Source organism: Streptomyces sp. NPDC047042 (assembly GCF_040644035.1).
Classification (GTDB): domain Bacteria; phylum Actinomycetota; class Actinomycetes; order Streptomycetales; family Streptomycetaceae; genus Streptomyces.
Genome location: NZ_JBEYVP010000023.1, coordinates 1 through 115,343, shown reverse-complemented (window position 1 = coordinate 115,343; position 115,343 = coordinate 1). Strand labels below are relative to the sequence as shown.

General features: G+C 70.4%; 89 protein-coding genes and 3 pseudogenes (1 of these 92 running past the window's edge). 57 read left to right on the top strand and 35 right to left on the bottom strand.

What is annotated here, in order from left to right:
- On the top strand, positions 1-1,955 hold the 3' portion of the coding sequence (locus ABZ855_RS26680; RefSeq protein ID WP_360810941.1) for a carbohydrate binding domain-containing protein. It extends 526 nt beyond the left edge of the window; the window shows 1,955 of its 2,481 coding nt (coding positions 527-2,481); the start codon falls outside the window, past its left edge; the stop codon is at positions 1,953-1,955.
- Positions 1,956-2,063: 108 nt separating this feature from the next.
- Here the strand turns inward: ABZ855_RS26680 and ABZ855_RS26675 are convergent, their stop codons facing one another.
- Positions 2,064-5,201, bottom strand: a complete 3,138-nt coding sequence (locus ABZ855_RS26675; RefSeq protein WP_360810939.1) for a PA14 domain-containing protein — start codon at positions 5,199-5,201, stop codon at positions 2,064-2,066.
- A 153-nt stretch (positions 5,202-5,354) separates the two neighbouring features.
- Positions 5,355-6,680: a phosphatase PAP2 family protein gene (locus ABZ855_RS26670; RefSeq protein ID WP_360810937.1), complete on the bottom strand. Its 1,326-nt coding sequence runs from the start codon at positions 6,678-6,680 to the stop codon at positions 5,355-5,357.
- A 295-nt stretch (positions 6,681-6,975) separates the two neighbouring features.
- Between ABZ855_RS26670 and ABZ855_RS26665 the strand changes: the two are divergent.
- The 7 genes and pseudogenes from ABZ855_RS26665 (at position 6,976) to ABZ855_RS26635 (ending at position 12,743) form a co-directional block, all read left to right on the top strand.
- Positions 6,976-7,585: pseudogene (locus tag ABZ855_RS26665) on the top strand (NAD(P)H-dependent oxidoreductase).
- A 76-nt stretch (positions 7,586-7,661) separates the two neighbouring features.
- Positions 7,662-8,360, top strand: coding sequence for a HemK2/MTQ2 family protein methyltransferase (locus tag ABZ855_RS26660; protein WP_360810935.1), 699 nt, complete (start codon positions 7,662-7,664; stop codon positions 8,358-8,360).
- The gene (locus ABZ855_RS26655) at positions 8,338-8,592 is read left to right on the top strand and encodes a CDGSH iron-sulfur domain-containing protein (RefSeq protein WP_360810934.1); all 255 of its coding nucleotides are present in this window, start codon (positions 8,338-8,340) and stop codon (positions 8,590-8,592) included. The genes ABZ855_RS26660 and ABZ855_RS26655 overlap by 23 nt, the downstream gene beginning before the upstream one ends.
- A complete protein-coding gene (locus ABZ855_RS26650) occupies positions 8,589-9,680 on the top strand; it encodes an iron-containing redox enzyme family protein (RefSeq protein WP_360810932.1) in 1,092 nt (363 codons plus the stop codon). The genes ABZ855_RS26655 and ABZ855_RS26650 overlap by 4 nt, the downstream gene beginning before the upstream one ends.
- A gap of 242 nt (positions 9,681-9,922) precedes the next feature.
- Positions 9,923-11,398 carry an ornithine decarboxylase gene (locus ABZ855_RS26645; RefSeq protein ID WP_360810930.1) on the top strand — a complete coding sequence of 492 codons (1,476 nt, stop codon included), beginning with the start codon at positions 9,923-9,925 and terminating at the stop codon, positions 11,396-11,398.
- A 95-nt stretch (positions 11,399-11,493) separates the two neighbouring features.
- Positions 11,494-11,910, top strand: coding sequence for a hypothetical protein (locus ABZ855_RS26640; protein WP_360810928.1), 417 nt, complete (start codon positions 11,494-11,496; stop codon positions 11,908-11,910).
- 113 nt (positions 11,911-12,023) lie between these two features.
- Complete coding sequence (locus tag ABZ855_RS26635; RefSeq protein WP_360810926.1) at positions 12,024-12,743, top strand: DUF6766 family protein; 720 nt, start codon at positions 12,024-12,026, stop codon at positions 12,741-12,743.
- A gap of 237 nt (positions 12,744-12,980) precedes the next feature.
- On the opposite strand, the pseudogene ABZ855_RS26630 reads toward ABZ855_RS26635, so the two are convergent.
- Positions 12,981-13,439: pseudogene (locus ABZ855_RS26630) on the bottom strand (SRPBCC family protein); the annotation flags it as partial.
- 181 nt (positions 13,440-13,620) lie between these two features.
- Between ABZ855_RS26630 and ABZ855_RS26625 the strand changes: the two are divergent.
- Positions 13,621-15,225: an FAD-dependent oxidoreductase gene (locus tag ABZ855_RS26625; RefSeq protein WP_360810924.1), complete on the top strand. Its 1,605-nt coding sequence runs from the start codon at positions 13,621-13,623 to the stop codon at positions 15,223-15,225.
- A 64-nt stretch (positions 15,226-15,289) separates the two neighbouring features.
- Complete coding sequence (locus ABZ855_RS26620) at positions 15,290-15,637, top strand: hypothetical protein (RefSeq protein ID WP_360810922.1); 348 nt, start codon at positions 15,290-15,292, stop codon at positions 15,635-15,637.
- A 57-nt stretch (positions 15,638-15,694) separates the two neighbouring features.
- On the opposite strand, the gene ABZ855_RS26615 is transcribed toward ABZ855_RS26620, so the two are convergent.
- A complete protein-coding gene (locus ABZ855_RS26615) occupies positions 15,695-16,498 on the bottom strand; it encodes an SGNH/GDSL hydrolase family protein (RefSeq protein WP_360810920.1) in 804 nt (267 codons plus the stop codon).
- Positions 16,499-16,895: 397 nt separating this feature from the next.
- Between ABZ855_RS26615 and ABZ855_RS26610 the strand changes: the two genes are divergently transcribed.
- Positions 16,896-17,774 (top strand): DUF4394 domain-containing protein, encoded by an 879-nt coding sequence (locus tag ABZ855_RS26610; protein ID WP_360810918.1) that lies wholly within the window; start codon positions 16,896-16,898, stop codon positions 17,772-17,774.
- 443 nt (positions 17,775-18,217) lie between these two features.
- On the opposite strand, the gene ABZ855_RS26605 is transcribed toward ABZ855_RS26610, so the two are convergent.
- The 5 genes from ABZ855_RS26605 to ABZ855_RS26585 all read right to left on the bottom strand — a co-directional run bounded on the left by ABZ855_RS26605 (position 18,218) and on the right by ABZ855_RS26585 (position 27,619).
- Positions 18,218-18,628, bottom strand: coding sequence for a DUF5955 family protein (locus ABZ855_RS26605; protein WP_360810916.1), 411 nt, complete (start codon positions 18,626-18,628; stop codon positions 18,218-18,220).
- A gap of 22 nt (positions 18,629-18,650) precedes the next feature.
- On the bottom strand, positions 18,651-20,975 hold the full coding sequence (locus ABZ855_RS26600) for a hypothetical protein (RefSeq protein WP_360810914.1): 2,325 nt from the start codon (positions 20,973-20,975) through the stop codon (positions 18,651-18,653).
- Positions 20,976-21,280: 305 nt separating this feature from the next.
- Positions 21,281-24,724 (bottom strand): S8 family serine peptidase, encoded by a 3,444-nt coding sequence (locus ABZ855_RS26595; RefSeq protein ID WP_360810912.1) that lies wholly within the window; start codon positions 24,722-24,724, stop codon positions 21,281-21,283.
- Between the two features lie 449 nt (positions 24,725-25,173).
- Positions 25,174-26,133: a ricin-type beta-trefoil lectin domain protein gene (locus ABZ855_RS26590; RefSeq protein WP_360810910.1), complete on the bottom strand. Its 960-nt coding sequence runs from the start codon at positions 26,131-26,133 to the stop codon at positions 25,174-25,176.
- A 160-nt stretch (positions 26,134-26,293) separates the two neighbouring features.
- Complete coding sequence (locus ABZ855_RS26585; protein ID WP_360810908.1) at positions 26,294-27,619, bottom strand: MFS transporter; 1,326 nt, start codon at positions 27,617-27,619, stop codon at positions 26,294-26,296.
- A gap of 409 nt (positions 27,620-28,028) precedes the next feature.
- On the opposite strand from ABZ855_RS26585, the gene ABZ855_RS26580 reads away from it, so the two are divergent.
- The 12 genes from ABZ855_RS26580 to fabG all read left to right on the top strand — a co-directional run bounded on the left by ABZ855_RS26580 (position 28,029) and on the right by fabG (position 39,817).
- Positions 28,029-28,877 (top strand): 2-amino-3,7-dideoxy-D-threo-hept-6-ulosonate synthase, encoded by an 849-nt coding sequence (locus ABZ855_RS26580; protein ID WP_360810906.1) that lies wholly within the window; start codon positions 28,029-28,031, stop codon positions 28,875-28,877.
- Positions 28,874-30,112, top strand: a complete 1,239-nt coding sequence (locus ABZ855_RS26575) for a 3-dehydroquinate synthase II family protein (protein WP_360810904.1) — start codon at positions 28,874-28,876, stop codon at positions 30,110-30,112. The genes ABZ855_RS26580 and ABZ855_RS26575 overlap by 4 nt, the downstream gene beginning before the upstream one ends.
- A gap of 6 nt (positions 30,113-30,118) precedes the next feature.
- Positions 30,119-31,516 carry a fatty acid--CoA ligase family protein gene (locus tag ABZ855_RS26570; protein WP_360810902.1) on the top strand — a complete coding sequence of 466 codons (1,398 nt, stop codon included), beginning with the start codon at positions 30,119-30,121 and terminating at the stop codon, positions 31,514-31,516.
- 77 nt (positions 31,517-31,593) lie between these two features.
- On the top strand, positions 31,594-31,878 hold the full coding sequence (locus ABZ855_RS26565; protein WP_360810900.1) for a phosphopantetheine-binding protein: 285 nt from the start codon (positions 31,594-31,596) through the stop codon (positions 31,876-31,878).
- Positions 31,875-32,159: an acyl carrier protein gene (locus ABZ855_RS26560; RefSeq protein ID WP_360810898.1), complete on the top strand. Its 285-nt coding sequence runs from the start codon at positions 31,875-31,877 to the stop codon at positions 32,157-32,159. Before ABZ855_RS26565 ends, ABZ855_RS26560 begins: the two co-directional genes overlap by 4 nt.
- The gene (locus ABZ855_RS26555; protein WP_360810896.1) at positions 32,149-33,414 is read left to right on the top strand and encodes a beta-ketoacyl-[acyl-carrier-protein] synthase family protein; all 1,266 of its coding nucleotides are present in this window, start codon (positions 32,149-32,151) and stop codon (positions 33,412-33,414) included. The genes ABZ855_RS26560 and ABZ855_RS26555 overlap by 11 nt, the downstream gene beginning before the upstream one ends.
- The gene (locus ABZ855_RS26550; RefSeq protein ID WP_360810894.1) at positions 33,411-34,172 is read left to right on the top strand and encodes a hypothetical protein; all 762 of its coding nucleotides are present in this window, start codon (positions 33,411-33,413) and stop codon (positions 34,170-34,172) included. The genes ABZ855_RS26555 and ABZ855_RS26550 overlap by 4 nt, the downstream gene beginning before the upstream one ends.
- Positions 34,159-35,832, top strand: coding sequence for a class I adenylate-forming enzyme family protein (locus ABZ855_RS26545; RefSeq protein ID WP_360810892.1), 1,674 nt, complete (start codon positions 34,159-34,161; stop codon positions 35,830-35,832). The genes ABZ855_RS26550 and ABZ855_RS26545 overlap by 14 nt, the downstream gene beginning before the upstream one ends.
- A complete protein-coding gene (locus ABZ855_RS26540; RefSeq protein ID WP_360810890.1) occupies positions 35,829-36,482 on the top strand; it encodes a hypothetical protein in 654 nt (217 codons plus the stop codon). The genes ABZ855_RS26545 and ABZ855_RS26540 overlap by 4 nt, the downstream gene beginning before the upstream one ends.
- A 5-nt stretch (positions 36,483-36,487) precedes the next feature.
- Positions 36,488-37,417, top strand: coding sequence for an NAD(P)-dependent oxidoreductase (locus ABZ855_RS26535; RefSeq protein ID WP_360810888.1), 930 nt, complete (start codon positions 36,488-36,490; stop codon positions 37,415-37,417).
- Positions 37,418-37,502: 85 nt separating this feature from the next.
- Complete coding sequence (locus tag ABZ855_RS26530) at positions 37,503-39,074, top strand: MFS transporter (RefSeq protein WP_360810886.1); 1,572 nt, start codon at positions 37,503-37,505, stop codon at positions 39,072-39,074.
- A 2-nt stretch (positions 39,075-39,076) separates the two neighbouring features.
- Positions 39,077-39,817: a 3-oxoacyl-ACP reductase FabG gene (gene fabG, locus ABZ855_RS26525; protein ID WP_360810884.1), complete on the top strand. Its 741-nt coding sequence runs from the start codon at positions 39,077-39,079 to the stop codon at positions 39,815-39,817.
- A 42-nt stretch (positions 39,818-39,859) separates the two neighbouring features.
- On the opposite strand, the gene ABZ855_RS26520 is transcribed toward fabG, so the two are convergent.
- Positions 39,860-40,228 (bottom strand): helix-turn-helix transcriptional regulator, encoded by a 369-nt coding sequence (locus ABZ855_RS26520; protein WP_360810882.1) that lies wholly within the window; start codon positions 40,226-40,228, stop codon positions 39,860-39,862.
- Complete coding sequence (locus ABZ855_RS26515; protein ID WP_360810880.1) at positions 40,225-40,596, bottom strand: type II toxin-antitoxin system RelE/ParE family toxin; 372 nt, start codon at positions 40,594-40,596, stop codon at positions 40,225-40,227. Before ABZ855_RS26515 ends, ABZ855_RS26520 begins: the two co-directional genes overlap by 4 nt.
- A 108-nt stretch (positions 40,597-40,704) precedes the next feature.
- Here ABZ855_RS26515 and ABZ855_RS26510 point away from each other — a divergent pair, with 108 nt between their 5' ends.
- Entirely contained in the window at positions 40,705-41,766 is a 1,062-nt protein-coding gene (locus tag ABZ855_RS26510; protein WP_360810878.1) for a Rieske 2Fe-2S domain-containing protein, read from the top strand.
- A gap of 143 nt (positions 41,767-41,909) precedes the next feature.
- Positions 41,910-43,016, top strand: coding sequence for a hypothetical protein (locus ABZ855_RS26505; RefSeq protein ID WP_360810876.1), 1,107 nt, complete (start codon positions 41,910-41,912; stop codon positions 43,014-43,016).
- Between the two features lie 18 nt (positions 43,017-43,034).
- Here the strand turns inward: ABZ855_RS26505 and ABZ855_RS26500 are convergent, their stop codons facing one another.
- The 3 genes from ABZ855_RS26500 to ABZ855_RS26490 all read right to left on the bottom strand — a co-directional run bounded on the left by ABZ855_RS26500 (position 43,035) and on the right by ABZ855_RS26490 (position 46,366).
- Positions 43,035-43,412, bottom strand: coding sequence for a hypothetical protein (locus ABZ855_RS26500; protein ID WP_360810874.1), 378 nt, complete (start codon positions 43,410-43,412; stop codon positions 43,035-43,037).
- 40 nt (positions 43,413-43,452) lie between these two features.
- A complete protein-coding gene (locus ABZ855_RS26495; RefSeq protein ID WP_360810872.1) occupies positions 43,453-46,047 on the bottom strand; it encodes a hypothetical protein in 2,595 nt (864 codons plus the stop codon).
- A 79-nt stretch (positions 46,048-46,126) separates the two neighbouring features.
- Positions 46,127-46,366 (bottom strand): hypothetical protein, encoded by a 240-nt coding sequence (locus tag ABZ855_RS26490; RefSeq protein WP_360810870.1) that lies wholly within the window; start codon positions 46,364-46,366, stop codon positions 46,127-46,129.
- A gap of 416 nt (positions 46,367-46,782) precedes the next feature.
- On the opposite strand from ABZ855_RS26490, the gene ABZ855_RS26485 reads away from it, so the two are divergent.
- Positions 46,783-49,929 (top strand): S8 family peptidase, encoded by a 3,147-nt coding sequence (locus ABZ855_RS26485; RefSeq protein WP_360810868.1) that lies wholly within the window; start codon positions 46,783-46,785, stop codon positions 49,927-49,929.
- 69 nt (positions 49,930-49,998) lie between these two features.
- Here ABZ855_RS26485 and ABZ855_RS26480 read toward each other — a convergent pair whose 3' ends face one another.
- The 4 genes from ABZ855_RS26480 to ABZ855_RS26465 form a co-directional block, all read right to left on the bottom strand.
- Complete coding sequence (locus tag ABZ855_RS26480) at positions 49,999-53,349, bottom strand: S8 family peptidase (RefSeq protein WP_360810866.1); 3,351 nt, start codon at positions 53,347-53,349, stop codon at positions 49,999-50,001.
- 105 nt (positions 53,350-53,454) lie between these two features.
- Positions 53,455-54,570 (bottom strand): ABC transporter, encoded by a 1,116-nt coding sequence (locus ABZ855_RS26475; protein WP_360810864.1) that lies wholly within the window; start codon positions 54,568-54,570, stop codon positions 53,455-53,457.
- On the bottom strand, positions 54,567-55,499 hold the full coding sequence (locus ABZ855_RS26470) for an ABC transporter ATP-binding protein (protein WP_360811054.1): 933 nt from the start codon (positions 55,497-55,499) through the stop codon (positions 54,567-54,569). Before ABZ855_RS26470 ends, ABZ855_RS26475 begins: the two co-directional genes overlap by 4 nt.
- 4 nt (positions 55,500-55,503) lie before the next feature.
- The gene (locus ABZ855_RS26465) at positions 55,504-55,956 is read right to left on the bottom strand and encodes a GntR family transcriptional regulator (protein ID WP_360810862.1); all 453 of its coding nucleotides are present in this window, start codon (positions 55,954-55,956) and stop codon (positions 55,504-55,506) included.
- A 197-nt stretch (positions 55,957-56,153) separates the two neighbouring features.
- On the opposite strand from ABZ855_RS26465, the gene ABZ855_RS26460 reads away from it, so the two are divergent.
- Complete coding sequence (locus ABZ855_RS26460; protein WP_360810860.1) at positions 56,154-56,882, top strand: response regulator transcription factor; 729 nt, start codon at positions 56,154-56,156, stop codon at positions 56,880-56,882.
- 90 nt (positions 56,883-56,972) lie between these two features.
- Here ABZ855_RS26460 and ABZ855_RS26455 read toward each other — a convergent pair whose 3' ends face one another.
- Together ABZ855_RS26455 and ABZ855_RS26450 are read right to left on the bottom strand one after the other, a co-directional pair.
- A complete protein-coding gene (locus tag ABZ855_RS26455; protein ID WP_360810858.1) occupies positions 56,973-57,344 on the bottom strand; it encodes a hypothetical protein in 372 nt (123 codons plus the stop codon).
- A gap of 100 nt (positions 57,345-57,444) precedes the next feature.
- Positions 57,445-58,095 carry a hypothetical protein gene (locus tag ABZ855_RS26450; protein WP_360810856.1) on the bottom strand — a complete coding sequence of 217 codons (651 nt, stop codon included), beginning with the start codon at positions 58,093-58,095 and terminating at the stop codon, positions 57,445-57,447.
- A gap of 353 nt (positions 58,096-58,448) precedes the next feature.
- On the opposite strand from ABZ855_RS26450, the gene ABZ855_RS26445 reads away from it, so the two are divergent.
- The 16 genes from ABZ855_RS26445 (at position 58,449) to ABZ855_RS26370 (ending at position 85,990) form a co-directional block, all read left to right on the top strand.
- Complete coding sequence (locus ABZ855_RS26445) at positions 58,449-61,676, top strand: FG-GAP-like repeat-containing protein (RefSeq protein ID WP_360810854.1); 3,228 nt, start codon at positions 58,449-58,451, stop codon at positions 61,674-61,676.
- Between the two features lie 478 nt (positions 61,677-62,154).
- Positions 62,155-62,880 carry a Crp/Fnr family transcriptional regulator gene (locus ABZ855_RS26440; RefSeq protein ID WP_360810852.1) on the top strand — a complete coding sequence of 242 codons (726 nt, stop codon included), beginning with the start codon at positions 62,155-62,157 and terminating at the stop codon, positions 62,878-62,880.
- Positions 62,881-63,040: 160 nt separating this feature from the next.
- The gene (locus tag ABZ855_RS26435; protein WP_360810850.1) at positions 63,041-63,814 is read left to right on the top strand and encodes a hypothetical protein; all 774 of its coding nucleotides are present in this window, start codon (positions 63,041-63,043) and stop codon (positions 63,812-63,814) included.
- Positions 63,811-66,324: a hypothetical protein gene (locus ABZ855_RS26430; protein ID WP_360810848.1), complete on the top strand. Its 2,514-nt coding sequence runs from the start codon at positions 63,811-63,813 to the stop codon at positions 66,322-66,324. The genes ABZ855_RS26435 and ABZ855_RS26430 overlap by 4 nt, the downstream gene beginning before the upstream one ends.
- A complete protein-coding gene (locus ABZ855_RS26425; protein ID WP_360810846.1) occupies positions 66,317-67,396 on the top strand; it encodes a hypothetical protein in 1,080 nt (359 codons plus the stop codon). The genes ABZ855_RS26430 and ABZ855_RS26425 overlap by 8 nt, the downstream gene beginning before the upstream one ends.
- 566 nt (positions 67,397-67,962) lie before the next feature.
- The gene (locus ABZ855_RS26420; protein ID WP_360810844.1) at positions 67,963-68,439 is read left to right on the top strand and encodes a Pycsar system effector family protein; all 477 of its coding nucleotides are present in this window, start codon (positions 67,963-67,965) and stop codon (positions 68,437-68,439) included.
- Between the two features lie 145 nt (positions 68,440-68,584).
- Complete coding sequence (locus ABZ855_RS26415) at positions 68,585-70,942, top strand: VWA domain-containing protein (RefSeq protein WP_360810842.1); 2,358 nt, start codon at positions 68,585-68,587, stop codon at positions 70,940-70,942.
- Between the two features lie 166 nt (positions 70,943-71,108).
- Positions 71,109-75,206 carry a tubulin-like doman-containing protein gene (locus ABZ855_RS26410; protein ID WP_360810840.1) on the top strand — a complete coding sequence of 1,366 codons (4,098 nt, stop codon included), beginning with the start codon at positions 71,109-71,111 and terminating at the stop codon, positions 75,204-75,206.
- Complete coding sequence (locus ABZ855_RS26405; protein WP_360810838.1) at positions 75,203-78,040, top strand: hypothetical protein; 2,838 nt, start codon at positions 75,203-75,205, stop codon at positions 78,038-78,040. The genes ABZ855_RS26410 and ABZ855_RS26405 overlap by 4 nt, the downstream gene beginning before the upstream one ends.
- Positions 78,037-80,283, top strand: a complete 2,247-nt coding sequence (locus tag ABZ855_RS26400; RefSeq protein WP_360810837.1) for a hypothetical protein — start codon at positions 78,037-78,039, stop codon at positions 80,281-80,283. Before ABZ855_RS26405 ends, ABZ855_RS26400 begins: the two co-directional genes overlap by 4 nt.
- Positions 80,280-82,196, top strand: coding sequence for a hypothetical protein (locus tag ABZ855_RS26395; RefSeq protein WP_360810835.1), 1,917 nt, complete (start codon positions 80,280-80,282; stop codon positions 82,194-82,196). The genes ABZ855_RS26400 and ABZ855_RS26395 overlap by 4 nt, the downstream gene beginning before the upstream one ends.
- A 66-nt stretch (positions 82,197-82,262) precedes the next feature.
- Positions 82,263-82,781, top strand: a complete 519-nt coding sequence (locus ABZ855_RS26390) for a hypothetical protein (protein WP_360810833.1) — start codon at positions 82,263-82,265, stop codon at positions 82,779-82,781.
- A gap of 195 nt (positions 82,782-82,976) precedes the next feature.
- Entirely contained in the window at positions 82,977-84,320 is a 1,344-nt protein-coding gene (locus ABZ855_RS26385) for a lipase family protein (protein WP_360810831.1), read from the top strand.
- 97 nt (positions 84,321-84,417) lie between these two features.
- On the top strand, positions 84,418-84,633 hold the full coding sequence (locus ABZ855_RS26380; protein ID WP_360810829.1) for a hypothetical protein: 216 nt from the start codon (positions 84,418-84,420) through the stop codon (positions 84,631-84,633).
- 241 nt (positions 84,634-84,874) lie between these two features.
- Complete coding sequence (locus ABZ855_RS26375) at positions 84,875-85,480, top strand: response regulator transcription factor (RefSeq protein ID WP_360810827.1); 606 nt, start codon at positions 84,875-84,877, stop codon at positions 85,478-85,480.
- Between the two features lie 123 nt (positions 85,481-85,603).
- Positions 85,604-85,990 (top strand): hypothetical protein, encoded by a 387-nt coding sequence (locus ABZ855_RS26370; RefSeq protein ID WP_360810825.1) that lies wholly within the window; start codon positions 85,604-85,606, stop codon positions 85,988-85,990.
- Between the two features lie 249 nt (positions 85,991-86,239).
- Here ABZ855_RS26370 and ABZ855_RS26365 read toward each other — a convergent pair whose 3' ends face one another.
- Positions 86,240-86,668, bottom strand: coding sequence for an ATP-binding protein (locus ABZ855_RS26365; RefSeq protein ID WP_360811052.1), 429 nt, complete (start codon positions 86,666-86,668; stop codon positions 86,240-86,242).
- A gap of 427 nt (positions 86,669-87,095) precedes the next feature.
- On the opposite strand from ABZ855_RS26365, the gene ABZ855_RS26360 reads away from it, so the two are divergent.
- The gene (locus ABZ855_RS26360) at positions 87,096-87,935 is read left to right on the top strand and encodes a hypothetical protein (protein ID WP_360810823.1); all 840 of its coding nucleotides are present in this window, start codon (positions 87,096-87,098) and stop codon (positions 87,933-87,935) included.
- Positions 87,936-88,070: 135 nt separating this feature from the next.
- On the top strand, positions 88,071-88,613 hold the full coding sequence (locus ABZ855_RS26355; protein ID WP_360810821.1) for a GNAT family N-acetyltransferase: 543 nt from the start codon (positions 88,071-88,073) through the stop codon (positions 88,611-88,613).
- A 210-nt stretch (positions 88,614-88,823) separates the two neighbouring features.
- On the opposite strand, the gene ABZ855_RS26350 is transcribed toward ABZ855_RS26355, so the two are convergent.
- From ABZ855_RS26350 to ABZ855_RS26325, 6 genes and pseudogenes are all read right to left on the bottom strand, one after another.
- A complete protein-coding gene (locus ABZ855_RS26350) occupies positions 88,824-89,177 on the bottom strand; it encodes a hypothetical protein (protein WP_360810819.1) in 354 nt (117 codons plus the stop codon).
- Positions 89,178-89,414: 237 nt separating this feature from the next.
- Complete coding sequence (locus tag ABZ855_RS26345; protein WP_360810817.1) at positions 89,415-89,573, bottom strand: hypothetical protein; 159 nt, start codon at positions 89,571-89,573, stop codon at positions 89,415-89,417.
- Positions 89,570-89,695, bottom strand: a complete 126-nt coding sequence (locus ABZ855_RS26340; protein WP_360810816.1) for a hypothetical protein — start codon at positions 89,693-89,695, stop codon at positions 89,570-89,572. The genes ABZ855_RS26345 and ABZ855_RS26340 overlap by 4 nt, the downstream gene beginning before the upstream one ends.
- Before the next feature lie 109 nt (positions 89,696-89,804).
- Positions 89,805-90,350 carry a hypothetical protein gene (locus tag ABZ855_RS26335; protein WP_360810814.1) on the bottom strand — a complete coding sequence of 182 codons (546 nt, stop codon included), beginning with the start codon at positions 90,348-90,350 and terminating at the stop codon, positions 89,805-89,807.
- Positions 90,351-90,505: 155 nt separating this feature from the next.
- Positions 90,506-90,673, bottom strand: a pseudogene (locus ABZ855_RS26330) (CopG family transcriptional regulator); the annotation flags it as partial.
- A gap of 234 nt (positions 90,674-90,907) precedes the next feature.
- The gene (locus tag ABZ855_RS26325) at positions 90,908-92,470 is read right to left on the bottom strand and encodes a carbohydrate-binding protein (protein ID WP_360810812.1); all 1,563 of its coding nucleotides are present in this window, start codon (positions 92,468-92,470) and stop codon (positions 90,908-90,910) included.
- Positions 92,471-92,836: 366 nt separating this feature from the next.
- Between ABZ855_RS26325 and ABZ855_RS26320 the strand changes: the two genes are divergently transcribed.
- A complete protein-coding gene (locus ABZ855_RS26320) occupies positions 92,837-93,715 on the top strand; it encodes a calcium-binding protein (RefSeq protein WP_360810810.1) in 879 nt (292 codons plus the stop codon).
- A gap of 90 nt (positions 93,716-93,805) precedes the next feature.
- Here the strand turns inward: ABZ855_RS26320 and ABZ855_RS26315 are convergent, their stop codons facing one another.
- On the bottom strand, positions 93,806-95,581 hold the full coding sequence (locus tag ABZ855_RS26315) for a lysyl oxidase family protein (RefSeq protein WP_360810808.1): 1,776 nt from the start codon (positions 95,579-95,581) through the stop codon (positions 93,806-93,808).
- A 301-nt stretch (positions 95,582-95,882) separates the two neighbouring features.
- Positions 95,883-97,961 carry a sigma factor gene (locus ABZ855_RS26310; protein WP_360810806.1) on the bottom strand — a complete coding sequence of 693 codons (2,079 nt, stop codon included), beginning with the start codon at positions 97,959-97,961 and terminating at the stop codon, positions 95,883-95,885.
- 204 nt (positions 97,962-98,165) lie between these two features.
- Between ABZ855_RS26310 and ABZ855_RS26305 the strand changes: the two genes are divergently transcribed.
- A complete protein-coding gene (locus ABZ855_RS26305; RefSeq protein ID WP_360810804.1) occupies positions 98,166-98,591 on the top strand; it encodes an SsgA family sporulation/cell division regulator in 426 nt (141 codons plus the stop codon).
- 187 nt (positions 98,592-98,778) lie between these two features.
- On the opposite strand, the gene ABZ855_RS26300 is transcribed toward ABZ855_RS26305, so the two are convergent.
- A complete protein-coding gene (locus tag ABZ855_RS26300; protein ID WP_360810802.1) occupies positions 98,779-99,738 on the bottom strand; it encodes an ABC transporter substrate-binding protein in 960 nt (319 codons plus the stop codon).
- A 401-nt stretch (positions 99,739-100,139) separates the two neighbouring features.
- Between ABZ855_RS26300 and ABZ855_RS26295 the strand changes: the two genes are divergently transcribed.
- The 4 genes from ABZ855_RS26295 (at position 100,140) to ABZ855_RS26280 (ending at position 105,154) form a co-directional block, all read left to right on the top strand.
- Positions 100,140-103,562, top strand: coding sequence for an ATP-binding protein (locus ABZ855_RS26295; RefSeq protein ID WP_360810800.1), 3,423 nt, complete (start codon positions 100,140-100,142; stop codon positions 103,560-103,562).
- Entirely contained in the window at positions 103,559-104,035 is a 477-nt protein-coding gene (locus ABZ855_RS26290) for a roadblock/LC7 domain-containing protein (protein WP_360810798.1), read from the top strand. The genes ABZ855_RS26295 and ABZ855_RS26290 overlap by 4 nt, the downstream gene beginning before the upstream one ends.
- An 89-nt stretch (positions 104,036-104,124) precedes the next feature.
- Positions 104,125-104,568 (top strand): DUF742 domain-containing protein, encoded by a 444-nt coding sequence (locus ABZ855_RS26285; RefSeq protein ID WP_319205919.1) that lies wholly within the window; start codon positions 104,125-104,127, stop codon positions 104,566-104,568.
- Positions 104,555-105,154 carry an ATP/GTP-binding protein gene (locus tag ABZ855_RS26280; RefSeq protein WP_360810796.1) on the top strand — a complete coding sequence of 200 codons (600 nt, stop codon included), beginning with the start codon at positions 104,555-104,557 and terminating at the stop codon, positions 105,152-105,154. Before ABZ855_RS26285 ends, ABZ855_RS26280 begins: the two co-directional genes overlap by 14 nt.
- 52 nt (positions 105,155-105,206) lie before the next feature.
- Here ABZ855_RS26280 and ABZ855_RS26275 read toward each other — a convergent pair whose 3' ends face one another.
- Genes ABZ855_RS26275 through ABZ855_RS26265 form a run of 3 tightly spaced genes read right to left on the bottom strand, consistent with a single transcriptional unit; the run spans position 105,207 to position 107,787 of the window.
- The gene (locus tag ABZ855_RS26275; protein WP_360810794.1) at positions 105,207-105,875 is read right to left on the bottom strand and encodes an ABC transporter permease; all 669 of its coding nucleotides are present in this window, start codon (positions 105,873-105,875) and stop codon (positions 105,207-105,209) included.
- On the bottom strand, positions 105,872-106,588 hold the full coding sequence (locus ABZ855_RS26270; RefSeq protein ID WP_319205922.1) for an ABC transporter permease subunit: 717 nt from the start codon (positions 106,586-106,588) through the stop codon (positions 105,872-105,874). Before ABZ855_RS26270 ends, ABZ855_RS26275 begins: the two co-directional genes overlap by 4 nt.
- A complete protein-coding gene (locus ABZ855_RS26265; RefSeq protein WP_360810791.1) occupies positions 106,585-107,787 on the bottom strand; it encodes an ABC transporter ATP-binding protein in 1,203 nt (400 codons plus the stop codon). The genes ABZ855_RS26270 and ABZ855_RS26265 overlap by 4 nt, the downstream gene beginning before the upstream one ends.
- Positions 107,788-108,008: 221 nt before the next feature.
- Here ABZ855_RS26265 and ABZ855_RS26260 point away from each other — a divergent pair, with 221 nt between their 5' ends.
- The 4 genes from ABZ855_RS26260 to ABZ855_RS26245 all read left to right on the top strand — a co-directional run bounded on the left by ABZ855_RS26260 (position 108,009) and on the right by ABZ855_RS26245 (position 109,954).
- Entirely contained in the window at positions 108,009-108,431 is a 423-nt protein-coding gene (locus tag ABZ855_RS26260) for a hypothetical protein (RefSeq protein ID WP_360810789.1), read from the top strand.
- Between the two features lie 25 nt (positions 108,432-108,456).
- Positions 108,457-108,645 carry a hypothetical protein gene (locus ABZ855_RS26255; protein WP_319205925.1) on the top strand — a complete coding sequence of 63 codons (189 nt, stop codon included), beginning with the start codon at positions 108,457-108,459 and terminating at the stop codon, positions 108,643-108,645.
- 148 nt (positions 108,646-108,793) lie between these two features.
- Entirely contained in the window at positions 108,794-108,976 is a 183-nt protein-coding gene (locus ABZ855_RS26250) for a hypothetical protein (protein ID WP_360810787.1), read from the top strand.
- Positions 108,977-109,144: 168 nt separating this feature from the next.
- Entirely contained in the window at positions 109,145-109,954 is an 810-nt protein-coding gene (locus tag ABZ855_RS26245; protein ID WP_360810785.1) for a hypothetical protein, read from the top strand.
- 79 nt (positions 109,955-110,033) lie between these two features.
- Here the strand turns inward: ABZ855_RS26245 and ABZ855_RS26240 are convergent, their stop codons facing one another.
- On the bottom strand, positions 110,034-110,516 hold the full coding sequence (locus tag ABZ855_RS26240; protein WP_360810783.1) for a potassium channel family protein: 483 nt from the start codon (positions 110,514-110,516) through the stop codon (positions 110,034-110,036).
- A 110-nt stretch (positions 110,517-110,626) separates the two neighbouring features.
- Between ABZ855_RS26240 and ABZ855_RS26235 the strand changes: the two genes are divergently transcribed.
- A complete protein-coding gene (locus ABZ855_RS26235; protein ID WP_360810781.1) occupies positions 110,627-110,836 on the top strand; it encodes a hypothetical protein in 210 nt (69 codons plus the stop codon).
- Positions 110,837-110,884: 48 nt separating this feature from the next.
- Here ABZ855_RS26235 and ABZ855_RS26230 read toward each other — a convergent pair whose 3' ends face one another.
- A complete protein-coding gene (locus ABZ855_RS26230) occupies positions 110,885-111,808 on the bottom strand; it encodes an NAD(P)-dependent oxidoreductase (protein ID WP_360810779.1) in 924 nt (307 codons plus the stop codon).
- A gap of 95 nt (positions 111,809-111,903) precedes the next feature.
- On the opposite strand from ABZ855_RS26230, the gene ABZ855_RS26225 reads away from it, so the two are divergent.
- Complete coding sequence (locus ABZ855_RS26225) at positions 111,904-115,044, top strand: beta-N-acetylglucosaminidase domain-containing protein (protein ID WP_360810777.1); 3,141 nt, start codon at positions 111,904-111,906, stop codon at positions 115,042-115,044.
- Positions 115,045-115,343 lie beyond the last annotated feature (299 nt).

Below are 115,343 nucleotides of genomic sequence, written 5' to 3'. Positions count from 1 at the left end.
GCTGGTCGGGCGGCTGGTACGCCACGAACGCGGGCGTCGGCGTCCAGACCGACCACACCACCCCCGTCTCCACCTGGGACGACGTGGTCGTCGAGAACAACACCTTCGACCACGTCGACCGGATCGCCGTCGCTGTCACCCCGGACGGGGACGGCCAGGGCACCGGCCAGACCACGGGCACGGTCATCCGCGGCAACACCATGACCTACGACGGCGCGGACGACATCCTCGTCGTCAAGAACGACGGCGCCCTCATCGACGGCAACAAGGCCGGCTACGGCGGCGCGAAGGCCACCTGCCCGCCCTCCGGCCAGTACTGCAACGGCGCCTCGGCCGGTATCTGGATGTCCGGCAGCAACGACACCGTCGTCCAGAACAACGAGGTCTACTGCCACGTCAACGGCGCCGACGGCACCGGCTACGACGTCGACTGGGGCAACCACAACACCACGTTCCAGTACAACTACAGCCACCAGAACCTCGGCGGCTTCATGCTGATCATGCCGCCCTTCTCCATCGCCAACGAGCCCACCTCGACCGTCCCCAGCGACGGCACGGTGATCCGCTACAACATCAGTGAGAACGACGGCACCAACGCGGGCTGCCCCGCCGCCGGCACCCCGACCCACGGCACGGGCGTCTTCCACCTCGTCGGCAACATCCCCAACAAGAGCGGCAGTTCGGTCGCCGTTCCGCTGATCTACAACAACAGCATCTACGCCAACCAGAGCGGTCTGAACACCCCGATCCTGTACTCGCGCAAGGGCGGCAGCGTCACCGGCACCCTGTCGTTCCGCAACAACGCGGTGTTCAACTACGGCACCGGCGGCTACTTCACCACCAGCTCCGGATCCGTCTACTCCAACAACCTCTTCTACGGCACCCACCCGTCCTCCGAGCCCGCCGACTCGGCCAAGGTCGTCACCGACCCCGAGTTCCGCAACCCGGGCAACATCAACACCTCCTCCTCGTACACCGGTACCGCCGCCTACCAGGTCCACCCCTCCTCCCCGGTGATCCGGGCCGGTGCGGTCATCAGCGGCAACGGCGGCAAGGACGCCTTCGGCAACACCGTCTCCGCGACGGCCGCGCCCAACATCGGCGCCGACAACGGCACCGGCGGCAACCTCGTCTCCAACGCCGGTTTCGAGAGCGGCGCGATGAGCCCCTGGACCAACAGCGGCGCCGCCCCGTCCGTCACCTCCTCGGGCGCCCGCACCGGCGGCTACGCGCTGACCACCCAGGCCAGCGGCAGCGGCGCCAACCAGAACCTGACCGGCCTCAGCCCCAACACCACCTACCTGCTGACCGGTTGGGCCAAGGTGGCGAACGCCGGGGAGACCCTCGCGATCGGCGTCAAGAACTACGGCGGCACGGAGACCTTCACCAACGTCGCCACGACGTCGTACTCCCAGGCCGCGGTGCTGTTCACCACGGGCGGCTCCAACACCTCGGCCCTGGTCTACTGCTGGAAGAACACCGGCGGCACCGGCACCGGCAACTGCGACGACCTCGCGGTGGAAAAGATCTCCACCCCGTCCAACGTCCTGACCAACGCGGGCTTCGAGACCGGCTCCCTCAGCCCGTGGACCCGCAGCGGCAGCGGCGCCCAGTCCAACGCGGTCGCCTCCAACGCCCGCACCGGCACCTACTCGCTGCAGACCGGCGCCGCCACGAGCGGTGTCGAGCAGTCCGCCTCGGGTCTCACCTCCGGCGCCACCTACCTGCTGACCGGCTGGGCCAAGGTCGCGACCGGTGGTGAGCAGGTCGCCGTCGGCGTGAAGGGCTTCGGCGGCACCGAGACCTATCTGCGCACCTCGAGCACCGCCTACGCCCAGCAGCCCGTCTTCTTCACCACCGGGAGCGGCAACACCTCGGCGGCGGTCTACTGCTACAAGGACGCGGGTTCCGCGGCCGGTTACTGCGACGACTACTCCCTGATCAAGCTCTCCTGACGGCGTCCGACCCTTGAGGAGAAAGGTTTCTCCATAGCTTTTCCTCATAGCGCCGCCCCGCCGCCCTTCAGGGCGGCGGGGCGGCTGAGCGAACCGGCCGATACGGCGTCAGCGCGAGGCCGACACCCCCGGCCGCGTTCCCGGGACGGTGGCGTGGCCGAGCTGTTCGTTGTACTCGCCGTGCCAGGCGTAGACGTGCACCCGGTAGTACGAGGTCGTGCCGGCCGGCGCGGTCGTGTCCAGGTAGGACACCGCGTCGCCGGGCACGGTGGAGGTCAGTTCGTCCCACACCTGGGTGGTGGTGTTCCAGCGCTGGACCGCCACCGAGGTCGGTTCCGCGCACGGTGACCACTGGCAGGTCCACTCCCAGCTCAGCTGCACACCGTCCGCCGAGCCGTTCGCGGCCAGGGTCATGGAGGCGCCGTAGCCGTTGCCGATCCACGGGAGCACCGCCGCCTCGGAACGCACACCGTCGGCGTTCACGGCGATCACCGCGTAGTAGGCGCCGGTGGAGGGGTAGAGGCCGTCGGTGTCGATGACGGTGGTGGCGGTCACGGGCTGGTCCTGGACCCGGGGGCCCGGGTGGGCGGGGTCGGTCCAGTACCGGTGGACGATGTACCCGGTGGCGCCGGGGACCGGCTGCCAGGACAGGATCACGGCGGCGCCGTCCGCCCGTCCGGTCAGCCCGGCGGGCCGGGCGGGACGCGTGACGTCGGCGGCGTACGGGCGCAGCGCGCATTCGGTGTCGGAGAAGCCCGAGCGGTTGCCCACCGCGTCCACGGCGACGGTCCGGTAGCAGGTGGGCGTGCCGGCCGGGGCGGTCGGGTCGGTCCACTGCAGGGTCGTACCGGGGACGTCGCCGCTCTTGATGAACACGGCGTCGGTCTCGGTGCGGCGCCACACCTCGTAGCTCGCCGCGGTGGGGTCGTTGGAGTTCCAGGTCAGCCGGATGCCGTCGGTGGCAGCCGCCGAGGCCGGTCGCTCCGGTTGCTGCGGGGCGGGGCCGGGGTATTCGGGGACGTCGATCCAGAGCGGGTCGCTGTAGTTGCCCACGAAGCCACGCACCGAGAGGCAGTAACGGGCTCTGCGGTACGGCTCGGTGTCCAGGTAGTACGAGTTGGCCGTCTCGAAGGTGTAGGTGTTCCGCTCGCACGCACCGCCGTACGTCGTGCGGTACAGGTAGTAGAGATAGACCTCGGACGGCGGGGAGTCGTTCCAGTCGAGCAGGAGGCCGTTGTCGTCGCGGGTGGCCGTCAGGCCGGTGGGCGTGGGCGGCTTGGGCAGCGGCGGGGCCGGGCGCTTGAGCCGCACCACGGTGCCGGAGGAGCGGTTGCCCGACTGGTCGACCGCGACGACCCGGTAGTACGGGGTGGCGTCGGCGGCGATCGGCCCGTCGGTGAGCGTGCAGCGCACCCGGTCCTCGTAGTCGGGCACGCCGGCGCACTGGGGTGTGCGGGCGCTGCCGGAATCGGTGAACGGGCCGTCGGCGTTCGCGCTGCGGGTGATCTGGTAGCCGGCGAAGTCCTGCTCGTAGCCCGGCCAGCCGTTGGTGGTCCAGGTCAGGGTGGCGGTGGTGCCGTCCGTGGGGGCGGTGACCTCGGGTGCGCCGGGCGCGGCGGGCGGGGTGGTGTCCGGCGGCAGCGGGCGGCTGACGGAGACCGGCGCGGTCCAGGCCGAGTACGTGCGCGGTGTGTCGGCGTCGACGGTCTTGCCGACGGCGCGCACCCGGTAGTGACGCGTGCCGCCCGCGGGCAGGCCGGTGTCGACGAACCACGGCAAGGTGCGGGGGGTGTCGGCGTCGACGAGCAGGTCCCAGGGGCCGGAGGCCGAGGAGGCGGACTGCACCTGGTAGCCGGCGGTCAGGCCGTGCACGGGGCTGCCGAGCGGGTTGGCGGTCCAGTCCAGCACGGCCTTGTCCTCGCTCGACGAGCCCATGAGCCCGGTAGGGCGCTGCGGCGGGTACAGCCCCGTGTCGGGGCGCAGCGCGGAGGCGATGTTCCGGGCGTACTCACCGGGTTCGGTGGTGGCCGGTGCGGACTCGTTGCCCGCCGTGTCGACGGCCGTCACCTTGTAGTACGCGGTGACGCCGATCGGGGCGCCCTTGTCGGAGTAGCCGTTGTCCTGGACCACGCCGGCGTCGGCGCTGCGGATCCTGGTCCAGGGGCCGCCGGGCGCCGTGGCGCGGTAGACGTGGTAGCCGGCGAAGGCGTCCCGGTTGCTGAAGTCGTCGTCCCAACTCGGGCCCCAGCTGAGGAAGTTCTCGCCGAGGTCGTCGCCGGAGTCGGGTACGCCGTTGCCGTTGAGGTCGATGTCGCCGTAGCCGTCGGCGCCCAGGATGTCGGGGGCGCGCGGCGGGGTCCTGTCGGCCGGAACCGCCGAGACATTGGCCGAGGCGCGGGACTGGTTGCCGGTGCGGTCCACGGCGGTGACGGCGAACCAGTACTTGGTGCCGTTGCGCAGTCCGGTCGAGGTGAACGAGGTGCCGGTCAGCAGGGCGGAGCCGCTGATCCGGTGCGCGGTGTCGATCGCCACGGGGGTGCTGGTGGAGCGGTAGACGCGGTAACCGGCCAGGTCCGCCTCGGCGTTGCGGGCCCAGCTGACTGTGGCCCGGGTGTCACCGGACACCGCCTTCGCGGAGCCGGGGGCCAGCGGGGCGGTCCGGTCCGGAGTGGTCGGGGCGAGGGTGACGGCGACGTTGGCGGCGCCCGTGACGGCCGCGTAGTCGACCCGCACGGTGTGCTTCCCGGCGGGCACGGTCACCTTGACGCTCGCGCGCTGGGTGGTGGTGTAGTCACGCCACAGGTCGACATGACGCTTGCCGTCGATCCAGACCCGGACACCGTCCTGGGCCGCGGTCTTCAGCAGGAACGGTCCGCCCCCGCCGAAGTTCCGGCTCATCGTCCAGCGGACGCCGAAGCGGTCGTTGGGCAGGGATATGCCGGCGGGGTGGCCGCTGCCCCAGTTCTCGCCGATCGCCTTGTCGCACAGGGTCTTGCGGGGTGTGCCGGTGAGCGTGGTGTTGGGGTAGTAGTTGGCCTTCCACACCCCGTCGGCGCAGCTCACGGCCGCGACGGGAGCGGCGGTGTCCGGCCGGGGCTGGGCCTGGACCTGGGGCGGGCTCTGCACCGTACCGGCGAGGAGCGCGGCCGCCGCGGTGGCGGTGACCGGCCACAGCAGCCGGTGCGGTGTCCGGGCTTCGGACTGCGATGCCCGGGCTTCGGACTGCGGGGGAACGGGTCTGCCCATGCGGGGCGTCATCCTTCCTCAGGCCCGGGCAGCACCTACCTACGGCATGACGGATCGGATGGTTCCCCCGGGTGATCACTGTGTCTGCCACGCGATGATGTCACGCGAACAAGTATTCGTAATCGAAATCGTGCGGAACCCGTACACCCACTTTCAGACCAGCTCGAGTCGCCCCTCCGGCCGCCGTTCCGGGGTGGATTCCGGGTCCCATTTCCTGGTGGTCCGTATGTAGCCGTCTATCACCGAGAGCATCGCCAGGATGACCAGGGGCCCGAACACCCAGGGATGCTCGGCCATCTCCATCGGCAGGAAGCGGTACGCCAGCAGCAGCGCCGCGAAGACCGTCACCCCGTGCGCGACGAGCTGTATCGCCGAGCGGTCCCAGCCGCGTGCGAACGAGCGCACGGCCACCTCGACCGTCAGCGCGAACACCACGCCGGCGACGAGGTCCGCGCCGTAGTGGTAGCCGAAGCCGAGCGTCGCGCTGAGCGTGGCCACCAGCCAGAACGTGCCCGCGAACCGCATGAACCTCGGGCCCTTCCGGGAGTGCAGGAAGATCGCGGTCGCCCACGCCGTGTGCAGGCTGGGCATGCAGTTGCGGGGTGTGATGTCGTCGTACGTCATCGGCTGCGGGGCGGTGATCGGCAGGTGCGTGTCCGGCCACAGGTAGGCCACCGCCCAGTGTCCGCCGCCGGTGCCGAAGGCGCCGTTGCCGTAGGCGAAGACCGGTCCGACCACCGGGAAGACCATGTAGACGGCCGGCCCGAGGAGGCCGATCGCCAGGAAGGTGCGCACCACGTGGTGGCTCGGGAACCGGCGCTCGGCCGCGACGTTGCGCAGCTGGTACAGCGCGACGAGGACTGCGGCCACGGCGAGCTGGATGTAGACCCAGTCGAGAATGTGGGAGCCGACCGGGCCGACGGCCCTGAGGACCCGGCCCATCAGCCAGGACGGATCGCCCAGCGCGTGATCGGCGACCGCCACGTACTGGTCGAGCACCACCGGGCGGGTCTTCGCCGTGATCAGCAGCCAGGTGTCGCCCGCCTTGCGGCCGGCCACCAGCAGCAGGCCGAGCCCGACGCCCTTCAGCAGCAGGAGCCGTTCATCGCCCGCCCGGCGCGTCACGGCGACGACCGCCCAGCCCAGCATCACCCACAGTGCGCCGTTGCCGAAGAAGTGGCTGCCGCCCACCAGGGCCCCGGCCGCCCAGCGCACCAGCAGGAAGAGGATGTCGATGCCGATGGCGACGCCGAGGGAGATGAACCGTTGCCGCCAGGTGAGCACGACCATCATCAACGCCATGCTGGCGTACAGCAGCGGCCCCGACTTGGGGGCGAACACGACTTCCTGCAGCTGGTTGGTGATCGGTCCCGGCAGCCCGTAGTGACGAGCGGAGAACTCCAGCGCGATCAGGAAGCCGACGAGCACCACACCGGCGAGGAGCCAGGGGTTTGTTCGCGAGAATATTCGTGGCGGCATTTGTCGCTTCCGGATCGATTTGCCGGTTTTCTACTGGTCAGTCGTTCTCCCGGCATTAGGAAGATGGTTGGACAACCGTACGGGTTCCCCCGGGCGATCCCCGGGGGGAATTGTTCCAGAGAGTGGACACCTGTTGGTGGGGAGGTCCGGCGGCGGCCCTCGGCGACTTCCCGGGGAAACGCACGGACACGTTCGTCGACCGTTACGTCCGCTGTCGACGGGTACTCGTGGTGCGCTGCCGGCTCCGTCCGCGCAGTGGACCGTCTGACCGTCCGTCCCCTACGTCGGAGCGATCGTGCGAGCACTCGTCGTCAACTGCACCCTCAAGAAATCCCCTGAGCCCTCCAACACCGAGGCGCTGGCCGCCGTGGTCGCGGAGCGGCTCTCCGGGCTCGACGTGGAGGTGGACTTCGTACGCGCCGTCGACCTCCATCTCGCCCCCCGGCGTCGTCACCGACGCGGGCGGCGGGGACCAGTGGCTCCAGGTCCACGCGAAGCTCCTGGAGTCGGAGATCCTGATCGTCGCCTCGCCCACCTGGCTGGGCAGGCCGTCCTCGGTTGCGCAACGCGTGCTGGAGCGGATGGACGCGATGCTGTCCGAGACGGACGACGAGGAGCGCCCCGTCGCCTACAACCGCGTGGCCGGGGTGGTGGTCACCGGCAACGAGGACGGCGCGCACCACGTCATCAGCGAGATCTCCGGGGCCCTCGCGGACATCGGCTACACGATTCCCGGCCAGGCGTGGACGTACTGGCACCTGGGCCCGGGGCCGGGGCCCGACTACCTGGAGGAGCGGCGGGGCCGCGATTGGGCGCACAGCACCGGTCGCGCCATGGCCGACAACCTGCACGGCGTCGCCCGGGCGCTGGACGCGCGCCCGCTGCGGGCACCGGGCTCGGACTGAGAGTGCTGAGAGTGCTGAGAGTGCTGAGAGACCGAGAGGCTGAGAGACCGAGAGGCTGAGAGGTTGTGAGGTTCCCATGACAGTCGAAGCCGAATCCCTCACCGCCGCCCCCGGCCGGCTCCGCTGCTGGGTCCCCCGGGGCGTGTACGCGCCGCAGACCGACACCCGGCTGCTGCGGCGGGCGATCCGCCGCGAGGGCATCACCGCCCGGACGGACGTACTGGACCTGGGCACCGGAAGCGGGCTCCTCGCCGTCGAGGCGGCCCGGCTCGGCGGCCGGGTCACCGCCGTCGACATCTCCTGGCGGGCGCTCGCCACCACCCGGCTGAACGCCCTGCTCAACGGCCAGTCCCTGCGGGTACGCCACGGCGACCTGGCGTCCGCCGTACCGGGGCGCCGCTTCGACCTGGTGATCACCAACCCGCCGTACGTGCCCGCCCCGGACCCCGAGCCGCCACGGGGACTCGCCCGGGCCTGGGACGCCGGGAAGGACGGCCGGCAGCTGATCGACCGCATCTGCGACACCGCGCCGACGGTCCTCCGCCCCGACGGGGCCCTGCTGATCGTCCACTCGCACCTGTGCGGCGTCGATGCGACGCTGGCCAGGCTGGAGAAGGCCGGCCTGCGCGCGGAGGTCGTGGACCGGGCCCGGCTGCCGTACGGCCGTGTGCTGCGTTCACGGCTCGCCTGGCTGCGGGAGCAGGTGCTGACGGCCGACGACGACGGTACGACAGAGGAGCTGGTGGTGATCCGTGCCGAACACGCCCACACCTGAACGTCCCCGCCGTGTCCGCGTCCAGCGCGACGGCCCCCTGCTGATCGAGGGGCCGGTGGAGGTGGTCGGCGAGGACGGCGAGGTGACCGTCTCCGACCGCTTCACCGTGGCGGTCTGCACCTGCCGGCGCAGCCGTGAGTTCCCCTGGTGCGACACCAGCCACCGCGCCCGCCGCCGTACACCGCCCGCGTCGTCGGACACCGGGCGGGCCGCGAAGGGAGATGCCGTATGACCGCCTCCCCCACCCTGACCTCCCGGCCGCAGTCCCGGCTGCGGCCCCCGCCGCTGCCCGAGGCACGCGGCCCCATCTCCGCCGCCGTGACGGACCTCCTGCGGGGGTCGGCCGCCGGAAGCGCGCTGGCGGCCGTGCCGCCCCTCGACGCCTGTTCCCCGTACGGCGACGACCTGCAGCTCGCCCTCTACGTCCTCTACGAGCTGCACTACCAGGGCTTCCAGGACGTGCCGGACAGCCTGGAATGGGACAGCGGCCTGCTGGCCCATCGCGCCACGCTGGAGAACCGCTTCCTGGGCGCACTGCGCAGGGACGTACCGATCGACGCCACCGAGACAGCCGAACAGGCGCTCGACGAACTTCAACTCGAACCGATCGGCGATGACGGCGGCACCAGCGTCTCGCACTTTCTTCGAGACGAAGGCAGCATCGAACATCTGCGCGCCTACGCGGCGCTGCGCTCGCTCTACCACCTCAAGGAAGCGGACCCGCACGCCTGGGTCCTCCCCCGGCTGCACGGCCGCGCCAAGGCGGCCATGGTCGCGGTGGAGTTCGACGAGTTCGGCGGTGGCCGCGCCGAGGAGATCCACGCGCAGCTGTTCGCCGACCTGATGGCGGACCTGGGGCTGGACACCACGTACGGCCACTATGTCGACGCCGCCCCGGCCGAGGCCCTGGCCACCGTGAACCTGATGTCCCTGTTCGGCCTGCACCGGGCGCTGCGCGGGGCGCTCGTCGGCCACTTCGCGGCCGTCGAGGTGACATCGTCCCCTGGCTCACGCCGCCTGGCCGAGGCGATGCGCCGAGTGGACGCGGGCCCGGCGGCGGTCCGCTTCTACACGGAACACGTGACGGCGGACGCGGTCCACGAGCAGGTCGTACGCCACGAGGTCGTGGGCGGCCTCCTGGAGTCCGAACCCGACCTGGACGCCGACGTGGTGTTCGGCGTCCACGCGACGACGTATCTCGAGGAACGCCTGGCAGCCGGCCTGCTGGCCGCCTGGCGCAGGGGCGGGACGGGCCTGCGCGACGCCGGCACGGATGCGCTCGACGGGCAGGTGCCCGGCGCCGACCGCCCCTCGCCCTGACACCCCGCCCAACACCCTGCGGCAAAGGGTCCCCCGGCGGGAGCGGCGGTCGGCCTCGCACGCCGAGCGACCGCACCCTCGAGCCCCCGTCAGCCGGGGGCAGCGCGGCTGCGTACCGTCCGCCGCGCGGAGGCACCTCGGCGGCCGTCGGCTCAGGCTGAAGTGCGGTCGGGGTTCCGGATGTCGGGGTGTTCGGGGTGTTCGGGCCGCATGGCCGTCGGTCTCCGGGGAACCCGGGCGCCATGGGTGTGAACCACAGTGAGGCTCCGGTCCTCGACGCGCTTGCCCGGTACCGTGCCGCCGACGAACTGGGGTTCACTCCGCCGGGGCACAAACAGGCGCGCGGGGCCGATCCGCGGGCCCGTGCCGTGCTCGGGGACGCCGTGTTCTTCGGTGACGTCCTGGCCAACGGCGGCCTGGACGACCATCTCGCCCGGGGCGGGGTCCTGGCGCGGGCCGAGGAGCTCATGGCCGACGCCGTGCACGCGGACCGTACGTTCTTCTCGACGTGCGGCAGCTCCCTCTCCGCCAAGGCCGCCATGCTGGCGGTGACCCGGCCGCACCACCGGCTCCTCGTCGGGCGCGACGCGCACAAGTCGGTGGTCGCCGGGCTCATCCTGTCCGGCGTCGAACCGGTGTGGGTGGAGCCCCAGTGGGACGCCACCCGGCACCTCGCCCATCCCCCGTCGGCCGACGCCTACGAACAGGCGTTCATCGAACATCCCGACGCCGACGGAGCCCTGGTCACCAGCCCGACCCCGTACGGAGCCGCCGCCGACCTCGAGGGCATCGCCGACGCCTGTCACCGTCGCGGCAAGCCCCTCATCGTCGACGAGGCCTGGGGAGCGCACCTCCCCTTCCACGACGACCTGCCCTCCTGGGCCATGGACGCGGGCGCGGACATCTGCGTCACCAGCATCCACAAGATGGGCAGCGGCCTGGAACAGGGCTCGGTCTTCCACCTCCAGGGCGACCTCATCGACCCCGCCGAACTGGCCTCACGCGCCGACCTCCTCGGCACGACCAGCCCCAACGTCCTCCTCTACGCCGGCATCGACGCCTGGCGCCGCCAGATGGTCCAGCAGGGCCATCAACTCATCGGCGATGCACTGGAGTTGGCCGCTCGTACCCGTCAGGCGATCGAGGCGATCGACGGCTTCCACGTCAACGACGCGGCGGACTTCTGCGGCCCCGGCCTCGCCGCCGACTTCGACCCGCTCCCCGTCGTCATGGACATCGCCGAACTCGGCACCAGCGGCTACCGGGCCGCCGACTGGCTGCGCGAGCACCACCACATCGACGCCCACCTGTTCGACCACCGGCGGATCAGCGCGCAGCTCACCCACGCCGACGACGACCACACCACCGAGCGCCTCCTCACCGCCCTGCGCGACCTCGCCGACCACGCCCCCGCCCTGCGGGACGTCCCCCAGGTGGCCCTCCCGTCCCCGGCCGAGCTGCGGATGGAGCAGGCCTGCCTGCCCCGCGACGCCTATTTCGCCCCGCACGCCAAGGTCTCCGCCGCCGATGCGGCCGGCCGGATCGCCGCCGAGATGATCACCCCGTACCCGCCCGGCATCCCCGTCGTCCTGCCCGGCGAACGCCTGACCGAACCGGTACTGAAGTACCTGACCACAGGGGTGGAGGCCGGCATGTATCTGCCGGACGCCGCCGACGGGCAACTGAGCACCGTACGGGTCGTCGCGGAGGACGCGTGAGATGGCCGCCCGGATCGGCCGGGCGGGGGAAGGCCGGGGCGCGGTAGCCGTTCGTACGGGGTTCGCCGCGGTCTACTGCCGTGGGAGGTGGGTGGATGACCCGGAGTGCGTACGCGGCGACGGTGACCGTTTCCGTCCTGCTCGCCGTCGGCACCCTCGGCGGGTGCGGCACGGTGGCGGAGCGGCGGGACGACGTACGCGACACGGCCGCCGTGTTCGAAAAGGCGCTCTCTGATAAGGCGTACGACCGTGTGTGCGCCGTTCTCGCGCCCCCGACCGTGGACGAGCTCGAGCAGTCGTCCGGCAGCCCGTGCCCGAAGGCGGTGAGTGAGGAGTCGCTGAAGCCGGGCGGGGGCGTGCGCCGGACCGACGTCTACGGCAACCAGGCGCGGGCGGTGCTCTCCACGGACACCCTGTTCCTGTCCCATTTCACCTCCGGCTGGAAGGTCGTCGCCGCGGGCTGCGAACCGCGGCCGGAGGAGCCGTACCAGTGCCGGATCAAGGGTGGGTGAGCTGTGAACCGCCCGCTGAGAGGGGTGAGTGGTGTGCGGGTCATGTTCATCGTCGTCGTCGGCGTCATCGCGGTCGGTCTCGCCTATTCGGCGACCCTGGGGCTGATGCACCGATGAGCGCCGCCGAGCGCTCGCGGGGTCCGCAGGGCTCGCGGGGTCTGCGCGGCTTTGTGCGGGACAACGCGCTGGGGCTGTTCTTCCTGATCGCGTTCCTGCTGTCGCTCGCGGGTCAGGCGATCGCCGGGCACGCCGATTTCAACAACCAGCTCGCCGCCGACCAGCTCCAGCAGATCTCCCTGGGCGAGTACGTGACGACGTCCGACTTCGCGGTCGACGTGTCGGAGAACTGGCAGTCGGAGTACCTGCAGTTCTTCCTCTATGTCGGGGTGACCGTCTGGCTGCTGCAGCGCGGTTCCCCGGAGTCCAAGGAGATGCACAAGGCCGGCACCGAGTCCGACCAGGACCAGCTGGTCGGCGCGCACGCCAAGGAGGACTCGCCGAAGTGGGCCAGGGCGGGCGGCTGGCGGCGCGCCGTCTACTCGCACTCCCTGCTGCTGGTCATGGGGACGGTCTTCCTGCTGTCCTGGCTGGTCCAGTCGATCACGGGCACCGCCGCCTACAACGAACAGCGGCTACGACAGCTCCAGGCCCCGCTGAGCTGGGCCGACTATCTGGGCGCCGCGGACTTCTGGAACCGCACGCTGCAGAACTGGCAGTCCGAACTGCTGGCCGTCGCCTCGATGGCGGTTCTCTCGATCTATCTGCGCCAACGAGGTTCCCCCGAGTCCAAGCCGGTGGGCGCCGCGCACGGCGCCACCGGCGTGGAGGGGTGAGGACCCGACGGCCGGCCGGTCAATCGGTCAGCCGGCCAATCGGCCAATCGGTCAGCCGGTCAGCCGGTCAGCCGGTCAGAGGAGCGGGCCGGAGGTGCCGGGCGCTCCGGGCCCCGGGTGACCGGGGGTGCCGGGCATCGAGCCGGGGCTGCCGGGCATGCCACCACCGGGGCTACCGCTGGTGCCGCCCGTGCCACCCATACCGCCCATGCCGCCGCCCGTGCCGGTCGCACCCTGCTCGCCGGGCTGGATGCGGCCACGCCAGGCGCCCGTCTCGCCGCCGTGCTCCTCGATGAAGTCCTTGAAGCGGTGCAGGTCTCCCTTGACCCGGCGGTCGATCATGCCGAGCGCGTCCGCGCCCTTCTCGGCCATGCCGCTGGGCTCGACCTCCATCGTCAGCTCCACGCGCGTGTGCGTGTCGTCGAGACGCTCGAACCGCACGGAACCGCGCTGCTCGGTGTCCCCGCCGACGGACCGCCAGGTGATCCGGTCGTCCGCCAGCTGGTCGATGATCTCGGTGTCGAACTCGCGCTTCACCCCACCGATCTTGGTGGTCCAGTGGTTGTGCCGCTCGTCCAGCTGCCGCACCTCCTCGACGCCCTCCATGAACTTCGGGAACTCCTCGAACTGAGTCCACTGGTTGTAGGCGGTGTGGAGAGGAACCTGCACCTCCACCGCTTCCTTCACCGTGCTCATGCTTTCCTCCTCGTTTGAGGCATTGGACATCGTGCGCGGTATTCGCGGTATTCGCGCTCTTCCGCACGACCTCGGGTACCCAGACCGACGCGTTGAAGACCTCCACGAAGACCCCGATGTGCCCGGCGATGCGATCCCGATGTCGGCGCGTATCGCACGGCCCCCTGGGCACTCGGCCGACATGAACCCCGAAACCGGAATCCAGGGCTCCTACTGGCTGGAGAGCGCGCCGGGGGCCGCCCCCGCTCCCCCGCCCGCCGGTGACCTCACCGTCGACGTCGCCGTGATCGGCGGGGGCATCGCCGGGCTCAGTACCGCCTGGGAGCTGGTCCGGCAGGGCCGCGAGGTGGCGGTGCTCGAGGCCGACCGGGTCGCCGCGGGCGTCACCGGCCGTACGACAGCCAAGCTGACCGCCCAGCACACCCTGATCTACGACCACCTGCGCCGCACGCGCGGCCCCGAGGGCGCCCACCTGTACGCCCGCTCGCAGTCCGAGGCGATCCGGCACGCCGCCGGGATCGTCGACGAACTCGGCATCGACTGCGACTGGGAGGAGGCGGCGGCCTACACCTACGCCGAGGACCCGGAACGGGTCGGCGAACTGCGCGCGGAGGCGGAAGCGGCACGTGAGGCGGGCCTGCCCGCAGAGTTCGTGACCGAGGCGGAGGCCAAAGCGGGGGCCAGTGCGGGGGCCAGTGCGGGGGCCGACCTGCCCTTCGCGTTCGCCGGCGCGGTCCGGGTGGCCGGCCAGGCCCAGTTCCACCCCCGCAAGTACCTGCTGGCGCTCACCGACGATCTGCGCCGACGCGGCGGCACGGTCTACGAGGGGACACGCGTCGTCGGCCTCACCGAGGGCGAACCCTGTGTGCTGCGCACCGACGCCGGGGTCTCGGTCCGCGCGAACGAGGTCGTCATCGCCACGCACTACCCCATCTTCGACCGGGCCCTCCTCTTCACCCGCCTCAGCCCGCGCCGCGAACTCGTCGTCGCCGCGACGATCGACGAGGACCGCGCCCCGCGCGACATGTACATCACGCCGGAACAGAACACACGCTCGATGCGCAGCGCCCCGTACGGCGACGGAAAGCGCCTGCTGATCGTCACCGGGGAACACTTCACCCCGGGCACCGCCGACGTCGAGGAGCGGTTCGCCCGGCTGTCCGCCTGGGCCGAGGAGCGCTTCCCCGGCCTCACCTTCACCCATCGCTGGGCCACCCAGGACAACGACTCCACCGACTCCGTACCGCTGGTCGGCCCGCTCCACCACGGCAGCCGGCACACCTACGTGGCCACCGGGTTCGGCGGCTGGGGCCTGAGCGGCGGCATCATGGCCGGCCGGCTGCTCAGCGACCAGGTCAACGGCCTGTCGACCGACTGGAGCGGCCTGTACGACCCGCGCCGGCTGGCGCCCGTCGTACGCGAGGGCATGTCGTTCCTGAAGAACCAGGCCAAGGTGGCCCGGCACTTCGTCGGCGACCGGCTGCCGACCATGACCGCCCCGGCGGTGGGCGACATCCCGCCGGGTCACGGCGCGGTGCTGCGCCTGGGCGGACACCAGTGTGCCGTGCACCGCGACGAGAGCGGCTCCCTCCAGGCCGTCTCGGCCCGCTGCACCCACCTCGGCTGCATCGTCGCCTTCAACAACGCGGAGCAGGCCTGGGAGTGCCCCTGCCACGGCTCCCGCTTCGCCCCGGACGGCCGGATCCTCCAGGGGCCGGCGGTACGCCCCCTGGAGAAGCGCGACATTCCGCGGACGCCCGACGCGGGCGCCGACCCGCACGGCTGACAGACCCGCACGGCCGACCGCCCCGACCTGCGGCGGAAGCCCCGCTGCCTCCTATACTCCCGGCGTGTTCGACGAATTGAACGAATCGAAGTTCTTCCACGTCTCGTCCGTGCTCAACCGGCGGTCGATCGCACGGCATGGCCTGGACTGGACCCGGATGGGCGCCGCCCGGGGAATCGCCGGGAGCCGCGCCCCCGAGGTGGAAGGGATCTTCGTCTGCACCGACGAGTCAGCGGGTTTCTTCCTGCAGATCAACAACACGGGCGGGCCGGCCGACCTCTGGGCCGTGGACGGCGTCGACGAGGAACTGCTCCTCGACAACGGCCACGGCTACTTCTACCTGCCCGCCCGTATACCGGCCGCACAGGTCCGCCTGGTGCGACCGGACATTCCTCCGCAGCGCGGTTTCTGACTCAGTGGTCGGGACTCAGTAGTCGGGACTCAGCAGTCGGGACTCAGTAATCCGGGCTCACGAGTCCAGGACGTTGTTGAGCGCGGCCGCGTAGTTGAAGTAGCCCGCCAGGTTGGGGTGGAAGACCGAGGTCAGGTCGGTCAGGTCGACGCCGTTGATCCACGGGTCGGAGCCGCACGCCTCGTGGCCCTTGAAGGTCGCCCGCATGTCGACGAAGGTGACGGGCTCCTTGACCGACGCGGCCCTGGTGCCCTCGGCCAGCGCGTCGGCCAGCTTGTTCATGGAGGTGCGCTTGGCGGAGCTGAGGTCGATGGCGCCGCAGGAGCCGGTCGCGGCGACGGTCTGCGGGTAGCCGAGGACCACGATCTCGGCCTGGGGCGCCCGGGTCTTGATGTCCTTGTAGAGACCCGCGAGCTCGGTCACCAGCTGGTTCTGGGCGTAGTACGACATCCACTGCGTGGCCGTGCCGCAGTAGCTGTCGCTCTGGGTGAGGCACGCCTCGACGACCGACGCGAACTGGGCGTCGTTGCCGCCCACGGTGAGGGTGACCAGGTCGGTGCCGCTACTCAGGGCGGACAGCTGGTTGGCGCGGACGTCCGCGATGGTCGCGCCGCTGCAGGAGACGTCCTTCAGCGTGTAGTCCGCGTGCGCGGCCGCCGACAGGGCCGGGTAGTTGAGCTGGCTGCGCTTGCAGTCGCCGCTCGCGGTGTCGTAGTAGCCGGCGCCGACCCCGGAGGAGTACGAGTCGCCCAGGGCGACGTATTCCTTTTCTCCCGCCGCCTGGGCGGTGGCGCCCAGTCCCGCTTCCATACCGACGAATGCCATCAGGGCTGCCACAGCAGCCGACGTGAATCTGCGCATGGTGTGTTTCCGGGTTCCTTCTGGATCGTCGAGCCCGAATCGGCTCGTGGTGCGTAATGCGTGGGGAGGAGGATCGTACGGCGGGTCACCAGTCGGGCAATTCGGGTCCGGTCGACTCCAAGTGGGCGATATGGAGCCGGAGTTGACGGACAGGTGCTCCAGGTCTGCCCTCGTTCCTGCACCGCCGGTCAGAGGCCCGCGGGCGAGCGGCATGTCACTTCGGGTGAATCGGCGAAGGGGTGTGGGCTGCGCGTTTGTCATGGTGCGCAAAATTCCCGCCGCGGAACGTTCTTCTCACCCGGTTCTCTTGTGAGGGCGCAGCTGCCCGGACTTAATAAAAGGGACCGCTTCGGACAGGAATTGACCAATTAAACGGGAGGCAACAATGCTGAAGGCGATGAAATCCGGGACCCGGAAGAGAATCGCGGCCGCGGTCGCCGTCGTGTCCGCTGCGACCGCGCTCATCGTGACCTCGCCCGGCTCCGGCACGGCCGCCGTCACCGCGACCCCCACGCTGCAGGCGTTCGGGATCACCGCCGACGGCACGACCATGGCCAGCTTCACCACCGACAAGCCGAACACCCTCAACTGGGTCAAGGACGTCACCGGACTCAGCGGCGACACCAAGCTGGTCGGGATCGACCACCGCGTGCAGAACGGCCTCATGTACGGGCTCGGCGAGAAGGGCGGCGTCTACACGATCACCACCCCGCCGACCACCCCCGACGTGGTCGTCACCAAGGTCTCCCAGCTCAAGGTCGCGCTCTACGGCACGTCCTTCGACATCGACTTCAACCCGGCGGCCGACCGGCTGCGGGTGATCAGCAACAACGGCCAGAACCTGCGGCACAACCTGAACGACGGCACCACGGTCGCCGACAGCAACCTGAACATCCCGCCGGCGACCACGGCCGCCGTCGGCGTGACCGGCGCCGCGTACACCAACAACGACCTGGTCGGCTCCACCGGCACCACGCTCACCAACGTGGATACCTACAACGACCAGATCACCATCCAGTCGCCCCCGAACGCCGGCAACCTCGTCGCGACCGGTCTGCTCGGCTTCGACGCGAACCTCGAGGCCGGCTACGACATCTTCAGCGCCACCACCAACGGCAAGACGACCTCCAACCTCGCCTTCGCCACCCTCACGCCGTACAACGGCAAGGCGTCCTTCTACAGCATCGACATCCTCACCGGCTCGCCGACACTCATCGGCACATTCCCGAACTTGGTCCCCATCACGGACTTCACCATCACCATCAGCGGCAGCTGACACCCCGCACCAACTCCTCGCCGCGGCCCGGCTGTTCTCGGCCCGCGGCGAGCACGGCGTTCGGGCCGGGCTGCGCCAGGCGGACACCTGGCGGGCGCGCTGGTCGACAGCGAGTACGGCGGTCAGGCGCCCCCGGGCCGCCCACCCCTCACGCCATGCCCCCATCGGGCTGCCCAGGGCAGACGCCTCACCCCCACCACCCGTCCCCGCCCGCCACGGGCCCACGCCAGCCGTGGCGGGCGCGCTGGTCGACAGCGAGCACGGCGTCCAGGCGGCCCCCGGGCCGCCCGCCCACCTCACCGCCATGCCGCCATCGTGCTGCGCAGGACAGACACCTCACCCCCACCACCCGTCCCCGCCCGCCACGGGCCCACGGCGGCCGTGGCGGGCGCGCTGGTCGACGGCGAGTACGGCGTTCAGGCGGCCCCCGGGCCGCCCACCCCTCACGCCCCCAGTGCCCCCCGTACCGTCTGTGCCAGTTCGCCCACCGCGACCGCCAGTGGGGTCACCGGCTGGACGAACTCCGTCAGGCGGGTCAGGGCTCGGCGCAGGACCGTCGGTTGGGGTTCCTCCTCGTCGAGTTCCTCTCGCAGGCGCCGGAGTTCACGGGTCGTCGCCTCCGGGTCGGACAGCGACTCGCGGTGTTCGGAGAGCAACCGCTCGACCAGGGCGAGGAGTTCGGCCGTACGGGCCGCTGTCTGTTCGGGGTCCTGGGGCTGGAAGGCGACCGTGCCGGAGAACGCCTGGGCCCTCTCGCCGATCGCCTGGTTGCCCACGTACTGGGTGCCGCCGTTGATCACCAGGCCGTTGTTGACCGGCGGATGGGGACGGTCGGCCTCGCTGCTGCCGCTCATCGCGGAACGCCTCCTTCTGACGCTACTTCTGGGCACCGGCGGCGGCCGGACCGCTCTGCCGCGCGACGTTCTGGGTGGCGCTGGCCCCCGCGCCGATCGCCTGGTTGCCGATGATGCTGGTCCCGCCCTGCTGGATGACACCCTGGTTGAGGATGGTCTGCTGCTGGGCGCGGAAGTCGGTGGTGTCGTAGCCGCGTGCGTCGAGGAACTCCCGTATCGCGGCGAGCGTGTGGCGTTGCACGGCCGAGGTGACCCGGTCGGCGTCCACCACCTGGAAGTAGTTCTGGTAGACGGGGCTCGTCGCGATCTCCCGCATGCTCATCCGGGCGCCGTAGTCGAACACGGGATCCTGTTGCATGGCGGTCAGTTCGTCCGCCATGCGTCGGGTGCGCCGCGCCTCGAAGCGGCCCTGGCGCAGTGCGCGGGAGGGCGCGGCGAAGAACGCCGGGCCGGTGCGGTCCAGGCCGTCAGCCAGCAGTCCGCGCTGGCGTTCCGGGGTGAGCGGGTCCCGCAGCCGGTCCACGACGTGGTAGAGGGCGCCCACCGGGCCGAGCACATGGTTGCCGCAGTGCAGGTGCAGGGTTCTGCCCTCGGTCGAGAAGTGCAGGAACACGCTGGGCACCACGTCGTCGCCCCACAACGGCACATGGACGGCCAGATGGTGGCGTACCGCGCCCGTCGGCCGCAGCATGATCTTCTCGACCGTCTCGGCCGACAGCCGCATGGCCGGTGTCAGGCCGGCGGTCGTCATGAACCGGGGGTCGTCGCCGATGGTCGTACCGTCGACGAACACCCGGTCCTCGATGGTGAGGGACCCGAGGGGCCCGAGGGACCCGAGGGACTCGGCGGACGCCGAACGTGCCGGGGACGCGGGGGACTTGGGGGAATTCGGGGACTTCGGGGTGTCGTCCACTGTTCCGGCGCCGTCGCGCGCTGCGACCGTACGCAGGTGTTCCCGTACGTGGGCGACGAGTTCGACGACGTCGAAGGGGGCCGGTCCGCCGGTGCGCGCGCTCTTCTCGACGCGGTCGTCCGAGGGCAGCAGCGGTACGGCGATCGACCAGTTGGAGGCGGCCGTTGAGTAGCCGACGAACGGTCTGTAGCCGCTGTAGACGGTGACGTTGCCGTCCCGGGCCTCCTTGACGACCGCCATCCGGTTGACGATCCACTGCTTCAGGGGCAGCGCCGGCAGCCGGCGCCGGGCGAACGCGGCGCGGGTCATCGTGGTGCGCAGCAGCTGGTCGACGGCGAGTTCGTGCCGTACGACCGTCACGTACGCGAACGCCACCGCGCCGACGGACGCGAGGACGGCCGGGATTCCGCCCAGGTAGGCGCCGAGCAGCCAGCTGATGAACCCGGGGGCGGGCAGGGACGCGATGGTGGAGGCGAGGGGGAAGGAGAAGGGCACGACGACCGCGGCGGTGACGACCGTACTCACCAACGCCCTATTGCCGGGCTGGCGTTGGCCCCGGGTGGCGAGGCTCTCCCGGGAGCGTCCGAGGCTCGAGGTGAACGCCAGGAACATCGCGCAGAACAGCAGCCACAGGGGCGCGACCACTCCGACGACCGCGAACGCCCCCGCGAGCCGCAGGTCGCGGTGGCGACGGATTTCCTGTGCGGCCAGGCAGTGGTGGGCCACCGCCACCAGGTCGACGCCGGGCGAGGGCGCCACGGCGCTGACCTCGTCGGCGAGCACGTGCTCCACCACGCGGTCCGCGAACTCCTCGTCGACGTAGGCCGCGGCGCACAGATACCGGGTGACATCACCCGGCACGCTCCCGACCGGCATGTTCGCCCGCAGGGTCGTCGTCATGGCGGCATCTCCCTTTCTCGGACGGAACAGTGTCTTGGTGGCACCGGCCGGCCCGGTGGTGCGCACGCGCGGCAGGCCGACGGTCAGGAGCGCGAGAAGGACGCCGCTCATCAGGCCGAAGGAGAGGGCGGAGTGCAGGAGTTCGTAGCGCAGACCGGCGGTCGACAGGCTCAGCCCGTCGACGAAGCTGTCCAGCATCCACCAGCGCACCAGGGAGACGACCACCGACACCAGCACCCCGGCGAGGAGGCTGCGGCCCCAGCCGGACACCCCCCGGGCCCCCGACCCCGACCGCGACCGCGACCGCGACCGCGACCGCGACCACGAAAGCACCCGCGCGAGCCCGACGAGCAGCAGGACGACGCTGATGTTCTGGATGACCAGCATGTTCGAGCCGGCGTAGTCGATGTACGTGTCGGTGGAGAAGTCCCACCTCGGGACGAACAGGCCCTCGGCCAGCCAGCGCGTGGTCTCGCTCTCGAGGTTGGCCATGTAGAGGTCGTGCACGCGGTCCTGGCCCCAGGGACTGCCCACGACGAGAAGGATCAGACACAGCAGTGCGATGCGAGTGCCCGAGGACGATCTGCCCCCGGACGCACTCCGTCGAGACATGAACACGTGGCGTTCCCCCCCGTCGCCGGCCCCCGCGACCCGTGGCCGCACCTTATGGCTATCCCCTCTCGAAAGGGAGCGGAACCCGTGAACCGGCTTACCTCATACGGCAGTTGCGCAACAACGAAGAGTCCCGTCCGGACGGTGGTGAACCGTCACGAACGGGACTCGACGTACGGGACATACGGGACGAACAGGACGTACGGCCCGAAGGACTACTTGGCGGGCTACTTCGTGGTGAGGTAGGCGCGGTTGATCGTCTGGACCAGCGTGTTGCCCGCCCGGTCGGTCAGTTTCGCGCGCAGCGAGACGGAGCCGGCCGTGGCCGGGTGGGTCAGCGCCAGGTGCGTACCGCCGACGGCCTTGGCGTGCTGCCAGGTGGCGCCGTCGTCGTACGAGACCTCGAAGGCGAGCTTCGCGGGCCGCTGTCCGGCCGCCGCGCCCTCGACGGTGAACGGCACCGAGAACGGCCTGCCGGCCTTCGCCGTGCTGGACAGGGTCAGTTCGGGCGAGAAGCGGACCACCGACAGGGGCAGCCGGGTCGACTTCTCCTCGGGCGTGGTGGCCGAGCGGAAGGTCCACTCGGCACGCACGCGCGTGCTGACCGGATACCTCTCGGGGTCACGGGAGTTGTCGACCGTCAGCCGGTACGCGGTGTCCTCGGCCGGAACCGTGAACTCGGTGAGATCCACGCTCGCGGGGGTGTCGTAGTTGTCGGGGATCTCCTTGCCGTTCGCCTCCAGTTTGGTGCTCACCGCCGTGTAGTCGCTGATGCCCCAGTGCCCGGCGCCGTCGCCGAACAGCGGTACGAAGGCCCTGATGGTGTTGCCGTACCGCACGACTCCGGGGAGTGCCAGATCCGGTCCGGGGCTGTCCGCGGGCTGCGCGAACGGGCCGGAGACACCGACGTTGAACCGCTCGGTGTAGTGCTTTCCGGCCTTCCAGGTCTGCGGGAGCCGCATCAGGAAGTTGTCCCAGACCTTGTCCTCGCCCTCGCCCTGTACCTGCCAGGCGCGGAAGGACCACTTGACGCCGTTGCCGAGGACGTAGTCCGTGGTGCGCAGCGGCAGATCGCCGCGGATGTCGTGCTCGGTGAAGATCAGGTTGCCGTCGGGGGTGTGCGGCGCCACCTCGACCTGCATGCGCCTGCCGTCGACGGGCGCGCCCGCCTGGAGGTCGACCTTGGCGAGCTGACCGCGCTTGACGTCGGCGGCGAAACCGTCCAGCCGGCCCGGGCGGTTCCAGCCCAGGTGGTAGGTGACCGGGCGGCCCTGGGCGTCCTCGCGGGTCCAGTCCCCGGCGAACACGGTGTACGCCTGGCCGGCGGCCGGATCGGGTCCGAGCTGGCCGACCCGCGAGCCCGCAAAGGTCGGCAGGATGTACTGGATGATGGCGGGGCGCTGGTCCGCGCCCCGCTCCTGCCGGAAGACGAGCGTGGCCTCGGTGTTCTCGGCCGCAGCGTCGGGCACGGTGATGTCCACCGGCCGTGCCTGCCGGGCGTCGACGGTGACGGTGGTGTCCCTGTCGAGCGTCAGCTTCGGCTGCACCAGCATGGCGTGGGTGGGGGACTCGAAGGACGGGTGGATCACCCCGTCGAGGACGTAGTCGCCCTTGGGCAGCCGCACCGTGAGCTCGCCGTCCTCCTCGTCGGCGTAGCTGGCCCAGAAGTTGCCGTCGAAGCGCGAGACGGTGGTGGCGGCGTCGCCGACCGGCTCACCGTTCTCGTCGAGGTGCTTGAGCGTCAGGCTGTACGACTCCACCTCGCGCTCCACGCCCACGGCGGTACGCACCCGCACCTTGCCGTCGGCCGAGACCGCCTCCACCGAGCCCCCGAAGGAGCCGTCGACGGTACCGGCGCGGGTATCGACGGTGACCGAGGCGCTCGCCACGCCGCCCGCCGGGACGGTGACCCGCTGCGGAGACACGGCGAACATGCCCTCGGCGGCGGGCTTGCCGTCCACCGAGACCGCGTCGACCGACAGATCGAGGGTGACCGGCTGCGTACCGAGGTTGCGGTACGTCACCTGCTTGGTCGCCGGAGCGTCGTCGCCGTGCGGCCACTGCTGGACGCCGAAGTCGAGCGGCTGCTGCTCCGTGATGACGTTCTGCTCCAGCGCCCGGACCAGGTCGGTACGGCCGGTGCCCTGCTGGAAGGAGCTGTACGAGGCCGGCTTGGCGGAGCCCGTGAGGACCGCCTTGAGGCGCTCGCCGGTCCAGTCGGGATGCTGCTGGGCGAGGAGGGCGGCGGCGCCCGCGACATGCGGGGCCGCCATGGAGGTGCCGCTGATGGTGAGGTAGCCGGGGATGTCGGAGGGCACCCACTCCTCCAGCTTGCTGCCGGCGGCCGCGGCGGCCGTGATGTCGACGCCGGGCGCGGTCAGATCGGGCTTGACCCCGCCGTCGCCGACCCGGGGGCCGCGGCTGGAGTCGACGGAGAGAGCGTCCGTCTTGTCGACCGAACCGACGGTGAGCGCGGCATCCGCGCTGCCCGGCGAGCCGACGGTGCGCTCGCCGGCCTCGCCCTCGTTGCCCGCCGAGATGACGAAGAGGGTGTCCGACTCGGCGGAGAGCCGGTTGACCGTCTCCTCCAACGGGTCGATGCCGGGCATGTCCTGGCCGCCCAGGCTCAGGTTCGCGACATCGGCGCCCTGCGCGACCGCCCACTCCATGCCCGCGATGATCCCGGAGTCGTAGCCGCCCCCGTTGTCGTCGAGGACCTTGCCGTTGAGGATCTTCGCGCCGGGGGCGACGCCCTTGTACTTCCCGGCCGCCTTGGCTCCGGTACCGGCCGTGATGGACGCCACGTGGGTGCCGTGGCCGAACTTGTCGACGGCGCCGGACGCGGAACCGGTGAAGTCCTGCTCGGCGACCACCTGGGTGGCGAGATCGGGGTGGCCCTTGTCGACACCGGTGTCCAGTACGGCGATCTTGACGCCGGTGCCGTCGTAACCGGCGGCCCAGGCGGTGGGCGCGCCGATCTGCGGCACGCTTCTGTCGAGGCTCGCCTTGCGCCTGCCGTCGAGCCACAGTTTCTCGACGGCGGTGGAGGCGGTGAACTCCGTCGCCCCGTCGTTCGCCGGGTTCGCGGCGGTCAGGGCGTCCCAGAACGCGGCGCCGCGCTTCTTGGCGGAACGCACCGCCTTGCCGTTGACGACCGGCAGCGCCCGGCCGATCTTCGCCCCGGCCCCGGTGAGCGGGGCCATCGAGGGCGCCTTCTTCCCCCGGAAGGTGACGATCAGCGGTACGTCGCCCCGGTGGGAGTCGTCGTAGCCGTCGGCCGCCAACTGGGTCACGTCGAACAGCCGGGCGTCCAACCTGCCCTGCGCCAGCAGCAGTTCGGCGTCGCCGGGCACGACCTGGGTGTGTCCGGCGATCACCCGGACGGAGAACAGCACCTTCTCCCGGCCCTCGGCGCGGACCACGCCGGTGACCTTCCCGGCACCGTCCAGCATGACCTGGTCACCGGTGACCAGGGTGACCGTCTTGACTGTCTTGGCCGTGCCGAACGTCCCGGCCGCCTTGGCGGCGTCGGCGATCCTGACGCTGGTCGCTCCGGTCGCGCCGCTCGTGTCCTGGGCTGCTTCCGCGCCCGGCACTCCGGCCAGCAGAAGGGCCGTGGAGGCCACCCCGGCCGCCAGCGCCGCACGTTTCGGTCTCGTAAGTAACTCCACCTGAACTCCTGACACTTCGGCATCGGACGGGGCCGTCGCGTGTGCTTGCGACGGCTCGTGCCTGGAGACGAGCCGGAGTGGCGTCGGGTTGGAATCAGGAACCGGGTGGTTTCCGAGGGGAGGACCGGTGAACGACTCGGCCCGAAATCCCCTCCTCCACCATTCGGCCAGTACAGCGGCGGTTTCGGTCCGCGGATCCCGGCCGTTCGGCCGATGTGCCGATGGCCGTCGGGGCAGCAGATTGGTCTCACCGGTCCCGCGTGGCTGCGCGGGCGGCAGGGACTGAAGAGACGGAAGAGACGGAAGAGGAGGCGGCCATGACGAAGGCACTCGTGATCCGCGTTTCGCGGATCTGGTGCGGGGTCCGCCGGGCCGCCGTCGAATTCGCGTCGGCCGCCCGGCCTCCGTACACCTGGCTCAAAGCTGACTCATCGCCGGCTCACTCGGCGTCAGCCGCCGAATACCTGCACCCACGAACCGTCGGCGTAATTGGGGTCGATGTTCCCCGGGTCGTATCCCATACCGGTCTTGGTGTAACCGCAGTTGAGGATGTTCGCGCGATGAGGGGGGCTGTTCATCCACCCGTAGGTCGGGTTGTTGACCACGCCGTTCGGGTCGCCCGCGAAGCCCATCATGATGTTCTCGCCGACGCTTCCTCCGGTGAACCCGGCGTCCCTGGCCCGGTCGACGAAGGTCTTTCCGGTGGTCGAGGTGTGCGAGAAGTTGTGGGTCGACACCATCTCGGCCGCGTAGTTGTGCGCGGCCTTCTGCAGGCTCGGGTCGATCACCAGTGCCGCGCAGCCGTTGGCGGTCCGCTGCGCGTTGACGTTGTCGAACGCCTGCTTCTCCAGCGCGGTCAGCGCGCCCGTGTCCACCGGCGTGGGCGGTGTGGCCGGTGCGGCCGGGTCGATCCCGCTCCACCGCTGGTTGCCGCCGCCGTTGCAGGACCACAGCTGGATCGGGGTGCCGTTGGTGACACCCAGGTTGTCCGCGTCGAGGCAGAGACCGAGGGCGGCGTTCTTGACGGTGCCTCCGGAGACGACGTCCCACTTCTGGGTGGCGGCGCCCGTGCACTCCCGTATGACGACGGGGGTGCCGTTGGCGGCGCTGCTGTTCTCACTGTCCAGGCACCTGTTTCCGAAGACGCCCAGCGTCTTGGCGTCGGTGTCGTAGGACCACTGCTGGTTGCTGCCGCCATTGCAGTCCCACAGCGTGAGTTTGGTACCAGGTTCGACCTTTCCGCCGGGGACATCCAGGCATCGCCCGGAATCAGCACCCCGGAGGGCGGCGGTCGAGACGGCGGCCGATGCCGCCGGGGTGAATATCGCGGCCCCGGCGGCTATCAGCCCGAGAGACATCACTGCCAGCCCGCATCGCGCGGACCGGGATTTATAACGATGAGTAGCCATTCGGAAACTCCTTGCCTGAGAGCGACTCGGCGCGCACTTCCTGCCGACGTCGGGGTCAGGCTAGAGCACACGCCGAACAAACTCTCCCCGCATCCGAATTCACCGAAAGGAGGCCTTGTTCCCAGTAGTGCATTTTATTGTGCGTCGGCAATGTCCGGCATCAGACATCGAAATCATGATCACGGGTCTCGGGCAGAGCCAGCAGACACAGGAGGCTCAGCAGACAGAGGCCGCCGGTGTAGAAGCCGAGGACCAGTGGTGATTCCCAGTGACTGTTCAGCCAGGTGGCGACCGAAGGGGCGAACCCGCCGCCGAGGGTGTTGGCCAGGATGAACGCGGCCGAGGCGCCGGTGTAGCGCAGCCGGGCCGGGAACAGCTCCGGGAGGAAGGCCGCCACCGGGGAGAACATCAGCGCGAGGAGCATCAGGCCGACCGTGTAGGCGCCGGTGATCACCAGCCCGTCGCGTGAGCTGAGCGAGGCGTACATGGGCACCGCCCACACCACGCAGCCGGTGGCTCCGGCCAGCATCAGCGGGCGCCGGCCGATCCGGTCGGACAGCCGGGCGACCGGGACGGTGATGGCGATTCCGGCCGCGGCGCCGATGCTCGCGGCGGTCAGCATCGTGTTCCGGGGGATGCCGAGTTCCTGGGGGCCGTACGAGAGGCTGTAGACGATCGTCAGGTAGTAGACGGCGGAGCCGCCGAGCGCGGCGCCGGTGCCGAGCAGGAGCCGGCGGGGGTGCTCCCTGAGGATCGTGCCCAGCGGGAACCGGGGCGCCGACGACACCGCCTCCGGCGTGCGCGCCTTCGCGGTGAAGACCGGGGACTCGGAGACCGTCGTACGCACCCACAGGCCGACCGCGACGAGGACGGTGCTGAGCAGGAACGGGATGCGCCAGGCCCAGTCGGTGAAGGCCTCCATGCCCACGATGTTCATGGTGGGGAGGATGACCGCGGTGGAGAGCAGGAAGCCGAGCGAGGGGCCGGCCTGCGGGATCGACGCGTACAGCGCGCGGCGGCCGGGCGGCGCGTGCTCGGCGGCGAGGAGGACCGCCCCGCCCCACTCGCCGCCCATGCTGACGCCCTGGAGCAGCCGGAGTGTCACCAGCAGTACGGGGGCGAGAAGCCCGGCGGTCTCGTACGTGGGCAGCAGGCCGACGCCGACCGTGGCCACGCCCATCAGCAGCAGCGACACCACCAGGGCCCGTCTTCGGCCCAGCCGGTCGCCGATCGTGCCGAACAGGACGACGCCCAGCGGTCTGGAGAGGAAGGCGGCGGCGAAGGTGAGGAACGCGGCGAGGGTGGAGAGGGTCGGGTTCCCGGAGGGGAAGAAGGCCGGGCCGAGGACGAGCGCGGAGGCGGTCCCGTACACGGCGAAGTCGTAGTACTCGATCGTCGTGCCGACGAGGCTGGCGACGGCGACCTTCGGGGCCTCGGTCTTCGCCGTCCAGGGCAGTGACGCGTGCAATGTCGGTAATTCAGGCATGGGGGGGTCACTTCCGGTCCTGTGGGGGGCCTGTGGGAGGCCTGTGGGGGAAGGGAAGTCACCCTAATCATCGAAATTGAAATTCGACAAGAAGCCCACAGCAATGCGGGTGCAATGCAGGGGCAATGCAGGGGCAGATCGCCCCAACGCGCATAGAGTGCACGAACAGTACGCGCAGACGGAGTCAACCCCACGTAAGCTGTCAATCTGCTGTCAATATTCATTCCGTGCGCCGTATATTAATTTTCCTACCGCCGTACCTTGCCAAGCGGGGTGCGGCTCGGAAATGCTCATGAACGCTTCATTTGAAAGTTCTACAACCATCGTTTTTCGGACACGGAGAATCGCAACGGATGTCGCGATTCAGCTTTCTCAAATACGGCCCGCAGGCCGGGAAGGCTCATTACCCATGCTGAAAACCGGCAAGCAATTACGGCTGAGGCGACTTTCGCTCGCGGGTGACGACCGCCATCTGCTCGTCCCGCTGGACCACAGCGTCTCGGACGGCCCGATCGTCCCCGCCGACAAGTGGGACGACCTGCTGCGGGCGCTCGTGACCGGCGGGGCCGACGGGATCATCGTCCACAAGGGCCGCGCCCGCGCCTTCGCGCCGGACATCCTGAAGAGCTGCGCGCTGGTGGTGCACCTGAGCGCCAGCACCTCCTGCTCCGCCGACGTCCACGCGAAGGTGCTGGTCTCCGATGTCGAGGAGGCGCTGACGCTCGGCGCGGACGCGGTCAGCGTCCATGTGAACATCGGCTCCGACACGGAGGCCCAGCAGCTGGCCGACCTGGGGGCGGTGGCCCGCTCCTGCGACGCGTGGGGCATGCCCCTGATCGCGATGGTGTATCCGCGCGGCCCCCGGATCGAGGACCCGCGCGATCCCGCCCTTCTCGCGCATCTGGCCAACGTCGCCGCGGATCTGGGCGCGGACATGGTGAAGACCTCCGTGGCCCTGCCGGTCGACCGGATGGCCGAGGTGGTGGCGAACAGTCCCATTCCCGTCCTCGCGGCCGGCGGCCCACCGGACGGCTCCGACCTCGTCGAGTACGGCACCGCCGTGATGGCCAGCGGCTGCCGGGGCCTGGCCGTCGGACGCCGGATCTTCTCCTCCCCCACGCCCGCCGCGCTGGTGTCCCGGCTCTCGGCGGTCGTGCACGGCGAACACGGCGGACACGGCGGACACGGCGAGCACACCGACCTCTCGAATGACATGCGCATGGCTAATTACTCGACGATCGTGGCAGGAGTGGCATGAGGTTCGCATGGATCGACCTGCGTGAGGTTCCCCGTCCGCAGCTCCAGGCGGTGGTGGACGCGGCGATACACGCCCGGATGGCGGGAGTCGTGGCCGCCGACGCCGAGTTGCTCGGGACCCTGCCCCCGACGGTCACCCGGGTCCTCGCGGCGGGAGGGCCGGCCCCGGCACCGGCCGTGCGGAAACTCAGCGAGAAGGAGACCAGGGAAACCAGGGAGACCAAGGACGCGAGGGAGGCGAAGGAAGCGAAGGCTTCGGAGAAGGACGCCAAGTCGCCTTCCCCGACCGGGAGTTCAGCCGCCGACAGCCGATTCGACGTACTCCTGCGGAAGTTCGCCGTCCAGGACGACCTGGACGCCCTCGCCGCGGACCACCGCGCCGGCGGCACTCCCGTCTCCGGCTTCATCGACGTACGGGACGACCGCACCCTCCAGCTGTCGTGCGCGGGCGCCATGGTGCTGCCCTACACGGTCATCCACTTCGCCGACCCGACGAAGATCCCGCTGGAGATCGTGCTCGCCGCGGCCGAGTCCGCCGAGGGCAAGCTCGTGACGGTCGTCGACGGCCTCGAGGAGGCGGCCATCGTCTTCGACGTGCTGGAGCGCGGCTCGGACGGCATCCTCTTCACGCCCCGCAGCGCCGACGACGTGTTCGCCCTGGCCAGGCTGCTGGAGGCGACGACACCCCAGCTCGAGCTGTCCACCCTGACCGTGGAGAGCATCCGGCACGTCGGACTCGGCGACCGGGTCTGCGTGGACACCTGCTCCCACTTCGAGGAGGACGAGGGCATCCTCGTCGGCTCCTACTCCTCCGGGTTCGTGCTGTGCTGCAGCGAGACCCACCCCCTGCCGTACATGCCGACCCGCCCGTTCCGGGTCAACGCGGGCGCCCTGCACTCGTACACGCTCGGCCCCGACAACCGCACCAACTATCTCAGCGAGGTCGGTTCGGGCAGCGCGCTGCTCGCGGTCGGTGCCGACGGCCGCACCCGGCGGGTCGTCGTCGGACGGGCGAAGCTCGAGTCCCGGCCGCTCCTCGAGATCCGCACCCACGCCGAGGACGGCCGGCTGGTCAGCCTGACCGTGCAGGACGACTGGCACGTACGGGTGCTCGGCCCGGGCGGCAAGGTCCTCAACGTCACCGCGTTGCAGACCGGCGACGAGCTGCTCGGCTATCTGGCCGCCGACAAGCGCCATGTGGGCCTGCCCATCGGCGAGTTCTGCAAGGAGGTCTGAGGCCCGATGGACGACCTCGACGACCCCGGGCGGGATCTCGCCGCCCTGGTCCAGAAATCGTTCGACGCGCACGACGACCGACTGCCCTACCTGACACATCAACAGGAGACGCTGAGCCGAGGCGAGTTACAGGACCGGGTGACCAAACAGGCCGCCGTCTTCGCCGGATACGGCATCGGGCCCGGCAGCACCGTGGGGCTGCGCACTCCGCCCAGTTTCACGCAGCTCGAGGTGCTGCTCGCCCTGTGGCGGCTCGGCGCACAGGTGATGCTCTTCGACTTCCGGCTCAAACCGCCCGAGGTGGCGGCGCTGTGCGGGACCTGCCGGCCGCAGTTCATGGTCAGCGCCGGTTCCAACGTCCGGGCCACGTTCGGTTTCCGCTCCGAGTACGAGGTCGTCACCGAGCGGCAAGGAGGGGGGCAGGCGGCCGGCACCGGGCACCGCCTCGTCCAGTTCAGCTCCGGCTCCACCGGACGGCCGAAAGTCATCGGTCGGACCGCCCGCTCCCTCGCCGCCGAGGTGGACCGCTTCGCCGGGGTCCCGGGCATGCCGGTGACGGGCGACCGGCTGCTGCTGCTCAGTTCGACGGCGCACAGCTTCGGACTGATCGGCGGCCTGCTGCACTCCCTCGCCGCCGGCGTCTCCGTCGTCTTCGCGCCCCGCGTCTTCGCCCGCGACATCCTGCGGACCGCCCTCGAACACCGGATCACCGCCCTGTTCGGCGTACCGACGCACTTCGAACTGCTCGCCGCCGCCACCGATCCCCCCGCGCTGCCCGACCTGCGGATCGCGGTGTCGGGCGGCGAGATCATGCCGCCGCGGGTCGCGGCGGACTTCGCCCAGCGGTACGGCGTCGGGGTCGGGGAGGCGTACGGGACCACGGAGACCGGCATCGTCGCCATCGACGTCGGCGGCACCCTGCGCCCCTCGGTCGGCCGGGCGGCGCCGGGCGTGTCGATCCGCGTACGGCGCGGCGAACTGGACGTCGCCCTCGACGAGTCGCCCTACCTCTTCGACTCCGGCGGCGCCCAGTACACCGACGGCTGGCTCCACACCCGGGACCGGGCCGCGCTGGACGCGGGCGGCGCGGTCGTGGTGCGGGGGCGCGCCGACTCCCTCGTCGTGATCGGCGGCCTCAAGGTGGACCTCACCGAGGTGGAGAACGTGCTGCGCGAGCACCCGGCCGTCGAGCAGGCGGTCCTCGTCCACGAGGAGATGACCGAGGCGTACGTCGCGGTGCGCGCGGGCTCGGAACCGCCCTCCGCCGAGGACCTGTTGCGCTGGTGCAGGGAGCGCCTGGCCGACTACAAGGTGCCCCGGGTCGTACGGCTGCTGGATGCGCTGCCGCGCACGTCCAACGGGAAGTTGGTGCGGCAGGCAGCGCTGTTGCGCTCCGCCGGGTAGGGCGCGCCCGCGCGGCGGAGCCGCAAATGTCACAGCCCGCGCCCCTGTCGGGGCGCTTCACTCCACCCTCTCTGGAGATGTTGACCATGAGCACTTCCACCCTGGAAGACGAGATCCGTGAGTTCGTCCTGACCTCGGTCATCGACGACATGAACATCCTGCTCAGCCGCGACGGCATCACCGACGACAGTCCGGTGACCGTCGGCGGGCTGGACGTCGACTCCCTGAGCCTGATCGAACTCACCCTGCGCCTGGAGTCGCGCTTCGGCGTCGAGATCCCCGACACCGACATCGAACCCCTGGCCACTCTGACCCTCGGCGGGCTCGTCGCCGAGGTCGTACGACGTGGGGCGAAGGCATGAGTACGAGCATGGGTGCCACGGGCACCGGCATCACCACCAACTCCGTGCGGGAGTTGCTGTCGGACCGCAAGGTCTTTCCCGGGCTGCCCGACGATCTCGACGAGGACGCCGAACTCGTCCTGGACTCGCTGGGGTTGGTGTGGCTGCTCCATGTGGTGGAGGAGCGGTACGGGCTGATCGTCGAGCCCTCCGACGACGACATCGCCGGGATGACCTCGCTGCGCCGGCTCACTGCATATCTGCGTACCGCCCAGAAGGAGGGCGCCCGGCATGACTCGTGAAGTCGCGGTGACCGGATACGGCGTGCAGACCGCGTTCGGGGAGGGGGTGGAGGTTTTGCGGCGGGGGGTGTTCGCGGGGGTGCCGGCGTTTCGGCCCACCACGCGGTTCGATACGGGGCCCTATCGGACGGGGGTAGCCGCTGCCGCGCCTGACCGGGGGGATGGTGTCGACGGGGTCGAGGGGTGGGCCTTGCGGGATGCGCTTCGGTGGTGTGGGGGTGAGGCGTTGGGGATGGCTGGGTTGGGGGGTTGTCTCGAGGCGGCTGTGCTGGTGGGGGTTGCCGGGGATCATCGGAGTGTTACCCGGTACTGGCGGGGCGCCGGGGATTCTGTACCTCGTGAGTTGTCGAGTGTCGGGCGCGGGCCGTCTGTGGCTGGTCGCGCAGTTCCCCGCGCCCCTGAAGGGGCGCTGTCCGCACCGGAGTTGGACAGGTTCGCCGATGCTGTTCCTGCTCGGCTTGCCGCGTTGTTGGGGGACGGACTGGGGGTCAGCGGGCCCCGGCTTGCCTTTACCAATGCCTGTGTGGCGTCCGCTGCCGCGATTGTTCATGCCTGTCGGTTGATCTCCTCCGGGCGGATCGATGTCGCCCTCTGTGCGGGTGGGTATCTGGTCGAGGAGGAGACCTTCGGGAAGTTCGACTCCGGGCGGGCGTTGTCGCGGGACGGCGTGGTGCGGCCGTTCAGTGCCGATCGCAGCGGGCTGCTGCTGGGCGACGGGGTCGCGGCCGTCGTACTGGAGTCCGCCGAGCACGCTCGCCGTCGCGGGGCCCGGCCGCTCGTCTCGGTCGTCGGCTGGGGCGCCGCCGGCGACGCCCACCACATCGCCCAGCCGCACCCGGAGGGCGCCGGTCTCGCCCGCGCCGCGCAACAGGCGTCCAGGATGGCCGGGGACCCCGACGGGGCCTCCCTCGACTACATCAACGCCCACGGCACCGGCACCAAGTACAACGACGGCGCCGAGACACGCGGCCTGCGCGCCGCCTTCCCCAAGTGGGCCGAGTCGATACCGGTCAGCTCGACCAAGTCCACCACCGGTCACCTCCTGGAAGCCGCGGGTGTCGTGGAGTTCGTCATCACGATGCTGGCCCTGCTGGACGGCGTACTCCCGCCGACCGCCGGATACGGCGCCCCCGACCCTGAGTGCGACCTCGACTACGTACCGAACGAGCCGCGCCGCGTCGACGCGCGCCGGGCTCTCACCGTCAACGCCGCCTTCGGGGGCGCCAACACCGCACTCCTCCTGGAGCGGCCGTGACCACGACCGACGAGAACTCTCTCCGTTCCTCCCCCTCGTCCTCCCGTGCCTCCCTCTCCGTGCTCGGCGCCGCCACCGCCACCCACGGCACCGGCCAGGACGGCGACATCGCGCTGCCGAAGCTGCCCGGCTTTGTCGAGTCGGCGTTCAGTCCGCTGGCGTACGAGGTGAGCGCGAGGTGTCTGACCGGGCACCCGGGGGACGGCGCCCGTACCGCCGTGGCGCTGGCCAGCCTCGCGGGGGACACCACCACCGCCGACCTGGCGAGCCGGCGCATGGTGTCCGGGCGGGTCCACAACCCCCTGCTCTTCATGCAGGCGACCGCCAACTCCGTGCTGGGGCACATCAGTCGGGAGTTCGGCATCACGGGACAGATGTTCAGCATCTCCACTCTCGACGACCCACTGGGCGAACTCCTGTCCATGGCCGATGTGTTGCTGGACGATCCCGAGCTCGACCGTGTCCTGGTGCTGGGCGTCGAACTCGGCGGCGGCGAGCGCGTGGCCGCCCTGCACCGCGAGTTGGAGGCGGACCACGGGCTGACGTTCCCCGATCTCCCCGAGTCGGCCGGTCTGGCGGCGGCGATGCTCCTCGGCCGTCCCGGCGACGCCCCCAGCACACAGGTGCCGATCGAGCGCACCGGCGCCGCCGCCCAAGTCGGCACCATCCAGGCCCTGTTCGCGCTGGCCGCCGCCCACGCCGATCCACGTACCGAGTCGGACGAGATGGAGAGGACCCCCACCCATGCTCATCAGTAGGCAGGAGCGGGCCCGGATCTGCAACGACACCGAACTGGGCGCCGGCAACATCCTGGCCCGGCTGGCGGTGTACGACCGTCCACTCGACGAGGTCGTCCTGCGCACCGACGGCAACTGGCATGCCCCTGACGGCAGTTACCCGCACGAACTCACCCTCGGGGAGCTGCGGGAGGACGTCGAGGCCTACTCGGGCTGGTACGCCACCCAGGGTGTCCGGCCCCGCGACCCCGTCGCCATCCACTCCTACTCCAGCGCCGAGTTCGCGGTGAACTTCCTGGCGCTGACCTCCCTCGGCGCGATCCCCTCGTTCGTCAACGGCAACCTCCCGCCGGACATCGCGCGGGAGTACGTACGACGCCAGGGCGCCGTGGGGGCCTTCACGGACCGCGAGCACCACGACGTACTGGCAGCCTCGCCGGCCTCCGGACTCCGCTTCTGCGCGACCGCCGCCGACATCCGCCCCGAGCACCGCGCCGCCCTGCCGCCCTCCCACCCGTACCGTCACGACCCGACCGACCCGGTGCTCATCTCGCACTCGTCCGGAACCACCGGTATGCCCAAGGGAGTTCCGCACACCCACCGCACGCTGATGTACGCGCAGCTGCACCGGCTGCGCTACTCCACCGGTACCGACATGGAACGCACCCTCGTCGGACTGCCCGGCGCGCACAACGCGATGGTGGCGACGCTGCTGTACTGCCTGCTCCTGCGTACCGACATCAAACTCCTCTCCAGCCAGCGCGGCACCGAAGTACTGGACGCCATCGAGGAGTTCAGGCCCACCACCGTGCTGGCGTTCGCCGGGACCTTCGGTGAGATGGCCGCCGAGGACCTGTCGGCCCGCGACCTGTCCAGCGTGCAGGTGTGGTTCAACACCGGGGACGCGGCCCACGAGGCGCACATCCGGGCCCTCGTACGGCACGGCAGCCACCAGACGGTCGAAAGGGCGGGCGGGGATCCGCGGCACGTACGGGTCGACGGGTCCGTCTTCGTCGACGGGCTCGGCTCCTCCGAGGCCGGCTACTCCGTCTTCCACAACCGGCACACCAAGGACACCTCGGCGTACTCCCGCTGCGTCGGCAGGCCGATCAGCTTCGCCGAGGCCGCCGTACTCGCCGAGGACGGCACCCCGCTGCCGCCCGGCGAGATCGGCCGCCTGGGCCTCAAGTCCCCTACTCTCACGCCCGGTTACTGGAACGACTCACTGACCTGGAACCGTATGCGCCTCGGCGGCTACTGGCTCACCGGAGACCTCGCGCACCAGGACGCGGACGGCAACTTCTACCACCTCGACCGCGCCCCGGACGCCATCCGCACCCGCGCCGGCGTCGTCTTCAGCACCCGTACCGAGGAGCTCCTCCTCCGCGAGCTGCCCGAACTGGCCGACTGCACGGTGGTCGGGGTCGCCGACGACGGCGTACGGGCCGACTGGGACGGCGACGGGGTGGCGGACGCGTACGCGCTGCTCCAACTCTCCGACGAAGTGACCGAGGAGGAAGGGGAGTTGACCGTGCGGGTCAACTCGGTGCTGCGGGCCGCCGGGTTCCCGCCGGTCACCCGCGCCCTGCGCATGAAGCCCGACGACGTCGCCAAGGGCGCCACCGGCAAGGTTCTCAAACGCGTGATGCGCGACCGCTTCGCCGCCAAGGAGCAGCGATGAGTACGGGCGGTGCGAGCAGCACGGGCAGTACGGCCAGCACGGCCAGCACGGGCAGTACGGGCAGTACGGGCCCCGAGGACGTCAATCACCGCGCCCGGGCCAGCGAGGCCTACCGGCTGTGGTGGCAGCACGACGCGCACTGGTACCAGGGGGTGGCGAGCCGGTTCGGGCAGGAGGCCGCGAACGAGCTCAACGCCGAGGCGCTGCGCAAGGTCGCGACCCATGTCGCCCAGCGCGTCGGCCGCCTCTCCGGACCGCTCCCCGCCACCGGAGACACCCACAAGGACCTGGAGGAACTGCGCCGCCGGTACGACGAGTGCGGCGACCGGATGTTCCCCCAGGAACTGCGGAACGCCTCCACGGAGGTCGAGGAGGTCACCGACGACGACGGTCTGATCGTCCTCACGCTCCGCCGGAGCTTCGCCGTGACCATGGTGCGGATGGCGGGTTCGCTGGACGGCTACCGGTGCCCGTGCACCGACATCCACGCGGGCTGGTCCGAGGGCCTCGGCGTCACCCTCACCGAGAACCGCGCCGAGACCTGCCTGCGCGACGGCGACAAGGCCTGCCGCCTGCTGATGCGCGTAAGCACCCCCCTCACCCACGACGACGACACCGACAACGACACCGACACCGACATGGAGGACTGAACGCCGTGCGGATACTTGTCGCCGGAGCCACCGGAGTGGTCGGACATCCCCTGGTGGGCGCGCTGCGGGCGCGCGGCCACCAGGTGACCGCGCTGGTACGGGAGGAGTCCCGGGCGCGCGCTCCGGAAGCGGACGCCGTCATGGTCGCCGACGCTCTCGACCCACAGGCACTGTCGGCCGCCGCCACGGAGGCACGCCCCGACGTGGTCGTCCATCAGCTGTCGGCGCTGCGGCTGCTGCGCGACGACCCGCCGGAGGCCTTCGCGCGGACCGCGAGGCTGCGCGTCGAGGGCACCGCCAACCTGCTCGCGGCGGCCCGTGCGGCCGGTGCGGGGCGCCTGGTCGCACAGAGCATCGCCTTCGCCGCCGCCCCGACCCGGGACACGGTCGTCGACGAGGACGCCCCGCTGTACGTGGACGCCCCGGACCCCGGCTGGGCGGCCACCGTACGGGCGGTCGCCGAGCTGGAGACCCAAGTCCTGCACGGCTACCCGGAGTTGAGCGGCCTGGTGTTGCGCTACGGGTCGCTGTACGGCCCCGGCACCGCGTACGCCCGTACCGACGGCGGGACTTCGGGGCGGGTGCTGGCGGGGAAGCTGCCGCTGCCCGAGGGCGGGGCCGGGGTCACCTCGTTCCTGCATGTGGAGGACGCCGTGGGGGCGGCTGTGGCGGCCGTGGAGTCGGAGGTGAGCGGCGCCTTCCACATCACGGACGACGAACCGGCCCCGGCCGCCCAGTGGTTACCCCACTTCGCCCGCACGCTGGACGCCCCGCCGCCGCGCACGATCCCGGCGGCGATGGCACCCCGGCTGCTCGGCTGGTACATGGCCCACCAGCTCACCTCGGCGGCCGGCGCGTCCAACGCGCGGGCGCGTACGGAACTCGGCTGGAAGCCGCTGCGGCCGAGCTGGCGCGACGGACTGGGCCAGGAATGACCGGCATCGAAGGCATAGAAGGCTTCGAAGGTATCGCAGGTATCGCAGGTATCAAAGGTATCGAGGGCATCGGAGGCGTCGTCCGATGGGTGAAGTGAGAGCGAGCGAGGTCAGCGAGGCCGGTGCCGGAGGGGAGGTCTCCCGGTCGTCGTCGTGGCGCGTCCTCCTGGTCGTGGTCTGCGCCCAGATGCTCATCTGGCTGGACACCTCGGTCCTCAACGTCGCCGTCACCACCCTTGCCGACCCGGCCGACGGACTGGGCGCGTCCTCGGGCGAGTTGGAGTGGGTGGCGAGCGCCTACACCCTGGTCTTCGCAGGCGCCCTCTTCGCGGGCGGCGCGCTGGCCGACCGTTTCGGCCCCCGGTCCACGCTCCTGGCAGGCTTGGCGCTGTTCGGCGCGGCCTCGGGAGCCGGGGCCTTCGTCTCGTCGCCGGGCTGGCTGATCGTGGCGCGGGCCGTGATGGGCGCGGGGAGCGCGCTGCTGATGCCGGCGACGCTTTCGGTGATCGTGCAGAGCACCCCTGCGGAGAAGCGCACCCGGGCGATCGCGATCTGGAGCTCGTCCAGCGGCCTGGGGGTGGCGGTCGGCCCGGTGGTGGGCGGGGCGCTGCTCAGCAACTTCTGGTGGGGCTCGGTGTTCCTGGTCAATGTGCCGATCGTGCTGCTGTGCATGGCCGGAGTCGCCCTGTTCGTACCGGAGTTGAGGGGCCCGGCGCGCAGACGGCTGGACCTGCCAGGTCTCGCCCTGTCGGTCGCCGGCCTCGGCGGGGTCGTGTACGGGATCATCGAACTGGGCAACGGCCGTACCTGGTACGGCTCCCACGTCCTCCTCCCCCTCCTCCTGGGCGGCGCCCTGCTGACCGCGTTCGTCGCGGCCCAGCGCAGGTCACCGGCGCCCAGTCTGGACGTACGGCTGTTCCGGCAGCCGGGGTTCGCGGCCGGGAGCGTGGTGCTGCTGATCGCGTTCATGGCCCTGGCGGGCCACCTGTTCTACGCGGCCTTCTACCTCCAGGGACCCCGGGGCCTGTCCCCCTCCGACGCCGGTCTGGTGATGATCGCCGCCGCGGTCGGCATCGTCCTGGGCAGCCAGGCGTCCCCGGCCATGAGCCGCCGCCTGACGGCCCGTTGGACGGTGGCGGCCGGTGTCCTGGCCACGGCGGTCACCTACATCGCGTACGCCTGGCTGGACGGCGGCACCCCCCTCTGGTTCATTGCCGCGCTGCTGTGGATCCAGGGCTTCGGCATGGGCCTGGTCGGTACGCCGGTGACGGCCGTGATGATGAGCGGGGTTCCGCCGCAGCTCGCGGGCGCGGGGTCGGCGCTGAACAGCGTCACCCGTCAGGTGGGCGGCACGCTGGGGGTGGCGATGGCCGGTTCGATCCTCTCGGGCGTGTACCGGTCCCGGATGTCCGACTCCTCCGAACTACCAACAGCGGTACGGGAGTTGCCGCCGCCCCTCGCCTCCCAGGCCCGCACGTCGGCCGAGGCGGCCCGCTCCCTGGCCGAGTCCCTTCACCTGCCCGAACTGGCGACCACGGCCGACCGCGCGTTCCTCGACGCGATGTACGCCGCCACCCTCTCCATCGCCGCCCTGGCCCTCGTCGGCTTCGCGGTGTCGGTGGCGGGCCTGCGTACCCGCCCCGGGAGGCAGAAGTGATCATGGAGCAGGCGACGCCTCGCTCGGTCCTCGTCACCGGCGGGAACAGGGGGATCGGGCTGGCCATAGCCCGGCGTTTCGCGAGGGCGGGCGACCGGGTCGCGGTCACCTACCGGGGAGAGAAACCCCCGGAGATGGCGGACGCGGCGGAGTCGGAGGGATTCCTCTCCCTGCGCTGCGATGTGACGGACAGTCAGCAGGTGGACCGCGCCTTCACGGAGGCCGAGGCGGCACACGGCCCGGTGACGGTCCTGGTCGCCAACGCGGGCACCTCGAACGACCGTCTGCTGGTGCGGATGACGGAGGAGGACTTCACCTCGGTCGTCGACACCAACCTCACGGGTGCCTTCCGGGTCACCCAGCGCGCGGTGCGCGGCATGCTCCGCGAAGGTCACGGCCGTATCGTCCTCATCTCCTCCACGGCGGCCCTGCACGGCTCCGCCGGCCAGACCAACTACGCCGCGTCCAAGGCGGGGTTGATCGGCTTCGCCCGCTCCCTCACCCGTGAACTGGGACCGCGGGACATCACCTGCAACGTGGTGTCCCCGGGCCTCACGCAAACGGACATGAGCGCCGCCCTCACCCCCGACCAGCGCCGCACCCTCCTCCGCCAGACCCCCGCCGGCCGCCTGGGCCGCCCGGACGAGGTCGCGGACGCGGTGGCGTTCCTGGCGGGGGCGGATGCCGGGTATGTGCGGGGTGCGGTGATTCCGGTGGACGGGGGTGCGGGGCTGGGGCACTGAATTGGTGCGAGGTCACCCTTCAGAAACAGAGGCAGCGCCTCTTCAGGCCACCGAGGACCGTCCGCCGAATGACAGGTCGTCCGGCCGGCCGCTGTCGTGGGCGGTGAAGACGAAGGCGGACTGATCACCGTCGAGGTCGATGGTCAGCGACGCGTCCATGGCCTTCGCCAGCCGGGTGAGCAGTGGCAAGGTGGGTACGGAATCTCCGCCCTCGATAAGGGAGATCTGCGGCTGGGTCATGCCTGCCCGCCGCGCCAACTCGGACTGCGACAAACCGAGCTCCGTACGGCGGTCATGGACGGCTTGGGCAAGAGCAAACGCGTAACCGGCCTCCACATACGCGGAGCTCTCCACGATCTGCTCCCCCAGGAGCTTCCGCGTCCGGCTGGTCTTCCACTTGGAGTGGTTCACAGTTCCTCCCTGCTCCGGTCGTAGGTGTGCTCGGCAGGACCGTGCTCCCCTTCACACACCTTCTGTGCCTGCCGAGCGCGACCGACCTCGGCCTCCTCACGCTGTCGACTCTTGCGGAAGACAGTCAGAAGCACGATTCGTCTCTCCGGGGCGAGCCAGTAGGTGATGCGCACCGCGTTCCCGTCCATGACAAAGCGCAACTCACGCACTTTACCTCCGAGGTGCCGGGAGAACGGCTCCCCGAGGGTGGTCGGCTGCGACGCAAGCATGTCCACCGCGCGTTCGGCCTTGTCGTACTGCTGGTCCGAGAGTAATTCCAGCCACTGACGGACCTCCGGCTCAATCTCGATCGGCCACATTCCACTCACGCAGCCAGAATATACAGAAATCTATATGACCGGCCAGCGGCTTCCTCACCCACTCGCTGATCGCTACGCCCACTGATCAGATCGGCTCGACTCGTCTAACATCGCCACATGCGTTTATGGCGGAGTCATGACAGCATCCCGGACCTGCGCTCACTCCCCCGCGACCCACGGGCCGACGAGTATCCGATGCCGATCGTTCCGTACGGCTGGTACGCCGTGCTCCGCAGCGCCGAGTTGCGGCCGGGCAAGGTCGTCAGCCTCCACTACTTCGGCCGGGCGCTCATCGCCTTCCGGGGCGCCGACGGTCGGGCGACCGTCCGAGACGCGCACTGTCCCCACTACGGCGCACACCTGGGCGCCGGCGGGAAGGTCGTGGACGGCACGGTCGTGTGCCCCTTCCACGGCTGGCGGTTCGGTACGGACGGCAAGTGCGTGGAGGCACCCTTCGCCGCCCGCACCCCCAAGGTGTCCCTCGGCGGATTCCCCGTCCGCGAGCACAGCGGGCTCGTCCTCGTGTACGCCGGTCCGGGCGAACCGGCGTGGGAGGTTCCCGCGATCCCCGAGACGGAGTCCAAGGACTACGCGGCGCCGATCGACGACACCTGCCGGGCGCGCATCCACGTACAGGAGATGCGCGAGAACATCGTCGACGAGTCCCACTTCCACTTCATCCACGGACAGAGCGAGCCGCCCGTCCAGGACTGGAGCGAGGACGGCCCGTACGCCGAGGCCCGCGGCAGGATCGCCCGGCGCGTCCTGCGCTGGGACATCGACAACACCTTCGACGCGTTCATGTACGGCCCGGGTGTCATGGTGGTCCGCGTGCACGGCCCCGTCCTGTCGGTGACGGCGGTCGCCCTCACCACCCCGATCGACGACCGCACGAGCGCACTCCGGATGCTGTACTACGTCCGCAAACCGTCCCGCTTCCCGTTCCGGCTGCTGACCCCCGCCCTCAAACTCGCCTTCCGCGTGGAAGCCCTCGGCGAGGTGCGCGAGGAGGTCGAGATCTGGGACCACAAGATCCACCAGGCCCGCCCGGTGCTGCTTCCGCACGAGAAGGGGATCAGGGCGCTGCGGCGGTGGTACGGGCAGTTCTATCCGTCGGACGCGAGGCCTGGAGGACACGTGATCCCGGCGCCGCGTCCGCTGAACGGTTCCCGCAACTGAGCGCACCCGCCGCCCAGTTGGAATGGGCCGGAGCCCCACCCCCCTCCGCCCACCCGTCCTCGCTGTCGGCGTGCTGTGCCATCATGCGGACGCATACGACGGTGAGGCCGAGCCACGGTCCGTCGACTGCCAGGGGGTTGGGGATGGGCGGGGACAGAGAACCGGACGGCTCGTCCAAGTCCGACGAGGAGTGGGAACGGTTTCTGCGGGAGTCGGTGGAGGGTACCGCCGACGCGCCCAAGGAGCCGTCGGCGCGGGCCCGCGAGGTGGCGAAGCGGCTGCGCGCGGAGCCCGACCGCGCCCCGGACGGCTGGCGCAGCCACACACCGGCGCCGCCCAAACGACGCACCGGCTGGTACGTGCTCGGACTGCTGGCCGCGGTGCTGCTGCTCGTGGTGGCGCTCGCGCCGGGACGAATACTCGACCTCTTCGCCGGTGACGACCCCGCAGCCCCGACGCAGGCGGCCGAGACCACCCGCCCGACCCAGGCACCCCCGACGGTGGCGCCCCAACGCCCCACCGTGGACGAGCCGTTCCGCGGCTCACCGGCGGCGAGCTGGGCCGACGGAGTCGCGGGGATCGCCGTGCCGAAGGCCAGGGCGGTCGGCTGGATGAGCAAGGCCGAGGTCGAGCGGGCCCTGGCCCGCAGCCGGGACTTCCTGGTGGAGTCGAACCTGGACCGGGGGGTGCTGCGGGGCGAGCGCCCCGAGAAGGCGATCGCGCTGATCAACCCCCGCCAGAAGGACGTACAGAACCTTCTCAAAACCGCTTTCCGCACCCCCGGCGAGAAGAGCGACCCCCTTCTCCTCTTCAGCCGCTTCCAGCCCTCCCGCACCCGCCTGGTCGGCGACATCGTGAAGACCCGGGGCCTGCTCACCTACCGGGAGGGCGAGCACGGCGCGCTCGAGGTGACCGCCGACGTCACCTTCGTGTACCCGGTCACCCGCGCGGACGCGGTCGGCGACGACGCCGAGATCGTGCGCACGATCGTCCGCCGCGAACTGGTCATGAGCTGGGACGACCCCGCCGAGGTGGTCACCGAGCCGGGCACGTTCTCGGTCGTCTCGTACAAGTACGACATGACCAACGGCGGCTGCGGCACCCCCACGGGCTACCTGACCCCACCCTTCGACAAGGCCCCCCAGTCGTCCAAGGACACCGGCCCGGAAATGGACCCGTACGACCGCAGCACACCGGTCGGCCAGGACGCCCCCGCCGGGGACGAGTGCAGGAGGGCGACGCGGTCCTAGCGGTCACTGTCGCTTCGCTCAGCGACAGCCCCGATTCCGTACGGCATTGAGCAGCAAGCCCCCGCCGACCGCCACCCCCGCCGCCGCCCCCGCCGCCAGGAACCCCCCGGACGAGCGCCACGACAGTACCGACCACCTCGACTGTGCCGAGAACACCGAGCCCGTGCTCAGCCACGACCCCATCGAGATCAGGGACAGGGAAGAGCCGATCGAGCCGATGGACAGGGCGCTTCCGATCGAGCCGATCGACAGGGCCGAACCCACCGACCCCACGGACAGCACCGAGCCGACCGAGCCGATCGACAGCACCGAGTCCTGCGACCACAACGACAGCAGCGAACCTGAGGAAGAACCTGAGGAAGCGCGACCTGTCGACCGTTCGGGCAGCTTTGTCATGAGGCCATCCTGCCCGACGGTCGCGTACCGGCAGGCGTCCTCAGTTCCTGACCGTCAGATACAGCCAACCGCCCCACGTGTTCACGTTCGTCGTGTCCTTGGCGCTGTGCACGTACTCCGCCCGCACCCGGAACTTCTGGTTGACCGCGTTGGTGAGGGTCAGGAAGGTCACGCCCTGGCTGTCCGCCGTCATCGAGAAGCAGGGTGACGTGGTGAGCGTGTGCCAGGCGCCGCCGTAGTACTCCTGGGCCTGGAAGTAGGAGCACTGGTTCGACTTGTTCGGCGTCACCGTGGCGACGACCTGGGGCTTCGCGGTGTGGTGGTAGACGCGGTACGTCGTGCCGCCGTACGTCGTCGTACCGTAGTAGCCGCCGAGCCTCGTCGCGATGCCCACCCGGTCGTACACCGTCCGCGTCACCGACTTCGGGGCGTAGAGGTAGTCGCCCCCGAAGGACGCCGTGAACGTCGTGTTGCGGGTCAGCTTGTACGTGGCGTTCAGGTTGCCCCTGGTGTCCACGGCCGCCGTCTTGACCAGCGTCTTCTGACCGCCCGCCGGGGTCGCCCAGATCGACACCGTACGGCCGTTGTGCGTCGTGCCCAGGTGCGCCGTGACCGTGGCCGTCGACCCGTAGTTGAAGGTGGACTCGTTCGTCGCCACCGAGACCGTCGTCGCGGCCCGCGACACCTGGACGGTCGCCGACGCCTTCGCCGCCTGGTGCGAGGCGTCCCCCGGATAGCCGACCGTGTAGGTGTTCGTGCCGCCGATCGTCGGCGTGTCCTTGATCGTCAGCTTGCCGTCCGTGCCCACGACTGCCGTCCAGCGAACGGGAGTTGTGAGGTGGGCGGCGTCGGTACGGGTCACCGTCACCGTCTCGCCGCTCGCGTACGGGGCGTCGGTCAGCGCGCCGGTGAAGGTCAACGCGGCGGCCCGCGTCGCCGCCGCCGGGGCCTTCAGGGTCAGGGCCGGGGCGTACGGGGAGACCTGGACGCTCGCGTCCGAGGACGTCGCCTCGTGGGTCGTGTCGCCCGCGTAGGAGAAGTGGTAGGTGAAGACGCCGGCGGCGTTCGGGGCGTCCGCGACCTTGAACTCGCCGGTGGCGGGGTCGACTTGGACGGAGGGGAGCGGGGCCGTTTGCTGGGTGTCCTCGTTCGTGCGGGAGACCTGGACCGTTGCGCCCTGGGGGAGGGTGCCCTGGTTCAGGGAGCTGATCAGCGAGCCCGTGAACGCCACCGCGTCCGGCTTCGCCGACGTCACCTCGGGGAACGGGATCGTCGTCGACAGCTTCGCCACGTGCACCGTCAGCGACGCCGTCGACGAGCGGTGCGTCGCGTCGCCCGGGTACGTCACCTCGTACATGTACGCGCCCTCGTCCGGGCGGGTGTCCGTGACGGCGAACGTGCCGTCCGTCCCGACCGTGGCCGTGCCGTCGGGCAGCGGCTCGCCGTCCCGGGTCACCTGGAGGGCCGCGCCGGCCGGCAGCCAGCCCTTCGTGCTCAGGGTTCCCGTGAACCGGAACTGCTGCGTGGGGACCGCGTACTGCGGGCTGTCCAGGGCGAGTTCGGTGTCCGTGAGTTTGGCGTTGTTGAGGACGTCGAGCGTGTAGGCGCCTGTCGAGTCCTTGGTGACCGCGTAGAGCGTCGCGCCGTCGGAGGACCACTTCAGGCCGTCCGGGGCCAGGGTGGAGGCCGGGAAGGTCAGCTGATTCTCGGGGAGGTTCGAACCGGCGTACAGATACAGGCCCGAGGCCGAGCCCGCCGCGACCGTGCCGTCCGTGTCGGCGGCTACGGAGTTCGGGGCGGAGTTCGGGGCGGAGTTGAGACCGCCGGTGCCGTATGTGCGGCGGGTGGCAGGAAGAAGGCTCGCCGTGTCGTACGCCTGGACAACCGGCTGCTCGGGGGCGGCGAACAGCAGCCGGGTGCCGTCCGCCGTCACCTGGAGGGCGGTTGCCGTGCCGCCGTAGAGCGACGTGTTCGCCTTCACCGTCGGCGTCCCGGAGGAGACGTCGTACGTGGCCAGGTGGCTGAGGCTCTGCTCCGGCTCCTCCGCCGCGAGGACGCCGCCACCTGCGGCGAGGATCGGCGCGACTCCCCAAATGTTCATCGTCGGCTGGGGTGTTGCGGTCGGCGTGGCGTCCGTCGGGTCGACCGAGCCGATGGCCCCCTTGATGTCCGCCGCCGGGTTCGTGTACCCGTACCAGACCTTGCCGCCCGCCACCGCCACCGAGACCGGCGCGCTGCCCGTCCCCGTCGGGACGCGGGTCGTCTCGGTCAGCGTCGTCGTGTCGATCGCGGCCAGCGCGTCGCCGTCCTTCAGGGCCGCGTAGAGCGTGCCGCCGTCGGGGGACAGGGCCAGGCCCGTCGCGCCCTGTTCACCGGTGACGGTGGTCACCGGGGTGCCGGACAGGTCCGTCACCAGGATGCCGGTCGAGCCCGCGCCCTGGCTGAAGTAGATGTGCTGGTGAGCGGTGTCGACCAGCATGTGCGCGTACTGGGTCAGCGGCAGCGCGGCCGTACTGTCCGCCCATGCGGCGGAGGCCGTGAGACCGGTGAGGCCGACGGTGGCCGTGGCCAGCCCCGCGAGGACCGATATCGCCGTCGTGAGGGAGAGCGAGACCTGCTGGGGGCGGTGGCGCATGGAGCTCCTGGAGCGGTGAGCAGACAACGGTGAAACAGACGACGGCGCAGCAGACGACGGCGCAACAGACCAAGGTCAACTAGCCGGTCGAACAATAACCTCGCTCGCTGTCACAACCGTCGGCTCCGAGGCCCTCAGCCGTCATGAATCCGGTAAGAACCCGCACCTCGACCTCGTACGTACCGGCGGCCGGGTCCGTGACCTTCAGGACGGTGCCGGTCGAGCTGCCCGTGGCGTAGGCGAGGGGTACGGGGCCGGCGGCGGCGAGCACGGTCAGCAGACCGGCCGCCGCGACGGCGGTCCGGATTGTTGGTCTCATGCCCACAGCTTTGCTCAAGCGACTGCGAGTTGTTGAGAGTTAAGGCACTTCGGTGGCAATGGTGACGCGAATCCGCCATACGCCACCGGGTCATTATCGGGGCATTGCATGACATCCACAGCGACACCAACTCCCGCCGCCCGCATGCTAGTTGAACGTGTAACCTGCGGTTTTGAACGTAACTCAACTTTGTCAAGGGAAAGTTACCAGCAGGTTTTTCCGCGACGGAATGCGGCGGACACGACAGTCCCGAACAGTCACCGACAGTCGCTACCGGAAAGTAGTCGGCGAACTCCGTGAAGAACCTGTGTAGTTACTGAGGTTTCAAACATTCCAGCTTTCTCACAGCGCCGCCAGGGGCACAGGATGACCTTGATCTCGGGGACCTGACCACTCCGTTCGGGAAAGGCACCACCTTGTCCCAGCACCACCCCGGCCGACGCCGTACCGTCGGCCGCCGAGCAACCTCTTTGCTCGCCCCGGCACTCGCCGGAGGAATGCTCCTCACCTACAGCCCACTCGCGCAGGCCGCGCAGGCCGCGCAGGCCTCACCAGTCGAAAGCACCGGGCAGACGCGGACGTTCAGCGCCGGCACGTATCTCGTGCAGATGGCCGACGCGCCCGTCGCCACCTACGCGAAGACCGCGCCCGCGCCCGGCAAGAGGCTGAACACGCGGACCGACGCCGTACGCGACTACGTCGACCACCTGAAGCGGGAACGCGAGAAGGTGCTGGACGAGGTGCCGGGCGTCAAGCCGCTGTACAACTACCACTACGTACTCAACGGGTTCGCCGCGAAGTTGACGGCTCGTCAGGCGAACGCGCTGGCCCGCACCCCGGGCGTCGTCTCGCTGGCCCGCAACGAGGCGCGCCAGGTGGACGCCACGACGGACACCACGGACCCCACGGACGCCACGGGCACCACCGACTCGGCCGCCACGACCGGTACGACCGGTACGACCACGGCATCCTCCGGTACCTCCGCCACCGGCACCCTTCCCGTCCCGGACACCGCCAAGTTCCTCGGCCTGAAGGACCCCGGCGGGCTCTACTCCAAGGTGCCCGGCGGACCGGCGAACGCGGGCCGGGGTCTCATCATCGGTGTCATCGACACCGGGATCGACCCCGACAACCCCTCCCTGGCCGCCCTCCCGGAGCCGCTGCCCGACGCCGACGCCATCAAGAAGAAGTGGAAGGGCAGCTGTGACCCCGGCGCCGACCAGGCGCACCAGGTCACCTGCAACAACAAGGTGATCGGCGCCCAGTACTTCAACAAGGGCCTGGCCGACCCCATCGACAGCGACTGGGCGTCCCCGAGGGACTCCGACGCCCACGGCACCCACACCGCGACCACCGCCGCCGGCAACATCGACGTTCCCGCCTCCGTGCCCGACACCGGTATCTCCGGCCGGATATCCGGGCTCGCCCCGGCCGCCCGTATCGCGGCGTACAAGGCGTGCTGGCACGACGGCTGCTGGTCGGTGGACATCGTCGCCGCCTACGACAAGGCCGTGGCCGACGGCGTCGACGTCATCAACTACTCCATCGGCGGCGGCAACGGCGAACGCACCAACATCCCCGAGTACACGGCGATGTTCAACGCCGCCAAGGCGGGCGTCTTCGTCTCGACCTCGGCCGGCAACTCCGGGCCCGGCACCGTCTCCAACAACGTCCCGTGGGTGACCACCACGGCCGCCTCCAGCCACGACCTCGACTACCGCGCCACCATCACCCTCGGCGACGGCACGTCCTACACCGGCACCGGCACCAGCGGCTCGGCCGTCCCCTCGGCGCCGCTCGTCGACGCGGCGAAGGCCGCCCTGGCGGGCGCCGACCCCGCCGACGCCGAACTCTGCAAGCCGGACAGCCTCGACCCGGCCGAGGTCAAGGGCGCGATCGTGCTGTGCAAGCGCGGCGACAACGCCCGCGTCGACAAGAGTGCCCAGGTCAAGGCGGCTGGCGGCGCCGGAATGGTGCTGTACAACGCCAACACGACCGACGAGACCGACGCCGACGGCCACTCCGTGCCGACCGTCCACCTGGACAACGCGAGCGGCCTGGCCGTCAAGGCGTACGCCGACAGCGCGTCCGGCGTCACCGCCGACCTCGGCGCGGCGAAGGGCGTGCACCAGGAGGCCCCCGAGGTCACCGGGTTCTCCTCCGGCGGCCCCGACCTCACCAGCGGCGGCGACCAGCTCAAGCCCGACATCACGGCGCCCGGCCTGAACATCGTCGCCGGTACCACCCCGGGCGGCGGAGAGGGCGCGTTCAAGGGCGAACAGGGCCTCATGTCCGGTACGTCCATGTCCTCCCCGCATGTGGCAGGACTCGCCCTGCTGCTGCGGCAGTCGCACCCCGACTGGTCCCCCATGGAGATCAAGTCGGCCCTGATGACCACCGCGACCACCAAGGACGACGCTGGTGAGGCCATCCGGCGCGCCGGCTCCGACGGTCCGGCGACCCCGCTCGACTACGGCTCCGGACACGTCGTACCGAACACCGCCGACAACCCCGGCCTGGTCTACGACTCCAACTCCGCCGACTGGACGTCGTACATGTGCGCCCTCGGCGACCAGCCGGTGACCGCCGACGGCAGCGACGTCTGCGCCACCGCCCGGAAGATCGACCCGAGCGACCTCAACACCCCGAACATCTCGGTCGGCGACCTGACCGGCAGGCAGACGGTGACCCGCACGGTCACCAACGTCACCGCCACCACCGGCGTCTACACCGCCAAGCTCCAGACCCCGCACGGCTACAAGGCCGAGGTCACGCCGAAGCGGCTGGTCGTCCCGGCGGGCGGATCGGCGACGTACAAGGTGACCTTCACCCGCACCGACGCCGCGTACGGCGACTGGGTCTACGGCTCGGTCACCCTCAGCGACAAGGACGGCCACCGGGTCCGCAGCGCCGTCGCCCTGCGCGCCAAGCAGCTCACCGCACCGCCCACGGTCACCGGCGAGAACGCGACCGGCTCGGTCGTCCTCTCGCCGCAGGCCGGCTGGAAGGGCACCTTCACCACCAAGGTGAACGGCCTCTACGCGGGCACCACGAAGACGGGCACCCTGACCGGCACGGCCCCCGACTTCGGCCCGCCGCCCGCACAGTTGACGCCCGCGAGCATCAAGACGGAGATCACCGTCCCCGAGGGCACCGCCCTCGCCCGCGTCGCACTCCGCTCCGCCGACTTCCTGCCCGGCAGTGACGTCGACCTGTGGGTGTACGACAAGGACCGCAACCTGCTCTCGAACCCCGACGACGGCAACGACGAGCAGGCCGACCTCGGCCCCGGCACCTACACGGTGTACGTCAACCAGTTCGCCCTGCCCGAGGGCGTCACCGGCCAGCCGTACACCCTGCACACCTGGCTGATCGGCCCGAACACCAAGCCCGACCGCCAGGCCACGGCCACCCCGGCCAAGCGGAAGGTGACCCAGGGCGACATCGTCAGGGCCACCGTCTCCTGGCACGGCCTCACGCCCGGCACCGCCTACGTCGGCCTCGTCGAATACGGCGACGGCACCGACACGGCCGGCTCGACGATCCTGACCGTCGAGCCGTAAGAAAAGTAGACAAAGGTGGGGCCCGCCGGTCACGGCGGGCCCCACCTTTGTCTCTGTGCTCCTGTGGTTCTACGTGGTGCGGTAGGCCCGGTGGATGGTCTGCTTCAGGGTGTTGCCGGACGCGTCCGTGAGGGTGACGCGCAGGGAGACGTAGCCCGCCCTGCCGGGGTGGCGCAGGTCGAGGCGCTTGCCGCCGACCGCCTTCGCCGGGTGCCAGGTCCGGCCGTCGTCGTACGAGACGGAGAAGGCCGGCTTGCGGACGGTGCGCGCGGTGGCGGCGCCCTCGACCGTGAACGGCACCGAGAAACGCGTACCCGCCTTGGCCGTGCTCGCCGCGGTCAGCCGGGGCGTGAAGCGGACGACCGACAGCGGCAGTCGCTGGCCGACACCGGTGACGTGCCCGGAGGTGAAGGTCCACTCGGCGGTGATCCGGTTGGAGACCGGGGACAGCGTGGTGGGGCGGGAGACGTCCGTGGTGAGGCGGAACGTCCGCCTGTCGGCGGGGAGTTCGTACGAGACGCCGTCCAGGTCCGTGTTCTCGGCGAACACCTTCTCGCCACCCGCGTACAGGGTGCTCCTGGCCTTGCTGTAGCGGGAGTCGCCCACATGGCCGGCGCCGTCGGAGAACAGGGGGAGGTAGGCGAGGAAGGTGTCGCCGAAACGGACCGCGCCGGGACGGTCCCTGCCGTTCGTCAGGGGGCCCGTGAGATGCGGGCCGAAGACGCCGGTGTTGAAGCGCTCCGTGTACTGCTTGTTCGCGCTGTACGCGCGGGGCTCGGCGGTCCACTGCGAGGCGTCCCACACCGGTTCGCCGTCCGCGTCCTTGCCGCCGTACTGCGAGATCGAGTACCGCCACCTCACACCCGGCAGGACGTAGTCGGTGAAGGTTCCCGGCAGGGTGCGTGTGTCAGGGGTGAAGTCGAGCCAGAAGCCGTCGCCCGGAGCGATCGGCGCGGCGACGAGCGACGCCGTCTTGCCCTTGACGGGCGTACCGGCGGCGATCGTGACCTTGGCGAACTGGGCGCGCTTCAGGTTCGCGGTGGGGCCGGACAGATCGCCGGTACGGTTCCAGACCGGCCGGTAGTGCGTGGTGCCGTGCGTCCAGGTGCCGTTGTACTGCGCGAACGCCTCACTCGCCGGGACCCGGCCGCCCAACTGGCCGACGCGCAGGTCACGGAAGGTGCCCATCTCGTACGTGGCGACGCTGCGGGTGGTACCGATGTCGATGCCGAAGTTGAGTGTGGCGTCGGTGTGCCGGGCAGCGCTGTCCGGCACGGTGATCCGGACCGGCTTGGCCTCGCGGGCGTCCATGACGAGGGTGGTGTCACGGGTGAGCGAGAACTTCGGGTTGAGGAGGAGGGCCAGTTCCCCGGCGTCGGGGTCTCCGCCCGTGTCGATCCGGCCTTCGAGGCTGTAACGGCCCCTGGGCAGCCGGACGGTGAACTCGCCGTCCGTGTCGTCGGAGTAGTCCTGCCAGATGTTGTTGTCCAGGCCCTGCACACCCGTCTCGGAACGAGTGGCGGGCTTGCCGCTGAGGTCGAGGTGCTTGACCGTCAGGTCGTACGACTCGACCTCGCGGTGTACGCCGATGCCGGTCCGTACGGTGGTGCCGGCCCCGTCCGTCGCGACGAGCGCGCCGCCGAACGAACCGTCGGCCGTGCCCGCGCTGCTGTCGCCGGTGATCTGGGCGGTCGCCGTGCCGCCCGCCGGGACGGTGAGCTGCTTCGGCGAGACCTCGAACATGCCCTCGGCGGCGGGCTTGCCGTCCTCGCCGTAGGCCTCGGTGGTCAGGTCGAGGGTGAGGGGGCGGTCACCGTCATTGCGGTAGGTGACAGTCCTGGTGGCCGGCTGATCGTCGGTGTGCGGCCACTGCTGGGTGGGGAAGCCGATTGTGGCCGGGGTGGTGGTGAGCCGCTGGTCGAGGGCGCGGACGATGTCCGTACGGCCCGTGCCCTGTGCGAACGCCGAGACTCCGGCGGTGGGCTTGGCGGAGGCGGTGAGCGCGGCCTTGATGCGCTCGCCCGTCCAGTCGGGATGGCGCTGGGCGAGGATCGCGGCGGCGCCCGCGACATGCGGGGTCGCCATCGACGTACCGCTCATGGAGACGTAGCCGTCGGCGGCCGGGTCGCCCTCCGTGCCCTCGGCGGCCTTCGCGGCGACGATGTCGACGCCGGGTGCGGTGAGGTCCGGCTTGAGGGAACCGTCCGCTGTCGGGCCCCGGCTGGAGAACTCGGCCATCGCGTCGGTACGGTCCACCGCGCCCACGGTGAGCGCGGCGGCGGCACTTCCCGGCGATCCGACGGTGCCGGCGGCGGGGCCGTCGTTGCCGGCCGCGACCACGAAGAGGGCGCCCGAGGAGGCGGACAGCTCGTTCACCGCCTGTTCGACGGGATCGTCACCGGGGCTGTCGGGGCCGCCCAGGCTCAGGTTGATGACCTTGGCGCCCTGGTCGACGGCCCACTGCGCACCGGCGATGATGCCGGACTCCTCGCCGGAGCCGCCGTCGTCGAGCACCTTGCCGCTGATCAGCCGGGCGCCCGGCGCGACCCCCCTGTACGCGCCCCCGGAGTGCGCGCCGGACCCCGCGACCGTCGACGCCACATGCGTACCGTGACCCACCCGGTCGACGGTGTCCGCCGCCTCGGAGAAGTTCTTCGCCGCGTCGATGCGGCCCCTCAGATCCGGGTGCGTGCCATCGACCCCGGTGTCCAGCACGGCGACCTTGACGCCCTTGCCGTCATATCCGGCCGCCCAGGCCTGCGGGGCGCCGATCTGCGCGGCACTCCTGTCGAGGGCCGCCTCGACCTTCCCGTCCAGCCAGATCTTCTCGACCCGGTCCGCGGCGGCCGACCTCGCCCCCGCCGACCCTCCGCTGCCGGTAAGCGTCTCCCACAGCTCGGTGCCCTCCGACTTACGGGCCTTCAGCGCGTCCCCGTTGACGCTGGGGAGGTCCCGGCTCACCCGGGCACCGGTGGCGGAGAGCGAACTCGGCGCGAGGGCACGGCCCTTGGCGTACGTCACGATCAGCGGCAGGTCGGGGCGGGATGCGTCGTCGTACCCCCACTCGAGCAGCTGCGTCACGTCGAACAGCCGTCGGTCGGCGGTGCCGTTCGCGAGGAGGCGCTCGGCGTCGCGGGGCACGACGTAGGTGCGGTCGGCGTTCCGCGCTATTCGGAAGGTGACGCCCTCCCGGCCCTTGGCGGCCCGCACTCCGGTGACCTGCCCGGCGGCGTCCAGGGTGACCCGGTCCCCGGTGACGAGGGTGACGGTCCTGGCCTTGCCGGCACCGCCGCCGGCCGTACCGCTGTCGGTCGGCGCGGCCTGGGACCCCGGGGCACCGAGCAGGGCGGCGGTGAGAGCGCCGGCGGTGAGAAGGGCGAGAGCCGTAGCCTCGCCTGCTCGTCTTCTCGGGTGATTCAAGACATGCCTTTCTCGGAATGAAGGGGCGCGGGGCTGTATCGATGTGCGGCTCCGCCGCGTGGGCGCGACCAGCCCCCACCGCCCCGCAGCCGAACCAACAACTACTCAAACAAGCCGCTTACGACCCCAGAAGAAAAGGAACGCCACCACACCGGCCGTCAGGGCGAACAGAATGGACGCCCCGAACCACTGCATCCCGTTCATCTGCGACATCGGCAGATAATCCACCGACCACCCCACGACATCCGCCTTCTTCAGGCACAGCTCCCGCGCCTGATCCGACGCCTGATCCGAACACGTGCTCCAGCCGAGAAGGTCACCGGTGCTGGTGATGTACGACGAGTCGAGCTCGTACGCGTTGCCGGGCAGCGACGGGTACGAGTTCTCCGCCATGACGCCCTTGTTCGTCGTGAGCGTGATGACATTGCCGAGCGACAGCACGAACTCGTTCCAGACGAGCTCAACGATGACGACGAAACCGAAGGTCACCACCATGGCCATCAGCGTGCGGCGCAGCACCACACCGATCGCCACCCCGCCGAACACGGAGAGAAGGGTGAGGGCGACGGGCACCGGGCCCGTGTTGTTGAAGCCCTCGGTGGACGTCCAGTCCATGACCGTGGGCTCGCCCTTGACGGGGCTCCACCACCAGTTGAACACCGCCGACAGCGCGACCGTGATCACCACGACGACCAGCCCGGTCAGCCCCAGCTTCGTGGCGAGCCAACGGGTCCGGCTCACGGACTGGGCCGCGACCAGCTTGGCCGTACCGCTCTCCAGGTCGCCCGCGAGCAGCGGCGCGCCGAGGAAGACGCCGAGCAGGATGGGTATCGATCCGAGACCCATGGCGACAGAGCTGAACGCGTCGATGTACTGCTGGAACCCGTCACTGAGGGGCTTGGCGGGATAGCCGTGGCCGTCGAGATAGTCCGTCATCTGACCGCGCTGGTAGACCATCCAGGCGATCGAGAGCGCGGCGGCGGCGAGGATGGTCCAGAACGCGGCCCGGTGCTGGCGCCAGACCAGCCAGGTCATCCCGCTGAGGCGGGGGCGCCGGGTGGTGGCGTCCATGCTGGTCGCGTTCATGGTCGCGTTCATGGTCCCGTTCTTGCCGTCGGTCTTGGTGCCGTTCGAGGTGCCGGCCGTGCTGCCGGCCGTGCCGCCGGTCTTGCTGCCGGCCGTGCCGCCGGTCGCGTTCGAGGAACTCGTGTAGGTGCTCATGCCGCCACCGCCCCGGTGCCGAGACCCTCGCCGTGGACCTGCGCGGTCGGGGTGATCAGCGGTGGTGCGTCGGGTGAGCGGAGATAGGCGAGCAGGAGTTCCTCCATGTTCGGCGCGTCCGTCTCCCAGGGGCCGGTGACCGGGCCCTCGGGGCGGATGAGCGCGGTGAACTGCCGTCCGCTGGTCCGGGACTCGACGAGGGTGTGGTGGCCGAGGGCGGCGGGCATGCCCTCGCCCTCCTTGGCCCCGGTGACCACGGTGTGCACGGACATCAGCTCGTCCACGTCACCGGCGAGGCGCACTCCGCCGCCGGAGACGACGACGAGGTAGTCGCACACGTTCTCGAGCTCGGCGAGGACATGGGTGGACATCAGCACGGTGGTGCCGTGTTCGGCGGCCTCGGCGAGGAGGACGCCCATGATCTCGTGCCGTACGACCGGGTCCAGGTCCGACATCGGCTCGTCGAGCAGCAGCAGGTCGGGCCGCTTGCCGAAGGCGAGGGCGATGGAGACGCGGGTGCGCTGACCGCCGGAGAGGGTGCTGATCTTCGCGTCGAACGGCACGTTGCCGGCGCGGACGATGTCCTCGGCGGCGCGCTGGTCCCAGCCGGGGTTCAGCTCCCGGCCCAGCCGCAGGGTCTCCGCCACGGTGAAGCGGCGGAACAGGGGCTTCTCCTGGGCGAGGAACGCGGTGCGCCGGCCAGACTCGGCCGAGCCCGGCGCCTCGCCGAACAGGCTGATCGAGCCCTGCGTCGGCTCCAGGACATGGGCGGCGATGCTCAGCAGCGTGGTCTTGCCCGCGCCGTTGGGTCCGACGAGCCCGCAGATCCGTCCCGCCGGGAGCCGGAAGGAGCAGTCCCGCAGCGCCCAGCCCCGCCGGTAGCGCATCCCCAGTCCGTACGCCTCAAGCGCCGGCTCCCCCGCGTACATACCGTCACTCACCTGTGCTCCTAGTTGTCGTGGCCCCCGTGGACCGCGTGGCCGCCGTGTTCCCGGCCGCGTACTGCTTCTCCATCGCCGACGTGACCAGCGCGGCCACGTCCTCCTGCTCCAGGCCGGCCCCGGCCGCCTTGGACATCCACGCCACCAGCTCCCCGTACAGCGGTGAGTCGGTGCCCGTCTCGGGGCGGCCCAGCGTGCGGCGTACGAAGGTGCCCTGGCCGGGTCGTGGTTCGACCAGGCCCTCGCGCTCCAGCTCGCGGTACGCCTTGAGGGTGGTGTTCGGGTTGACCGTGCTGGTCTCGGCGACCTCCTTGGCGGTGGGCAGCCGGTCCCCCGGCACCAGGACGCCCAGCCGCAGGGCCTGTTTGGTCTGCTGCACGATCTGCTGGAAGGCGGGGACCCCGCTCCGCCTGTCGATGCGGTACTCCACGATCACCACCACCATTCCACTACTTGATTAGTGGAATGATGATGAAGGGACGCGAGGACGCTTGTCAACGCCGGGAGAGGCCGGAAGAGGTTGTCCAAAGTGATCGGCGGGACTCGTTGGACAACGATCCGCTGGTCAGCCTGGGTGCAGGCCTTCAAAAACGAACCGCTTGAAGACCTCGCGAACGACCGCCCCACAGAAAGCGTTCCGGAATGAACCCAGACTTTTCGGTCCCCGAGCACCCTTCCGTCCTTGTGGTCGAGGACGCGTCCAGCACCTCCGACATGCTGGCCATGGCGCTGCGCTTCCTCGGTTTCGACGCACACCTGGTGCCCATGGGCACCGAGGTGATCCACGAGGTACGTCAGCGGCAGCCCGACGCGGTACTGCTCGACCTGGTCGTTCCCGACCTGGACGGCACCGAGGTCTGCGGACGGCTCCGCGCCGCCGGGATCGACACGCCGGTGATCTTCCTCAGCGCCCGTACGGCCGTCGAGGACAAGTGCCACGCCCTGGCCGTCGGCGGCGACGACTACGTCACCAAGCCCTTCGACCTCACCGAGGTCAGCGCCCGCATCCGGGCCCTGGTCCGACGCGCCCGGGGTGCGGTCCGGCCGGCGCCCGCGTCGTCGCGCCGACTGCGCGCGGCCGGGGTCGAGCTGGACGAGGGCACCCACGAGGTGTGGCGGCACGGCACCGCCGTACAGCTGTCGGCGACCGAGTTCGCGCTGCTGAAACTGCTGCTGGAGAACGCCGGGCAGGTCATCTCGAAGGCCCACATTCTGGACACGGTCTGGAACTACGGCTTCCAGGGCGAGTCGGGCGTCGTCGAGACGTACGTCTACTACCTGCGGCGCAAGCTGGGCGACTCGGGCCAGTCGCTGATCCGTACGGTGCGCGGCGCGGGGTACATCGTGCACGCGGACCCGATGGGCATGTGAGCGAACGAAACAAAAAGGGGTCCGCCGGCCGCGTGCGATGCGCGGCCGGCGGACCCCTTTTACCTGTCCTTGCTGTGGTTCGTACCGTTTCTAGCCGATCCAGAGCTGGTAGGTGCCGCCGTTGTGCTGGCCGTTCGAGGAGACGACGCGGGGCTCCCAGCGCCACCCGGTGCTGGGCTTGCGGTGGTGGAACTCGACCGAGCGGCCGGCCGTCCACCAGTAGCCCTCGGCCGTGGTGCAGCCCTTCGGCGGGATCTCCCAGAAGCGGGAGCCGACCCAGTCGCCGTGCTGGTTCTCACCGACGAAGAAGAACTTGACCGTCTCGGTCGACCCGCTGCAGACCTTCAGCTGAAGGAATTTGCCGCCGTCGGCCGAAGCCGATGTCGCGGGCATCACCAGAGCACCGACCGCAGTGGCCCCGGCCAAAACGGCCATCGTGACCTTGCGCTTGATTCCATTCATGGAACTGCCACCATTTCTGCTGGAGAATTCGGGGAAACCCGTGGGGGGCGTGAGGGGGCGTGAGGGGACTTGAAGGGGGGAATTACCTCGGGCGCGCCGCTCAGCGGTGGCAGTGCTCGTTGCGTTCCTGCTGGGTCATCGGCGCGTCCTTGAAGTTCGCGTAACCGCCGTTCGACTTGCCGACGTCCCAGCCCGACTCGGTGTAGTTGTAGACGTACCAGTCGAAGTGGCCCCAGTGACGGTTCTTGTACTGGATCTCGTACCAGCCGGTGGCCTTCCGCTTCGGGGTGCCCCGCTCGACCCAGCCCTTGTAGCCGGCGGGCACGCTCGTGCCGAACTCGACCTTGTCCATGTGGCTGCGTTCCCACGTGCGGTTGTAGCTGGTCGACAGTCCGACCTCGAAGACCTTCGCGAACCCGGCGGAGGCGGTGATCGTGAGGCCGACGGAGTCGGAGGATCCGACCGTCTCCTCACCGCCGACTGTGAGGGTGTTCGCGTTGGTCGCGCAGTTGTACACGGTCGGACCGAGGTGGTGGCTCGGGCCGGTGTACTCCTGGAAGCTCTGCGGGTGGAACACGCAGAGGCTGGTGCTGACACCGCAGGTGTTCAGCAGCTCCTTGGTGGTGGGGTTGTCGGCGGCGTTGGCCGCGGGGGACGCCAGCAGCGTGGCCCCGACAGCGAGAGCGGCGACCGCCCCGGCGGTACGGGGCAGACCCTTCCTGGAGACGAGAGCGCGAGGTGTGAAAGCCATTGCCCTTTTCCTTCCGGAGAGCTGATGCGGTGGGGTGAGTTCCACCGACTGCGCCCATTCCACAGGCGGGACGGATTCAGGGGATCAACGCGCGATCAGAAGACGGCACAGGGTTTCCTGGGGGGTTCATCAGAGTCGGATCAGAGATTCACGAAAAAGCACCAACAGGCAGCCCTGGGTACGGTGTTACGCTCGGTCACACGCGCGCATGGGGGGCACGGCCGGGGGGCCGAGCGAGAAGTCGGGGCGCTGAACGTACGTACGCCCGTCCCACCATGCCTCTGCTTCCTGGAGGAACGGTGGCCCGACCCGGCCGACGTCGACACAGACCTGTACGTACCACCACCGCCGCCGTGGCCGTGGCCGTGAGCCTCGGCCTCCCGCTGGGCGCCGTGCCGGCGTCGGCGGCGCCCTCGACGCCCACGGCCGTCGCCGCGGCCGCAGAACTCGTCCTGCCCGCCGCCGCGCGGGCCGTCCCCAAGGCCACCCAGATCCTCAACGCCGGTGCCAGCGGCTTCCTTTGGACGCAGGAGGGCGACGACCGGCTGCTGTGGACGTCATACGCCACCGGCGCGACCACCGCGTTGGAACAGCGGCTCCCCTTGCCGCTCCAGTACGACATCGACAGCGGCTACTTCAAGGAGGCCGCCTCGTTCCACCCGGGCTGGTACGGGGACGGTTCCGACACCGTCGCCCTGTACTCGGAGGAGGACGGTCAGGTCACCCTGCTCAAGGGCGACGGCACCTCGGGGGGAGCCGTCGTGGTGCCGGTTCCCGAGGGCCACACCTACCAGGGCACCTTCGGTAGCACTGTTCTCACCAGCACCAGCGGCGTCAACGGAAACCCGGACGCCTACCACTTGTGGCGTGTCCAGGACGGCGGCGGAGTCACCGAGACACCGGTGACCGGGCTGCCGGACGGCGCGGGCAACCTCGTCGTCGAGGACGGCGACGCACGGTCCGTCATCCTGCACTACGCCACGGGCGACAGCTCGGAGAGCCGCGGCCACTGGGGCCTCGTCGACCTCGCCACCGGCGAACTCGGCGCGCTGCCGGACCGGGTGGACTCCTCCGACGAGGGCTGGGAAGTGTCCGGATTCCGGCTCGGCGCCGACTCGGTGCTGCGACTGCGCTCCTCACGAGGCAAGACGGACGTGTACGACCGCGGCGACCTGACCGCGCCGCCCCGCACCCTCGACACGGCTTCCCTCAGCTACGAGGCCGAGTACGGCGTCGTCGGCGACACCCTGCTCGGCGTGGAGCCGGTGTGGCCGGGCAACAACCTGTACCGGGGCCAGCCGCTGTGGGCCCTCACGAAGGACCCCACGGACCCGGACGCGAACACGGACATGACCGAGGTCATGAACCCGGCAGCCCATCAGCTCGTCCAGGCACCTGACGGCTCCGTCCTCGTGGCGGGCGCCGCACAGTACGTCGAGCGCGGTGACCTCGACTGGGGCGTGTACCGCGTCTCCCAGGCCGCCGACGGCACCGTCACCCGCACCCGGCTGACCGCCGTCGAGTCGTATCCCGCGCAGATCCACGGTCTCTCCCTCGGCGGCGGCATCCTCACCAGGGCCGACAACAGCACGCTCTACGAGCCGGGCACGATCATCGGCGCCTACCGCAGCTCCTGGCTCACCACGCCCGCCCCGGGCACCGCCCCGACCGTCACCAGGGCCACCGTCGACGGGCTGGTCAGCGGGCGGGACGGCTTCTGCACCAACCCCGCCACGCCCCGCTGCATCCCGATGTTCGCCGACGGCACCGGTCTGCACGGCCGCGAGGACGCCACCGAGTCGGGCCTGACCATGCTGTACGCCAACGGCGCCACCAACTGGGGCCCGACCCTCGACACGGGCGAGGACACCCCGCAGCTCGCGGACCTCTCCGGCCGGTACGCGATCGTCGACGGGGCGTCCTCCTCGAACCAGTACATCGGCGAGTTCCCCGCCGGGGCCGCCGGGAAGGTCCTCCAGAAGCGCGAAAAGGTCGGCGCCGCCGTCTGGGGCAACACCTTGTGGAGCGGCGCCGCCACCGGAGGCAAGGTCACGGCGACCCGGCTGCCCGCCGGCACCGCCGTGGAGTCCTTCACCACCACCAACGGCTGCACCCCGTCAGACCTGCAGGCCGTGGGCCGCTGGGTGTACTGGGCCTGCGTGGACAACGGGAGCCTCAAGGGCGCGGGCATCTACGACCGTACGGCCCGGCGCGCCGTCACCGCCCCGTCCGGCCAGGTCCTCCTCGGCGACGGCTACCTGGTCCAGCGTGTCACCGGCACCGCGTCGAGCAGCGGCCTGACTCTCTTCGACCTGCACGGCGGACTGCCGGCCGGCGGGTCCTACGTCGACCTGCCGAGCCGCAAGCTCGCCGACTGGACCGACCTCGGCCGGGACAACACCGGGGCTCGCACCAGCTGGACCGTAGACCGCTTCGGCGGCCCCGTCGCCTACGCCGACGACGAGCAGCGCGTCCACATCGTGCCGACCGGCGTTCCCGCCTCCGCGCTGACCGCCATCGACTCGACCGTCACCTCCAACTCGGCCAGCTGGTCCGGCACTTGGTGGTTGTCCAAGCCCGCCGCAGGCTGGCAGGTCACCCTCCGGAACAAGGCGTCGGGCGCCACCGTCCGCACCCTGGCCGGTTCCTCCGCGCAGGGGCTGCTCAAGGCGGCCTGGGACGGCAAGGACACCGCGGGGCGGCTCGTCACCAACGGCACCTACACCTGGACGCTCACCGCGAAGCCCGCCGACGGTCAGGGCGCCGCCCTCACCCTCTCCGGCACCACCAAGGTGACGGGCGGCTCCGCGGCCCCACGCGACTACGCGGGCGGCGACGGCGTCGGCGACCTCCTCACCCTCTCCTCGAACGGCACGCTCACCGTCCAGCGCGGCACCGGCACCGGCACCCTGGGTGCGAAGGTCACCGGCGGCGGATGGCCGACCACCGCCAAGTTCGTGCCGTACGGCGATCTGAGCGGCGACCGCTGCAACGACGTCCTGGTCCGGCTGAGCAGCGGCGCCCTGCGTGCGTACCGCCCGGCCTGCGGCAAGGCGGCGACGCCCTCGACGCCGTACACCTCCCTCGGCGCCACCGGCTGGAACCAGTACGACGTGCTGACCTCGCCCGGTGACGTAGACGGCGACCGTCGGCCCGATCTGGTCGCCCGCCAGGCCTCGACCGGGGACGTCTACCTCTTCAAGGGCACCAGCAACGGCAAGCTGTCCGCCCGGGTGAAGGTCGGTGCCCGCTGGACCGGCTACAAGAAGATCGTCGGCGCCGGAGACCTCAACGGCGACGGCCGTGGCGATCTCGTCGCCCAGGACAGGTCCAACGTGCTGTGGCGGCTCGACGGGACCGGCACCGGTGCGTTCAAGGCGCGCGTGAGGATCGCCGCCAACTGGGGTGCCTCCTACAACGTGGTCGTCGGCGTCGGCGACTTCACCGGTGACGGCCGCGCGGACCTCGTGTCCCGGGACACGGCCGGCAACCTGTGGCGCGCAAACGGCAACGGGAGGGGCGTCTTCGGCGGCGTTACGAAAATCGCGACGGGCTGGCAGGGCTACAAGGCCGTCGTGTAACCGCCGTTGACCTTCGCACCCTCCCCGGCCCGGCAGTCCGCGACGACGGACTGCCGGGCCGTCCCTTTTCGCAGGGACGGGCCGCGCCCTCACCCCCACCGCTGACCCTCACCGCGCCACCCCCGCAGCCACCCCGCATCACCACACCCTCATCACGACTTCCGGCCCGGAAACCCGATTTTTCGCCAAGTGCCTCGCGACCGGCCCGTCCCCTGCCTTGTTACGGACGGTAGTTCGAGTGACGGGGCTGACCTGAGGGTCCAGTGGGGTCTGTCTGGTTCGGGGGGTCGGGGCGGCAGGCCGCTGGAAAGGAGGCGCGGGCGGGGGAGCGGGAGGAGGAGGGCGCCTTACGTGCCCATACATGAAATTACCGGGCGGTACACCTGATATGGCGTAAACCGTTCAGCCCAAAGCTTCGCTCTGTCACCATCAACGCCATCGCAAGACCAGGGGTCCGGAACGCGGCGGGGGGCGTGCCATGGGACTGCTAGGCAACGAGCTGGCGTTCGCGCAGGCACTGACCGCGCAGGAGCGCGAGGGCGTCATGGCCCTCGGCAACCCCCGGCACTTCGCCGCCGACGCCCATCTCCTCACCGAGGGCGACAGGACCAGCCATGTCCTGATCGTCGTCAAGGGCTGGGTGACCGTCTCCGTCGCGACCGACCGGGGAGCCACCCGGCTGATACTCGGGCTGCGCGGACCCGGTGAACTCCTCGGCGAGATGGCCGCGTTGGACCCCCATCCGCGCAGCGCCACCGTACGGGCGCTGGGGCCGACGCAGGCCCAGGTCATCTCGGGGGACGCGTTCCGCAGGTTCCTCGCCGAGCATCCCAGGGTGAGCGGGCTGGTGATCCGGCAGCTCACCTTCCGTCTTCGCAGCGCCGACCAGGAGCGGTCCGCGCTCGCCTCCCTCACCGTGCTGCAGCGTCTGGCCGGCCGGCTCACCGAGCTGTCCGGGTCGGGCGGCGCACCCCGTGGCCCGTACGCCCGTACCGCCTCCTCCAGTTCGTCGGTCGTGCAGCTGGCCCAGGACGAACTCGCCGCCAGCATAGGAGCGACCCGGGAGGCCGTCGCCAAGAGCCTGCGGCTGCTGCGCACCCAGCGGATCGTGCGGACCGGCAACCGCGTCGTGGAGATCCTCGACCCCGACCTGCTCGCCCTCCTCGCCGACGGCCATACGGACGCGGAGGGACAACAGACGTAGAACCTCCGGCCCGTCATGTGTAAACGGCTACAGACGGCCTCCCTCCCGAGGCCGACCCTGAGGAGACGACCGCAAGAACCGAACGTGAACCGAACGACGCTCGAAAGACACCGAACGACACCGCACGACGATCGAACGCACCAGAACAAGGGGGCACGGGGTGGACCGCGACGCCATGGATCTCACCGAGGCGCACTACGAGCTGGTGATCAGCGTCGACGCCCGGCGTTCCGGGGAGTACGACGACATCGACAAGCCCCGGATGCGCGGACGTATCTACCGGGTCGTCGAGACGGCGTTCACGCACGCCAAGGTGGCGCGGGACGCCGTACACATGGAGGACCGCGGGGACGGTGTCCTGCTGTCGGTGTCCGCGCGCGTTCCGGTGACCCGGCTGCTCGGGCTGTGGATGGTCGAGCTGCACGAGAACCTGCGTGACGAGAACCGTTCGCTGCGGGTGCCGCTGGGGCTCCGTATCGGGATGCACGTCGGACCCGTACGGCACGACGCGCGCGGGATCAGCGGGCGTGCCGTCGACCTGGCCTGCCGGCTCGCCGACTCCGCGATGGCCCGGCAGCTGCTCGACGCCGAGGGCGCCGACCTCGTCCTGGTGGTCTCGGGCTCCCTGTACGAGGACGTGGTGCGCGGCGGCGGCAAGTTCATCGAGCCCGAGCGCTATGTCTTGGGCCGGCCGACCCTCAAGGAGGGCGAGACCACCGCCTGGTTCCACCTGCCCGGCCGGCCCGCCCCCGCGAGCCCGGTCGCCGCAGCGGTGCCGACGACCGACGCTCCCGCCCCCCGTGCACAGGCGCCCGCCGACCTCCCCGCCGACGACTCCCGTACGAGTTTCTCCGCCCAGGGCGACATCTCGGTGCACCGCGACAACACCTACCAGCGGTCCGTGCACATCGGCCGGAAGGGCGGCGGCGCATGAGCGACGACCAGCAGTCGGACGACGCCCCCGAGACCCCCGACAGCACCCCCGAACGGGACCGGCCCGAGGGGGGCAAGCCGAACGACCGGGAGGGCGCCGAGGAGAAGGGCGCGGAGGAAGGCAAGCAGGAGGACAAGGACAAGGAGAAAGAGAAGGAAAAGGAGAGGGAGAAGGAGAACGAGCGGGCTCTTGCCGCCGAGCGGTTCAAGGAGTTCACCCGCGCCCCCTTCGCCGAGGAGCAGGGCGAGGACGGCCCCACCGACCTCGCCGCCGCCTCCCGTACGCGCCGCGCCACCCGGATGCTGTTCGAGTCCGGACGGGATCTGACCAGCGTCGACCGCTCGATCATCAGCAGCGCCCACTTCGGCGACATCATCCTCGGCGCGGACGCCCGACCGCGTCTGCGCAGCGGGCCCGTCCCCGCCGAGGAACTGCGCAGGCTGCGCCGCGTCCAGGTGGTCCCCGACGGATACGTACGGCTGCGCAAGGCGCTGCGCTCCCGCCGGCTGCTGGTGCTCGGCGCCGCCCCCGGCACCGGCCGGACGAGTACGGCGCTCTCCCTGCTCGACGAGGTCACCGCCGACGCGCCCCGCGACACCGACGGCGACCCCGCCGGTTCGCCGGTGCGCCGGGTCCAACCGGACGGCGGAATACGGCAGTTCGTGGACCAGTTGGGCGCCGGCGACGAGTTCCCGCGCGGTACCGGGTACCTGCTGGAGCTGTCCCTCACCCGGCCCGGCGCGCTGGTGCCGGAGGAGATGGACCTCGACGAACTGGCCACCGCCCTCGCCCGGTGCGATTCGTTCGCGGTGCTCGTCGTCACCGTCGGCTCGGCGGCCGGCCCGCTGCTCGCCGGGCGCTACGGCATGCTCTGCCCGCCCGCGCCCACCCAGGAACTCCTCATGACCCGGCTGCGGGAACGGCTCGAGGAGCGAGTGGAGGAACGGGGGGAAGAGCAGGACTCCGTCGAGGAACTGCTCGTCCGTGGTGAGGAGTTGGCGCGGCGCGAGGACGTCGTGGAGGCGGTCGGGCTGAAGGATCTGCGGCCCGCCGAGGCCGAACTGCTCGCCTCCCTGCTGGCCGGCCGGCTGCTCGGCGACCTGTCGCAGCGGCAACTGCTCACCGGCTGCCGCAGTCTCGCCGCCGACCAGGCCCACGAGTGGTTCGCCGGCGTGGACCGCGCGCTCGCCGCACCGCCCCGCAAGAGTGCGCGGGACGGGGAGGGGGGCGTCGAACGGACGAACACCGCCGCGCTGTTCCACCCGGTGGCGTTCCGGATCGCGCTGGCCGTTCTCGGCGGGGCCTCGCACAGCGCGGTGTCCTCCGCCGCACACCTGCTGACCTGGGAACTGTCCGTTCAGTGCGACCCGGACAACGCCCCGGCCCGCCCCCTGTTCTGCGACGACCCGGAGGCCGACCTGGCCCTCTCCCGCGCCGAGAGCGTCGTCGGCGAGGTCGAGGTGGCCGGGGCCGGAGCGCCGGCCCGGCTGATCTGGTACCGGGGCGGTGCCCTGCCCTCGGCGGTGCTGGCCGAGGTGTGGGAGCGGCACTTCCCGGTGCGCGCGCCGGTCGTACGGTGGCTGCGCATGCTGGCCGACGATCAGCGCCCCCAGGTGTGGGTGCGCGCGGCGGTCGCCGCCGGGGAGCTGTGCGTACGGGACTTCGACCACGGGTTCGCCGAGCTGGTCCGGCCGCTCGCCGAGGGCACCGCCCACCGCAGGCTGTTCGCGGCCACGATGATGGACCAGGCGGCCGGTCACGCCTCGCACCGCAAGGCCGTACGGAAACTGGTCGAGGACTGGAGCCGGTCCCCGACCTGGACCCTGCGCTCGACGGCGGCCGCCGCGCTGGGCTACGGCAACTGCGCGGACAACACGGGCGACGCCCTGGACGCCCTGGGCCGGATCGGGGTCCGCGACGGCGGGGACCAGTCGCTGCTGGCCGCCGCCGCGTTCAACGTCGTACGGCTGCTGGCGCTGCCGGACCGCGCGCAGGCGCCGCAGGTGCTGCGGCGGATGGCCGACTGGACCCAGCACAAGCGCGAGCCGCACCAGACGCTCGGGCTCGCGGCGGCGATCTGGCTGGCCGAGACCCGGGTCGACAAGCTGCTCATCGACGAGCCGGCGTCCTCGCTCGGTGAGCGCGGCGACTGGCCCCTGGCGCTCGCCCTGGCCGACACCCGGCCCGAACTGGCCATGCCCATCGCCGACCTGCTGTGGACCGCGCTGAACACGGCCCGCTCGAAGGACGTGGCCATGGACGCGCTGGAGAGGATGCTGCGCACCGCCGTACGCAAGGACGGCACCGAGTGGACGCGGCCGGGGCTGGCGGCGCTGCTGCCGGCGCTGGCCGCCGAGGAGACCGACCGGCGGCGGCTGGACTGGCTGCTGCGCCGAATGATGAACGACCCGGACGACCCGTTCCCCGACGCCCGTGCGCGCTCCCTGTGGTGGCTCGCCGTCAACCAGCGGACGTCGCGGAGCGGCCAGGAGGAGAGAAGTCATGGCTGACAACGACGAGGCGCGGGACGCCGCCGGGCCGGCGGGTCCGTTCCTGACGGAGTACGCGCCGAACGGGGTCCAACCGCAGGTCAGCGCCCAGAAGGCGCTGGTGCTGTTCTATCGGAACGGCGGCCACAGCGTCGTCACCGTGACCGGTACCCGGCATGTCGACAAGCGGGCGCTGGCCCGGCCGCACACGGTGTGCGAGATCGCTCTCGGCACCTATCAGACGCCGCTGGAGATGGAGTTGCCGGCGGCGGGCGGCACGAGTTTCTTCAAGGCCGAGGTGGACATCCACTGGACGGTGGACGATCCGCATCTGGCGGCCGTGCAGGTCGTGACGGACATCGCGAAGCGGCTCACCGCGCCGATCCTGGAACGGCTGCACGAGGTCACCTCGACGTACCGGGTGCACGAGGCGGAGCAGGCCAACCGGGCCATCACCCGCGAGTGCGCGGGCGGACGCTGGAGCACGCTGGGCGCCGAACTCGGCCTGAACGTACGGCTGTACGTCCGACTGCGCGTCGACGACCGGGCGATCGAGCACATGAACGGCATCCGGGACGCGCATGCCTCGGCCGAGGTGACCAAGGTGCACCAGGGGCGGTTCAGGGCCATGCTGCAGGGCGGGGAGCTGGAGCAGCTCAGCTACATGCTGGCCGCCGAGCCGGCCGAGGCCAAGGACTTCCTGGAGAAGATCCGCCAGGAGGGCCGGCAGGACGAGAAGGAGCGCGTCGACCGGCTGTTCGACATGGTGGAGAGCGGTCAGATCCAGTCCAACGACGTGGAGACCCAGGCCCTCAACCTCCTCAACCGGGGCCGCCTGGGCGGGGTCACCGGCTCCATCGGCACCACGCCGGCCCGCCGCCCCACCCGGGAGCTGGAACCGTCCGACGCACAACCGTTCACCCCGGACTGGGTCTCCGACGACCCACCCGCCCGCGTCCGACACCAGGACCCGTACGTCCCCCCGGCAGACCCCCAGGACTCCACCCCGGAACCCCCACACCGCAGACGCCCCCACGACGACGGCTGGGACTGGGCAACCGACGACGACCCCGGGGAGGCGACACACCGATGACCGGGGACGGGGGAACCGACACGACCGGCGCCCAGAACGGGCCCGACAGCACCGGCACGCAGCGCGAAACCGGCGCCCAGAACGGGCCCGGCAGCGCTGGCACGCAGCCCGAAACCGGCGGAACCCGGGCTCAGGACGGAGCCGACAGGGCCGACGCGAGCGGCGCAACCGGAGCCTCCGGCAGGACCGGGACAACCGGCGGAACCGGGGAAACCCGGACGCCGGGGGCCACCGGCGGGACCGGGGGGATCGGGGCGCCCCGATCCCCTGGCAGGACCGGCGGGGCCGGGGGGACCGGGGAAACCCGGGCAACCGGGACGACCGGCAGCACCGGCGGAACCGGGGCCACCTGGGACGCCCGGGCAACCGGAGCCGTCGGCGGGGCCGGCAGCACCGGCGGGACCGGGGAAACCCGGGCAACCGGGACGGCCGGCAGCACCGGCGGAGCCGGGGCGACCGGGGAGACCCGGGCGGCCGGGGCGGCCGGTTGCGGTGGGGGAACCCCAGGGGCGGTCGGGCCCGGGTCGTACGGGGGTCGGCACGGGGCCGGCCGTTCTGGGGAGCGGGTGAGTGAGCGGGTTGCCGAGAGGCTGCTCAGTACCGTTCGGGAGGATCTCGGGCGGGCCGACTCCAAGGCGGCGGTGCTGCTGTCGGGGACGCTCGCGCTGCCCGCCTTCCTCATCGGCTGGCAGGGCGCCCCGGGCTGGCACGGACCCGCCGACGTGACGCTGGTCCTCGCCGGACTGCTCTGGGCGGTCTCGGTGACCGCGCTGGTCGGGGCGCTCATGCCGCGCACCGGCACGGTCCGGGAAGGCCTGGACGAGGTGACGTACTTCGGCGATCTGGTGGACGCGCGCCGCGACCTCGCGACGCTCGCCGCCCGCGTCGCCGAGGCGGGGCGCGATCCAGCGGCCTGGCTGCTCGTCCAGGCCGTCGACGTCAGCGCGATCCTCTCCGCCAAGTACCGGGCCATCCGCTGGGGCGTCGGCTCGCTCGCCCCCTCGGCGGCACTGGCCCTGGCCTGGAGCCTGACCGCGCGCTGAGGCACGACGAGGGCGCGGGACGGGGCACGAGCCGGGGCCCGGCCAAATTTCACCTATCACGACGTATCGGCGTGCACCACGCAACCCGTACGCGCCGAGTAGCGACGATCCAGGAACACCGGAAAACGGGAAACAGGGGACGGCCGTGGGACGAGTGGGACGAGTCAACGGAGTACGAGAGACAAGAAAGGGCGGGGCGCGCCGCGCCGCGCTCGCCGTGCTGGGCGCCACCGCGGTGCTCATATCCCTGTCGGCGCCCACCGGTCGGTACTCCGGCTCGGACGCCCTACCGGTGGCGGAGACCGAACCGGCGTTCCCCGCGGTCGACTACGCGGTCGCCGTGGACGAGTCGGCCAGCCTCGCGGACGCGGACATGGCGGTCGAGAAGGCCGCCGCCGCACGTATCGCACTGGGTGACGTGTCCGCGTCCTCCCGGATCACGGTGTTCGGTTTCGCGGCTGCCGAGGGCCCCGGCCAGCACGTCGTGGACCCCGTCTGCTCCCGGACGACGCTGGACGCGGCCGGGCGCAAGAAGATCGCCGGCTGCGTAGACGCACTGCGCAAACGCAAGGACGGCGAGGGCACGGGCACAGACTTCCCGAGCGCGATCACGCAGGGCGTGCACGACCTCACCACCGGCCTGGACAGCGGCGAACCGGTACGGCCCCGGGTCCTGTTCCTCCTCACCGACGGGAAGATGGAGGTCGAGGACAGCCCCAAGTACGGCGACAAGGCACACCGCGCGGCCGAGGGCGAACGGAAGCTGACGCTCGCGCTGAAGGAGGCCGCCGCCCAGGGCGTGCAGATCTGGCCGCTCGGCTTCGGACCCGCGCCGGACGAGAAACAGCTCGCCCGGATCGCCGCCGGGGGCTACCAGAAGGGCTGTACCGAACTCCCCTCCGCCAAGCCGAGGGCCAGCAAGGTCTCCGGCGCGAAGGACGTCGCCACGAACCTCGAGCGCATCTTCGCCGCCGCCCACTGCATGCGGCACGTGGAGGGCCCCGAACCGCAACGCCCGCCCGCGACCCTGAAGATCGCCATCTCCCCGCTGGCGACCGTGGGGAGCATCGTCGTCGACAAGGGCGACCCGAAGGTACGGATCACCTACACCGACCCGGCCGGCAACAAAGTGCCGACGTCCGGCCCCTTCCACGGGTCGAGCTTCGAACTGGCGGGCTCCACCGGCACCGTGGAGGCGCTGAAGATCGTCGATCCGCTGCCCGGCGTGTGGAAGGTGCGCGCCGAGGCCCCGGAGGGGCACCGCTCGCTGCCCGTCGCCGTCAGCGTGCTGTGGCAGGGCGAACTGGGCGGCGCCATCAGCCTCACCCCGTCCTCCCCGCAGGCCGGCGACCGGATCACTGTGACGATGCGCGTCCAGACCCGCGAGGGCTACCAGATCACGGACCCGCGCGACTACGCGGGACTGCGCGTCAGGAGCGAGCTCACCGGCGACGGTTTCGACCCGCGCCCGCTCACCCTCACCGACGACGGCAAGGGCGAGGACGAGAAGGCGAGCGACGGTACGTTCACCGGCACCGCCGAGGTCCCGGCGGGCGCCCACGGGGCGCTGAAGGCGAGCGCGACACTGACCGCCGCCGGGCTGAGCTCCGACACCCGCAGTGAGGGCGGCAGGATCGCCGACAGCGAGCCGCCCGTCACCACCGCCCTGGAGTTCACTCGCGCCGACGTCCACCCCGGCGCCAGGATCACGAGCACCCTCGACCTCCACAACACCCAGAACACCCCGCACACCCTGAAGCTGTCCGTCAGCAACCACAAGGCGGGCCTGCTCACCGTCACCCCCACCGAACTCACCCTGAAACCGGGCGAGTCCACCACCCGCGAGGTCACCGTCGAGGTCGCCCCCGCCGATGCTTTCGGCGACCGCCTCACCGACGACGGGCTGACCCTGGCGGGCGATGTCACGGTCGTCGACACCACCGACGACAACCTCGCCGTCGGGCACGCCCCGCTGAACGTGCACGTGACGCCCGAGCCCGGCATCTGGGACAAGTACTGGTGGGGGTTCCTGGCCGCCGCCGTCCTGGTCGCCGCGAGCGTCGCGGCCGTCCTCGCCCTGCTGCGGCTGCGCCGCGCCCGCCGCGACCCGCGCGGGCTGGTGCTGCGGCTGGTCGACGAGCACGGCGAGTTCCTGCCCGGCGAGCACGTGGCCGGGTCCGGACAGAAGCAGTGGTACGAGTTCGGCGTCGCCGAGGCCCACATCAGCCCCCGTATCGAACGCCGCGCACACGGCCCGTACGCCGTCCAGCGCAACCCCAACGGAGGCGCGATCCTGCGCCGGCGCGGCGGCGGCCGGAGCGCCCTGTCGGCCAACGCCCCCGTCGAGCTGACCGACGGCCTGAGCCTCGCCCTGGGCGAGGAAACCCACAAGGCCCGCAAGCCCCGCAGGCAAAAGAGCACCCCGCCCCCCACAGCCACCGCCCCCGGCACCGACACCGGCGGACAGAACAGCACAAAAACCTTCGACCAGACGTACCTCTGAAGGGGCCGCAGGCCCCCTTCAGGGGCGCGGGGAACTGCGCGACCAGCCCCAACGGCGCCGCAGCATCCACACCACCCACGGACATACCGAGCACGCCCGACTTACCGAGCACGCCTGACATACCAAGCAAGAACACGCGGCCCAGCCGTGAGCGGGGAGGAAACCCATGAAGATCTTCCAGCCGATGCTCTTCGTCGGCCTGGGCGGCACCGGCGGCCTGGTCGGCGCCGAACTGGAACGCAGGCTGCGCACCGAACTGTGCGGCCCCGACGGCTCGGCCCTGAGCAACCGGCTCAGCGGCAACGCCCCCTACCAGCTGCCCGACTGCCTCCAGTTCGTGTACGCGGACTACAGCGAGTCGGACCTGATGCGGCTGCCGCAGTTCAACGTCGACCCGTCGCTGCGCGCCGCCTACTCCCGCACCTCACGGGCCACCCACGACCTGCTGCCGAACTTCGACAGCTCGCCCGAGGTCACCAAGATGCTCCGGGCCAGCATGCGCGGCGAGGTCGCCGACTGGCTGCCGCCGCGCACCGACGAACCCCGCGTCACCCCGCTCCACAACGGCGCCGGACAGTTGCCGACCGTCGGACGTGCCGCCCTGTTCGCGACGCTCCGGCACGGCCTCAACCCGGTGCTGACCCCGCTGCTCCAGGCGATCGACGCGATGGCCAGAGCCGGGGGCGAACTCGCCGAGCTGGGCGGCGGAAAGGTCACCGGCTGCGATGTGTTCGTCGCCTTCTCGGTGGCCGGCGGAACGGGCGCCGGGATCTTCCTGGACTACCTCCACCTCATCAACCACGCCTTCCAGCTGCGCCGGTTCAACGGCGTGAAGATCTACCCGCTGGTCGTCATGCCGTCCTCGTTCAACTCCGCCACCGGCGGCGGACGCGAGGCCGAACTCAACGCGGCCCGCGCCCTCGTCGACCTGTTCCGGCTGGTGGACGGGCAGAACGCGCCGACCGAGGGCGCCGAGATCGGCGACCTCGACCAGAGCGCCGGGCTCGGCGTCCGCTACCCGGGCACCCAGCCGATCCGGCTGCGCACCGGCATCCTGCCCACCTCGTTCCTGTTCAGCCCGACCGCCGGTATCCGCGCCGACGACCTGCGCCGCTCCATCGTGTCCCTGGTGATGTCGCTGATCGGCACCGAACTCGGCGACACCCGCACCCGGGGCCGCACCACCGTCAGCGACGACGACTTCCAGACCTTCGCCGCGAGCTTCATCAACCGGGGCGTGCACCGCAGCGCCCTCTCCCCCACCGGCATCGGCCGCCAGGGCGTCTCCACCAGCCTCGTCGCGTCGATGACCGTCCCCATGGACCAGCTCGCCGACCTGGTCGCCGGCCGGATGCTGCGCGAGGCGGTCACCGACCTCGTGGAACGACCCCGGACCTCGCTGCGCGAGACGACCGTCCCGATGATCCGGCAGCTGTTCGCCGACTCCCACCTCGAAGAGCTGTGGGAGCGGCGGCAGTTGCCCGTCCTGGACCCCGAACCGCTGCCGCGCGGCGGCAAGGCCGTCGAGGCGGCGCTCGGCGAGCGCCTCTCCGACATGCAGCGGCTGCTGGCCGACCTGCGGTCCGTCACCGAACGCTCCGCCGCCACCATGGCCGACCGGTTCTCCCCGCGCCCCGCCATCGACAAGCTGCTCCTGAACGTGGACCCCTTCCACGCCGACCGCGTCGTGCGGGGCGTTCCCGCGACCGACACCGACGACCCGATCGCCCGCCTCGGCTTCCTCGGCATGCTCGACAACCGCTCCCGCGCCCCGCAACGCCCGCCGGGCATGACCGACCAGCCGCCCAAGATCCCCCGTATCAAGGGGCGGCTCGCCGGTATGTCACCGGCCCGCTGGGGCGACGACGACGTCCAGGCCGCCCTCCAGGAACAGGATGCCTGGTACCAGTGGCGCTGCCGGACCATCTGGCACGAGGCCTGGCGCGAACAGCAGCAGCATTGGCGGGCCGCCGCCGACACCGCCGGCGCGGACATCGCCCGGCTCGTCAACGCCTTCCGCGCGCACAGCGACCAGGAGCGCAAGGTGTCCGCGCAGAAGGGCCTCGAACTGTACGAGGACCGCACGGGCATCTCGTACCTCCTCCCGCCCCAGCGCACCCTCAACCACTTCTACGAGGACCTCGTCACGAGGCTGATCCGCCGCGAGGGTCTGCGCGAGACGGAGGACGCGGCGGCGCTGCTGCTCAAGCTGGTCGACGGGGAGACCTGGCGTGACGTCCACGCGCTCAGCAGGCGCAGCCCCGACAGCGCGGTGTCGGTCGTCAAGGCCCAACTGGAGAGCAGGATCACCCGGTTGTTCGCCGAGGGCGGCGAACGGCTCGAGGAACGGCCCCTGTTGCCATCCATGAGCACCTTGCTGGCCGCCGCCGCAGGCGACTCCGACGCCACAGACCAGGTCAGCAAGGAGGCCCTCGACCTGTTCGGCCGCAAGCTGACCGGGCTGCTGCCGGTCGGCTTCACCCCGGAGGGCACCGGACCCCTGCGGGTGCTGGTCACCTACCCGCGCGTGGAGGCAGTCGACGAGGTCGAGCAGTACCTCGGCAAGGCGCTGCGGCTGCCCTCCGACGCGCGGAACTCCGTTGAATACAGGGGAGTTGAGAGCGACTCGGTGACGGTCGTCCTCTTCCGCAGCGAGATGAGCCTCACGCAGGTGCCGGAGGCTCGCAAGGTGCTGCGCCAGTGGGCCAGGGCCAAGGACAACGAGCAGGCCCAGGACGTCCTGCGCTGGCGCCAGCGGCTCGGCTACCGGGACAGCTGGATGGTCAGCGGCGAGGAGGACCGCCGCGTCATCCTGCACCGGCTGCTGTGCTGCATGTGGAACGGCCAGGTCGACGTCGTCGACGGCGAGACCGCGTCCCCCGACCGCGTCCGACTGCGCCTGCACCCCGAGCAGGGCCCCCAAGTGCCGGGCGTGCGCCTAAGGTTGGGCGATTTCCCGGGCGGCGTCTCCAGCTGGGCAGAACTGCTCCGCTCCTACGAACGCTGGACCGTCCTCGACGACGAACGCACCGTCGAGGACTACTGCCGCGAACTGATGGGCGCCCAGCCGACGGGCCTGACCCGCAGCGGCAGCGACCCGCACCCCCTGTTCGTCGAACTCGTCGAGAAGATCGCCCCACGCCAGCTGGAACTCCTCGCGGAACGCCGCGAACGCGACGGCGAACGCGTCGAGGGCTGGGTACGCCCCCTGTGGGAGTTCTGGGCGGAGACCCTCCCGGCCGCCCTGGACACCGAGTTCGGCGACCAGCGCGCGGTCCAGCCAACCCTGCGCACGCTCCTCGAACACGTCCGAGGAGACACCCCGACCGCCCGCCGCCGCCCGCAACGAGAAACCCCCCGCCGCCCGGCCGACGACGAGGACGACTGGGGCACGACACCACCCCGCACCCCGAACCCCGATCCCACGGACCGCCCCCACCGCACGCCGGGGGCCGACTACGAGGAGCGGTACGACGACCGCGGGCGCGGCGAAGAGGGCTACGGCAACACCGGCGGCCACGGTGGCGGCAGGTCACGCTTCTCGTCCGAGGGTGACGACAACTCCCGTGCGTACGGCGGCGGTTCACGCTCCACAGCCGGGGACGGCAACGCCCGCGGAGACGGTCGCCACCGCGACGACGACTACAGCACCGCCGACGACTACGGGAGCAGGCCACGCGCCTCTGCCGAGGACGACGACAACACCCGTACGTATGGCGGCGGTTCACGCTCCGCAGCAGCCGGGGACGGCGACGCCCGCGGAGACGGTCGCCACCGCGACGACGACTACAGCACCGCCGACGACTACGGGAGCAGGCCACGCGCCTCTGCCGAGGACCACGACAACACCCGCGCGTACGGCGGCAGTTCACGCTCCGCAGCAGCCGGGGACGGCGACGCCCGCCACCGCGACCGCGACGACGACTACGGCACGACCGGCGGCTACGGCGGCAGGGCCCGCTTCTCCGGCGACGGTGACGACAACTCCCGTATGCGTGGAGCCAATTCACGCTCGGCCGCCGATGACCCCGACCCCGACGCCGACGACTACGGCACCGCCGGTGCGTACCGCGGTGGTTCGCGGTCCTCCGAGGAGCGTGAGCGGCGGGACGACGGGCGGGTCAACGGGTCCCCCTACGGCACGGAGCGCCCCTCCGCCCCCTGGGACCAGCCCGACGACGATCCCGACGCACGTCACCGGGACGAGCGCCGGTACGAGCGCCGGGACGGCGACAGCTCTCCCTGGGACGGAGACTCACAGTGAGCGTGTCTGCGAGCTTCGGGGGATTCGGCCCCGTCGTCATCCCGCTCGACCTGCGTGCCGGGGCGGCGGAACTGGACACCGCCCCCGCACTGCGGGCCCGCGTCGCACGCCGGCTCGCCCAGGCCGGGCAGCCGGAGCCCGAGGACCCGTTGTTCCTGGTCACCGACACCCCGGCCGGTCTCACCGACCACCAGCGCCAGTACGAACTCCTCGCCGCCTACCGGGCCGTGGGCGAGGTCAGGATCCTGGTCCTGCTGGTGGGCAGCGCGCCCGGTTCCTACGCGGGCGAGGACGAGGCGTTCCGCCCCGACCGACGGCTGCTGCGCCCCGCAGTCCTGCGTTCCAACCGTACGGCGATCCTGTGGGCCGGTGACCTGCGCTCCGCGCGCACGGCGGCCGAGCATCCCGCGCACGACGACCCGGACGCGCTGGCCGTCCTGGTGGACGTGCTGTCCGTACCGGACGTCTACCAGCGCGTCCTGACGGACCTGACCGCACTGCCGGACGCGGTCGCCGCACCCGGCGTACGCCTCCTGGAGCAGGATCTGCCGCCCGACGTACGGGACAGGGCCTGGCGCGACGCGCTCACCCGCTTCGCCGGCCAGGACACCGACCACGCCGCACCGGCGGCCGTCGCGTTCGGCGCCGATCTCCCTGAGCCACTAAGGGTGTTGGCGACCGGCCGAAGCGGCCGCGACCAGCGGCACCGGCAGCCCGGCGGCCTGGCCGACGAGGCCTACCGTGCCTGCGCGGACGCCCTCGACTACGCGGACGAGGCCCTGGCCGGGCTGCGTACCCTGCCAGGTCTGCTGCGTCCCACGCGCCGGACGACCTTCGAGGCGGACCTGGACCAGGCCCGCCAGGCCCTCGACGACTACCAGTCGCTCGTCCGCAGGGCCCTGACCAGCGGCACAGGCTCCGGCACGGCGTCCTCGACCGCCGAGGCGGCGGCCCAACTCACCGAGCTGGGGCTGCGCTTGCCCACGACGGAGGGCATGCGCGACCGGATCGGCGAGGGCCTGCGCGAATACGCCGAGAAACTCCTGGGCCAGGGCCTCGCCCTGCGCTCGATGGCCCAGAGATTCACGGCCCTGGCAGGCCGAGTGGAACCGGTACCGAACTCAGCCCTCCTCCCCAAACTCACCGAGTTCGGCAGCACCCCCCTAGGGGCGCGAGGAACTGCGCGACAAGCCACAACGAACCCGCAGCCGCAATACCCCCGTCCCCTCGCCTCAGTAGGCGCCGCATTCACCGGGGCCCTGCTGAGCGCCCTATGGCAGGGCCCCCTCCTCACACTGGCCCTCATCGCCCCGCTCCTCTTCCTCACCGTCTCTCTCCTGGGCGCGACCCGACTGCGCGGCGTCGGCAGGCCGGGCCGGTGGTGGGCCCTCGGCCCACAGCTCGCGGCCTGGGCCGGCGCCCTGACCGGCGCACTGGTCGCGCACGCGACCGACCCCGCCCCCTGGCTGAGCACATCCGCCCTGCTGCTCGGCCTGTGCGCGGCGGCGGAAACGGCCCGCCGCCTGTGGCGCGGCGCCGCCGACGCGTGGGCCCCGGGCCACGCCACCGCCGCACTCCGCCGGTCTCTGGCCGGCCTCGACGCCCTGCTCGCCAAGGGCGTCCAGGAGCACTGGGCCGTCGAGGAACGCCTCAACTGCGCCGACGCGGCCCGTTCCGTCGCCGGTGTGCTGCGGGCGACCGCGGCTGCGGCGGAGGCCGAGGCGGTCCCCGAGCCCGAACGGGCGGCGACCGTCGGAGGCGGGGGCGGCGCGTACGACACGTACAGGGAAGGGGAGTTCGCGGCGGACGACTGGCTGTCGAGCACCCCGGACGCGTTCTCGGGGACCGGCGACGGCCCCGCCGACGACAAGGGCGACGACGACTGGATGAGCGCGTACGCCTGGCCGGACGCCCCGTCCTGGGACGGCGACGCCGACGCCACGGACCCGGCGGACGACGCCGACACCCCCGTACCCCCCAGGAGGCCGCACCCCGCCCCGCCCGACTCACCGCGGCCGAACGGCGGCGTCGACCGGACGCCGCTCTGGCTGGACCGGGAGACCGCCGAGGGCGGCCCGGAACTGGTCGCCACGCTCACCTCCGACCTCGCCGACGCCGCCATGGAGGCGATGCGGTCCTACTGGGGCGCCGTGGAACGCGGCCAGGCGGGCACGCTCGCCGCGACCCGTATCGAGGGGCGCGTCGCCGAACTCCTGTCGACGGCCCGCAGGCACCTGCGCGCCAACGGAGTGCTGGCCGCGCCGCCCTTCCCCACCGCCCGCCGCACCCGGCCCGCCCCGGCGAACCTGCTGGGCACCGACCCGCAGGTGCTGGCCGGACTGGTCGGCGCGGAGACCGACCGGCAGGCCGTCGTCCAACTGTCCTCACCCGAACAGGGCTCGCTGCTCAGCCGCGACCCGGGGGCCGCGCTGTGGATCAGGTTCGCGCCGCTGGCCGTACGCGACGAGGTCGAGAAGGTGTGGCGTACGAACGGTTCGGGCCGGCCGGAGGAGGTGGAATGGACGTCGTCGGGACGGTACGCGGGCCTGCTGCGCCTCACCCCGCTGCGCTCGGGCGTGGTCGACACCTTCCGCCCCCGCCACGACACCGACGGGGACGGACACGACGGCCCGTACGACAGCCCGTACGAAAGCCGGTACGAGACCCGCTACGAGAGCCGCTATGAGAGCGGCTACGAACGCTCGTACGAGAGCCCCTACGACGGCGCCCACGACAGCTCTCGCCACAGCTCTCGCGACAGCTCCCGCGACAGTTCCCACGACGGCGCCTATGACCAAGGCGCCTATGACCGAGGGGACGGCGACCGCTGGTGACCAGTGCCACCCATCCCAGGCCGGAGCGACCCGAGCGACCCGAGCGACCCGAGCGGTCGGCGGGTCCCGAGGGGCCCGTCGACGCCAAGCTCGGCTTCAGCACCCCCTCCGGCCGCCGCCGGGTCGCCCGGGCCCGCTTCGGCCCCGAGTCCCGGCGCGACCCGCAACTGCCCCCGCTGATCCGCAACGCCCTCCTCGACGACCGGGGCCAGGGGCAGCGCTGCGTACAAGTGCGCCTCTCCGCCGCCGACGCGACGGAACCGGCCGCCCGCGCCCTCCTCGACACCGAGGCGGGCACCGCGCTGCGCCTGCACCGGCTCGTCGAGGGCACGGAGTACGCCCCCCTCTTCCCCCGGCTCATCGGCTACGAGCTGGACACCGCCGAGCCGTTCCTCCTGTACGACCCGCCGCGCGGCGCGACCGCCGCGAAGACCCACGTCATGTCGTCGACCGACCAACGCGTCCTCACCCGCGACCTGATGCTCGCCCTGTGCCTGCTGGACGGCCAGGGCCTCGTCCCGCGCGGCATCTCGCCGGCCACCGTCCTCTGGGACGGCACCTCACTCCAGCTCTGGGGCCTGGAAGGGGTCGTCGGCGCAGGCCGCCCCCGTACCCAGTGGGGCCGGGCCCCCTATTCCTCCCCCGAACAGCGCCGCGGCGAGGGCGAGGTCGACTCCCGGGACGCGGTGTGGAGCGCGGCCCAGGTGCTCTACCGCCTGGTGACCGGCCGCGCCGGCCACCCCGACCGGGCCCCCGCCGACCTCGCCGAACACCGCGTCCTCGACGAGACCCTGCGCGAGGCCTTCGCCCCGAGGGCGAGCGCCCGCCCGACCCCCGCCCAGCTCCTCGACCTGCTGTCCCCGGGGACAGCCCGCCGCACCACGCTCACCCCGCCCGCCGAGGAGGCCCGCCAGGACCGCGAGGTCTTCGAACAGGCACTGCGCGCCAAACGCCAGGCGCCAGTGTCCCCGCACCCACTGAGGACGGGAGTAGAACCCGGTACGAGCCCGGGGGCGGGGGCGGGGCTCAGCGAGAGCGAGGTGCTCTGCCCGTACTGCCTGGAGACCATCCAGCTCGACCTGAACGCGCTGTACGTCACCGACAACCGGATGCAGTACCAGCCCCTGAACCTCGCGGGCATCGGCAAACTGCGCCGCCAGGACGTCATGCGGGGCGCCGTCCAGAAATGCACGGCGGACCCGGACTTCCAGGAGCACTACATCCCCGTCCCGTACCTCACCTACGGCCGCCCGCTGACGGTGGCGATGGTCGGCCAGTCCTCCACCGGCAAGAGTCATCTGCTGACCCAGATGATCGCCGAGATCACCGACGGCGGCCTCGAACCGTTCGGCCTCACCTGGCAGTCCGTCAACCCCGAACAGCACGCCCGCTTCGTACGGGAACGGGTGCAGCCCCTGCGCAACGGCCGCGTCCTGGACCACACCACCGGCGTGGGCCTGGACGGCTTCGCCCGTTTCGTCGAGTCCCTCCTCATCACCGACTCCAGAGGGCAGGTGCGTCCGGTCGCCTTCTTCGACCTGGGCGGCGAGGACCTCGTACGGACCGACTCGGCCCTGCGGTTCCTGCTCGGGATCGACGCCCTCGTCTTCGTCGTCGACCCCGTACTGGCGCTGCCGCTCCCGCAGTTGGACCACGCGAGGGAACGCGGGGGCGTCGAGGTCAACCGGGACGGCGACCTCGCCTTCGCGACGGTCCTGGACCGGCTGCCGAAGACCGGCCCGTACCTGGAGGTGGCGGCCACGATGGTGCTCGCCAAGGCCGACCTGCTGCGCTTCCAGTCGCCGGTCGACCGCTGGCTGGGCCGGGGGCCCCTCACCGCCCTCGACCCCGTCCAGCTGCGCGAGGAGAGCCAGGACGTCCACACGTTCCTGCGGCGCCACGCGGGGCAGGCCTGGCTGCGCCCGTTCGACGCGATCCGCCGGTGCACGCTGCACGTCGCGTCGGCCACCGGCGGCCAGGAGGACCAGGGCCGCTATCCGGCGGGGGCGGCCCCCCGGCGCGTACTGGAACCCCTGCTCTCGCTGCTGGCGATGCACGGCCTGATCGAGGTCCCCGGCGGCCCGGACGCGTTCGCGCGCGGCGAGGCGGCGGCCTGGGAGGCGGTACCGGCGGACGGGCCCGCCGACAAAGAGTTCGGCGTACCCGGGGCGCGCGGAGCCGGCGGGCCCGGACGGGAACAGGGCCGCGAACGAGGACGGGAACGGGGAGGGGAAGAGAAGTGAGCGAGTTCAGCGAGTCTCAGGGGACGTCCTCGATGCTGTCGGTGCCCTCGGTGGATCAGATCGTCTTCCGGTGGGAGGGCAACCTGGGCGGCCGGCAGGGAACCGGCATGCGGGCGGTCGCCCACTCCTGCCCGGCGGAACGGGCCGAGCAGTTCGGCCGTGACCTGGGCGCGTTGCTGTGGGTGTCCGGCCCGGGCGCGGCCCGCCCCAGCGTCGTACGCACCCTGTCCGGCGACGGCAAGGTCATGCTCGTCCAGCGCTGGCCCACCCTGGACCGCACCGGACGGCCCAGCACGATCAGCCATGTCCTGGTGGGCGCCCCCGGCACGCTGAAGACCCGGCAGTGCCTGGCTCTGGCGTACGGCGGCTGGGGAAACCGGAAGTCCGCGGAAGCGGCGACGGGCTCGAAGTCGAAGATCGAGTGCGCGACGCTCGACAGCCTCGTGCTCGATCGGCTGCCGATGATGCAGGCCAGACTGGAGAAGGTGCGGGGCGCGCTGATTCTGGCGACGGCGGAGTGGCTGCGCGACCCGGCGCAACGGGTGTCGTTCCTCGTCGAGGGCGAGGAGGAGACGAGAAGGAAGGGCAGGCTGCCGGGCTGGCCGGACCAGGACGACGCCCCGCTGGTCTACCTGGGCCTGTTCCTCCTCTTCCACGACTGGCCGGGCCACGAGTGGACGTTCGCGACGTACGACACCGTCGACACCCACCCCCTGCGCCTGACGTCGGTCCCCCGCTGGGAACAGGACACCGGCGGCTACGGCCCCCTGGCCAGGATCATGGGCGGCAACACGACGGACCCCCGCTTCGAACACCAGGCGGCGTCCCGTCTGGTCGACCATCTCCTCGCCCACCCGTACGCCGCGGCGGGCGTACCCCAGCTGGCGGGTGAGCTGAGCGACGGCGCGACGATGGACTGGGAGCGCCGAAAGGACCTGCTGAGGAGAATCCTGAGTGCGGACCGCCGACGCGCCGACACCGTCCGCCCGGAAACAGTCCGCCCGGAAACCCCACCGACACCGATGGACCCGCCGCCTCCTCCCCCGCGACAACCACCGGAGCAGCAACCCGAGTACGAGGAGCAGCAGCCCCCCTACCAGCACCTCCCCCAGCCCCAGCCCCTCTCCCAGCCCCTCCCCCAGCCCCAGTTCCAGCCCCCGCCGCCGTACCGCGTCGCACCGCAGCACGAGGAACCCCAACCCCCGTACGCACACGCCCCGCACCACCCCCACCAGCTCCACGAGGACCTGCGCCACCACGAACGCGGGAACCAGATGCAACGCAGCATCTTGATGGCGCAGTTGCACGAACTCCCCGACGACGTACTGCTCAACGAACTTCGCTCCGACGAACTCCCCCCGGAATCGGTGGAGTTGCTGCTCAGCGAACTGGGCACCCACCAGCGCCTCACCACCCGTCCTCTGGAGATGCAACAAGCCCTGTGCGAGCACGCACTCAGCAAGAACCTGTACCTGACGCCCCACGGAGGAACCGGCGGCCCCATGTCGGGCGCGGCCCAGGCGAGCCGGGCGGCCCACCTCTTCACCTGGGCCGTCGCCCCGCTGGCCCGCGACAAGCGCTATAAGCGCGACCTGCACGAACTGATGGAGCTGATGAGCCGGTCCCCCCACCCCATCGGGAGCAACTGGCTGGCGCAGAGCATCCTTTCGCCGCCGCACGGCAAGGTTCCCGACCTCCCGCCATCGGTATGGCGACAGCTGCTGCACGATGCCCTGACCCGCGAGGAGAAACCCCAACCGGCCACCGTTCCCCCGCCCCCCTCACCCGTCGCACCGGATTCCCCGGCCTCCATGTCCCGCCTCTCCGAGCTGTCGAACAACGTGGGTTGTGTGGTGGGGGTGAGCTTCGCCGTGATCGTCGTACTGATCGCGATCGCGCTGATGGTGATGTGAGGGGGCTGATGTGAGGGGGCTACGCTGACCGTCGTTTTCAAGACAGCGGCGGACGGGGAACAGCACATGTCCAGCAAGAGACGCCTGTTGGTGGCCGGTATGTCGATGGTCCTCATGGCCACCCTCGGCGCGTGCGGGAGCGGTGGCGACGGCGGTGGCGACGGAAAGGCCGCGGCCGGGGTCAGCGGCAGCGACCAGACCCTTCCGGATCCGACGCCGACGCCGACGAGGGAAACAGTCACCGGACTCCGCGAGGCCGTCCGCCACATCGCCCGGAAGACGGCCCGCGCGACCCGCCCCCACCTGGTCGAGAAGTGCAAGTCCACGACGGGCTCAAAGAAATCCAAGGGATCGAAGGGATCGAAGAGCACCCGCAAGTGCACGACGGTCCGCAACGGCACGGAGACGTACACACGGGTGATCCGCCAGGAACGCTGGTGCGTGAGCCTGGACGACGTGAACGGCGACACCGCGAAGGACGCCGTCTGGTACGAGGTGACCCACGCGACGTACACGAAGGTCAGCGCCGTCGACCGGCTCACCAAGGTGGAGTTCGCGCCGGAGGCCACGGGCTGCGACCGGTGACGCCCGACTTTGACGCCCGGCTCCCACAATTAGACAGCGAGTCAAGTTACTCAACCGTAACCTCACGACTGCTACCCGAGGTAACCGACCAGTAGGTACGGTCCAGGCGAACTACCCGGTACGGGTACGTCGAGGCCATTGTCGGCCTTGCCTCCCTGCCGTCACTCCTGCCCCCCGCTTCACAGGAGGTTCGCCATGCCCGCACGCAGACGGCTCCTGGCCGCAGCGCTCACCGCTGCGACTTGTCTGGGCGCTCAAACTCTGTCGTACGCCGCAACAGCCACAGCGGCGGACGCTGCCCCCACGGAGACGGTCGTGTCCCGGGGCGTGAAGATCCCGGCGTTCTACACCCCACCGACCACCCTTCCCACCCCCAACGGCGCGCTGATCCGCACCGAACCCCTCCCCCTGGCCCTCTCCCTCCCCACCCTCGACGGCCCCCTGCCCGGCCGGGCAACGCGCCTGATGTACAAGTCCACGGACTCGAACGGCGCCCCGGTCGCCGTCACCGGCGCGTACATCGAACCGACGGCGCCATGGAAGGGCGGCGGCCCACGCCCGCTGGTCGCGGTGGCCCCGGGCACGATGGGCCAGGGCGACCAGTGCGCGGCGTCCATGGGCCTGGAGCACCCGCTGAGCCTCAACGGCCGTACGATCTCGGTCGGTTACGAGGACGTCGCCATCTACCGCCTCCTGGCGACCGGCACCGCGGTCGTCGTCACGGACTATGCCGGCCTGGGCGCGACGGACCGCCTCCACACGTACGTCAACCGCCTCGACGAGGCCCACGCGGTACTGGACGCGGTACGCGCAGCCCGTTCCGTCCCCGGCACCTCGGTCACGCCCGCCTCCCGGGTGGGCCTGTTCGGCTACAGCCAGGGCGGCGGAGCAACAGCGGCAGCGGCGGAACTCCAGCCCGCCTACGCCCCCGACATCACCCTCGCCGGCACCTACTCGGGAGCTCCACCGGCCGACCTGACCGCGGTCACGGAGGCGATCGACGGCAGCGAACTCTCGGGCGCGCTGGCCTGGTCGCTCAACGGCTTCCTCCAGTCGGACCCCACCCTGAGGCCGATAGCGGAGGCCCACCTGAACGCGAAGGGCAGGGCAGCCCTGACCGACCTGTCGACGATGTGCGTGGGCGACGCCCTGCTGGGCTACGGCTACACGAAGAGCACGAAGTGGACGACCGACGGCAAGTCCATCTCCGACATCATCGCGTCCACCCCGGCCCTCCAGACCTTCCTGAACAGCCAGCGCATCGGCACTCTCACCCCCTCGGGCCCGATCCGCATAGCGACGGGCATCAGCGACAACCTGGTCCCACACGCCCAGGCCCGCCAACTGGCAAAGGACTGGTGCGCGAAGGGCGCGAACGTCACGTACAGGCCGGTGATCCTGCCGAACGTGATCAGCCCACTCCTCAACCACTTCACCCCACTCCTCACAGACCAGGGCAACGCGGTGAACTGGCTGACGGACCGCTTGTCGGGCAAGCAGGCGAGATCGAACTGCGGGGCGTTGCCGATCTTGCCGTGAGGCGGTGAGACGACGAGTCGCCGACAGGGCGGGCCGCCGACAGCTGGGGCGCAAGCCGCGAAGGCAGCCAAACCGGCCCGCCTGTCATGATCAGGCCGTGAACGAGTCCTCGCTTCTTGACCGACTGGACAGAGCCCTCGACCGGGTAGGACCGATCCCGGCCGCCGTCCTGCTCGCGTTCGGCATCGATCGCTATCGCGACGGCGGCTCCATCGGCTGGCCGATCGGCGGTGCGGTGATGCTGCTGGCCAGCTTCTGGGTGATCTACCGAGGACGGGCGCGCGGCAGGAAAGGGGACGCCAGGAAGCCGTAGCTCTCACCCCTCCCCACCTCGGACGGGCTACCCCGGCGTGCCGGAGTCCGTCACCCGACCGAGGCTGAGGAACAAGGCGTGTCCGTCGGCCGAGAGCACGCGCGAGATCGGCAAGATCGGAGACGTCCATGTGCGGTTCGGGCCAGTTGCCGGCCACGGTCACGCCCGAGCCGGGCGTGCATCGCCGGCCGCTGCGCACACGCGCGCGACCGCGCACGCTGCCGCTCCTCGGGCGTCACCTGTGACCACCGAACTCGTACGCATCGCGGTCGTCGGAGACTGCCCCGTCTTCCGGCACGGCATCTCGCAACTCATCGGCACCGCTCCCGACCTGCACCTGGTGGCGGCCGTACCGTCGGTCGAGAGCGCGGACGGCGGCCTGCGTGGCGCGGAGGTCGTCCTGATGGACCTCCAGCAGTCCGCCCCGAAACTCGCGGCGACGGTGACGAAGCTACGCAGAAAGGGCCACGCCGTCCTGGTCGTGTCGTCCTCACCGCAGGTCGACGCGGTCCAGGTGATCCAGGCGGGCGCGAGCGGCTACGTGAGCCGTCAGGCGGAGGCGAACGAAGTACTGACCGCGATCCGGACGGTGGGGTCCGGCCGCGGTTATGTATCCGCACCGGCCAGCCAACTGGTAGGCCGCTCCCTCCGTTTCACGGACCGGGAGCAGGAAATCCTGTGCCTTCTCGCCAATGGTGCAACCGACCATGAAATCGCCACCGCATTGAAAATCAGCAAGCACACCGTACATTCGCACCTCGACCGAATCGGCGAGAAAGCGGGTTCTCGACGCCGCCCCGACCTGACCAGAATCGCCGTCGAAAATGGCCTCACCTGCCTGGATTAGCACCCACCGTGGGTAGTTCTACCCCGCTGGCAGTGGGTAATCGTTACCCTTGACCTCCACTGACTGATCCAAGACCGTTGAAAAAGACCACTGACGTAAAACAGGGATCAGCTGGGAGAGATCATGCGCAATCGTCTCGCAATCCTCACCGTCGCTACGCTGCTGCCTCTTACGGGAGGGGCCTCGCTCGCGGCAGCCAGTCAGGCGGACGCGCTCGCTCCAATCGGTAAAGTCACGCTCACTGGGACAGTCGAGGACTGCGATAGCGACTCTTCTCCCACCGACGTGAAGATTAAGGCGGGAACCGAAACGAAGGTCGACAACTCACTCGCCGGAAACAGCAACTCGTACTCGGTCACCTTCAAGAAGATTCCCACGGGCGGCACCGCAACAGGCAAGGCGACCGTGACCTGCGAGGACGAAACCACGTACAAGGCGGCAAACTTCACGATCAAGGGTTCACCCAACACGTCCACCGTGAAGCAGAAGCAGAACCTTGAGCCGCAGTAGCAACCGGTTAGTCGATCGGGCCGGGTTTCGCGACGGCGAGGCCCGGCCCGATCGGCTGCTCGCCCAGGTGAAACTTGCTTACGACGCCGCTGATGCAGGATTTGGCCGTTAGTTCTGAGTTCATTCAGGAACGCTGCGATCTCAGTTTCCCAAGCGCCACCGACATCCCGCCCCGCACGTCGGTGACGATGGCGCGTCGCCCCGCCTCATGGTCGTACACCTCACCCCCGACCCATGCCTTGCCGTTCTTCACCCTGTCCTCCCCTCATATCGAAGTTCGCCCCAGACCTGTTTGCCCCAGCGGTAGACATCGGTGCCCCAACGCTCAGCAACCGCGTCCATCAGGACCAGCCCCCGCCCACCCAGCAACAGTTCCTCGCCGTCGGACTTCGTGATCTCCGGCATGGTGCGGGACTTGTCGACCACGCCGATCCGCACATTCCGCTCGCTCGGGCGGGAGATGACGACCCGGATCAGACGGCTGTTCGTATGCTTCACGGCGTTGGCCACCAGCTCGGAGACGAGGAGCGTCCCGGTATCGGTCAACTCATGCAAGCCCCATGCGGCCAGCGCCGTTCTCACGAGTTTGCGGGCGACCTCGGCACTCTCCTCCAGGCAGGGAAAGGTCTCGGAGTATCCGGGATGCCCCGTGGGGCGTGGCTGCGCTGACACGATCATCTGGACCTCAGGGGTGTCGGTGTACGACGGCCTACCTCCAGTCAACGGCCGTACGTCCGCGCCGAGGAGGAAAAATCCACTGGCCGCACATCGCAGCGAACCGGAAATTTCCCGCACTCAACCTCACTGAAGTGACCTCAATGGTTACCGTGGGCGCATGGAGGGGAACGCGCGCCTCATCAGCGCCATGGTCCAGCTGGGCCTCAAACAGGCCGAGTTGGCTGAAGCCGTCAACGACGTCCTGCACGCTCAAGGTCACGACGGAACGGTGAGCGACCGTACGGTCCGAAACTGGATGACCGGAAGAACCAGGTGGCCCCACACCCGCCAACGGGAAGCCTTACGAACAGTATTCGGATGTACGCCCGAGGAACTGGGCTTCAGCCGACCAGCGGCAACACGCCCCACCACCGAACCGGAGTCCCCCGTGAGGCGCAGGAACTTCCTCACCACTACGACCGGCACAGCCGCTGCCGTCATCGTTCCCGACTCCCGCCCCCTCACCGTCGGCACCTCAGATGTGATCCGGCTTCGCTTCGGCCTGGACGCCTTGATGGAACTGGACGACAGCAGAGGAGGACACGAGGGACTTGAACGGGCCGCCCTCGCAGGAGCGGCCGAAGCACTCGAGAAACTGTCCAAGGCTGCTTCGCAGCGGATTCGCCTCCGCCTGTTCTCCATCGCCGCCGACTACACCGCCACCGCAGCTTGGTCCGCCCTCGACGCCCGCAAGCTCGTCAAGGCGAACGACCACCTGAACCAGGCTCTTTACCTCGCCGGAATGGCCAGGGACCCCATCGGGCAACTGAGGGTCTGGAACTCATTCGCGATGCTCGCCCACCAGCGCGGACTACACACCCAAGCAGTGGACGCCGGGTACGCGGCACAGTCCACCGCGATCACCCGCCGGGATCCGTTCTTCTCATCCCTCGCCCACGCAAGGACAGCGATCGGGCATTCGAACCTCGGCGACCGGCAGGCCGCCATCCGCTCCCTCGGCTGCGCCCAAGAAGCCCTGAACAAGGCCTCTCCGGATGAGCCCCGCCCCTCCTGGGTCGCCTTCTACGGGCCGGCCGAACTCACCGCGATGACCTCGATCGTCCGCGACCGTATCGGCGATTCCGCACAGGCCGAAGCCGCTTCCCACAAGGCTCTGGCCAGCATCCCCAAGCAGTTTCGCCGGAACCGGGCCCTCGCCACGACACCGGCTCGCCCTCGCGCAATTGCACCAGCGGGACATCGACCAGGCGTGCGCAACCGCCTCTGAGGCATTCGAGTTGATGGCAGGCGACCCAATCCCCGGACGGATGCGATCTCTCCTCGGTGACTACTACCGCGACTTGATCACCCTTGCACCGGACGCCGACATCGCACGAGAGTGGGAAGACCGTTACAGAGCCGAATGGAGTCGGTCTTGAGTGCCGCTGATCTGGTCGTCCGCCGCTATACGCACGCCGACCTGCCGAAGATCCGCCAGACCCTGATCGACATACACGCCGACGCCTACGCGAACGCCATGGACGACGAGTTCAACCAGCGCTTCCCCTGGTTCGTCGACCACTGGGGAAACAACCCCGCCTTCGACTGCGTGATCGCGTACGACGGCGACGAGGGGGCAGCCTTCGCGTACGGAGCCCCGGCGCCCCCGTACCGCGAGTGGTGGCGCGAACACCTGAAGCCGGCACCGGCGGCCACCCGGACGTTCTCCTACTCGGAGCTGGCGGTCCGCACGAACTACCGGAAAACCGGCCTGTCCAAGCTGATTACCCGTGCCCTCTTGGATGAACGGAACGAGGACCTCGTGGTCCTTCTCGTAGATACCGAACACCCCAGAGTCCAGACGCTGTACGAGTCCTGGAGCTTCCGAAAGGTCGGAGAACGACAGCCGTTCCCGGACTCCCCGGTGTACGCAGTCATGGTCGCGGAACTGCCGCTCTCAACCTGATCTAGGTGCTCGGTCGCCGCGTCTTCGGGGCTGAACTGTTCGACTCTGATGAGGAGTCCTGCCGAGCCCGAAGACGCCCACCACCGCGACGTCCTGGCCGCGGAGCGAAAGGAACGTGCCCGCATCCGCAGCGAGAAAGGTATCCGCTGGGGTGGACGCCCTCTCGTCGTCGCGGCCTGAATAACTCGGCGAACCTATGCGATTGCAGCACTAACCAGCCGAACCGACCAGAGTCTCGAAGCCTGAGCTATCGCAGTAAGACACTGCACGAGCCTCAGCTCCGATGTCACCACCGACCGCGTTGACGGTGTCATCGAGGATGTGGCTGCCACCGTGTTCAATGCCTTCCCGGTCAAGCCTATTCGAGGCGTCGATGACCGCATGCGCTGCTGATTCGGTGTGGCCGAACTCGGATGACTGGACATTCTGCCCATCACTGGCATCGGTGTCTGCAACGCTCGCTGTCGTGGCGTGCTTGGCGTCCTGCCAGGACCCCAGCTTGGTGCAGTAATCCCGCTGCCACTCCTTGGCCTGTGCTGGATCGCCTGACGAACAACTGCTCATCAGGACAGCGGCAACTACAGCGGCCGCTGCTCGTCTGACTGCTCGTGCACTCCTACCGCTGTGCGGCATGGGCACTCCCTTCCCGAAGCTGTCGACACGGAGTATGAATCAAGAGGGTGTCACCCTGCGCCGATCTACCCGCGGCATCAGCACTTGCTCAGCAAGGACTACGCATTCGAGCGTGGAAGTTTCCGCATGTCCCGCCGGGCCGTGCAGCGCGTGGCGTACCCCGTGAGGTCAGCCCTGATCAGCGCGGAGCAGGGCGGCCATCTCTTCCAGCGAGACCGACCCCTCCGCGCCCTCCGACTCCGCTTCGTCGGCCAGCCGGTTGAGCCACACCTCCTCGGAGTTCTCCGCGATCTCCCGCAGGCACTGGTATTCATGGATGCCGATCACGCGGCCTCCTGCTTGCCACGCCGAGTGATGATCGTCGGAGTGTCCTCCCCGCGAGCGCGATCGATGGCGGCAGCGAGGTGAGTGCGGACAGCGGCCATGGATTCGATCACGGGGTCAGCCATCTCACCAACGTAGTAGGGGCAGCAGATGTACGTGGGCGGGTACTACAGAAGCGAAAGTAATTGGGCTCCGCCGACGACTTCACGCGGAATCCCGCCGCTGCGACATGCGTCAGCTCGGCCGCTGGAAGCGTCCTGTCTGCCAGATCGGGTCGTCGGGGCCAGGGCGTCCGTCGAGGCGTTGGAGTGGGTCGCCGGTGATTGAGAGATGGCGGCGGGCTACGGCGATGAAACTCCCTTGTGCTGCCACGACTTTCCCACGAAGGTCCAGCCAGTTCTCCTCGGGAGTCAACCCCCGCCGAACGGTGATGTGAAACCGCCAGATCTCCTCGTCAATGGCATGGGCGGCTTCTGCGATGTCCTGTCTGGCCACGAGGTTGATGATGGCGAGGGCCTCGTTCCACGGGCGCCAGTCAACTGTGGTGGGGGCCAGCACGCCTTGAGGGAGGTCGGCGGGTCGGTCGCGGTCCATGTCGCTGAGACCTACGAGCACCGAGGATGATTCCCGCAGCACGCGGGCGCACGCTGTCGCCTGCTGTTCCCTGATCCAGTGTCGGTCCTGAGCTCTCCTGCCGACCACGCTCCCGGCGAACACTCCGATCAGCGTGGTCATCACGGCCCCGACCGGGGCTGCCAGTTGGGCCAGCAGTGCCGTCATGTCGTCATTCTGGCGATGACTCGTCGGCTTGAGTAGCGTCCTGTCTCGCCGCGCTGCGCCCGGGGGCCGGCTGCAGCACGCCGGAGCCTGGCGTCAGAGGCCGTTCAGGGACCCGTAGATCACAGGTCACCCGAGGGCGAACAGCGGCTGCGCCCGAAGGTGCGGGAGAACAGGGGCTCGTCCCAGACGCGGTTCGCCATGGCCGCGAGGTGGATCCCCTCCCGGATGATCTCGGCCTCGGCGATCCCCCGCCGCTTGGCGGCCTCCTTGATGATCGCCAGGTCCTCGGAGTCGGCGTAGACGTGGACGCGCTTCATGGCCATGCACCAAGGGTGGGCCATTGGACAGGTCGGGGTTGTCCGTCCGATGGCTCGGCTCGGCCGAGAGCATGTACGACCAACCCCTGTTACTAACATCGAGGTTACTAACATCAATGTTAGTAACCTCGATGTTAGTAATGCCGATGCCTCGGCAGACAGCCCCAGGTCAGCGACCTGGAGCTGTCCCTGGAGCTGTCCGGGCTACGCCCTATCCCCCGTACGTCACGCACTCATCCCTCAGCCGAACGTCACCACCAACCGCCCGTCCGAAGCGAACGACCAGTGCAGTGCACCCCCGTACGACGAGCAGCGGGAGCCGTTTGTGCCTGACCAGAACTGGTTCGTCGTGTCGGCGTTGCCGATGATCCGGTCGTTCGAGCCGCTGCCGCTTCGGCATGACGTGTTCGAGCGGAAGACCGACGTGCCGCCGTCGAAGCTGAAGTTGCGTTCGGTGTTGTCGATGCTCACGTTGTCCGACACCGACATCGTGCCGGGGTTGCTGTTCCACGTGAAACCGTGCTTGCCGTTCTTGTAGGCGATACTGCGCCGCACGATGTGGTTGACGGCGATGTCGTCGCCGCCGAGCTTGTAGCCGTTGCGGTCGCCGTTGCCGGCCTGGGAGCCGTCGGTGAGCGTGCCGTTGTTGTAGGAGAGGGAGTCCTCGATCGTCACCGGGCCGATGGGGCCCGTGTCGGTCTTGGTGTAGAGGTCCCAGCCGTCGTCGATGTTGTTGTGCGAGACCGCGTAGCGGAAGACGTTGCCGGAGCCGGTGGTGAGCTTGGCCGCGAAACCGTCGGCGTCCTCGCCGTCCGAGTCGGCGTTGTCGTGGGACTCGGCGCTCAGGATCAGGTTGTTCGCCGGCCAGTCGGCGGCCGGGGTGGTCGAGGCGATGCGGCCGAGCTGGAGGCCCGTGTCACGGTTGAAGCGGGTCACCGTACGCTCGACGATGTTGTTGCTGCCGCCGACGTAGATGCCGTTGTCACCGGCCCGTTCGACGATCAGGCCCTTGATGTGCCAGTAGTTGGCGTTGAGCTGCAGGCCCCGGTTGGACGAACTCTCGGTCTGCGCCGAGAAGTTGAGGACCGGGGTCTCGCCCGGGTAGGCGGCGAGCGTCGTGCGTGCGGACGTCGTGCCGTTGTTGCCGACCGGGATCGTCACCGTCGAGGCGTAGTTGTACGTGCCTCCGCGGACGTAGATCGTGCCGCCCGCGGTGATGCGGCTGATCGCCGAGGTGAGCGTGGTCGGCGCCGATGACGTGCCCGCCGCGCTGTCCGTGCCGGACGGGGACACGTACAGGGCGGAGGAGGTCGGCGGGGGCGTGGTGCCGCCGTCCGGGACGTTCGCGTCCAGGTAGTCGATGTTGGGGAGGCCCGCCGCGGCCGTCGGGTTGAGGCGGATCGTGTTGCTGCCCGCGACCACCGGGACCGTCAGGGTCTTCGTCGTCCACGCCGTCCAGGTGCTGGTGCTCTCGAACGACGCCGTCGTGACCGTCGTACCGTTCACGATGACGCTCACCGGCCGGACGGTGGTGGTGCCGTTGGCGAAGCGGACGCTCAGTGTCGCCGTGCCCGATGCGGGTGCGGATACGGTGAACTGGGCATACGAGCCAGCCGAGTTGGTGCCGTTGCAGAATCCGCTGCCGGAGTAGCCGGTCCAGTCGGAGTCGATGGTGCCGGTGCAGACCGACGGTGAGGTCTCGGCCTCGTAGCGCGTCGTCGCGGCCTGCGCCGTGGTTCCGGACAGCGCGACGAGTGTGCCTGCCAGCAGGCTGACGCACGCCATGACTGGTCTCAGTTGCATCGTGGTTCTCCATCTCCAGGACGGGAGGAACAGCTGTTGGGCCGGACCGGATTGGAAAGCGCTTTCTCTCGGAAGTTAGGGGGGTAGTCCTGGACACGTCAATAGACGCGTACTTGATCGTTGTTCATATGGATGGACGATTGGAGGGTTGTTGAGGGGTGTTGAGGGGTTTTTGAGTCATCGTTCGAGTCGTCGTTTGAGTCATCGGGTGGGGGGTCGTTCCACCCCTTGAATGCCATCGGGTCGAACGTCTGGCCGTCCGCTCGATCGGCAGACACAACCCATGGCGGGCCTCGGCCGTCTCACATGGCGTCACAGAAATCCGTAAACGCCCCAAGTGCCCATGTGAATACGGAGGTTACCCACATGCCCTCTTCCCCCGGCGGCCGACGGACGTCCCGCGTCGCGCCGGCGTCGTTTCTGGCGCTGACGCTGGTCACCGCGACCGGGCTGGCGGCCGTCCCGCTCGTGCTGGCCGGTACGGCCGGTGCCGCGACGGCGTCCGCGATCGCGTCGGCCAAGGCCGAAGTCTCTTTCAACGACCAGGAGTTGAGCTACACGGCGGCTCCTGGCCAGACCAACAAGCTGACCGTCACCGAGTCGTACGCCAATGACACGGACATCACCTTCGCGGTCGACGACGTCGTACCGATCAGCGTCGGGCGCGGATGCGCGTATCCCAACCCCGCCGACCACACCAACGTCCGGTGCACCGTCGTCACCGTGGACAGCCAGAGCCCGTACGCCGTCCTGCGGATGGACCTCGGGGACGGCAACGACGTGGTCGACTTCAACAACAAGACCAACCAGGCCTACTACTCCAACTCGATCTTCCTGGGCGCGGGCAAGGACAAGCTGACCGACCGGGGCAGCGTCGACGCCAACTACGTCGAGGGCGGGGCGGGCGACGACACCATCAGCGCCGGCCCGGCGTCGTTCGTCCGCGGCGGTGACGGCAACGACACCATCACCACCACCGGCGACATCGCCGAGGGCGGGAAGGGCAACGACGTCCTGCGCGGCGGTGCCGGCGGCCAGAGCCTGAGCGGCGAGGACGGCAACGACACCCTCTACGGCGGAACCGGCGACGACGTCATGTACGGCGGCAAGGGCAACGATGTCCTGTGGGGCAACAGCGGCGTCGACCAGATGTGGGGGAACAGCGGCGACGACAAGCTGTACGGCGGCCCGGGCAGGGACGTCCTCTCGGGCGGCCCGGGCAGGAACGTCGTACGCCAGGACTGACGACCGCTCGGCTGACGACCGCGCGAGAGGCCCCGGAACTTATTTCTCCGGGGCCTCTGGTTTGCCGGTCTGCGGTCGCGCGCTCGGCGTCTACTGCACGTCGATCAGGCCGTGCGGCGGTACCTTCACCGTCCGGGCGCCGTCCGTGCCGCCGAGGATCACCTTGCGCAGGGCGACGTTGTTGTTGAGGTTGGACTCCTGGAGGCGCTTCTCCGGGTTGGCGATGACCTGGATGTAGTACGTGCCGTTCGGCAGACCCGTGATGTCGAACGACTGGCCGGGACGGTACTGGGTGTACGTGTCGCCGGAGCCGACGTCCAGGACCTCGCGGACCGACAGCGCGCTCTTCTCACCGCACGCGGTCGACAGGTCGGTGTTGTACGGGTGCCAGTTGGCGTTCTTCACCGTGTAGTCGATCGCGTCGGTGTTGGCCAGGCAGAACGCCTCCTTGCCGCTGCGCACCTCCTTCGTCTGGTCGGCGCTCAGGAGGCGGTAGCTCGCGAAGTCGGTGAAGTGCCAGTGCTCGTGGCCGATCCGCGGGTCCCACTCCATGGTGCCGGTCGGGGTGTAGCCGACCTGCTTGCCGTTCGCGTCGTAGAAGTACTGGTAGGCGTCCATCAGGTCCTTGCCCAGCCGACGGAAACCGTCGACGACCAGCGGGGCCGGGCCCGCGTTCCAGACGTTCGCGCTGAACGCCAGGTAGTCCTTGCCGGGTACGTCCCCGTCCTCGCCGTCCGTGACGGCGATGTCCCACGCCGGCAGTGAACGCAGGTCCGGCTTGGGCACGTTGGCCGGTACGCCCGCCCTGCCCGTGGGCCGCTGGGCGGCGGCCTTCAGCGCGGGCGCGACGCGCGAACCGTCGGTGTGGCCCGGGCCGTCACCCAGGTGGTGTGCCATACCCCGGTCGACGAGCGCGTTGGGGAAGGCCGGCAGGGTGGGCATGTCCGCGCCGCGCGGACCGTAGTGGTGCGACGAGGCGGGCGGGCCGGACTGCAGGGCCCCATGGCCTGCATGGGCTCCATGGGCTCCATGGGCTCCATGGCTTCCGGCGTGGTGGGCGGAGGACCGTGAGGTCAGGCCGACGCCGCCTCCGCCTTCTCCGCCCCCTTCGCCCTCGTCGCTCGGCGGCAGCACCGTCACCTTGATCGTCGGCTGGTCATTGGGAATGCCGAACAGGTCGCGGTACTTCTTCCCGACCGACACCTTCGCCGTGTACTCGCCCACCGGCAGATCGACCGGCTTGCTGTAGTCGATCGAGCTGACGTTGGCCGCCCAGCCCTTCTCGATGCCCCAGATCCCGCCCAGCGTGAACGGGTTGCCGGAGCAGCTCTCCGGGAAGTGCGAGGTCGCCGGGCCGTCCGGGCGGATACGTCCCGAGGCGTTGTTCGGGCAGAACGTGCCGCTGTTCTTCGCGACCTCCTGCCCTGCCGCGTTCTTGAACGACACCTCGAGGAAGCCGGGCAGGCCCGCGAAGTCCTTCACCAGGCCGGCGGGCAGCTTCTTCGCCTCCGCCTTGCCGTTCTTGCGGGTGATCTGCTCGGCGATCACCGGGTCGTTGTACGACTTCCGGGTCACCTTGAACTCGAGCGGTACGTCGTCCACGGTGATGTACGTGCCGAGGTCCACGTAGACGCCGGGTTCCCCTTCCCAGCGTTGGGTCGTGACGGTGTCCGTCGCGGCCACGAGCCGGAGTTTGGGCTTCGTGGGCGCGGCGCCCGAGGCCGCCCCCGCCCCCGGCGCCGCTCCGGCCACCGACACCACGACGGCCAGTGCGGCCCCCGCGGCGAGTGCCGAATGCTTCAGGCGGCTGCCGTTGCGTTCGATCTGGTTCCTGATGCTGGCTCTGCTGTGCTGCTGAGTGGTCATCGGTTCCTCGTCTGTCTGCCGGCGCCATGGTCAAGTGGCACCGGACTGGACACAGCCCACGACCGGCCGACATACAAACGGACGCACCCCACGCGTCCAAGCCATGTCTGTGAGCAACCTGTGAGACAGGCGAATCGATGCGCAGGTTGCTCAGCGAGCAGAAATTCAACCGAAAGCGGTCTGCGGTCCGCAGCGCTTGGCTCCGGGTTCAGCCGCCGGGTTCGGCAACCGCCGGGGTCAGCAGCCGCTGGGTTCGGCAACCGCCGGGTTCGGCAACCGCCGGGGTCAGCAGCCGCCGGGGTCAGCAGCCGCCGGGGTCGGGAACGGGGGGTTCGTCGACAGGGGGTTCGTCGACGGCGGGCGGCTCATCGACAGGGGGTTCCTCGACAGCAGGGGGCTCATCGACAGGCGGCTCATCGACAGGGGGTTCCTCGACGACAGGCGGCTCGGCGACTACCGGTGGCTCGTCAACAGGGTTGGGGTCTACGGGAGTTGGCGTGACCGACACCGGGTCCGGGTCCGGGTCCGGCGTCGGTGCCACTACTGGCGCCGGGTCGGGGACCGGGGTCGGGGCGGGCGCCGGGGTCGGCTCCGGGTCAGGGGTCGGAGCGGGCGCCGGGGTCGACGCGGGGTCAGGAATCGGCGCCGGAACCTCCGGTGTGACCGGCGGCTCCGCAGCGGGCGGCTCCTCCACCGGCGGCTCAGTGACGGGAGGCTCGGTGACGGGAGGCTCAGTGACCGGAGGTTGCTCCACCGGCGGCTCAGTGACAGGAGGCTCAGTGACCGGAGGTTGCTCCACCGGCGGCTCCTCAACCGGCGGCTCCTCAACCGGAGGTTCCCCCTCCCCCGGCGGTACCGGAGGCACCGAAGCCCCCGGAGTCACCGGCGGCACCGGCTTCCCCGGCGGCACCGGCTTCCCCGGCGGTACAGACGCCCCCGGCTTCTCGCTCACCGGCGGTACCGGCTCCTCCGCCGGAGGCGCGGGCTCGGCCGGCGTGCTCGGGCCAGGCGCGGCACCAACTCCCGTACCCGCACCGCCACTTGCACCACTACCGTCGCTCACACCACTGCCGCCGCTCCCCGGAGCCCCCGCGACCGCCCCGCCCGCCGCAGGACCCCGTACCTCCGTCGGAACCCGCCCCGGCGCAGCCGCAACCGCAGCCACCCTCACCGGGGAGTTCACGGGCCCAGCCCCGGGCCCAGCCACCGGCGCCGCCTTCAGTGGCACAGGCGCCTCCGCCACCGGTGCCGGTGCCAACGGGTTGTCCGCGAGCGGGATCCTGGCGCGTTCCTCCAGGTGAACCTGGGGAGAGGTGAGCGCGAGGGTGACCGCGACGGCCGCTGCCGCCGCCCCCGTGCTCAGCGCGAGCGCCTTGGGCACCTTCGAACCACCGGCCACGACATGACGTACCGCGCGCACGGCATGCGCCACATGCAGCCCGCCCCCACCATGACCGGCCACGGCAGACACCCCCGGGACACCAGCGCCACCAGCGCCACCAGCGCCACCAGCGGCCCCAGTGGCCCCAGAGACCCCAGACACCCCGGACACCGCACTCGCCGCACCCGCACTACTCGCCGCCAGCGACAGCAAGTACTTCCCCGTGCCGCCCACAACCAGCACCAGCAGTGCCGGGCCGACCAGCGCGGGCAGGCGGTCGTTCGTGCGCATCAGCAGGGCGAGTCGGTGGCGGCAGTCGTCGCAGGTGTCCGCGTGGGCGAGAAGCTGGTCGGACTGGCGGCGGGTCGCGGTGCCGCGTACGTACGCGGGCATGCGCACCCAGTACGGCTCGCACGCCGTGTTGTCCGGGCGGCCGGGCTGCTCGCGCAGGAAGGCCTGGCGCATGCCCTCGCGGGCGCGGTGGAGGAGTACGGCGGTGGCGCCCTCCTTCGTACCGGTACCGATCTGGGGGCCGATCGCCGCCAGGGGCTGCCCCTCCGCCTCGGCGAGCCACAGCGCCTTGACCCAGCGGTCGGGGAGCTGGCCGAGCACCCGTACCAACAGGTCGACCGAGGACACCTGTTCGGCGGGGTCCTCGACGTGCCGCCCCTGGGAGACGACCCGCTCGGACCTCTCGAGCCCACCCGTCCGGTCCAGCCGCTCCGACCTGTCCTGCGGGTCCTGCGGCGTCTCGCGCGCCGAGCTGCTGCCCACGCTCGCCGCGAGGTGCCGGACCGTCGTCATCAGGTACGCGGGGACGTTGTCGATCTCGTGCCCCGCCGCCAGGCGCCGCCACACGCGGAAGTGCGCCTCGGCGACGAGGTCCTCCGCGGCCCAGCTGCTCTTGGTGAGCGAACGTGCGTACGCGACGAGACGCGGCTGCTGTTCCTCGTAGATACGGGCGTACGCGTCGGTCGCGGTGGCGGTGTTGTCAATCATGGGCAGGAACGCTCCAGTTACCTGCGGATGGGGCATTGGGGCTGAGTTTGTAAGGCTAGATGACAAAAAACTCAACTAATTACCGAAAGTGACGCAGGTCACATGGGGTGACTCCCGTTTCGGCGTAATGCCGGGGCAGTCGCGGAGGTCGAGAAGGCAGTTCGGCACCACCGGCCCAACGCCCACCTGAACGGGAAGTCGATCATGCACAGACCCCAGCGTTCCCTGGAGCAGTCCGCACGCGCCCGCCTGATCACCCCGGGTTACGAGGAGCTTTCACTCGTCGTCACCCTGCGCTACGAAGCCGCCGACCCGATCGCCGTCCACATCGACTTCCCCGTCGAGGTCTCGGCGGAGGGCGAGGAGGTGACCTGGACGTTTTCCCGACTGCTCCTGGAAGAGGGGCTGGAGCACCCGGCCGGTATCGGCGAGGTCCATCTCTGGCCGTGCGGCCCCGTGCACACGGTCGTGGAACTGCACTCGCCGTACGGGTTGGCCGTGATCCGGTTCCGTACGGCACAGCTGCAGCGGTTTCTGCACCGCTCGTACGGCGTTGTCGCACCGGGCATGGAGGACCTGGGCCCGGAGGTCGAACGCGGACTCGCCCTGCTGCTGGGCGGGGTCAATTGACGACCCGCAGGGTGACGGCCCGCAGGGTGACCACCCGCAGGTTGACGGCCCGCAGGTTGACGGCCCGCAGGGTGACGGCCCGCCGGATGACGGTCAGCCGGACATGCCTCACCGTCGGCGAGCACGAGCGGCTCGCCGACGGTGAGGGTGTCGTATGTCAAACGCCAAGCGCGAGGGCGTCGGAGTGTCAGCCCAGGCCGACCGTCTTCAGCCAGGCCTTGGCGACGTCCAGCGGGTCCTTGCTCTCCAGCTGCACCTGGGTGTCCATGGCGAGCAGGGCCTTCGTGTCGAGCTTGGCGGAGACGGCGTTGAGCGCGGCGACGCCCTCCTGGGAGAGCCCGCTCTTGTAGACCAGCGGGGTCACGTTCGCGAATCCGAAGAGGTTCTTCGGGTCCTGGAGGACGACGAACTTCTCCTTGAGGATGGTCGGGTCCGTCGTGAAGATGTCCGCGGCCTGCACCGTGTTCTTCTTCAGCGCGGCCTGGGTCAGCGGGCCGCCCGCGTCGAGCGCCTTGAAGGACTTGAACTTCAGCCCGTACACCGACTCCAGGCCGACCATGCCCTGCTGACGGGTCTGGAACTCGGGCGAGCCGCCGAGGACCAGGTTGGGCGCGATGTCCTTGAGGTCGGCGAGCGTGGAGGACGCGGTCAGGTTGTACTGCTTCGCGGTCGCCGCGTTGACGGTGACGGAGTCCTTGTCCTCGGCCGGCGACGACTCGAGCAGCGTGAGCTTGGAGTCGAGCTTGGCCTTGGCCGCCGCGTTGACGGTCTCGAGCGAGGTCTGCGCGGCCTTCGCGTCGAGGTAGGCCAGCAGCGAGCCGTTGTACTCGGGCAGAACGGTGATGGAACCGTTCTTGAGCAGGCCGTAAGTGGTCTCGCGGCTGCCGATGTTGGGCTTGTAGGTCACCTTGATGCCCTTGGCCTTCAGGGCCTCGCCGTAGATGTCGGCGAGCAGGATGCTCTCGGCGAAGTTGTTGGAGCCGACGACCACGGTGTCACTGGCGGCCTTGTCGCCGGCGAGCGGGTCGGACTTGGTGTCGGACGAGGAGGAACATCCCGCCAGCAGGACTGTCGCCGCCGCGAGGGCGACGGCCGCCGCACCGGGGTGGTTCCTGAGGGGCCTGCTGCTGTGGGCGTTGGTAGTCACGGTTCCCGTTCCGGGCTGGAGGATTGATGAGAACTCAAACACTTTGCTCTGATCCAATCCAGCCACTTCTTGATCAGTCAAGAGGAATCGGGTTACCGATTGACTTCGATACGTGATCACTTGGCGACAAGTCCGCGCGTGCCGCTTCGTGATGGATTCTTGACTTAGGGCAACCCGCTCGACAGTTCGAAGAAGGGATAGTCTCGCCGGGGTTGGCGTCCGCCACAGCCGTGGGCGGGGGCCACAGCGGTGTGCGGGGGCCGCTTCCGTATCGTTCGTCATTGATCGTTCGTCATTGATCGTTCGTGATTGATCGCTCGTCATTGGGCGTTCGTCATTGAGCGTTCGTCATTGATCGTTCGCGCCGTCGCACGCCTGCAACACCCTCTGAAGGAGGCCCGGTGTCCACGAAAGAGGTGGACGCGTCAGCCCGGTCGGCATCCTCGGCACCGACGTCCGCGCGTCGGGGTCTGCGGGGCTTCGCCGACCGATGGCCCTTCCAGCGCAAACTGAACGTACTAGTCGGTATCCCGCTGACGGTGATCGCGCTGCTGCTGGCGTACCTCATCGTCGACCTGGTGCAGGAGTCCAACCGCGCGGAGAACGCCGCCCAACTGGTGCGCGACAGCGCCCAGGTCGCGCAGCTCGTCGCCACGCTCCAGGACGAACACCAGCAGGCCATCCTGCTCTCCGTACGGTACGAGGCGTCCCTCGACGGCGGCGCCCCCTCCACCGACGCCTACCGCAAGGCGCAGATCGCCGTGGACGCGCAGGTGCAGAAGGTGGTCGACGCCTTCGGGGGCCGGCTGCCGGACACCGAGGTGCAGGCGCTCAAGGACGTCCAGGGCCTGTCCGGCCTGCGCGCCACCATCGAGCAGGGCTATCTGCCCGCCACCAACATCGACCCGGCGTACTCGGGCGCCGCCGACGGCCTCATCGACGGTCTGGGCCTCGACCGCAACGCCGACCTCGCGACCACCTTCACCGGCAACCTTCTCGACTCCCTGCTGCGCGCCGACGCGGCGCACGGCGCGTTCGAGACCGGCGTGTTCTCCGCGCGGACCGGCGACAGCAACGCGCTCATCGAGTTCACCGGTGCCGTGGGCTCCTACGAGCTGTTCACCTACCAGTCCGAGCGGTTCGGCCGGTTCGCCAGTGAGGCGCAGGCGGACGAGTTCGGCGGCATCGAACACAACGCCTCCCAGGCCTCGATCAGCCAGCACTACGCCGAACTGGCCGTGGACCCCAGCGCGTTGCAGGCGGAGTCCAAGGGCCAGATCCGTGCGGCGTTCCGGGCGGCCATCGCCTCCTACCCCGACTACAGCAAGCAGGCCGAGACCCGGCTGAAGATCACCGCGTCGCTCATCGACCAGATCGCCGACCGGGCCGACGACACCGCCAGCAGTGCCAAGTGGCGGGCGGGCCTGCTGCTGACCCTGGCGCTGCTCTGCTTCGCCGTGTGGATCGCCTTCTCCATCCTGGTCCGCCGCTCCGTGGTCCGGCCGGTGCTGGCGCTGACGGGCGCCGCCCAGGAAGTCGCCGACGTGGCGGGCCGCGAGCTCGCCCGGGTCGCCGACGACGACGCCGAGGAGTCCGGCTCCCCGCGGCTGCGGCAGCTGCCGGTCACCGCCGACGACGAGATCGGTGAACTCGCCGAGGCGTTCAACAACGTGCAGACCACCGCCGCCGCGCTGCTGGAGCGGCAGGTGCTGAGCCGGCGCAACGTCGCCGAGATGTTCGGCAACGTCGGTCGCCGCGTGAGCAACCTGACGACCCGTCAACTCGCGCTGATCGACGCGGTGGAGCGCGGCGAGACCGACCCGGCCCTCCTCGAACGCCTCTACTCCATCGACCACATCGCGGTCCGCCTGCGCCGCAACGCCGACAGCCTGATGCTGCTGGCCGGCATCCGCGAGACCGTGCTGGACTCGGGGCCGATCGCGCTCACCAACGTCGTACGTGCCGCGCTGGGCCAGATCGAGGGTTTCCGGCGGGTACGGCTGCGGGCCGCGACCGAGGCCATGGTCGAGCCCGAACTCATCGGCGACCTGACGCTGATGATCGCCGAACTCCTCGAGAACGCCGTGTCGTTCTCGCCCGCGGACAGCCCCGTCGAGGTGGTCGTCTCCTCCGACCACGACAGCGCGTCGGTCACCGTCGCGGACCACGGGCTCGGCATGAGCGCCGAGCGCATCGCCGAGGAGAACGCCCGCCTCGTACGCCGCGAACGCCTCGACGTCGTCCCGACAAAGGTGCTGGGCCTGTTCGTGGTCGGGGCGTTGGCGCGCCGCTGGGACGTGGACGTCACCCTGTCCCGTACGCCGGGCGGCGGCGTGACGGCCGAGGTGATGATCCCCTCAACACTGCTCCAGCCGACGAACGAACTGGCCCCGACGGGCCGCTCCGCCGACGCGGCCGCGCCTCCCGTCCCCACCGCACTCGCCGCGCCGTCGGCCCCCGCGGCCGGCCCGTCCCCGTCGGCCTCGATCCCGGCACCGACCCCGGCGAAGGTCCCGTCCTGGGCCACGAAGGAGGAGGAGACGACCAGCCTCCCCCGCCGGGTCCCCCGCCGCGACACACCCCCGAACGAACAGGACACCGAGGCCCCGGCGACCGTCTCCGCCGAGCCGGCACACACCCACGCCCCCGGTATCCCGACACCACGCGCCACCGAGCCGCAACTCCACACCCACGCGGAAGACACCCCCGGCTCCCACACCAGTACACCGACGGCCCACACCACCCACACCGGTACAACCGCCCACCCGCCCGGCCCTCAGCCCACCACCGGCGCCACCTCCTCCCCGGCCGGTGCCCAGCCCCCCGCCCGTACAACGGAACAGCCCTCGCACGCCTACCCGGCAGCCGCCGAGACCGGCCTCAACCACCCGGCCGGACCCTCGCCCTTCGCCCGTACGCCGGAGCAGCCCACGCACGCCGAGCCGGCAACCTCCGGAAACGGCCACGACCACACGGCCGCGCCCCAGCCCACCGCCGGCGCCACCTCCTCGGCCGGGACCCAGCCCCCCGCCCGTACAACGGAACAGCCCTCGCACGCCTACCCGGCAGCGTCCGAGACAGGGCACGACCACGCGGCCGGACCCCAGCCCACCGCCGGTGCCCCTTCCTCCCCCGCCGGGCCCCTGCCCCCCGCCCGCACGCCGGAACAGCCCCCGCACACCTACCCGGCAGCCGCCGAGACCGGCCACTCCCACGCGGCCGAACTCCAGCCCACCGCCGGTGCCCCTTCCTCTCCCGCCGGGCCCCTGCCCCCCGCCCGCACGCCGGAGCAACCCACGCACGCCTACCCGGCAGCCTCCGGCAACGGCCTCCACCACCCGGCCGGGTCCCAGCCCTCCGCCGGAGGCCCCTCCCCGGCCGGACCCCAGCCCACCGCCGGTGCCCCCGCCCCGGCCGGGGCCGATCCCTTTGCCGTCGGGCCCGACGGCTCCCGTCCGCTTCGGCGGCGGGTGCGTGGGGCCACGCTGCGGACGACCGTCGACGCCGCCGCCCAGCAGGCCGCGCGGCAGACCGCCCGCCCCGTCGACGCGGACGCCGTGCGCGACGCGCTGGACGAGTTCGAGGCGGCCGTGGCCCGCGCCCACCGCGACACCGGCGAGCACCCCCGCCCCACCGAAGGCCCGCTCGCTCGCCAGAGCGATCACCGTCCCGACGTTTCGCCCGACCGGGCCGACCGGACAGCGCCGTCCGACCCGTCCGACCGGCCCGGGCCGATCACCGACCAGATCAGCGTCGCAGACACCCCGCACCACCAGATCCACCAGATCCACCAGAATCACACTCCGGAAGGAGCCGAGCAGTGAGCACGTCGACAGGTGAGACTCCCGCCGGAGACGCCCAGCCGATCGATCTGCGGGCCGCCGCAGCCGACTTCACTTGGCTGCTGAGTCGTTTCGCCACCGAGACCGCAGGGGTCGTGGACGCCATCGCGGTGTCCTCCGACGGGCTGCTGATCGCCGTGTCGGCGCTCCGCGAGCACGCCGACTCGGAACGGCTGGCCGCGATCGTCTCGGGCATCACCAGCCTGGCCGCCGGCGCCTCAGGCAACTACGGTCTCGGCGGCCTGAACAAGGTCATCATCGACCTCGAAGGCGGCCACGTCCTGGTCTCCGCGATCGGCAGCGGCGCCGTGCTCGGCGTCGTCACCGGCAAGGAGGCCAAGCTCGGCAACATCGCCTACGAGATGACGGTGTTCGCCAACCGCGCCGGCAGCGCGCTCAGTCCGCAGCTCGTCCTGGAACTGAAGAACAGCGTCGGCTCAACGCACACGCGCTGAACGCCCGTAGACGGCACGTAGACGGCCCGTAGACAGCCAGTACGCAACCCGTAGAGACACCGCAGAGTCCGTAGAGAGAGCGAACACCGATGGCGGACGGCCACACACCGCGCGGGGCCGGCGAGGACGGCGTCGCCCCCGTGGGCCCCGCGTCCGCCGTCCGGCCCTTCCTGGTCACCGCCGGCCGGGTCGCGGGCGGCGCGGGCGAGGCGTCGTCCGGCAGGACGATGCCCGTGGAGACCCAGCTGGTGGCCACCACCGGCGGCCTCGCCGCGCTCGACCGCCTCTCCTTCGAACAGCACGACATCGTCGCCGCCTGCCGCGTCCCGCAGTCCATCGCGGAGATCGCGGCCAGGCTGCGGCTGCATCTGAACGTGGTGCGGGTCCTCGCCGAGGACCTCCGCACGGCGGGGCAGCTGTCGGTGCACGTGCCCGACTCCGGCGTCACCCACGACGCATCCGTTCTGCGCAGGGTTATCGATGGCCTGCGGGCCATCCCCGACTCCCGGAGGGTACTCCGTGACACCGACTGAACCGCTCGTCCGCACCTCCGCCGGACAGGCCTCCGTACGGCCGCCGTTGCCGGTCAAACTGGTGATCGCGGGTGGCTTCGGCGTGGGCAAGACCACCGCCGTCGGCTCGATCTCCGAGATCGAGCCGCTGACCACCGAGGCGGCCATCACCGAGGTCGCGGCGGGCGTCGACGACCTCAGCCACACCCCGCGCAAGACCACGACCACGGTCGCGATGGACTTCGGCTGCATCACCATCGACCCGACACTGAAGCTGTACCTGTTCGGCACGCCCGGTCAGGAACGGTTCGGGTTCATGTGGGACGACATCGTGGAGGGCGCGGTCGGCGGGCTGGTCATCGTCGACACCCGCCGCCTGGACGACTGTTACGCCGCCGTCGACTACTTCGAGCACAAGCAGATCCCGTTCGCCGTCGCCGTCAACGCCTTCGACGGCCAGACCGTGCACACGCTGGACGAGGTCCGCTGGGCCCTCGACGTGTCCGAGGGCGTGCCCTTGCTGGTCTTCGACGCCCGCGAGCGAGGCTCCGTACGGGACGCCCTGCTCGTCGTACTGGAACAGGCCCTGGCCCGCTCGGAAGCCTGACGGGTCCGGCTTCCGTATCCGGTGGCCCGGCGCAACACCGGGCCACCGCAGACTAGTTGCTCCTCCGCACCCCCGGCGAGACCGTCAGTTTCGTCGCCGCCCAGAACACGGCGAGCGTCGCAAGGGCCATGCCCGCGACCAGGGTCGCGCCGCCCACCACCTTCTCGTAGTTGTGCTGGTAGAGACCGTCGACGATGTAGCGGCCGAGGCCGCCGAGGCTGACGTACGCGGCGATGGTGGCCGTGGAGACGATCTGGATGGCCGCCGAACGCAGCCCGCCGAGGATCAGCGGGAGCGCGACGGGCAGTTCGACGCGCAGCAGGATGCCGGACTCGCGCATCCCCATGCCCCGCGCGGCGTCCACCGGCGACGGATCCACGGAGCGCATCGCCTCGTAGGTGGTGACCAGGATCGGCGGTACGGCGAGGACGACCAGCGGGATCATCACGGGCGCCATGCCGAAGCCCAGCGCGAGGGTCGTCACCACCAGCAGACCGAAGGTGGGCAGCGCGCGCCCGGCGGTTGCCACCAGGGACAGGACGTTGCCGCCGCGCCCGTAGTGACCGGTGATCAGCCCGATCGGCAGGCCGATCGCGGCGGCGAGGGCGAGCGCCTGCAGCGAGTACTGGACGTGCTCCCACAGGCGGGTCGGGATGCCGTCGTAGCCCTTCCAGTGCGCGCTGTCGCTGAAGAAGGCGTTGATGAAGTTGAGTACGTTCACCGGGCTGCGTCCTCCAGTGCGGGCACCGCCGGTTCGGGGCGGACCCCGGCGGACTTGGACTTCGCGCGGCGCGTCGCGCTCGGCATCCAGGGGGTGAGCAGGACGCGTACGACGACCAGCAGGGCGTCCGCGAGCACCGCGAGGGCGGCGCTGGTGATCACGGAGTTCCAGGCGAGTTCGGGCCGGTTGTAGATCTGCGCGTCGTGCAGCAGGTTGCCGAGCGCGCCCTGGTTGCCGATCAGCATGCCGACGCTGACGAGGCTGATGCTGGACACGGTGGCCACCCGCAGCCCGGCGATGATCGCGGGCACCGCGATCGGCAACTGGACCTGGAGGTAACGGCGTACGGGCCCGAAGCCCATGGCGGTCGCGGCGGCGAGCGTCTCCTGCGGAACCGAACGGACACCGTCGACGATCGCCGGGACGAGCACGACCAGGCTGTAGACGGTGAGCGGGATCATCACCGTCAGTTCGGTCTGGCCGGTGTAGTCGATGAGGACGACGAAGAAGGCCAGGGACGGGATCGCGTAGAGGACGGTCGTCACCCACAGCACGGGCGGGTACAGCCAGCGCAGCCGCACGCACAGCTGGGCCAGCGGAAGCGCGAGCAGCAGCCCGCCCAGCACGGGCAGCAGGGCCTCACGCAGATGGAGCCCGATGAGGCCGAGCCAGTCGTGCTGAAGGTCGCTGGGAATGTCGAAGAAGCGGTTCACCGGGCGGTGGCCTTCCGGGAGCCGGCCCCGGTGGAAGGCGTCCCCTGCCTACCCGCCACATCACCGCCCACCGCATGCCCACCTGCCGCATGGCCACCCGCCGCGTGGGCACCGCGGATGGCCTCGCCGATGGCCGCCTGCGAGACGACTCCGGCGGCCCGGCCCTCCGCGTCGACGGCGACCGCCCAGCCGGTGGGCGACAGAACGGCACAGTCGAGGGCGGCACGCAGGGTGTCGCGTCCGGCGGCGAACGGCCGTCCGTACGGGAGCAGTCGGCCGGCGTCGATCTGTCCGGCCGTCAGCGCGCCCGGCTCGCCCCAGCCGAGCGGGCGGCCGTCCAGGTCGGTGACGAGGAGGTAGGGGGCCTCGGTCGTGCCGCGTGCGGCGAGCTGCTCGGCGGTGGCGTCGATCGCAACGATCGGGGTGGTGAGCAGTTCCAGCCCGGCGGAGGTGAAGAACGACAGCCGCCGGATGCCCCGGTCGGCGCCGAGGAAGTCCTCGACGAAGTCGTCTGCGGGGTCGGACAGCAGCTCGGCGGGCGGCGCGAACTGCGCGAGCCGGCCGCCGGTACGCAGTACGGCGACCATCGTGCCGAGCTTGACGGCCTCGTCGATGTCATGCGTGACAAAGACGATGGTCTTGCCCAACTCCTCCTGGATGCGCAGGAGTTCGTCCTGAAGCCCCTTGCGGACGACGGGGTCGACGGCGGAGAAGGGCTCGTCCATCAGCAGCACCGGCGGATCGGCGGCGAGGGCACGGGCCACGCCGACGCGCTGCTGCTGGCCGCCGGAGAGCTGGTAGGGGTAGCGCTTGGCGAACGAGGCGTCGAGCCCCACCCGTTCCATCAGCTCCCGCGCCCTGGCGCGCGCCTTGTCCTTGCTCCAGCCGAGCATCCGGGGGACGGTGGCGATGTTGTCGACGACCGTACGGTGCTGGAAGAGCCCTGCGTTCTGGATGACGTATCCCATGCCCCGGCGCAGCGTGTTGACCGGCTGCTGCCGGCTGTCGACGCCGTCGATGAGGATGGTGCCCTCGCTGGGCTCGACCATCCGGTTGATCATCCGCAGGGTGGTCGTCTTGCCACAGCCCGAGGGGCCGACGAGGACGGTGATCGAACGATCCGGTATGTCGAGGGAGAGCCGGTCGACGGCCACAGTGCCGTCCGGGTACCGCTTGGTGACTGAATCTATTCGTATCAAAGCGCCGAATACCCTTCGGGTCTGGCTGTTTCCGCCCACTCTTGACCAACCGAGTTTCGGGCCGTTGCGGGGAGAGTCTAAACCGCTTGTGTTTCGCCCCTTTTCACGGGATAGACCCGCCCTCACCGAGGACGCTTCCGGCCCCGCCCACCTGAATCTCCGTGGCGCCCCCACCCCCTCGGCCGCTACGTTCCCTCCCATGACCGACAACCGAAAGGGCGATGCCGCGTAGGCGCCCGTCCGCCCTACGGGGCGCGCCTCCCACACGGGGACGGAACCGACAGCGGTACGCCTCCATCGACCACCTCTCCGCTTCGTGCACGGCCGACATACGCCGGCTCGAACTGGTCCGCCGCCTACCGGAGTCCACGGCGCAGGCCTTCGCCCGGTGGAAGACCCTGGCGTACGGCCCACTGCGCCGGTTCGCCGAGCCGTTCCCGGCGGACGCATGCGGCATCCCCGGATGCGGATGCTGCCCGGGGTACTACCGCGACCACCTCGAAGCGATGCTGCACGCCCTGCCCAGGAAGAGCGCCCGCGAACTACGCACCCTGATAAGGGAGTTGGACCGCGTCATCCTGGACCGGGCCCGGATCCTCAAGGCCGACCATCCCGACGCCCCCTGGTGGCGAACTCAGCTGTGAAGGCATGGACGGAGAAACAGCGACAGTGAGCAGAAAACGTTACGTCGCCCGGGGCGTCCCCGGCGGCTACCGCATCTGGAGCAACCGGGGACGCCGCTGGTGGGGCGACCTGTACGAACTCTGCCCCGACGACCTGCTCACCGAGCTCAACGGGGCCGCCGACCCCGACCGGATCACGGCCCTGCTCAAGCGGTACCGGGCGCTCAAGCGGTAGCGGCGACGGCAACCGGCCTCGGAGACACGCGAGGGGTGTAGCGGGCTACACCCAGGGTTCGGGAGAGCACTCCCTCGTGACGGAGAGGCGTTCCCGGGATCGTTGACCTCGGAAGCGAACGCCTCCCCCACCACTGGAAGGAAGCCCCATGAAGTCCCTGCTCGCCGCCAAGCCCGTCCTCTGGTTCCTCTTCCTCTTCAACCTCGTCGTCGCGGCCGCAGCCCCGTTCGTCGTGGACGGCACGCAGGGCGTCATGACCGGTGTCGGGATGGGGGTCGTCTCGCTCGGCGCGGGCGTCAGCCTCCTCAGGGGCCGCAAGACCGCCCTCTGACGGCCGAATGGCCGGACAAGGCAGCAGGAGCCCGGATCGCGAATATGCGCAGGTCAGCGGCGCGACACCCCTCACACTCGCCGTAACTGAGGGTCATCCAGCGGTTGCGGCCGGTGGCGGGGTTTCTCACCGTGGGTCCAAAGAGAGCAGCTCTCGAAAGGACTGCGCATGCGCGCCCTCGTATCCCGTTCCGGCCTCGGCACCCGCTCCCGCGGGGTCTTCCTACCGTCGTCGGTCGTCTGTGCCGCCCTGATATTCGGCCCGGTCGGCACGGCCGTCGCCGTCACCGACGCCAGCCGGGACGTCTACGCCTCCATCGGCGCCGCCCCGTCGTGGTCCATCACGTCCACCACCTCCACCACCTCCACCAGGCCCCTCCCACCCCTCACGCCCTCCACCTCCACGGACCGCGTGCTGAAGCGCCTCGGCGCCCTCGATCGCGCCGACCGGACCGACGTACTCACCCCGGTGCTCAAGGTCCTGACCGACCTCACCGAGCAGACCGGCACCGGCCGACTGACCCCGGCCCAGGCGGCCGGGTTCGCGACGGCCGTCGAGACGGCGAAGGCCTCGCTCAAGCAGCGCCTGGCGGAACGCACCGGGAAGTCGAACAGGGCAGCGGCGCTCATGGCCGACCCCATCTCGGACCTCCTGGACCAGCTCCAGGCAACGCTCGGCGGCCTCCTCGACACGGTGACCGGCCTGGTGGGTGGCCTCCTGGACACGGTGACCGGCCTGGTGGGCGGCCTCCTGGACACCCTGGGCAACCTGCTCGGAGGCCTGCTGGGCAGCCTGCCACCCCTCCCGGTGGAAGTGCCCCCGGTCGCGCTGCCGCCGCTGGAAGTTCCTCAGGCCGCGGTGCCCGCAGTACCCGCAGTACCTGCGGTTCCCGCGCTGCCCGCGCTGCCCGCGCTGCCGGCGCTTCCCGCCACAGAGGGCTTGGCCGGGGTGGAGATCACCCCGGACACGCTTCGCTGACCCGGTCGCGCCAACCGCCAACGCCAACACCCAGGGCCCGCACCTCGCCTTCCGACGGGGGCGGGCCCCAGCACGACACTCACCGCTCACGATCCTCCCGCCCGTCCCTCCCGGCAAGCATCCGCTCCACCCGGTCGAACCGTTCGTGCAGCGCCGCCGCCGTCTCCTCGTACGCGCCGCGCACCCCCTGATGCCGCCGCTCGTCCCGTCGTCTCTCCTCGCGCCCCACGAACCAGGTGGCCAGCGCGGCGGTGACCATGCCGTACGCGGTGATCCCCAGGATCATCACCACGGCACCGACCACCCGGCCCCACAAGGTCACCGGGTAGAAGTCGCCGTAGCCGACAGTCGTCGCCGTCTCGACCGACCACCACAGGGCCTTCGGATACGACGTCAGGTTCGCTGCCCGCACCCCTTCCTCGGCGGCGACGACGGCGTACGAGCCGATGAGCATCACCACGACCAGCGCGGCCGTGGCCCCGCCCGCCGCCCTCAGGTGCAGCGGGCGGCCTTCACGGCCGAGCAGCAGCTCGACCGCCTTGGTCAGGAATCCGGGCAGCATGCCGCGATCCTGCGGTACGGAGACGCCGTACGGAGTACAGCTGCGCGCCGCTCCGCCCCCGCGGGTCACCCCACTCACCCGAACGGCCGCCACCGGCAAGGGAGTACGGCATGTCCGAGAAGCTGACCGAGACCTTCGCCTTCACCTGCCTAGCGTGCGGCACGGCCTGGAACCGCACCTTCGAGATCTTCTCCCTCCCCGACCCGGCGGGCTGTCTGAACCCCCTGGAGTACGTCGACGAGGACGGCCGCGCCATGCGCTCCCCCCTGACCGACGCCGTCTGCGGAACCTGCGGCAGCCGAAAGGTACGGGTGGGCTGACTCCGTAAGGGTGGGCCCTACTTCCTACTTCTCCTCGGAGCTGTCGAACTACTTCTCCTCGGAGCTGTCGGAGCTGTCGAAGCTGTCGAAGCTCGCGAAGTACGCCGCCGCCATGTCCTCGTCCCCGTGCCCCTGTTCGGCGGCGCGCCGGAAGCGTTCGGCGGTCGCGGCGGCCACGTCCAGCCGTACGCCGTTGCGCTCGCCCGCCTCGACGATCAGCCGGGCGTCCTTCGCGGCCGTGGACACCGCGAAGCTCGCCGGTGTCAGCTTCCCGTCCAGGATCAGGCCGGCCTTGGCGCGCAGATAGCCCATGTCGAGCGGACCGCCGGCGATCGCGTCGAAGAAGCTCTGCGGGTCGACGCCGAGGGCCTGGGCAAGGGCCAGCACCTCACCGGTCGCACTGGTGGCGGCGAGCACCCAGCTGTTGGCGACGAGCTTGAGCCGCGTCGCGCTGCCGTCGGCGCCGTCCTCGCCGGTCCACACCGTGCGGGCGCCGACCGCGTCGAGGACGGGTGCGACGGCCGCCCGGTGTTCCGAGGGCCCGGCGGCGAGCACGAGCAACTGCCCTGCCTCGGCGGGCTGCCGGGTGCCCAGTACGGGCGCGTCGAAGAAGGCGAGCCCCCACTGGCTCGCCAGGGAGCCCAGTTCACCGATCGCGTCCACCCCGGCCGTGGTCGACTGCACCCACGCGGCACCCGGACGGAGCGCCGGCTCGGCCTCGCGCATGACGTCCCGGACGGCGTCACCGTCGTACAGCATCGTCAGGACGACGTCGGCGTCCCCGACGGCGTCGGCGGGCGTGTCACACACCTGGACTCCGGCCACGGCGGCCAGCGGTTCGGCCTTGGCGCGGGTCCGGTTCCACACCCGGACGGCGTGCCCGGACCGGGCGAGGTTCCGGGCCATGGCGGCGCCCATGATGCCGGTGCCGAGGACGGCGACGGAGAGAGCGGGGGTCTCGATGTCGGTCATGGGGCCAGTAAAGCAAGTCGTCGGGGTCTTGCCGTCGGGTGAATCCATCCACCAGGATTCCGCACGATGGATAAAATAGTGAACCGGAGCCGGCCGTGACCCCGGCACTGAAGTCAGCGAGCGGTCTCCTGGCCGCACTGGCCCTCTGCGTGCTGGGCACCGCCCCGGCCCCCGCCGCGACGGCGACGCCCCACCCCACCACCGCCACCGCCGCGTCCCCCCTCCCCTTCCCCCACATCTGGCCGACCCCCCAACAGTCGACCCCCGGCCACGGCAGACAGCAGCCGGTCCCGAAACAGGTCGTCGAGGTCGTCGGCCACGCCACCGACCCCGCCGCCCGCACCCTCGTCGAACGCGTACTGCGCGACGCGGGCGCCCGCACCATCCGTACGGTCACCGCGGGCCGCCCCGTACCCCCCGCCGCCCTCACCGTCTACATCGGCGGCCCCACGGAGAACCCGGCAACGGCAAAGGCGCTCACACGCCTGCACGCCGCACCCCCCACCCAACTCCCCTCCGGCGGCTACACGTTGGCCACCGGCAAGGGCACGATCGCCCTGTCCGGCGTCGACCCCACGGGCACCTTCTACGCCGCCCAGAGCCTCCGCCAGCTCGTCACCCCTCAGCACTCGATCCCCGCCGCGACCGTCCGCGACTGGCCGACGACCCCCCTGCGTGGAGTGATCGAAGGCTTCTACGGCACTCCCTGGACACAACAAGACCGCCTCTCCCAACTCGACTTCTACGGCCGCACGAAGCAGAACGTGTACGTCTACTCCCCCAAGGACGACCCGTATCTGCGCGCGAACTGGCGCGACGACTACCCGCCCGCCCAGCTCGCGACCCTGAAGCAACTGGTCGACCGGGCCGCCGCGAACCACGTCCGCTTCACCTACGCCCTCTCCCCCGGCCTCTCGGTCTGCTACTCCTCGCACGCCGACATCAACGCGCTGGTCGCCAAATTCGAGTCGCTGTACGCGATCGGTGTGCGCTCGTTCGCCGTACCGCTGGACGACATCAGCTACACCGCCTGGAACTGCCCTGCCGACGAGCAGAAGTTCGGCACCGGAGGCGGAGCGGCCGGCGCCGCGCAGTCGGCCCTCCTCAACAGCGTCGTCAAGGACTTCGTCGACGCGCACACCGACGTGACCCCGCTGGAGATGGTCCCGACGGAGTACTCGGATCTCTCCGCCTCCCCCTACAAGACAGCCCTGCGGGAGCGGTTGGACCCGTCGGTCGTCGTCGAATGGACGGGCGTCGGCGTCATCGCCCCAACGATCAGCACCGAACAAGCCCGCCAGGCACGCGAGTTGTTCGGCCACCCCATCCTCATCTGGGACAACTACCCGGTGAACGACTACACCACCAGCCGCCTCCTCCTGGGCCCCTACACGGGCCGCGAGGCAGGCGTGGCCACCCAGGTCACGGGCATCACCGCCAACCCGATGATCCAGGCGGAGGCCAGCAAACTGGCCCTCTTCACGTCGGCGTCGTACGCCTGGAACCCGAAGGCGTACAACCCCCGAGCAGCTTTCCTGGCCTCGGTAAAGGACTTCGCGGCCAACGCACCCAAGCGCACCGCCACTTCCCTCCGCGTCTTCGCGGAGAACAACTACTCCTCCCTCCTCAACACCACCGAGTCCCCCACCCTGACCCCCCTCCTCAAGGCGTTCACGACGGCGTACGAGAGCGGCGACGGCCTCGACAAGGCGGCCCACGCCCTCACCTCCTACTTCGAGGAGATGGCCGCCGCCCCGGCCACTCTCCGCGCCACCCTCCCCAACTCCGGCTTCCTGACCGAGACTTCGCACTGGCTAGACAAACTGGGCGCGTACGGAGAGGCGGGCAGAACAGCCGTACAGCTGATGCTCGCGCAGACGCAGGGCGACACGGACGCCGTCGCCACCCTCTACGCCCGCCTCCAGTCGCAGCGCGGGCAACTCGACTCGGTCCCCCAGCAGATCGCCCCGGGCGTACTGGACCGCTTCCTCTTCGACGCGACCCTGCGCGCGGCCCCCGACCCGGGCCCGGACGCCTCCTTCACCCCCACCGCCCTGTCCCTGACCCCAGGCGCCACCACCAAGGCAACCCTCACGATCACCAACAACCGCTCCACCACCCCCACCACAACAACCACAACCACCTGGAAAATCAAGGAATTCGACGGCCTGACCATCACCCCGTCCACCGGCACGCTCACCGTCCCACCAGGCGGAAAGGCCACCGAGACGGTCACCTTCACAGCGGCCCCCAACACAACCGCGGGCGTAAGGTCGGTCGCGGTCACCGGAGATGGACTGATCAGCCGAGCAATACCGGTACAGATAAACGAAGTTGTCGACGGCAGCACCCACGCCCTGACGGCCAACTTCAGTGGCGCGTCGGTGAGTTCGGTGGACCTGACCTCCGGCACATCGACGGAGATCCCCGTGGGCAACAACCCTGGGGAGGTCGTGATCAGCCAGGACGGCCGTACCGCCTACGCGGCGAACCAGGGTTCGGACTCGGTGAGCGTCATCGATGTCGCCGCCGCGAAGGTCACGTCAACGGTGGCGGTCGGCGACGTCCCGGCGGGCCTCGCCCTCACCCCCGACGGCCGGACCCTCTGGGTCGCGGACTACTCGGACGACGCGCTCCAGCCCATTGACCTGGCCACCGGCACAGCGGGCGCGAAGATCGCGGTCGGCGACGGCCCGGAGAACATGGCGATCACCCCGGACGGCACCACCCTCTACGTGGCGAACATCCACGACAGCACGGTGAGCCCGGTCAACCTCACAACAGGCAAGGCGGGCAAGCCGATCGCCGTCGGCCCGAACCCGTTCAACGTCGTCGCGGCCCCCGACGGAAAGACGGTGTACGTATCCAACTCCGGCGGCTCGACGGTCACCCCCATCGACACCGCCACCAACACGACCCGCCCGACCTTCCTGGTCACCGGCCAGGCATACGGCCTGGCCGTCTCCCCCGACGGCCGCACCCTCTGGGTCAGCGCGAGCAACGGTGACACGATCACCCCGCTCAACACGGTAACCGGCGCCCCGGGCACCCCGATCACCGTAGGCCGCTCAGCCTTCGACGTCACCCTCGACTGGAACGGCACAACGGCCTACGTCACCACAGCAGACGCAGCCACCCTGATCCCGATCACAACGGCAACAGAAAAGGTAGGCACCCCCTTGAAAACAGGCGCCTACCCCCTAGCCGCAGCGGTAACGGGAGTCCCGGTCCCCTAAAAACCAGCCGCCCCACCCGCGCCCCTGCTTTTCAGGGGCGCGAGGAACGGCGCGACAAGCCACAACGATCCCGCAGACGCAGTCGCCTTTAGGGGCGCGAGGAACGGCGCGACAAGCCCCCACACACCCGCAGACGCAGTCGCCTTCAGGGGCGCGAGGAACGGCGCGACAAGCCCCCACACACCCGCAGACGCAGTCGCTTTTAGAGGTCCTAACAAAGGCGTTGGACGTGGCGGTGGGTGATCAGACAGGTGGCGAGGCCGAGGAACGCTTCGTGGATGTCATCGCGTCTCTCCCAG

What these genes read in the sequence shown, in the direction of transcription:
- ABZ855_RS26675 (WP_360810939.1), bottom strand. Translation starts at nt 5,201, where the DNA reads ATGGGCAGACCCGTTCCCCCGCAGTCCGAAGCCCGGGCATCGCAGTCC.
- ABZ855_RS26670 (WP_360810937.1), bottom strand. Translation starts at nt 6,680, where the DNA reads ATGCCGCCACGAATATTCTCGCGAACAAACCCCTGGCTCCTCGCCGGT.
- ABZ855_RS26660 (WP_360810935.1), top strand. Translation starts at nt 7,662, where the DNA reads ATGACAGTCGAAGCCGAATCCCTCACCGCCGCCCCCGGCCGGCTCCGC.
- ABZ855_RS26650 (WP_360810932.1), top strand. Translation starts at nt 8,589, where the DNA reads ATGACCGCCTCCCCCACCCTGACCTCCCGGCCGCAGTCCCGGCTGCGG.
- ABZ855_RS26645 (WP_360810930.1), top strand. Translation starts at nt 9,923, where the DNA reads ATGGGTGTGAACCACAGTGAGGCTCCGGTCCTCGACGCGCTTGCCCGG.
- ABZ855_RS26640 (WP_360810928.1), top strand. Translation starts at nt 11,494, where the DNA reads ATGACCCGGAGTGCGTACGCGGCGACGGTGACCGTTTCCGTCCTGCTC.
- ABZ855_RS26635 (WP_360810926.1), top strand. Translation starts at nt 12,024, where the DNA reads ATGAGCGCCGCCGAGCGCTCGCGGGGTCCGCAGGGCTCGCGGGGTCTG.
- ABZ855_RS26625 (WP_360810924.1), top strand. Translation starts at nt 13,621, where the DNA reads ATGAACCCCGAAACCGGAATCCAGGGCTCCTACTGGCTGGAGAGCGCG.
- ABZ855_RS26615 (WP_360810920.1), bottom strand. Translation starts at nt 16,498, where the DNA reads ATGCGCAGATTCACGTCGGCTGCTGTGGCAGCCCTGATGGCATTCGTC.
- ABZ855_RS26610 (WP_360810918.1), top strand. Translation starts at nt 16,896, where the DNA reads ATGAAATCCGGGACCCGGAAGAGAATCGCGGCCGCGGTCGCCGTCGTG.
- ABZ855_RS26605 (WP_360810916.1), bottom strand. Translation starts at nt 18,628, where the DNA reads ATGAGCGGCAGCAGCGAGGCCGACCGTCCCCATCCGCCGGTCAACAAC.
- ABZ855_RS26590 (WP_360810910.1), bottom strand. Translation starts at nt 26,133, where the DNA reads ATGGCTACTCATCGTTATAAATCCCGGTCCGCGCGATGCGGGCTGGCA.
- ABZ855_RS26585 (WP_360810908.1), bottom strand. Translation starts at nt 27,619, where the DNA reads ATGCCTGAATTACCGACATTGCACGCGTCACTGCCCTGGACGGCGAAG.
- ABZ855_RS26580 (WP_360810906.1), top strand. Translation starts at nt 28,029, where the DNA reads ATGCTGAAAACCGGCAAGCAATTACGGCTGAGGCGACTTTCGCTCGCG.
- ABZ855_RS26575 (WP_360810904.1), top strand. Translation starts at nt 28,874, where the DNA reads ATGAGGTTCGCATGGATCGACCTGCGTGAGGTTCCCCGTCCGCAGCTC.
- ABZ855_RS26570 (WP_360810902.1), top strand. Translation starts at nt 30,119, where the DNA reads ATGGACGACCTCGACGACCCCGGGCGGGATCTCGCCGCCCTGGTCCAG.
- ABZ855_RS26565 (WP_360810900.1), top strand. Translation starts at nt 31,594, where the DNA reads ATGTTGACCATGAGCACTTCCACCCTGGAAGACGAGATCCGTGAGTTC.
- ABZ855_RS26560 (WP_360810898.1), top strand. Translation starts at nt 31,875, where the DNA reads ATGAGTACGAGCATGGGTGCCACGGGCACCGGCATCACCACCAACTCC.
- ABZ855_RS26555 (WP_360810896.1), top strand. Translation starts at nt 32,149, where the DNA reads ATGACTCGTGAAGTCGCGGTGACCGGATACGGCGTGCAGACCGCGTTC.
- ABZ855_RS26545 (WP_360810892.1), top strand. Translation starts at nt 34,159, where the DNA reads ATGCTCATCAGTAGGCAGGAGCGGGCCCGGATCTGCAACGACACCGAA.
- ABZ855_RS26540 (WP_360810890.1), top strand. Translation starts at nt 35,829, where the DNA reads ATGAGTACGGGCGGTGCGAGCAGCACGGGCAGTACGGCCAGCACGGCC.
- ABZ855_RS26530 (WP_360810886.1), top strand. Translation starts at nt 37,503, where the DNA reads ATGGGTGAAGTGAGAGCGAGCGAGGTCAGCGAGGCCGGTGCCGGAGGG.
- fabG (WP_360810884.1), top strand. Translation starts at nt 39,077, where the DNA reads ATGGAGCAGGCGACGCCTCGCTCGGTCCTCGTCACCGGCGGGAACAGG.
- ABZ855_RS26510 (WP_360810878.1), top strand. Translation starts at nt 40,705, where the DNA reads ATGCGTTTATGGCGGAGTCATGACAGCATCCCGGACCTGCGCTCACTC.
- ABZ855_RS26505 (WP_360810876.1), top strand. Translation starts at nt 41,910, where the DNA reads ATGGGCGGGGACAGAGAACCGGACGGCTCGTCCAAGTCCGACGAGGAG.
- ABZ855_RS26500 (WP_360810874.1), bottom strand. Translation starts at nt 43,412, where the DNA reads ATGACAAAGCTGCCCGAACGGTCGACAGGTCGCGCTTCCTCAGGTTCT.
- ABZ855_RS26495 (WP_360810872.1), bottom strand. Translation starts at nt 46,047, where the DNA reads ATGCGCCACCGCCCCCAGCAGGTCTCGCTCTCCCTCACGACGGCGATA.
- ABZ855_RS26490 (WP_360810870.1), bottom strand. Translation starts at nt 46,366, where the DNA reads ATGAGACCAACAATCCGGACCGCCGTCGCGGCGGCCGGTCTGCTGACC.
- ABZ855_RS26475 (WP_360810864.1), bottom strand. Translation starts at nt 54,570, where the DNA reads ATGAGCACCTACACGAGTTCCTCGAACGCGACCGGCGGCACGGCCGGC.
- ABZ855_RS26470 (WP_360811054.1), bottom strand. Translation starts at nt 55,499, where the DNA reads ATGTACGCGGGGGAGCCGGCGCTTGAGGCGTACGGACTGGGGATGCGC.
- ABZ855_RS26465 (WP_360810862.1), bottom strand. Translation starts at nt 55,956, where the DNA reads ATGGTGGTGGTGATCGTGGAGTACCGCATCGACAGGCGGAGCGGGGTC.
- ABZ855_RS26460 (WP_360810860.1), top strand. Translation starts at nt 56,154, where the DNA reads ATGAACCCAGACTTTTCGGTCCCCGAGCACCCTTCCGTCCTTGTGGTC.
- ABZ855_RS26455 (WP_360810858.1), bottom strand. Translation starts at nt 57,344, where the DNA reads ATGAATGGAATCAAGCGCAAGGTCACGATGGCCGTTTTGGCCGGGGCC.
- ABZ855_RS26450 (WP_360810856.1), bottom strand. Translation starts at nt 58,095, where the DNA reads ATGGCTTTCACACCTCGCGCTCTCGTCTCCAGGAAGGGTCTGCCCCGT.
- ABZ855_RS26440 (WP_360810852.1), top strand. Translation starts at nt 62,155, where the DNA reads ATGGGACTGCTAGGCAACGAGCTGGCGTTCGCGCAGGCACTGACCGCG.
- ABZ855_RS26430 (WP_360810848.1), top strand. Translation starts at nt 63,811, where the DNA reads ATGAGCGACGACCAGCAGTCGGACGACGCCCCCGAGACCCCCGACAGC.
- ABZ855_RS26425 (WP_360810846.1), top strand. Translation starts at nt 66,317, where the DNA reads ATGGCTGACAACGACGAGGCGCGGGACGCCGCCGGGCCGGCGGGTCCG.
- ABZ855_RS26410 (WP_360810840.1), top strand. Translation starts at nt 71,109, where the DNA reads ATGAAGATCTTCCAGCCGATGCTCTTCGTCGGCCTGGGCGGCACCGGC.
- ABZ855_RS26390 (WP_360810833.1), top strand. Translation starts at nt 82,263, where the DNA reads ATGTCCAGCAAGAGACGCCTGTTGGTGGCCGGTATGTCGATGGTCCTC.
- ABZ855_RS26385 (WP_360810831.1), top strand. Translation starts at nt 82,977, where the DNA reads ATGCCCGCACGCAGACGGCTCCTGGCCGCAGCGCTCACCGCTGCGACT.
- ABZ855_RS26370 (WP_360810825.1), top strand. Translation starts at nt 85,604, where the DNA reads ATGCGCAATCGTCTCGCAATCCTCACCGTCGCTACGCTGCTGCCTCTT.
- ABZ855_RS26365 (WP_360811052.1), bottom strand. Translation starts at nt 86,668, where the DNA reads ATGATCGTGTCAGCGCAGCCACGCCCCACGGGGCATCCCGGATACTCC.
- ABZ855_RS26355 (WP_360810821.1), top strand. Translation starts at nt 88,071, where the DNA reads ATGGAGTCGGTCTTGAGTGCCGCTGATCTGGTCGTCCGCCGCTATACG.
- ABZ855_RS26350 (WP_360810819.1), bottom strand. Translation starts at nt 89,177, where the DNA reads ATGAGCAGTTGTTCGTCAGGCGATCCAGCACAGGCCAAGGAGTGGCAG.
- ABZ855_RS26340 (WP_360810816.1), bottom strand. Translation starts at nt 89,695, where the DNA reads ATGGCTGACCCCGTGATCGAATCCATGGCCGCTGTCCGCACTCACCTC.
- ABZ855_RS26335 (WP_360810814.1), bottom strand. Translation starts at nt 90,350, where the DNA reads ATGACGGCACTGCTGGCCCAACTGGCAGCCCCGGTCGGGGCCGTGATG.
- ABZ855_RS26325 (WP_360810812.1), bottom strand. Translation starts at nt 92,470, where the DNA reads ATGCAACTGAGACCAGTCATGGCGTGCGTCAGCCTGCTGGCAGGCACA.
- ABZ855_RS26320 (WP_360810810.1), top strand. Translation starts at nt 92,837, where the DNA reads ATGCCCTCTTCCCCCGGCGGCCGACGGACGTCCCGCGTCGCGCCGGCG.
- ABZ855_RS26315 (WP_360810808.1), bottom strand. Translation starts at nt 95,581, where the DNA reads ATGACCACTCAGCAGCACAGCAGAGCCAGCATCAGGAACCAGATCGAA.
- ABZ855_RS26310 (WP_360810806.1), bottom strand. Translation starts at nt 97,961, where the DNA reads ATGATTGACAACACCGCCACCGCGACCGACGCGTACGCCCGTATCTAC.
- ABZ855_RS26305 (WP_360810804.1), top strand. Translation starts at nt 98,166, where the DNA reads ATGCACAGACCCCAGCGTTCCCTGGAGCAGTCCGCACGCGCCCGCCTG.
- ABZ855_RS26285 (WP_319205919.1), top strand. Translation starts at nt 104,125, where the DNA reads ATGGCGGACGGCCACACACCGCGCGGGGCCGGCGAGGACGGCGTCGCC.
- ABZ855_RS26260 (WP_360810789.1), top strand. Translation starts at nt 108,009, where the DNA reads ATGCCGCGTAGGCGCCCGTCCGCCCTACGGGGCGCGCCTCCCACACGG.
- ABZ855_RS26250 (WP_360810787.1), top strand. Translation starts at nt 108,794, where the DNA reads ATGAAGTCCCTGCTCGCCGCCAAGCCCGTCCTCTGGTTCCTCTTCCTC.
- ABZ855_RS26245 (WP_360810785.1), top strand. Translation starts at nt 109,145, where the DNA reads ATGCGCGCCCTCGTATCCCGTTCCGGCCTCGGCACCCGCTCCCGCGGG.
- ABZ855_RS26240 (WP_360810783.1), bottom strand. Translation starts at nt 110,516, where the DNA reads ATGCTGCCCGGATTCCTGACCAAGGCGGTCGAGCTGCTGCTCGGCCGT.
- ABZ855_RS26235 (WP_360810781.1), top strand. Translation starts at nt 110,627, where the DNA reads ATGTCCGAGAAGCTGACCGAGACCTTCGCCTTCACCTGCCTAGCGTGC.
- ABZ855_RS26230 (WP_360810779.1), bottom strand. Translation starts at nt 111,808, where the DNA reads ATGACCGACATCGAGACCCCCGCTCTCTCCGTCGCCGTCCTCGGCACC.